This window comes from Devosia sp. J2-20 (genome assembly GCF_055808475.1).
Map to the genome: position 1 here is coordinate 698105 of NZ_CM147870.1, position 113579 is coordinate 811683.

Here is a 113579-nt window from a genome sequence, read left to right on the forward strand (position 1 = left end):
CTCGGCCATCGCCGTGGTGATCATGCTGGCCGTGCTGCCGATCATGATCTGGAACATTCGACGCGCCAATGCAGAGCAGGGGACACGATAATGACCGCTGTCGCCGAAAACACCGAACTGACGCGCGCAACCACAAGCCGGCCGAACTGGCTGCGCAAGATCAAGATGGGTCGCCTGCTGACCCATTTCATGCTGCTGTTTCTGGTGGCGCTGTGGACCCTGCCGACCGTGGGGCTGCTGGTCTCGTCGCTGCGCGACAAGGATCAGCTGGCCGTTTCGGGCTGGTGGACCGCCATGAGTGCGTCGGAATCGCTGGGCGTGACCCGCATCGGCACCGCCGCGGATCAGGTGGCCGAAGGCGGCCAGTTCGTGATCAGCGGCAATGTGTTCGGTAGCGATACCAACAAGCAGCTGGGCGGGTTTGGCCTGAGCAATAGCGAGCCAGCGGCCACCGAGCCGGGCGGCAGCATGGAGATGAAAGAGGGCGGCACCATTACCGTTGCGGCCGATGGCAGCTTCAACTGGACCTCACCGAGCGAATTTACCCATACGCGCGGGCCGCGCATCTTCTATCTGGCGCAAATCGCGCCGCGCTTTACGCTCGACAATTACTACGAGGTGCTGACGTCCAACGGGGTGTGGCGCAGCTTCGTCAACTCGTTCACCGTCACCATTCCGGCCACGATCATTCCGATCCTGATTGCGGCGTTCGCCGCCTATGCCCTGGCGTGGATGCGGTTCCCGTTCCGCGGGTTCATCGTGGCGCTGGTGGTGGGGCTGCTGGTGGTGCCGCTGCAGATGTCGCTGATACCGCTGCTGACGCTCTACAACCAGCTGGCGCAGATGTTCGGGGCCGAGGATGGCAAAACCTATCTGGGGATATGGCTGGCCCACACCGCGTTCGGCCTGCCGCTGGCGATCTATCTGCTGCGCAATTACATGGTCGGGCTGCCCAAGGAGATCATGGAATCTGCCCGCATTGATGGCGCATCGCATTTCAAGATTTTCACCGGCATGATCCTGCCGCTGAGCTTTCCGGCGCTGGCGTCGTTCTCGATCTTCCAGTTCCTGTGGGTGTGGAATGATCTGCTGGTGGCCATGGTGTTCCTGGGGGCGCAGCAGGATCGACTGGTGCTCACCGGCAAGCTGGTGAGCCTGCTCGGCTCGCGCGGCAATAACTGGGAAATCCTCACGGCTGGCGCGTTCATCACCATTGTGGTGCCGCTGATCGTGTTCTTTGCGCTGCAGCGCTACTTCGTCCGCGGATTGCTGGCGGGTTCGGTCAAGTAAGTCGGGCAAACGGCCTGCAACTGCCTATTGGCGGTTCAAAGAAGAAAGAAGAGCGGATCGTGACAAACCTCAAGCTCACCGACCTCAGCAAGCGTTACGGCCAAGTTGAGGTGCTCAAGCACATCAATCTCGACATCAAGTCGGGCGAGTTCATGGTGTTTGTCGGCCCCTCGGGCTGCGGCAAGTCCACGCTGTTGCGCTGCATTGCCGGGCTCGAAGAGATCACGGGCGGCACGCTGGAGATCGAGGGTGAGGTGGTCAATGATCGCGCGCCGTCCAAGCGCGGTATCGCCATGGTGTTCCAGAGCTATGCGCTGTATCCGCACATGACGGTTTACGACAACATGGCCTATGCGCTCAAAATCGCCAATGCGCACAAGGACGAGATCGAGACCAAGGTGGCGGCCGCCGCCGAGCAGCTGCAGCTGACACCCTATCTGCAGCGTCTGCCGGGCCAGCTTTCGGGCGGTCAGCGCCAGCGTGTCGCCATTGGTCGCGCCATTGTGCGCGATCCCAAGGTGTTCCTGTTTGACGAGCCGCTATCGAACCTGGACGCCGCGCTGCGTGTGGCGACCCGCATCCAGATCGCCAAGCTGCACGAGACCATGGTCAAGACTACCATGATCTACGTGACCCATGACCAGGTTGAAGCCATGACGCTGGCCGACCGCATCTGCGTGCTGCGCGATGGCCGGATCGAACAGGTCGGCACCCCGCTCGAGCTTTACGAGCAGCCGCAATCGCTGTTCGTGGCCGGCTTTATCGGCTCGCCCAAGATGAATTTGATCGAGGGCGACAAGGCCAAGCCATTCAACGCCCATACCGTCGGTGTGCGCAGCGAGCACATGACGGTTTCGCCCGATAGCGGCACCTGGAGCGGTACGGTGATCCATACCGAAAATCTGGGCTCGGACAGCTATGTCTATATCGACATGGGGCAGGAAGAGCCGGTGGTGGTGCGGGTCGACGGGTCGACCAAATATCGCAGCGGCGACACGATCCACTTCTCGCCAGTGGACGACAAAATCCATCGCTTCGACACCAATGGCAAGCCGATCAGCTGAGGCCGCCAGCCAAAGGCCGCGCGGGCATTTCCGGGCCCTGAGCAGGGCGGGAGCGGCGGCAGCGCGTTTATCAAGAGCGGTACAGGTCAGCCCTGTGCCGCTCTTTTTGTATCTTGGCCTTGCGGCGGACTGAGTGGGTGTGTGGAATGATCATCCCACCGGAAACTGGAATACGCGCGAATCCAAAGCGGTTTCAAATTCTCGGTTCGGCCAGCGGATGCGCTCCAAGGTTTTGAGGTGCGTACATCATGGAGCGCACTATCCCCAGGCAGACGTAGAATTCTGATGCCCCCTAACACTTTGAAATACCTTATACAAACTCCCGCGCTGCGATTGTGGTGTCGGCAGTACTTTGTCAGGATGCTTGACAGATTTTGGACGCTCTGCTTCTTTTTGTCCAAAGCGCTTTGAAAACGCCGGCGAAACAGCTGCGGAGAGTGCTTTTGAGGGAGGAGAAGCGGGATGGGGCCAGCGCAATGCGCTGGCTGCAACTGCGCGCTTTCCCGAAAACTGCTTCATTCGGGAGGACTATTTATGAAAATCAACAAACTGCTCGTTGGCCTTTTGACCAGCGTCACGCTCGTCATGGGCTCGGCCCAGGCAGCCGAATTGTCCATGGTGTCGGGCGATACCGGCAATGGGCTGGCGTTTCTGCGCACCCAGCTTGACCGCTTCGAAGCGGAAACCGGCAACACCGTAACCATCGTGCCAATGCCCTCTTCGACCTCTGACCAGTTCGGTCAGTATCGTCTGTGGCTGGCCGCCGGCAATGCCGATATCGACGTGTATCAGACCGATGTGATCTGGGCGCCGCAATTGGCCGATCAGTTTCTGGACCTGACCGAGGCGGCCAAGGACGTGGTGGCTGATCACTTCCCATCGATCATCGAGTCGCAGACCGTTGACGGCAAGCTGGTCGCCATGCCCGCCTTCACCGATGCGCCTGCGCTGTACTACCGCAAGGACCTGCTGGAAAAATACAACAAGCCCGTGCCCACGACCTGGGACGAAATGGCTGCTACCGCTCAGGAAATCATGGACGCCGAGCGCGCAGCCGGTGCCAGTGAAATGTACGGATTTGTGTTCCAGGGCAATGCCTATGAAGGCCTGACCTGCGATGCGCTTGAGTGGGTTGTGTCCAATGGCGGCGGCCAGATCGTGGAGCCCGATGGCACCATTTCGATCAACAACGCACAGGCAGCTGCCGCGATTGAGCGCGCTGCCAGCTGGATCGGCACCATCTCGCCAGAAGGCAATCTGGCTTATCAGGAAGAAGAAAGCCGTGGCGTTTGGCAGCTCGGCAATGCCGTGTTCATGCGCAACTGGCCCTATGCCTATCAGCTGGGCAATGGCGACGATTCGGCTGTGAAGGGCCTGTTCGACGTGGCACCTCTGCCCATGGGTGACGGCGAAGGCGCCCGCTCGGCGGCAACGCTGGGTGGCTGGAACGTGGCGGTGTCGAAGTACTCGCCTGATCCTGAAGAAGCCATCAAGCTGGCTCTTTTCCTGTCCTCGCCAGAGGTGCAGAAGGAACGTGCCATCAACCAGTCCAACCTGCCCACCATCGTTTCGCTCTATGACGATGCCGACGTTGCCGCTGCCCAGCCGATCATTCCGAGCTGGAAAGAGGTGTTCCTCAATGCAGTGCCCCGTCCCTCGGCGCCTACCAAGGTGAAGTACAACGAGGTTTCCTCGCTGTTCTGGAGCGCTGTGCATGACACGCTTTCGGGCAATGGCTCGGCTGCCGAGAACCTCGAAATTCTCGAAGCTGATCTGAGCGAGCTCAAGGGCGACGCCTGGTAAGACCTCCCAAGCCTGCAGGGCGGACGACGGGTCGTGCCGTTGCCCGCCCTGGCCAAAAAAGAGCAAGACGGGAGAGCATGAATGGCGAGCGATATGGTGGCGAGCGGTCCCGTCGTGGTGGTCAAGGGGCGAACGGAGCTCAGCAAGCAACGCCTGACGGCAGCGCGCTGGTTTCTGCTGCCGATGCTGGCGGCGCTGTGCGTGGTGGCGGGGTGGCCTCTGCTGCGCTCGATCTATTTCTCCTTCACCGACGCCTCGCTGACAGATCTGTATGGCGCCGAGTTCATCGGTTTTGGCAATTACCTGCGCTGGACGACACTCGATAGCGGCAAGACCATCTATCGCGGCCTGCTGGTGGATGGCGCGTGGTGGAATGCTGTGTGGAACACGCTGCGCTTCGCGTTCTGGTCGGTGAGCTTTGAAGCCGTGCTCGGCATGATCGTGGCGCTGGTGCTCAATGCCGAATTCAAGGGGCGCGGCATTGTGCGTGCGGCCATTCTTATTCCATGGGCGATCCCCACCATCGTATCGGCCAAGATGTGGGCCTGGATGCTGAACGACCAGTTCGGCATTCTCAATGATCTGGGCCTGCGGTTGGGTCTGCTCAGCCAGAAGGTGGCCTGGACCGCCAGTGCTGATACGGCAATGACCGCCGTGCTGATCGTCGACATCTGGAAAACCACGCCGTTCATGGCGCTGCTGATCCTGGCCGGGCTGCAAATGATACCCAAGGATATCTATGAGGCCGCCGACCTCGACGGAGTGCATCCGGTCAAGCAGTTCTTTGCCATCACCCTGCCGTTGGTGCGACCCGCGCTGATGGTGGCGATCATCTTCCGCCTTCTCGACGCGCTGCGCATTTTCGATCTGATCTATGTGCTGACGCCCAACAGTTCGGCGACCAAGACCATGAGCGTGCTGGCGCGTGAAAACCTGTTCGATTTCGACAAGTTTGCCTACGGCTCGGCGCAATCGACGTTGCTGTTCCTGATCATCGCGATCCTGACCGTATTGTATATCTGGCTGGGCAAGGTCCGGTTTGACGGGGGAGACCGCTAATGGGCGCGACATTCGATCTGTGGAAGCTCACCAAGACGGTGGCCTTCTACGCGCTGGTGGTGGTCATCGTGGTGGTCTCGGTCTTCCCGTTTTACTACGCCATCCTGACCAGCTTCAAATCGGGCACCGACATCTTCCGGGTGACCTATTGGCCGGTCTCGTTCAGTCTTGAGAACTATACGGCGGTGCTTAATCAGGGCAGCTTTCCACGCAATCTGCTCAACTCCGTGTTTGTGGCTTCGGTAACGGTAATGCTGGCGCTGTTTCTGGCAGTCACGGCCGCCTTTGCGCTCAGCCGCGTGCGGTTCCGCGGGCGGGGCTTCTTGCTGATGGTCATTCTGGCGGTGTCGATGTTCCCCCAGATCGCCGTATTGGCGGGGCTGTTCGAGGTGATCCGAGCACTGGGTATCTACAATACGCCCTGGGCTTTGATCTTCAGCTACACCATCTTCACGCTACCCTTCACGGTGTGGGTGCTGACCACCTTCATGCGGGATCTGCCGATCGAGATCGAGGAAGCGGCCATCGTCGACGGCGCCAGTCCTTGGGTCATCATTACCCGCGTGTTCATGCCGCTGATGTGGCCGGCGCTGGTGACCACGGGCCTGCTGGCCTTTATCGGGGCGTGGAATGAGTTCCTGTTCGCACTGACCTTCACGTCATCGAACGAGACACGCACCGTACCAGTGGCCATCGCGCTGCTCTCGGGCGGTTCGCAATACGAAATTCCCTGGGGGATCATCATGGCCGCGTCGGTGATCGTCACCGTGCCTCTGGTGTTCCTGGTGCTGGTGTTCCAGCGCAAGATTGTCAGCGGTCTGACCGCTGGCGGCGTCAAAGGTTAAGGAGCAAAACTCATGGCAAGCATCGAGCTTCGCAATATTCGCAAGGCCTTTGGCGCAGTTGAGGTGATCAAGGGCGTCGATCTGGAAGTCCGCAAGGGCGAGTTCATGGTGTTTGTCGGCCCCTCGGGGTGTGGCAAGTCCACCTTGTTACGGCTGATCTCGGGGCTGGAGGACATCACCTCTGGCGAGATGCTGTTCGATGGCAAGGTGGTCAATGCGCTGGCGCCGTCCAAGCGCGGCATCGCCATGGTGTTCCAGAGCTACGCGCTTTACCCGCACATGACGGTTTACGACAACATGGCGTTCGGGCTGACGCTGGAAAAGGGTCAGACCAAGGACGCCATTCGCCAGCGGGTGAAAAAGGCAGCGGAGATGCTGCAGATCACGCCCTATCTGGACCGGTTGCCCAAGCAGCTCTCGGGCGGCCAGCGGCAGCGCGTGGCGATCGGGCGCGCGATCACGCGCGACCCCAAGGTGTTCCTGTTCGACGAGCCGCTGTCCAATCTGGATGCGGCGTTGCGTGTGGCGACCCGCATCGAGATCGCCAAGCTGCACGAGGAAATGGACAACGTCACCATGATCTATGTGACGCATGATCAGGTCGAGGCGATGACGCTGGCGGATCGGATCTGTGTGCTGCGTGATGGGCTGATCGAGCAGGTGGGGTCGCCCATGGAGCTTTATGAAAAGCCCAATTCGGTGTTTGTGGCCGGGTTTATCGGCTCACCGAAGATGAACTTCATTTCGGGCGACAAGGCTGCGGCATTCGACGCCCACACAGTGGGTATTCGCGGCGAGCATTTGACCATCGTGCCTGAAAATGGCACGTGGTCAGGCAAGGTCATCCACAGGGAAAACCTGGGCGCTGACAGCTATGTCTACCTTGAAATGGGGACCGAAGAGCCGATCGTGGTGCGTCTTGATGGCGCCAATGACTACAAGAGCGGCGATGTGGTGCACATCTCGCCGGTCGCCGAGCGGATTCACCGCTTTGACGCGGCCGGCAAACCGATCGCCTAAAAGCTGATAATCTGCAGGGGGCGTCAAACTCTGGTCATCCGGAGCGCTCACTGCATCACTGTCGATCAGGCTGCGCCTCGTACTCCCTGCGGTGCCGGTCCGGTCGATCTAGCATGCCAACAGATTGTCGTGTCGCGCCTGTCTGCGACACCATCAAAGGAGAATTCCCATGGCTATCCGCACACTGGTCTGGGGCGAGAACGTCCACGAACAGAAGAACAAGGTCGTTGCTGACAATTATCCCGAGGGGATGCACAACCAGATTGCCAAGCTGCTGGCCAGCGACAGCAATATCGTGACCAAGACCACCACACTGCAGGAGCCTGAACATGGCTGCACCGTGGAGGCGCTGGCCAAAACCGATGTGCTGATCTGGTGGGGGCATGCCGCCCATGGCGATGTGGCCGACGAAATCGTCGAGCGGATCGCCCAGCGGGTCTGGGAAGGCATGGGGCTGATCGTGCTGCATTCGGGGCATTTCTCGAAGATCTTCAAGCGCCTGATGGGCTCGCCCTGTGCGCTGCACTGGCGCGAAGCGGGCGAGCGCGAGCGGCTGTGGGTGACCACACCGGGTCATCCGATCGCCAAGGGCCTGCCAGCGTTTTTCGAGCTGGAAATGGAAGAGATGTATGGCGAGCCCTTCAGCGTGCCAGAGCCGCTCGAAACGGTGTTCGTCAGCTGGTTCCAGGGGGTGAGGTGTTCCGCAGCGGACTGACCTATCGTCGGGGCGCAGGCAATATCTTCTACTTCCGCCCGGGGCACGAAACCTATCCGACCTATCACGATGACACGGTCGGCCTGGTGCTGCGCAATGCGGTGAACTGGGCGTATAACTCAAGCCAGCATCCCGAGCTGCTCGATGCCCCCAACACACCGGTGGATCAGGCACTCGAAAAGATCGAAGAGCGCGGGCCCAAGCTGCATCACGACGGCGAAGAAGGCTTCAAATAGGGCAATGCCGATGTCCAGGTGAGACAGCCCGAGCGGACCATGGCCTGCGCGGCGGTCCACTCGCGGTTTGGTGAGGGTGAGCCCTCTACACGAACCTGACCGGGATATCGGCCCTTTGATGTGCGCCACGCAGAAGTGGATGGCACACCGGTACGCCGGGCCAAAAAACTCTGAGGATGTCATGTTGGCCTGCGCCGGCATGACATCGACAACAACTCCTAAAAGAGGTGACCGTGGGGTCGCCGAAGGATCAAGAATATGCGTCTGCTCATTCTGGGGACTGGTGGCATGGCCAACACCCATGCCAAGCACTTTGCTGCCATTGACGGGGTGACCCTGGTTGGCGGGGTGGATGTGGACCCGGCACGGGTCGAGGCGTTCAATCTGGTGCATGGCATTGAACGCGGCTTCGGCTCGCTGGATGCGGCCATTGCCTGGGGCCAGTTTGACGCCATTGCCAATGTGACGCCTGACTCGATCCATCACCCGACCACCATGGCGGCGCTGCGGGCGGGCAAGCATGTGTTCTGCGAGAAGCCGCTGGCGACCGATCATACCAAGGCCATGGAAATGACCGAGCTGGCCGAGCAGATGGGCCTGATCAACATGGTCAACCTGACCTATCGCAATGTCAGCCAGCTGCAAAAGGCGCGCGAGATCGTGCAGTCCGGCGCGGTGGGCAAGGTCAAGCATTTCGAGGCCAGCTATCTGCAGAGCTGGCTGGTGTCCAAGGCCTGGGGCGACTGGCGCACTGAAAGCCAGTGGCTGTGGCGGCTATCGAAAAAGCATGGCTCGAACGGCGTGCTGGGTGATATCGGCGTGCACATTCTGGACTTTGCGGCCTTTGGTGCGGGTAGCGATTTCTCCAAGGTCTTCTGCCGGCTCGAAACCTTCGACAAGGCCGAAAACAACCGGATTGGCGAATATGACCTGGATGCCAATGACAGCTTCGCCATGACGGCGCAGCTCGAGAACGGGGCGCTGGGCGTGATCCATGCCACGCGCTGGGCGACCGGGCATTTCAATGAATTGCGGCTGCGGGTTTATGGCGAACTGGGCTCGGTGGAAGTGCAGCACCGCCATGACTGGAGCAAGCTGCTGACCTGTCTGGGCGACGATGCGGAAACCGGCACCTGGACAGAAGTGGCGGTGGATCCGGTGCCAACCAATTACATGCGCTTTGTCGATGCGGTGCGGGCGGGCAAGAATGACGAGCCCAGCTTCCGCCACGCGACCAATATCCAGACCGTGCTGGATCTGGCGACTGCGTCTGACCGCGATCGGCTGGAGCTCAAGGTCTAGACCCCGCTGCGTCAAGCGGTGGTTCAGGCAAGAAAAAACCCCGGCCGGAAGGCCGGGGTTTCCCGTTTCAGGGTGATGATCGCTTAGGCGCGGTCATCGACATAAACGGTGACCGAACCATCGGCCTGGCTGTGCACGGCGACAACGTCGTCAGCAGCAAAGCCCTGGGCTTCCAGCTTGGCCTTGATGGCGGCATTACCGTCAATATTGTCGTGCAGCGTGGCTGCGCCTTCGGCATTGGCCGCGATGGCGCTGTCGATGCCAGCCGCTTCGGTGGCTGCGTCGCCTTCAAGTGAAGACAGCAGGACGATATTGACCTGGGCTTCATCGGTGATGGCGCTGAGGTCGACATCGGCCGAACCGGAGATAGCCGCGGTCACCGAGGCGTAGCTGTGATCAGCCGCATCGGCAGCGGTGCTCATGGCATTGGTCGATGCGTTGGCATCAGCACCGACAGTTGCGTCCGCACCGGCATCGCCAGCTGGGGTTTCAACGTTGACGCCGGCGCCAGCATCGACACCGACAGCTGCATCCTGTGCCAGAGCAGGCAGGGCGCTTGCGGACATCAGGGCTGCAATGGTGGTTGCGAGAATGGTCTTGTTCATTTGGTCTCTCCTAAGGTGGGTTATGCCCCCCACTTGGACAGTCGAGACAATGATGAACGGCGACGTTGGTTGCAGGAATTTCGATCACGAAATGAAAAATGTCAGGCACATTTTTGCCATAGTGTGCATCTTGTAACCCGTTGCACGCGTTCCAAATAATACGGGTACACAAGAGGAAGCGTCACTATGGGAATACTCTGGGCCATCATCGTTGGTTTTCTGGCCGGTTTGATCGCCAAATGGATCACGCCGGGCGACAACAGGCCGAGCGGGTTCATCCTGACCACCGTGCTGGGTATTGTCGGCTCGCTGCTGGCGACCTGGCTGGGGCAGGCCATTGGCTGGTATGGCGCCGGTGATGGCGCTGGTTTCATCGCCTCGATCCTGGGGGCGGTGATCATCTTGCTGGCCTGGACGCAGTTGGCGCGTCGCTAGGCATCAGCAGGCTGAACAGGTTGCAGTAAAAAGGGCGCCCGATGGGCGCCCTTCGTGTTTGCAACTGAGGGATCGGATCAGTTGACGATGGTGATACGGCCATCGGTCATTGGCGTGTACTCGCCGCCGAGCTTGGCGATGTAGTCGGCCAGGACCTGCTCAAGTGGTGGGCCAAAGTCGTATGGGTTGTCGCCCGAAGCGAAGGTGCCGTAACCGTCGCCGCCGCCACGCATGTAGTTGTTGGTGACCACGGTATAGGTGGCGTCTTCATCGATCGGCGCGTAGCTGTCGCCCGAACCAACCATGACGTCACTGATGCGTTCGCCAGCGGCATTGGTCAGGGTGGCGGTGTATTTCAGACCGGCAACCTGTGGGAAGCGACCTGCACCGTTTTCGACATCGCTGACGCCGTTTTCGAGCGCTTCGATGACGTCGGCACCGCTGATCTGCACGGTTGCCAGCGTGTTGGAGAATGGCAGCACGGTGACGACTTCACCCATGGTGATTTCGCCTTCGTCGATGGAGGCACGCAGTCCGCCGCCGTTCTGGATGGCGATGGATGCGCCCTGACCCGAAGCGCGATCAAGCATGGCGTCGGCGACGAGATTGCCCATGGTGCATTCCATGGCGCGGCAGACATCGCGTGAGCCTTCAATCGGGGTGGTGGTGGTGCCGATGACCACGTTCATGGCTTCAGCAATCGGAGCTGCCAGTTCGGCGAGCTGACCCTTGAAGTCTTCATTGCCGGTGACCGAGGCGTCGATCAGGTAGGGTTCGCCTTCAGCCTTGGTGACAACGCCGTTGTCGTCCCAGGTGATGGCGATATCGCCCAGATGCTTGCCATACTGGTTGGCCTGAACCACGGCGACTTCAATGCCGTCTGGATTGGTGACCATTGTGGGGTAGGGACCAGCGGCGTTTTCATCGGTGTTGGAGAGCAGTGTGTGGCTGTGGCCACCCACGATCACGTCGACCAGTGGCAGGGCTGCTGCCAGATCCATGTCGACGGTGTAGCCGATGTGGCTGAGCACGATGATCTTGTTGACGCCAGCGGCGTCGAGCGCTTCGGAGGCACCGCGGACATACTGGATGATGTCGGTGAACTCGACATCATCGCCGGGCGAGGAAATGTCGGGGGTATCTTCGGTGGTGGCGCCGATGATGCCGATCTTTTCGCCGCCAACTTCAACGACGATGGAGCCCTTGATCTTGCCAGCAAGGTTTTCATCGCGGGTGACGTCGAAATTGCCGCCAATGATGGGGAATTCGGCTGCCTCGATAAACTTCATGAATTCAGCGGGACCGTCGTCGAATTCGTGGTTGCCGGTGGCAACGACGTCAAAACCCATCTGATTGAAGAAATCCGAGACCACCTTGGACTTGTAGGTGGTGTAGTAGAGCGAGCCCTGGAAATTGTCGCCGGCCGACAGCAGCAGGCTGTTGCCGTCTGCATATTTGGCGCGGGTGTCATCGATGATGGTCTTGAGGCGCGCGATACCGCCAAAGCATTCGCCAGCCGCATCGTCCTCGGCATTACAGTCCGCGTCGTATTTCGAGATCGGGTCGAAGCGGGAGTGGAAGTCGTTGATATGGAGGATATTCAGCGTGAAATCCGCGTGGGCAACGCTGGAAAATCCAGCGCAGAGGGTAAGCGCCGTAGCGCCGAGAAGTAGTTTTTTCATCCCTGTTATCCTTGTTTGCTTGACGGCCATTCTGTCCCGCAGCGGTGCGCGCTGACCCTGGAGCGATGTGCCATCGGGTCAGTGCGGTCCAGCCACGTCGAGCAATGAGTTAACCAGTCTTTTGTGACAGTGAAAAGTGGACCTTTTGGTCAAATGTCATGGTTTGCATGCATTCGTGTGACTTCAGGTTTTTTCAACCATGGCGCAAAACAGTGTTAGGCCGTAACGCAGGCTAAAGGCAGCGGCGCCCATAATGTGGCCTGACGCCAACCAGAACGGATCCAACAAACCCATGAGTGCGGCCCTTGAGAGCCTGATGCGCGATGTACCCCGTCCGGCCCAGAGTCGGCACGACTGGCTTGGCGTGTTCAGTTTTATCGGCGTTGGTGCGGGTGGGGCGCTGGCCTTTGTGGTGCTGTCGAGCGTGACGATCTGGATGCAGACCGGGCTGGCCGACTGGCTGGTCAATACGCTGAGCTATGCGGTGCTGATCCTGCCGGTCTATCTGATGCATCACCGCTACTCATTTGGATCGGATGCCGCGCATCGCCAGGCGCTGCCGCGTTATCTGGCCGTGCAAGCCATGGCGCTGGTGCTGGCGGCCATGTTTTCCTACGGCGCGCTGAACATTGTGGGACTGCCCACGGTACTGGCCTCGATTGTGGTGGTGGTGCTGACCGCAGCGGTCAATTATGTGGTGCTGCGCAGCTGGGCTTTCGCACAAGATCGGGCCGGCATTGCATTGGCAATGTAGGACTGGGGTTTCAATACCAGTTCAGTCAGGTATTCTCCGCGACGTTTGATTTGCGGGAGTATGCGGCATGAAGACTGCTTTGATTGTTTATGGCGGCTGGTCGGGTCACGATCCCGAGGAGTGCGCCGCCATTTATCGGCGCTGGCTGCATGAGGATGGCTTCTCGGTGCGCACAGCCACTGAAACCAGCGCATTTGCTGACCCATCCATTCATGACCTGTCGCTGATCGTGCCGATTTTCACGATGAGCAAGATCGAAAAGGAAGAGGTCGCCAACCTCACCAAGGCGGTCCAGAACGGCGTCGGACTGGCCGGCCATCATGGCGGCATGAGCGATGCGTTCCGCGAGTCGGTGGACTATCAGTTCATGATTGGCGGCCAGTGGGTGGCGCATCCGGGCGATATCATTGACTACACCGTCGATGTTGCCGATGCGGCGGACCCGGTGATGGAGGGGATCAAGTCGTTCCCCTACAATTCCGAGCAATATTACATGCATGTCGACCCGGCCATTCATGTGCTGGCGACGACCACGTTCAATGGCGAGCATGCGCCGTGGATTGATGGTGTGGTGATGCCCGTGGTGTGGAAGCATCTGTATGGCAAGGGCCGGGTATTCCATTCGACGCTGGGCCACCGCGCCAAGGAATTCGAGAACCGCGAAATGGCAACCATGATGCGCCGTGGCATGAACTGGGCCGCGCGCGAGGGCTAATGCCCCCAATAGCGTTGCAGCAACGAAAAAGCTCCCGGCGCGATCCGGGGGCTTTTGTTTTTGTCGGCGTGCGCTACCAGCGCAGCAGGAAACGGCCGAGCAGCGCACCCAGACCGGCCACCACGGCAATGCCCAGCGTGTACCAGAGGGCCAGGAACATCACGCCGTTCTCGCCGCAGGCGAAGGAATAGATCCACGCGCCGGTGCCGCCAGCAAACAGGCCAGCGGCCAGACCGGCCAGTGTCGGGTTGGCAGGCGCGAGGCGGCGCAGGGCCAGCAGCAGGGCGACAAGCACGGGCACTGACAGCGCGACAATGCGCCAGGGGCAGACCAGCGAGGTGCCGCCGATCACCAGCGGCATCATTTCGTCGGGCTCGGCGCCCGCCAGTTGCACGATGGCGGCAATGAAGACGCCCAGCAGCAGCAGCGGGGCGGCCAGCCAGGGCCAGCGAATGGCGCCATCGGGGCGCGACAATGCGAGCGTTGCCACGCCACCCAGCACAGCCAGGGCCAGCGTATAGCCGAACTTGGTCCAGAAGATCATGGTGCCCGGTGCCGTGGCGATATCGGCTCGGGTGCCCAACCAGGCGAGCATGGCGATGGCCGCCACCACGCCACTGGCCATGACGGCACCCACGACAAGACGGGGCAGGGCGTTGTGTCGGACGGGCTTGAGGTCGCTCGAGAGGCGGTCGATCAGCTCGTCAGTCATTTCTCGCCTCCCGAAAACCGGGAAACCAGCGATTTGAGGCCGCGGTGGATGGAGACCTTGGCGGCCGTTTCGGTAATGCCATGATGCGCGGCGGCTTCGGCAATAGTGGCGCCTTGCACCCGCGTGCGGCGAATGAGGTCGCTGGTGCGCTCGGGCACGGCGTCGAGCACGACGTCAAGATCGCGTTTGGCGGTCGCATCGGCATGGTCATCATGGGCAAAAATGGGGGCATCGTCCTCAAGCGGTACGGTCAGCCGGATGGACTGGCGGCGCACGTGATCGACAAATTTGTGGTGCGCCACGGCATGCAGCCAGGCGGTGAACGGACGGGTGCGGTCATAGGTCATGCGGCGGGTATGGATAGCGAGCAGTGTTTCTTGCACGAGATCCTCCGCGTGCGAGGCGAAAGCGGGGGTGAGCCGCCGGGTGAAATAGGGACGCAGGTGGCGGCCAAGATCGGCCAGCAGCGCGCGATATGCCGCCGCGTCGCCGTCCAGCGATGCGAGCATCAGTTCTCGCAAACGCGTCTCGGTCGGATCAGTCTGCATCGTTCACTCATTCGCTCCGTGCAGCCATATGGTTACATGGCAGCGAACACGTTTGGAACGCCCAATCGCCGATCACGAGCCCGTGATCGGGTAACGCAGGCCCAAAGCGCCGCGAATAGCAGGGCATGGACACGCCGATAGGTGGGGCTCAGGACAACAAATGCACCGGAAAAGCCGTAACATCTGCGTGTTAATCGTCATTTGCCCTGCGCAGACCCGTTACTCATAATGCACAGGATCTGGTCCGGGATCGATTTGGGGAAGAGATGGCTGACACAACAGACGAGCCGGCTGCCAAAGGGCCGCTGATCTATCGCCAGTCGATCTGGACCCGGGGTACGCACTGGATCTGGGCAATCTGCCTGTTTTTCCTGTTGCTGAGCGGGCTGCAGATCTTCAACGCACATCCCACGCTCTATATCGGGCAGCAATCGGGCTTTGCGTTCGACAATGCCATTCTTGATATCGGAGCGGTCAATACGCCCGAGGGGCCGCGCGGACGGACCACTGTGTTCGGCCGCGAGTTTGACACCACCGGCGTGCTGGGCATGAGCGGCACGGCCGAGCGTCCGGCCTTTGTCGGCTTTCCCGGTTCGGTGACGATACCTTCGTTCCGCGATCTGGCGACCGGACGCGTGGTGCATTTCTTTTTTGCCTGGGTGTTCGTGGCGACGATGTTCGTGTGGTTCCTGGCTAGCTTCATCAACGGCCATATCAAGCGCGATATTCTGGTGCGGCCGCGCGATCTGGCCGCGGTGCCGCGCGATGTGGCCGACCACGCCACACTCAAATTCAAACATGGGCGAACATACGGCCCGCTGCAGCGTATTTCGTATTTCGGGGTGTTCTTCATCCTGTTCCCGCTGATCGTGCTGACCGGGCTGACGATGAGTCCCACCATGGATGCTGGATGGCCCTGGCTGCTGGATATCTTCGGGGGGCGGCAGACAGCCCGCACCATCCATTTCGGCGTGATGGTGCTGCTGGTGACGTTTTTTATCGTGCATATCATCATGGTTGTGGCCGCCGGGCCGATCAACGAGCTGCGCTCGATGATCACCGGCTGGTATCGCGCCAGCCCGGGGACACCGGGAAGCGAAGGAGACAAGCCATGAGCGGCATCATCACGCGGCGTAATTTCCTGCGCGGCACGGCTGTGGCCGGGTCGGGGCTGGTTCTGGCTGGCTGTAACCAGTTCGACTTTCTGGGCTCCAAGGAGAACCAGGTGCGCCAGGTGATGGAGCAGGCCAATGTGCTCACCTATAATGTGCAGCGGGCCCTGGTCGGGGATCAGGCGCTGGCGCGTGAATATTCGGCCAGCGAAATCCGGCAGGGTCAGCGGCCCAACGGGTCCACTGATCCGACCACGGCGGAATACCGGTTCCTGCGGGCGCAGGATTTTGCCAGTTACAAGCTCAAGATCACCGGGATGGTGGAGCAGCCGCTCGAGTTCACACTGGATGAATTGCGCAACATGCCGGCGCGCAGCCAGATTACCCGACATGACTGCGTGGAAGGCTGGAGCTGCATTGCCAAATGGACCGGCACCCAACTCGGCCCGATCCTGGACATGGCGCGGGTAAAATCGGGCGCGCGCTTCGCCGTCTATCACTGCTTTGACAATATCCAGCGGACGCTGACCGGCGACATTCTCTATTATGAAAGCTCGGATCTGGTGGACGCCTATCACCCGCAGACCATTCTGAGCTACGGGCTGAACGATCAGGTGTTGCCGGTGGCCAATGGGGCACCCATTCGCCTGCGTATCGAGAGGGCGCTGGGCTACAAGCAGCCGAAATATCTGCACACGATCGAACTGGTTGATGATCTGTCGAGCTTCGGCAAGGGCAAGGGCGGCTACTGGCCCGATGTCGGCTATGACTGGTATGGCGGGATCTGAGGATTTCGGCCGCCACAGGCCCAGCCGCGCACTGCCAGAGAGATGGTGCAAAGACGTTGGTGCGGTACCTGCGTCGTCAAACGCAGCCCCGCCATGCGGTGGCCGGGGGCGAATAGACTTGCTATTTCAGGCCTATTGGCCCATATCAGCCTCATCGTCGCAGCTGCAACCACGTGTTGAGCATATAGACCAGCGACGGACTTCACTTCTTATCCCCTTGCGGTGAGCGGCGAAGTCAGCCCGGAAACAATTTGTCCGGGTTCGAGCCAGCACCCGCGCGATACCCCCAATTTATCGCCCGATTGCATCTGTTGACCCGCCATTCGCATGTGTGAATGGCGACACGCGCGCTGCAGTGTTCTGCGCGCGTCGCAGCGCCAATCCGGCGCAGAAAGACATGTTCTTTGAACGACTTTATTTCTCTGGGCCTTCCTGAACTCCTGACCGACAGCCTGACTGCGGCCGGGTTCACCACGCCCACCAAAATCCAGACCCAGGCCATTCCCAAGCTGCTTGAAGGTCGCGACATGATGGGCATTGCCCAGACTGGTTCGGGCAAGACGGCCGCTTTTGGCCTGCCCATTCTGGCTGGCCTGCTGACCCTGAACGGTCGCCCGCGCCCGCTGACCACCCGCGCGCTCATTCTCGCTCCAACGCGTGAACTGGCCGTGCAGATCGACGAAGCCATCCGCAAGTTCGCCGGCACCAAGATGAAGCTCGATACCGTGCTGCTGCTTGGCGGCGTGTCGCGCTACCATCAGGTCAAGCGCCTCGAGCGCGGCGTTGATATCGTTGTAGCGACCCCTGGTCGCCTCAAGGATCTGATGGATGACGGCAAGATCAAGCTGGCGGAGACCCGCTGGCTGGTGCTCGACGAAGCCGACCGGATGCTCGACATGGGCTTTATCGCTCCTGTTCGCGCCGTCGCCAAGGCTATCGGCCATCGCCGCCACACCATGATGTTCTCGGCCACCATGGCCCCTGAAGTGGCCGATCTGGCCAAGTCACTGCTGAACGAGCCCGTTCGCGTTGATGCTTCGGTTGCCGGCTCCACCGTGGTCAAGATTGACCAGCGCGTGATCCTGTCGGGCTCCAAGGCCAAGCGTGGCGTGCTCAATGAGCTGCTGGCCAACGAAGAAGAAGCCATGGAGCGCGTGATCATCTTCTCGCGCACCAAGCATGGCGCCGACCGGGTTGCCAAGAACCTCGAGATTGACGGCCACAAGGCTGCAGCGATCCACGGCAATAAGAGCCAGAACGCCCGCCAGGCAGCCCTGAAGGGCTTTTCGAGCGGCGATGTGCGTATTCTGGTGGCGACCGATATCGCGGCCCGCGGCATTGACGTTCCCGGCATCACCCATGTGGTGAATTACGAACTGCCAGACGATCCGGAAAACTATGTGCACCGTATTGGCCGTACTGGCCGTAACGGCGCATCGGGTCAGGCGATCACCCTGTGCGATGGCACCGAGCGCGGCAAGCTGCGCGATGTCGAGCGCCTGATCCGCCGCACATTGCCCTATACCGGCGATCTGCATCTGGCCAATGACACCGGCGTGGTGGAAGCACCGCGCTCGGCCTACAAGAAGCCTTCGGGTGGCCGTCCGGGTCCGCGTTCGAACAAGAACCCGCGCAAGGCGCCGGGTGATCGTCGTTCGCCAGCCGAGCGTCGTCCCTTTGCCGAGTTCGGCAAAGAAGGCGGTGGCCAGGCCCAGCCGCATCGTCAGCCAAGCGATACTCCGCGCAGCCGTCCGGCTGCCGAGGGGCAGCGCACCCGTCCAGCGGGTGAAGGCCAGCGTTCGCGTCCAGTTGGTGAAGGCCAGCGCTCGCGCGGTGGCGATGTGGCGCGTACGCGCCCTGATCACGCCCAGCCAGGCCGTGGCGTTCGCCGCGACATGGAAACGGGCAAGCCAATGGGTGCCAAGCCCGTCGGCGGCAAGCCCAAGCAGCGCTGGGGCAAGTCACAGAAGGACGCAGGTCGCGTGAGCCGTAGCAACGGCTAAGCACTGCAGGAATTGACAAAGGGCGGCCTCTGGCCGCCCTTTTTCTTTGTCGGGAGGGACGGATGACAAAAATCGCAATTATTGGACCAGGTGCGCTGGGCGGCACGATCGCGGGCTGGCTCTGCCAGAATGCGGCGCATGAGGTGATCGTGTGCGCGCGCACGCCGCTGGTCGATCTGCGGGTGGAGACGCCGGTGGGTACGCTAACTGCAGCGCCCCAGGTGCTGATCGATCCGGCGCTGGCGCAACCGGTTGACTGGGTGCTGGTGCTGACAAAGACCTATGATGTGGCAGCGGCCAAAGTCTGGCTCGACGCCCTGGTGGGGCCGGGCACGCGGGTGGCAGTGCTGCAAAACGGGGTTGAGCATGTGAGCCGGTTTGCCGCGCTGCTGCCGGGACAGGCCATCGTACCGGCGGTGGTGGATATACCGGCCAGCCGTTCCGCGCCCGGCCGCATGATCCAGCAGCGCCTGGGCAGCATCGTGGTGCCCCAGGGTGACGATGGTGCTGACTTCGTCGGTCTGTTTGGTGAAACCAAAATTGATGTCTCGGCAGTGGCGGACTGGAATTCGCGCGCCTGGGGCAAGCTTTGCCTGAACTGTGCAGGCGCGGTGACGGCGCTAACACAGCGCTCGACCGGGCCGGTGTGGAATGATGATCTTGAAGTGCTGGTGCGCGGGCTGGTCAGCGAGTGCGCTGCGGTGGCGCGGGCAGAGGGCGCGGTGATCCCCGACAGTCTGATTGAAGGCGTTATCGAGGGCGCCCGCAACGCGCCTGAAGGCGCGGGCAATTCGATGTCGGTGGATCGCTTTGCCGGGCGGCAGATGGAGCTTGATGCCCGTAACGGCGTGATTGTGCGGCTAGGCAAAAAGCACGGCATCGCAACGCCGATCAATGCCTTGTTCGTCACCTTGCTGGCCGCCTCGGGCAGTCCCTGGGTGACCTGATCACGGCAAAAAGGCAGCGTTGACGCTGCCTTTTTTCATGTGCCGTCTGGCGGACGTTTTCAGATATTTTTGATCGTCGGTGTCATGGCGGCGGCGCTGCTGGCGCAGGCCGACGGACGCTGTCGCCGGTTGCCGGGGCGCGATTGCTGCCACCAAGTGAAAATCCGACTGCAGTGCTGGCGGTGGATCAGTCCCCACGACCATGGCAAGTCCTCGTGCGGGCGCGCCGAGCGTTCGGCTTGCCGACATTACTGAGCCTTGCATAACCCCGTAGCGCCCCGATGGGGCGTTACAAGGCCGTGATCTGAATGACCATTTGGCAAGGTCAGGCCACCGAGGACACGTAGAGAATGTCCCGTGTGGCCGAGCTGAGCCGTTCATCCGAGGGGGTCAGACGTTCGAGGAAGCTGTGCGACCAGTTGTCGACGCTGTGCTTGCGGGCGGCGGCCATCAGGGTTTCCCAGCGCGCGATACGTTCCTTGAGCGGCATGTCGAGCGCCATGCGCAGGGCCTCGGCGGTCTCGTCGGTATCGAACGGGTTGACCAGAATGGCGTCGTCGAAGATTTCGGCGGCACCGGCAAAGCGCGACAGGATCAGCACGCCGGGGTTTTCAGGGTCCTGCGAGGCGACAAATTCGTGGGCCACCAGATTCATGCCGTCGCGCAGCGGGGTCACCAGTCCAACGCGGGCGAGGCGATAGAGCCCGGCCAGGCTGGGTTGGCCATAGGCACGTTTGACATAGGTGAGCGGGGACCAGTCGGGCTCGGCAAAACGGCCCATAACGCGACCGCAAATGGCGTCGAGCGCGTCACTGGTTTCCTGATATTCCTTGATGCTGTCGCGCGATGGCGGCGCAATCTGCATCATGTGGACAGAGCGGCGGAAATGGGCGTCGTTGGAGAGCAGCTTCTCATAGGCTTCGACGCGTTGCGGCAGTCCCTTGGAATAATCCAGGCGATCAACACCCAGGATCAGGCGCTGGTCGGGCAGTACGCGTTCGACGCGGCGGATCATCTTGGTCGCGGCTGGGCTGACGGCCATTTTGGCAAAGGCGTCGGGGTCGGAGCCAATGGGGAAGGCGCCGGTTTCACTGCGGGTGAAGTCGACCGATTTGAGCGGATTGCCGGAGATCGAGGAAGGCGACTGGTGATCGGCAAACTCGGTGAATGCCGAGACGTCGCGATTGGCCTGCATGCCCACCAGATCGTAGCGCGACAGGTCGCGCATCAGCTCATTATGGTGCGGGATGGCGTAGAGCGCATCGGTGGTGGGGAAAGGAATGTGAAGATAAAATCCGATCCGGTTGCGCGCGCCCAAATTGCGCAATTCGCTGGCCAGCGGGATCAGGTGATAGTCGTGCACCCAGATGATGTCATCGGGTTTGAGCAGGGGTAGCAGGGCGCGGGCGAACTGCTGATTGACCGCGCGATAGCCTTCATACCAATGGCCTTCAATGGTCGCCAGATCGAGCCGCAGATGGAAGCTGGGCCAGAGGATCGAATTGGAAAAGCCGGCATAATAGGCGTGGTGATCGGAGCGGGTGAGATCAATCTGGGCGACGGAGAGGCCATCGATGTCTTCAAAGCGCGCTTCGGTGGAGGGGGCGTCCACGAGCTTGCCTGACCATCCGAACCAGAAACCTTCGCGCTCGGCCAGGGTCTTGCGCAGGGCCACGGCCAAGCCGCCGGCCGCCGGGCCCTTGCCAGGTGTACGGTTCGAAACAACGATCAGTCTACTCATGCAGTGCCCCCAGGCGTCGTTCAGTCGTTTAGTGTTTGGGTGAAAACTCGCGGTCGCGTGCGGCGATGTCGCCCAGTCCCTGCAGCAGGGCGCGGACCGAAACCACATCGGCAATGCGCATACGGGCTGCGGTGTCCCCATCGCCCAGCTTGATGCCTACGCCACCCAGATCCTGAGCGGCGATGAAGCCATCCTCGTCGGTCACGTCGTCGCCGATGAAGATGGGCGTGCGGCCGATAAAGGGTTCCTCGCGCATGAAGGCGCGCAGCGCCTCGCCCTTGGAGACGCCGCGCGGGCGGGCTTCAAGCACCATCTTGCCGGGTACCAGGGTGAAGTGTTCATTGTCGGCGACGGCGTCCTGCATGGCGTGGCGGACGACATCTTCGAGCTCGGGCGCCTGTCGGAAATGCAGCGCGACCGCGCCTTCCTTGGTTTCCATGATGAGATCTGGATGGGCCTGGACCAGTGGCTCGATGGCGCGGGCGATCGCCTCGGCGCCAGAAAGCGACGCGGGGTCAATCTCTTCAACCACGCCATCGGCCCGACGGCGCTGGGTGCCATGCGCACCAGCGATCGGCAGAATCAGCGGTGAGAGGAATTTGTCGATATCGGCGATCTCGCGGCCGGTGAGCACGGCGAAAGCGCTGTTCATCTCGCGGGCGGTCTGCTCGATCTGATGAGCCAGGGATTCGGGCACATCAATGCCATCTGGGGTTTCCGCCAATTCGACGAGCGTGCCGTCAAAATCGGTGAATATGGCCAGCTGCGGGGCAGTTGTGGCGTCGGTGGTGTCTGTCTGCGGCATTGATGGGCCTCATTGGGACGTATTCGCTACGGTAACGCATAGGTGAGCATTTGGTTCGCGATAAGGCGGCGCCAGGCTCACATGGCAGTCATGCACAATGGACTGTTCTGAACGCGATCTGAATGACGCATTGGTACCGCGTTCAATAGCCGACGGTACCATGAGGCCAGACTGCAATGCCAATTCTGCCTGTAACCGGATTGAACAAGATGTCCCAGATCGGTCTGACCGTGATGTTTGCGCTGGCGCTGAGCCTGCTGACGTTCGCCGCATCCTTTGCCGATGCGCCGCGCAGCGAGTTCATGCCTGAGCTGTCCACGCAGCCCTGAGTGATCAGGCCAGCGGAATGCCGCTGGCACCCTTGTCCTTCTGATAGATCGCCGACAGTTCGCCATAGAGCGCGCTGATGTCGTCGAACCGTCCCACCAGCGCTTCGCGATGATCGCGATCAAGCCCGGCGATCAGCTGGGCGATGCTGTGGCTGGTCCAATAGTGATTGGCGCGGTTGTAGAGCGGACGGTCAGGCGAGACGGTGCCGGTTTCCGGCTCGGGAACGGCATAGACCGCCTTGAGGATGGCGATGTCGTGGGGAATGGCGAAGCTGTCGCGCGTGTCCTGGTAGCTGAACAGATAATAGAAATTGTCGAAGCCCGACCAGGTAATGCCCGACAGGCAGAGCGAGCAGGGCTCATGGGTGGCCAGAAAGATGCAGTCCTTGACGTCGGGGCGCTGGTCCTCGGGCAGTTCGAAGAAGCGCTTGATGGCGTGCATTTCGCCATGCCAGAGCGGGTTTTCGATCTCGTTATTGGTCTCGGCGATGACCACCGAAAGATCGGATTTGCGCAGGATGGCCGCGCCGAACAGCTTGTTGCCATGGGTAACAGCCTGCCGTGTGAGCGGGGCGATGTCGCGTTCGATGACGTCGAGCAGGCGGTCGACAAGGGCAGCGGTGGTCATGGCTTTGGCCGTTCATTGGCTTGGGGATGGCGCACCAGATGGGGGACATCGAAATGGTGTTCCTGAAGATTATTGCCGTCGCCACCACGATCAACCACCAGGAAATCGGCTGCCTGCTCGAGGGGCGTGAGCACGCCGTGCCAGGTGTTCATGGCGATATTGACGCCCTGGCCGGGCCGGGTGATGAAAGCGCGTGGCATATCGGGCGTGCCCGACAGATCGCCGGCGACAATGACCAGAAACGGTTTGTCACCCAGCGGATAGAAGGCCTGACTGCCCAACGGGTGGCGTTCGACCATGCGCAGTGTCAGGGGCAGGTCATAGGGCTTGCCGCGAAAGATCGAGATGAGCGGGCGGGGCCGGACGCCACCAAGCTCGACTTCTGCCAGATCGTGGTAGCGCTCGGTCATGCCGTTATTGATGGGATAGTGCTCGGCACCATCAAGTTCGATGACCTGACCAAAGGGGGCAAAACTCTCGGCGGTGAGCGGCTCGATCAGAATGGTGCTCATGGTCTAAAGTCCCAGCTTCATATGCCGGTTGACGTCCTTGTAGAGCAGGTAGCGGAAGCGCTCCGGCCCGGCATAGCAGGCCTGGGGACAAAAGGCGCGCAGCCACATGAAGTCGCCGGCTTCGACTTCCACCCAATCGCGGTTGAGGCGATAGACGGCCTTGCCTTCAAGCACATAGAGGCCGTGCTCCATGACATGGGTTTCCTCGAACGGAATGACCGCGCCGGGCTCAAGGGTGACGATATTGACGTGCATGTCGTGGCGCAGATCGTCGGGTTCGACAAAGCGGGTGGTGCCCCAGCGCTCCCTGGTGTCGGCCATCCAGCGGATGGGCTGCTCGTTTTCGTTGGTGACGAAGGCGGTGGGCTTAACGATGCCCTCGACGGCTTCGTAACGCTTGCGCACCCAATGAAAGCGGGCGGGCTCGTGGCTCTTGTTGAGCAGGCTCCAATCGCTGCCGGGCGGCAGGAAGGCATAGCCGCCAGGGCTCAGCGTATGGGTGGTGCCAGCTATGGTCAGGCTGGCCTCGCCCGCCACGACGAACAGCACGCCCTCGGCCTCGGGATTGGGCTCGGGGCGGTCGCTGCCGCCACCGGGCAGCACTTCAACAATGTATTGCGAGAAAGTTTCGGCAAAGCCGGTCATGGGGCGGGCAATCACCCAGGCGCGGGTGTCGCTCCAATGGGGCAGAAAGCTGGTGACGATGTCGCGCATCACCCCGTGCGGGATCAGGGCATAGGCTTCGGTGAAAACGGCCCTGCCGGTGTGCAGCGCTGCCTGGGGTGGCAGGCCGGCACTGGGTGAAGCGTAGCTTGGAGTGTCCATTGTCGTTGTGGCCTGATCTCGAAAACGGGTACCAGCAAGGCTGGTCGGATTGGTGATGAAACTGGCAGGTCCGGCGCGCGGTGGCTAGGCGGTCTGTCGCACATCGCTGGTGACGGTGCCCGCCGCGTGAATCTCGGCCTCGTGACCGGGCTCGCGCCAGGTTTCGGCCGTGCCGGCATTGTACCACTCGATCAGCGCGGGCAGCGCCAGCAGGCGCGCGGCGTACTCGTTGGCAGGCTGGCTCAGGGTGAGGCCGTAAGTTTGCAGACGCAGCGCTACGGGGGCGTAGAAGGCGTCGGCGGCGGTGAAGTTTTCACCCGCGAGGTAGGGTCCACCGAATTCGGACAGGCCCTGGCTCCAGATTTCATCAATACGATCGAGATCAGCCTGCAGGGCCGGGGTGACCGTGTTGAGAAGCACGCGCACGCCGCAATTCATGGTGCACACGTCACGCAGGGCCGAGAAGCCGGAATGCATTTCGGCGCAGATGGCGCGGGCAAAGGCGCGCGCGGCCTTGTCGGATGGCCAGAGCCGGGGTGATCTTCGGCGACGTATTCAACAATGGCCAGCGAGTCCCAGACGCGGGTATCGCCATCGACCAGCAGCGGAACCCGGCCGGTGGGTGAGAAGGCGCGAAACTTGTCGTGGCTGCCATGGTCGACAAAGGGCTGCAATTGCTCGGTGAAGGGAATGTCGAGCACGCGCAGTGCCAGCCAGGGGCGCAGCGACCAGGATGAGTAATTCTTGTTGCCGATGATGAGCGTGTACATGGCCGGGCCCCCGGAATTGAAGATTGGTGTGGTCGCCTGAACTGGCTAGGGCAGGATCGCCTTGAGGCGCAAGAGCGCAATGCGCTCGACCTGCGCGCAGGCGGTGGCGAATTCGGCTTCGGCGCTGTTCTTGAGCCGGGTTTCGAAGGCCGCCAGGATCGATTCCTTGGTATTGTCGCGCACCGCGATGATGAAGGGGAAGCCGAACTTGTCGACATAGGCGGTGTTGAGCATGGTGAAGCGCTGGCGTTCGCCATCGGTGAGCGCATCGAGCCCCACCGAAGCCTGTTCGGCGGTGGATTCGGCTGTCAGCCGCTGGGCCGCGGCGAGTTTGCCGGCCAGATCGGGGTGGGCGTTCAGAACGGCCAGACGCTCCTGTTCGCTGGCCATACGGAACTGGCAGCGCAGGGCGAAATGCAGGCCGATGGCGGTGTCATTGGCGGGAGCGAGTTCACCTTCCCAGGCGCGCTCGGCAATCCAGGGCGAGTGCTCGAAAATCGAGCCATAGCGCTGCACGAAGTCGTCCTTGTCGAGCTGGGACGGGATCACCTCAGGTGCGATATAGGGGTGTTCGGTCGCCCAGTGCTCGGCAATGGCGAGGCGGGTGGGGACCCAGACCTTGTCGAAGGTCTTGATGTAATCAACGAATTTCCTGAGGCCCTGGAAGCGGCCGGGCTGGCCCACCAGACGGCAATGCAGACCCAGGCTCATCATCTTGGGGCTGCCGGCCTGTCCCTCGGCATAGAGGCAGTCAAAGCTGTCCTTGAGGAACTGGAAATATTCCTCGCCATTGTCAAAACCGGGCGCGGTGACAAAGCGCATGTCGTTGGCGCTCAGCGTATAGGGGATGATCAACTGCGGCTTGTCCTGATGCACGCGCCAATAGGGCAGGTCATCATCATAGGTGTCCGAGATATAGGCAAAGCTGCCCGTTTCGGAGACCAGATCAATGGTGTTGAGGCTGGAGCGGCCGGTGTACCAGCCGCGCGGCGGCGCGCCCGTGGCGACGGTGTGCAGGCGGATCGCTTCGGCGATCTGGGCGCGTTCCTCGTCGGGCGGCATATCCTTGTGCTGCACCCATTTCAGACCATGGCTGGCGATTTCCCAGCCGGCCTCCTGCATGGCAGCCAACTGGGCTGGTGCGCGCATCAGGGCGGTGGCGACGCCATAGATGGTGAGCGGCAGGTCTGCCTCGGTAAACAGGCGATGCAGCCGCCAGAAGCCGGCGCGGGCGCCATACTCGTACATCGATTCCACATTGGCGTGGCGCTGGCCCGGCCATGGGGCGGCGCCGATGACGTCGGCGAGGAAGGCTTCGGAGGCATCATCGCCGTGCAGGATATTGTTTTCGCCACCCTCCTCATAGTTGAGCACAAACTGTACCGCGACATGGGCGCCGCCGGGCCAATTGGCATATGGCGGGGTGGGGCCGTGGCCGTGCATGTCGCGAGGGTAACGCATGGATAGGGTGCTTTCGTCTGACTGATCTGGCGATAGTATGGGCTTGTCCGCAGCGATCAAGATGCACAAAAATGGACCAGATGGTAAAAAATGAGCATTGCGGATCGGCGGCGATGCGCTAGTCTCGGCGCGGGGACGACAAACGGAGCAGCAGAATGGCGGGAAGTGGTCGCCTTACCACACACGTATTGGACACGATGCACGGCACGCCGGCGCGCGGCATGCGGATCGAATTGCACTATGTTCATGGCGATCATACGCACCATATTGCCGATAGCTATACCAATGCCGATGGCCGGGTGGATCAGCCCTTGCTGGCAGGCGAGCAGTTCCAGATGGGCGAGTTCGAAATCCGCTTCCATGTCGGGCAGTTTTTCGAGCGTCTGGATGTCGGGGTCGAGAACCCGTTTTTGAACGTGGTGCCGATCCGTTTCACCATCAGCGAAGACAGGCACTACCACGTGCCGCTGCTGGTCAGCCCATTTGCCTATTCAACCTATCGGGGGAGCTAGGGCATGACCGCTGTTTCGGGCGCCATTCGCTTCATCCTCAATGATGAGGAAATCAGCCTCACCGATATCAAGCCCGATGCGACGCTATTGGACTGGCTGCGGCTGGAGCGGCGGCTGCGTGGCTCCAAGGAAGGTTGCGCCGAGGGCGATTGCGGGGCCTGCACGGTGCTGGTTGGCCGGGTGATGGGCGATGAGATCATCTATGACTCGGTGACCTCATGCATCCGTTTCATGGGCAGCCTGCACGGCACCCATGTGGTGACGATTGAACATTTGCGAGGCGAGAACGGCAATCTGCATCCAGTGCAGCAGGCCATGGTGGATCACCATGGCAGCCAGTGTGGCTTCTGCACGCCGGGCTTTGTGATGAGCCTTTACGGACTGTGGATGCGCACGCCTGATCCGAGCCAGGGCGCCATTGAAAAGGCGTTGCAGGGCAATCTGTGCCGTTGCACCGGCTATGCGCCCATCGTGCGGGCGGGCAAGGCCATGTCGAGCTATGGTCTGCCGCAGGGCGATCCGCTGCTGGCCGAGCGCATTGCGCTCAAAGGTCAAATCAAGGCCATTCTGGATGGCAGCCGGGTCGAGCTGGGCGCGGGCGATCAGCGCATTATTGTGCCCGCGACGCTGGACGATTTTGCCGAAGTTTACGCAGCCAATCCCGAAGCGACGATTGTTGCCGGCTCGACCGATGTGGGGCTTTGGGTGACCAAGTTCATGCGGCCTATCGGCCCGGTGATCTTCATTGGCCATCTGCCCGAACTCAAGGCCGTTGCCGACAATGCCAGCGAAGTGCGGTTTTATGCCGGGGTGAGCTATTCGGAAGCGCTGCCGGTGCTGGCCGAGAATTTCCCTGATCTGGGCGAGATGTGGAGCCGGGTTGCGGGCGAGCAGATCCGCAATATGGGCACGATTGGCGGCAATATCGCCAATGGCTCGCCCATTGGTGACACGCCGCCGCCGTTCATTGCGCTGGGTGCCAAGCTGACACTGCGCCGGGGCAGTCATCGCCGCGAGATCAAGCTGGAAGACTTTTTCATCGCCTATGGCAAGCAGGACCGGCAGCCCGGCGAATTCGTCGAGAGCGTGACGGTGCCGCTGCTGCCGGCGGGCGAGAAGTTTGCCGCCTACAAGATCTCCAAGCGGCGCGAGGAAGATATTTCGACGCTGTGCGGTGCGTTCCGGGTATTTGTCAGCGACGGCGGCACGGTGGGTATGGCACGCATCGCCTTTGGCGGCATGGCGGCAACACCCAAGCGCGCCAAGGCAGTCGAGGCGGCGCTGGTGGGCAAGCCCTGGACGCAGGACACGATTGACGCGGCTGTCTCGGCCTTCGCCGAGGACTATCAGCCGATCTCGGACATGCGGGCGAGTGCTGATTATCGTCTGCTGACCGCGCAGAACCTGCTCAAGCGGTTCTTTCTGGAAACGACCGGAAACGGTCAGCGTCTGCGGCGGGAGGTGGCATGAACAAGCACGAGACACCCATCACGCTGAGTACAGTGCATAGCGACATCAAGCACGATAGCGGGCCCAAGCACGTTACCGGCACGGCCGAATATATCGATGACATGGTCGAGCCGGCGGGCACCATGCACGCCTATCTGGGGCTTTCGACCAATCCGCATGCCCAGATCGTCGGCATGGATTTTTCCGCGACCCTGGCGGCGCCGGGCGTTCTTGGCGTGCTCACAGCGGCCGATGTTCCGGGCGACAATGATGTCAGCTCCAACCACAGCCATGACGAACCGCTGTTACCCGTCGATACCGTGCATTTCTGGGGCCAGCCGCTATTTGCGGTGATTGCCGAGACACGCGATCAGGCGCGGCGGGCGGCGCATCTGGCCAAGGTAGAATACAAGGATCTGCCGTTTGCCACCAATGTGCGTGACGCGCAGGCATCTGGCGGCACGCTGGTGACGCCGCCACTCAAGCTGGAACGCGGCGATGTCGCTGCCGGGATGGCGGGCGCACCGCGTCGGGTCAAGGGCAGTATCGAGATCGGCGGGCAGGACCATTTCTATCTCGAAGGCCATATTGCCCTGGCTGTGCCGGGGGAAGATGAAGACGTCACGGTGTTTTCCTCGACCCAGCATCCTACCGAAGTGCAGGTGATGGTGGCGCAGGTGCTGGGCATTCGCCTGCATGCAGTGACGGTCAATGTGCGACGCATGGGCGGCGGCTTTGGCGGCAAGGAAACTCAGAGCAATCTGTTTGCCTGCGTGGCTGCGATGGCGGCCAAGAAATGGAACCGTGCCTGCAAGATCCGGCCGGACCGCGATGACGACATGACGGCCACCGGCAAGCGGCACGACTTCGTGGTCGATTACGATGTCGGCTATGACGACAGTGGCAAGATCCATGCGGTCGAAGCCGTCTATGGCGCGCGCGCCGGATTCTCGTCAGACCTGTCGGGGCCGGTGACGGACCGGGCGCTGTTCCACGCTGACAATGCCTACTGGTATCCGGCAGTGCGGGTACGCAGTGAGCCGCTCTATACCAATACGGTTTCCAACACCGCGTTTCGTGGCTTCGGTGGCCCGCAGGGCATGATGGCCGCCGAGCGCTGGATCGAAGATATTGCCTATGATCTGGGGCGCGATCCGCTGGAGATACGCAAGGCCAATTTCTACGGCACCGACACCGACAATGTGACGCCCTATCACCAGACGGTGCAGGACAATATCGTCCACCGGGTGGTCGAGGAGATCGAGGCAAGCTCGGACTATCAGGCGCGGCGCGCGGCGATCCTCAAGTACAATGCCGGCAGTCCGATCCTAAAAAAGGGCATCGCGCTGACTCCGGTCAAATTCGGCATCTCGTTCACGGCCACCTGGTACAATCAGGCCGGCGCGCTGGTACATGTCTACAAGGATGGCTCTATCCATCTCAGCCATGGCGGCACCGAAATGGGGCAGGGGCTCTATATCAAGGTGGCGCAGGTGCTGGCCGATGCCTTCGGCGTCGGGCTGAGCGTGGTCAAGATCATGGGCACCAGCACGGGCAAGGTGCCCAACACCTCCGCCACCGCAGCGTCATCGGGGTCGGACCTCAATGGCATGGCAGCCTTTGACGCGGCGCGGCAGATCAAGCAGCGGCTGGTGGTCCATGCCGCCAAGCTCTACCAGTGCAGCGAAGCGGCAGTGGAGTGGGTGCCCGGTGGCATTCAGGCAGCGGACAAGTTCGTGCCTTTCGCCGAACTGGCGGCCTCGGCCTATATGAACCGGGTACAACTGTCGGCAACCGGGTTCTATCAGGTGCCCAAGATCCATTGGGACCGGGCCACCGGGCGCGGTCACCCGTTCTACTATTTCGCCTATGGTGCTTCGGTCAGCGAAGTCACGATCGACACGCTGACAGGGGAATACACGGTGGACCGTGTGGATATCCTGCATGACGTGGGTCACTCGCTCAATCCGGCCATCGATATGGGCCAGATCGAAGGTGGCTTCATTCAGGGCATGGGCTGGCTGACCAGTGAAGAGCTGGTGTGGGACGATAAAGGTCAGCTGCGCACCAAGGCGCCGTCGACATACAAGATCCCGCTGGCCAGCGACGTGCCGCCGGTATTCAACGTCAAACTGGCCGAATGGTCGGTCAATGCCGAGCCGACCATCGGGCGTTCCAAGGCCGTGGGCGAGCCGCCCTTCATGCTGGCCATGAGTGTGGTGGAAGCGCTCTCGATGGCGGTGGCCAGCGTGGCCGATTACACAATCGCGCCGCGACTGGATACGCCGGTGACGCCCGAACGCGTGCTGATGGGTTGCGAGCGGCTCAAGCGGGAGGCGCGCGGGTGAGGGTGTCTTGCGCGCTCCGTGCCGTACCCCTTCTAGCCTCCCCCTGACAGGGGGAGGGACCGCTCCGCGACTAACCCATGATCTCATCACGGCCACAGATCGGCTCCTCCCCCTGTCAGGGGGAGGTTGGGAGGGGGTGCCTGCCCCATGACCCGCGCCACCGAACTCACCACCTTCTTTTCCACTAATCCGCACGCCATCGTCTGCGAGCTGACATCCGTGCGCGGCTCAAGCCCGCGCGCACAGGGGACATTCATGCTGGTGGGCCAGGCGGGGCTGTTCGGCACGATCGGGGGCGGCGCGCTCGAATATATGGTGATCGAGCATGCGCGGCGGCTGATCGCGTCGGGTCGGGCCGAGGAAGCCATGGACGTGCCGCTGGGTCCTGAAATTGGTCAATGTTGCGGCGGTCGGGTCGGGATCAGCCTGCGCCATGCCGATGCAGCGCAGCGTGCGGTACTCAGTGCGCAGGTCGATGCAGAAGACGCAGCGCTGCCGCATGTCTATGTGTTTGGCGCGGGCCATGTCGGTCGGGCGCTGGCGCAGATGCTGGCCTTGCTGCCGGTACAGGTGATGGTGATCGACACGCGGCGCGAAGAGCTTGAACTGCTGCCTGCCCATATCAATGCCAAGGCGGTGGCGATGCCAGAAGCGGTGGTGCGCAGCGCGCCACAGGGCAGCAGTTTTGTCATTTTGACCCACGATCATGCGTTGGATTTCCTGATCGCGCAGGAAGCGCTGGCACGCACGGACAGCCCCTATGTCGGCATGGTGGGATCGCGCACCAAGCGGGCGCGGTTTTCCAGCTGGTATGTGGGCGAGGGCGGCGATGCCAAGGCGCTGGACCGGCTGGTGCTGCCGATTGGCCAGCAGGGCCTTGGGGATAAGCGTCCCGAAGTTATCGCGGCACTGGCGGCAGCGGAAATTATGGTACACATTGGGCAACGGGAAGCTGAAACTGAGCGCGCGAACGCCCCTGAGCCATTGGGGGTGGTGAATGGACGCTAGTATGCCGCATCGGCTGGAATTGACCGGTATCACCAAGCGCTTTCCGGGCGTTCTGGCGAATGACAATGTGACCTTCTTCGTTGAGCCCGGCGAAATCCATGCGCTGCTCGGCGAAAATGGCGCCGGTAAATCCACTCTCGTCAAAATGATCTACGGGATCATGCAGCCCGATGCCGGTGAGATTGCCTGGGATGGTGCGCCGGTGACCGTGTCCAGCCCAAAGGCGGCCCGCAAGCTGGGCATCGGCATGGTGTTTCAGCATTTTTCGCTGTTTGAAGCGCTGACGGTGCTGGAGAACATTGCGCTGGGCATGGATGCCAAGATTCCGGCCCGCGAGCTTGAAGCGCGCATTCGCGAGGTGATGAGCAAATACGGGCTGCTGCTCGACCCGCATCGCACGGTGGCGACGCTGTCGGTGGGTGAGCGTCAGCGCATCGAAATCGTGCGCGCCCTGCTGCTCGACCCCAAGCTGCTGATCATGGATGAGCCAACTTCGGTGCTGACGCCGCAGGAAGTCGAGCAATTGTTCGATGTGCTGCGCAAGCTGGCGGCACAGGGTTGCTCGATCCTGTACATTTCCCACAAGCTGCACGAGATCAAGGCGCTGTGCGATACAGCGACCATTCTGCGCGGCGGCAAGCTGGTTGATACGTGCGATCCCAAGCAGGAAACTTCGCGCTCGATGGCCGAAAAAATGATCGGTGCCGGGCTCAAGGATATCGTTCGGGTCGCCGACCGCGAGCTGGGGGCGCCCAAGCTGGTGGTGTCCAAGCTGTCCACGATCAAGACAGGGCATTTTGATGTGCCGGTCGATGATGTGAGTTTTACCGTGCGGGCCGGGGAAATCTTCGGCATTGCCGGTGTGGCGGGCAATGGGCAGAACGCCCTGCTTGATGCGCTTTCGGGCGAAGTGCGCAGCGATGACAGCCAGAGCGTGACCATTGACGGATTTCCGCTGGGTCTGCTCGATACCACGGGGCGCCGCAAATACGGGCTGTGTGCGGTGCCCGAAGAGCGCAATGGTCATGCGGCGGTGGGCGATTTTTCGCTCTCGGATAATACGGTACTGACGGCGCGCGACCGGCTGGGCATGGTGGTGCTGGGGCTGATCAATTCGGGTGCAGCCAAGACCTATACCGGCAAGGTGATCGCCGAATTCGCCGTCAAGGCGCTGGGCCCGGCCTCGATGGCGGGCTCGCTATCGGGCGGCAATCTGCAGAAATACATAATGGGTCGCGAGATCCTGCAAAAACCCACGGTGCTGGTGGTCAGCCAGCCGACATGGGGGGTCGATGCAGGAGCGGCGGCCGCCATTCATCAGGCGCTGGTTGATCTGGCGGCGGCTGGCTCGGCCATTGTAGTGATCAGTCAGGATCTCGACGAGCTGCGGGCTCTCTGCGATACGCTGGCCGTGATCAATATGGGGCGCCTGTCGCCGGCCAAGCCGAATGCGGAGATGAGCGTGGAAGAGATCGGCCTGCTGATGGGTGGCGTGCACGGGGCTATGGAGGCGCAAAATGCTATTCCGGCTTGAGAAACGCTCCGAACCCTCCAAATTCATGCTTTACGCCACACCCGTGGCGGCGGTGCTGCTCACCATGGTGGTGGGCGCGATCATCTTCTCGCTGATCGGCTTTGACGGGCTGGGTGCGGTGCGCGAAATCTTCTTCACGCCCTTGACCAATTCGTACAAATGGCAGGACCTCGGGGTCAAAGCCGCGCCGCTGATCATTATCGGTGTCGGGCTGTCGATCTGCTACCGGGCAAATGTGTGGAACATTGGCGCCGAAGGGCAATATGTGATGGGCGGGCTGGCCGCAACATGGGTGGCGCTGGCGACCTATGGCATGACCGGCTGGTGGATCCTGCCGCTGATGTTTGTGGCCGGTGTTGCCGGTGGCGCAGCCTATGCGGCGATCCCCGCACTGCTCAAGACGCGGCTGGGCGTCAATGAAATCCTGACCAGCCTGATGCTGACTTATGCCTCGGTGCAACTGATCTATTATCTGGTGCGCGCGCCCTGGAAGGACCCCATGGGCATGGGCTTTCCGCAGACCCGGATCTTTTCGGAAGCAGCCCGACTGCCGTTCATCATTCCCCAGACCATCGTGCATCTGGGCGTGCCGATCGCCATTGTGGTGGCGCTGGTGGCCTGGTTCATCATGACCCGCTCGGTGTTCGGCTATCGCATGCGCGTGGTCGGGGCGGCGCCACACGCGGCTCGCTATGGCGGTTTTTCCGAGAACAAGACCATTTGGCTGGCGCTGCTGGTCAGTGGTGGGTTGGCTGGGATGGCCGGCATGCTTGAAGTGGCGGGTCCGTTCCAGCGCATGGTGCCGGGCTTTCCGACCAATTACGGTTTCACCGCGATCATCGTGGCGTTTCTGGGCCGGCTCAATCCGCTGGGGGTGATCTTTGCCGGCATCGTGATGGCGATCACCTTTGTTGGCGGCGAGGTGGCGCAGACCACCATTGGCCTGTCCAGTTCGGCCACGGGCGTGTTCCAGGCCATGATGCTGTTCTTCCTGCTGGCAGGAGACATTCTGGTGCGCTACCGCATCAAGCGGGTGGCGCCGGCCAAGGAGGCGCAGGCATGACCAACGAGCTGATCATCGCCATCATCGTCACTGTTGTGGGTGCGTCGACGCCCATCCTGATTGCCGCGCTTGGCGAGCTGGTGGTGGAAAAGGCCGGTGTGCTCAATCTGGGCGTTGAAGGCATGATGCTGGTGGGCGCGATCACGGCGTTTGTCGTGGTGTTCCTGACCGGCAATCATTACCTCGCCATTCTGCTGGCCGCCGCGGCGGGCGTGGCAACATCGTTGATATTCGGATTGCTGACGCTGAGCCTGTCAGCCAATCAGACGGCAACGGGACTGGCGCTGACGATTTTTGGCACCGGCTTTTCAGCGCTGGCGGGCCAGGGCTACAGCGCCAAGCCGGTCACGCTGCTGGGACCGCTATTTCCAACCGAGATAGCGACGCATCCGGTGTGGCGCGTGCTGTTTGGCTATTCGGCGCTGGTGTATTTCGCGTTGGTCATGGTCGTCGCCGTGTGGTGGTTCCTCAAAAAGAGCCGCAGCGGGCTGATCCTGCGCGCGGTGGGCGAGAATGATCATTCTGCCCATTCCATCGGCTATTCGGTGATCGGCGTGCGCTATCTGGCGGTTGCCTATGGCGGGGCCATGGCCGGCATTGCCGGGGCCTGTTTCCCGCTGCTGCTGACCCCGCAATGGGCTGACCGGATGACGGCGGGCCGTGGCTGGATTGCAGTGGCGCTGGTGGTTTTCGCGTCCTGGAAGCCATTCCGGCTGCTGGCGGGCGCCTATCTGTTCGGTCTGGTGATGACCATGGAGCTCTACGCCAAGGCTGGCGGGGGCCCGCTCAGCGCCATTCCATCCGAGCTATGGGCCGCACTGCCCTATCTCGCAACTATCGTCGTGCTGGTGTTGATCTCCATTCGGCGCGATGCTTCCACCAATGCACCGGCCTGCCTCGGCAAGCCGTTCTTGCCCAGCAATTGAGGGTCACGGACATGACGCTCGATCAACCAAGAAAAGTTCTTCAGGAGAGACAGATGACAATCACTCGTCGCAATATTCTCAAGATCGGTGGCGCTGCCGCCGCTCTGCCACTGTTGGGTTCGCGCGCCTTTGCGCAGGCCGAGCCACTCAAGGTCGGCTTCGTGCTGATCGGCACGGTCAACGACAATGGCTGGAACTTCGGCCATGCCGAAGGCGCCAAGTACATGAAGGAAATGCTGGGCGATGCCGTCGCCGAGCCAACCATCGTGGAAAACGTGCCTGAGGGTCCTGACTGCGAACGCGTACTGCGCGAACTGGCCCAGTCGGGTCACAAGCTGATCTTTGCAACCAGCTTCGGCTATGGCGACTACGTCATCAAGGTTGCCCAGCAGTTCCCCGACGTGAAGTTCGAGCACGCCACCGGCTACCAGCGTTCGGACAATGTCGCGACCTATAATGCACGTTTCCATGAAGGCCGTGCGGTGTGCGGCACAATTGCCGGTCACCTGTCGCAGACCGGCAAGGCTGGCTATATCGGTTCGTTCCCGATCCCTGAAGTTGTTCTGGGCATCAACTCGTTCGTGCTGGCCGCCCGCAAGGTGAATCCAGACTTCGAAATCACCCCAATCTACATCTCGACCTGGAACGACCCGGCCAAGGAAGCCGATGCGGCCCGCGCCATGATCGATCAGGGCATTGACGTGATTGCCCAGCACACTGACGGCCCAGCGGCCCTGCAGGTCGCTGAAGAGCGCGGCATTGTCGGCGGTTTCGGCCAGGGTGCCGACATGAGCGCATTCGCGCCCAAGGCGCAGCTGACCTCGATCATCGACCATTGGGGTCCGCATTATCAGGATGCTGCTGAAGCCGTGATCGCCGGCACCTGGGAAACCGGTGACCGTTGGCCTGGCCTGAAGGAAGGCGAAGTGCAGATCGGGCCATACAATGAGTCGATCCCCGCTGACGTGGTTGCCGCCGCCGAAGCCATCAAGAACGGCCAGATCGATGGTTCGTTCAACATCTTCACCGGCCCGATCAATGATCACACCGGTGTCGAGCGCGTGCCGGCTGGCGTGACCATGACCGATGGCGAACTGCTGAGCATGGACTGGTATGTCGAAGGCGTGAACCCGCCCGCATAAGGTCTGCTTGCAAGAGCATTGAGAGGGGCGGGTTCGAGCCCGCCCCTTTTTCACGAATGAACAGGTGATCGAATGGGCGATTTTGCGATTTTTTACGAGTGGCTGATGTTTGCCGTGCGCTGGCTGCACGTGATCACGGCTATCGCCTGGATCGGCTCATCGTTTTACTTCATTGCGCTTGATCTGGGCCTGCGCAAAACCCCGAGCCTGCCGCCACTGGCGCATGGCGAGGAGTGGCAGGTGCATGGCGGTGGCTTTTATCACATCCAGAAATATCTGGTGGCGCCGGACTTCCTGCCCGAGCATCTGACGTGGTTCAAATGGGAGAGCTACTGGACCTGGTTCTCCGGCTTCATGCTGCTGGTGCTGGTCTATTATGTCGGTGCGGACCTCTATCTCGTCGACCGGACCGTGCTGGACGTGCCCGCCTGGCAAGCCATCGGGCTGTCACTGGCGTCGATCGGGCTGGGCTGGGCGCTGTATGACGGGCTGTGCAAGTCGCCGATTGGTCAGTCGACCACGGGGCTGATGCTGGTGTTGTTCGCCATTCTGGTGGCGATGAGCTGGGGCTATACCCAGCTGTTTACCGGGCGCGCTGCCATGCTGCATATGGGGGTGTTCACCGCCACCATCATGACGGCCAATGTGGTGATGATCATCATCCCCAATCAGCGCATCGTGGTAGGCGATCTCAAGGCGGGCCGGGTGCCCGATGCCAAATATGGCAAGATCGCCAAGCAGCGCAGCCTGCATAACAATTACCTGACGCTGCCGGTGATCTTCTTCATGCTGAGCAGCCACTATCCGCTGGCCTTTGCCACGCAGTGGAACTGGATCATCGCGTCGCTGATCTTTCTGGTGGGCGTGGTCATCCGGCACTATTTCAACACGCGCCATGCCCGCAAGGGCAATCCGCACTGGACCTGGGCGGTGGCGGTGGCGCTGTTTCTGGTCATCGCCTGGCTGTCGAGCGGGCCCAAACTGCCAGGCATGGCGGGAGAGGAGGTGGCGTCCCGGGCGGCCGAGAGCTTTCTCAGTGCCAGCCATTTCGAGGCTGCCAGCCTGACCGTACAGACCCGCTGCGCTATGTGCCATACGGCTGAACCGGCCTGGCCCGGCGTGTCGCAGGCGCCCAAGAACGTGATCCTGGACAATGACATCGCCATTGCCAATCACGCCAAGGATATCGCCATGCAGGCGGGCTACGCCCATGCCATGCCGCCGGGCAATGTCAGCGAAATGACGGTTGAAGAACGCGCGCTGCTGGTGGCGTGGTTCCGCGAGGGTTCCGGGCAATGAGCGTGACCATTCTGCGCGGCCGCGTGCTGAGTTTCCTCAGCGAGCCGCAGGGGCTCGATGATACGGCCAGCTATCGCTATCTCGAAGACGGGGCAATCAGCATTGTCGATGGCAAGATCGTGGCCGTTGAGGATTTTGACTCTGCTGCAGTTGGCGATGCGGTGGTGATCGATCATCGCCCGCATCTGATCATGCCGGGCTTTATTGATACCCATCTGCATTACGTGCAGAGCCAGATGATCGCCTCCTATGCCGGCTCGCTGCTGGAATGGCTGAACACCTACACCTTTGTGGAAGAGCAGAAGTTCAGCCAGCAGGGCCATGCGAGTGCTGTCGCCAGCGCCTTCTATGATGAGCTGATCCGGCAGGGCACGACGACGGCGGTGGCCTATTGCTCAAGCGCGCCAGCATCGGTGGACGCCTATTTCGCCGAAGCCGAAAAGCGCAACATGCTGATGATTGGCGGCAAGGTGATGATGGATCGCAATGCGCCCGAGGCGCTGTGTGACACCGCCCAGTCCAGCTATGACGACACCAAAACCCTCATCGCACGCTGGCATGGCCGGGGTCGGGGCCTCTATGCCATCTCGCCGCGCTTTGCCATAACCTCGACGCCCGAGCAGATGGCGGCGGCGCAGAGTTTGGTTGCCGAGCATCCTGAGTGCTACGTGCAGACCCATCTGAGCGAAAACGACGCTGAGATCACGTTGTCTATGCAGCTCTATCCGGATGCGCCGGACTATACCGGCATTTATCAGGATTACGGCCTGCTTGGCTCCAAAACGCTGCTGGGTCACTGCATCCACCTCAATCATCGCGAAACCGGGGTGCTGGCCGAAACCGGTTCGGTCGCCGTGTTCTGTCCGACCTCGAACCTGTTCCTGGGCTCGGGACTGTTTGACCACCAGCGGCTGAGCCAGCACGGTGTGCGCATTGGCGTGGCCACCGATATCGGCGGCGGCACCAGCTTTTCCATGCTGCGCACGCTCGATGAGGGCTACAAGATCCTGCAGTTGCGCGGGCAGCGGCTGACGCCATTCAACTCGTTTTACATGATGACACTGGGCAATGCCCGGGCACTGTCGCTGGAAGGCACGATCGGCACCATCGCGCCGGGCTGCTCGGCCGATCTGGTGGTGCTTGATTCGGCTGCAACGCCGGCCATGGCGCTGCGCATGCAGACGGCAACGCAATTGGTTGAAGAGCTGTTCCTGCTGCAGACATTGGGGGATGACCGGGCAATTGCGGAGGTCTATGTCGCTGGCGCACAGGCGAAGTCGACTATAGGTGGGTTGTGAGCGGCGCGTCCTTGGCCTAAATCTCTGGCAATTCAGGAAGGACACAACCTCATGAGCGACTACCAGACAAAATCCGGCCTCTCGGTTCATTCTCTGCTGGTCGACTTTGTCGAGAAAGAGGTCCTTCCTGGCCTCGAGGTCAGCGCTGAGCAGTTCTGGAGCGGCTTTGCCGGCATGGTTGCCGAGCATGCGCCGACCAATGCGAGCCTGCTGGCCAAGCGCGATGCCATGCAGAGCCAGATCGATGACTGGCATCACAAATATGGGCCGGTCTCGAGCAATCCGCAGGGCTATGAATTCTTCCTGCGCGATATCGGCTATCTGGTGCCCGAGCCTGCCGACTTCACCATCGAGACCGAGGGGCTGGACCCCGAGATCACCACGCTGTGCGGCCCGCAGCTGGTGGTGCCGGTTTCCAATGCCCGCTATGCCCTGAACGCTGCCAATGCGCGCTGGGGCAGCCTGTATGATGCCTATTACGGCACCGACGTCATTAGCCGTCAGGGCGACATTGCGCCGGGCAAGAGCTATAACCCGGCGCGCGGTGCGGCGGTGGTCGACAAGGCCGCCAGCTTTCTAGACAACACATTTCCGCTCAGCGCCGGCAGCCATCGCGATGTGACTGCCTATAGCGTGGTCGGGGCAGGAGACAGTGCCAGCCTTGAGATCACCACGGCTGCGGGGACAACCGCGCTCAAGGATGCCGCGGCATTTGTGGGTCACGCCACCAATGGCGGCAAGTTCGAGATCGTGCTGCGCCATAATGGCCTGCATGTTATCCTGGTGATCGACAAGGGCAGTGTGATCGGGGGAACGCATGCGGCGGGCCTGAGCGACGTGATCATGGAATCGGCGCTGACCACAATTCAGGACTGCGAAGATTCCGTGGCGGCGGTGGATGCCGAGGACAAGGTTGGCGTTTATCGCAACTGGCTGGGCCTGATGAACGGCACGCTGCAGGACACCTTCGAGAAGGGCGGCAAGCAGGTTACCCGCAAGCTCAAGCAGGACGGTGTCTATACCGCGCCTGATGGCAGCGAACTGGTGCTCAAGGGCCGGGCGCTGCTGCTGGTGCGCAATGTGGGTCATCTGATGACCACCGATGCCGTGCTGCTCGATGGCAAGCCGATTGGCGAAGGGCTGATGGATGCGGCCGTCACCGTGCTCTGCGCCATGCAGGACAAGGTGAACAGCCGCACCGGGGCGGTCTATATCGTCAAGCCCAAGATGCACGGGCCTGAGGAAGTGGCCTTCGCCTGCGCGATCTTTGGCTCGGTTGAAAAGATGCTGGGGCTGGCTCCCAACACCGTCAAGATCGGCATCATGGATGAGGAACGCCGGACCTCGGCCAACCTCAAGGCGGCGATCTATGAAGCGCGCCAGCGTGTGTTTTTCATCAATACCGGCTTCCTTGATCGTACAGGCGATGAAATCCACACCGCCATGGAAGCGGGCGCGGTGCTGCGCAAGGACGAGATCAAGAACGAGCGCTGGATCGCCTCCTATGAGGATCGCAATGTGCTGATCGGTCTGGCCTGCGGCCTATCGGGTCGGGCGCAGATCGGCAAGGGCATGTGGGCGCGCCCCGACGATATGGCGGCGATGATGGAGGCCAAGGGTGGCCATCCCAATTCGGGCGCCAATACCGCCTGGGTACCAAGCCCGACAGCGGCGACGCTGCATGCGCTGCATTATCACCAGATCGACGTGTTTGCCGCCCAGCATCGCCGGCACAATGAAGCCGTGCCCGATTTGACCGCGCTGTTCTCAATGCCGGTACAGGCGCCGTTTGCGCTGAGCCGTGAAGAGATCACCCGCGAGCTGGAAAACAATGCGCAGGGCATTCTGGGTTACGTGGTGCGCTGGGTGCAGCAGGGCGTGGGCTGTTCCAAGGTGCCTGACATCAACAATGTCGGGCTGATGGAAGACCGGGCGACCTGCCGGATTTCATCGCAGGCGGTGGCCAACTGGCTGCGCCATGGGCTGGTCAGCCGCGACGAGGTTACCGCCACGTTCGAGCGTATGGCGACGGTGGTCGACCAGCAGAATGCCGGCGATCCGGCCTATCGGCCAATGGCGGAGAATTTTCAGTCCGTCGCCTTCCGCGCCGCGCTGGATCTGGCCCTGCACGGCGCCGATCAGCCCAGCGGCTATACCGAACCGCTGCTCCATGCCGCCCGCCGCAAGGTCAAGGCGCGCGACAAGAGCTAACTGGCGAGGCGATCGCGGTCAGCTGACGAAGTCGAACTTGTCGACGTCGAACAGGCCGCGATCGGTCATCTTGAGATGCGGGATAACCGGCAGGGCGAGGAACGCTACCTGCAGGAAGGGCTCGGGCAGTACGCAGTCGAGCGCCAGGGCTGCGTCACGCAGAATGTGCAGATCGTGCGAGACGGTCTCGAAGGGTTCAAGGCTCATCAGGCCGGCAATCGGCAGAGCCAGCTCGGCGGTGACCTTGCCGCCATCGGCCACGGCAAAGCCGCCGCCGAGCTCGATCAGGCGGTTGACCGCCACGGCCATGTCCTCGTCATTGGCCCCCACCACTGTGATGTTGTGGCTGTCATGCCCCACCGATGAGGCGATGGCGCCGCGCTTCAGACCAAAGCCGGTGACGAAGCTGCGGCCAATATTGCCGTTCTTGCCATGCCGTTCGATCACCGCGACCTTGATGACATCGGCATTCAAATCGGGCTGCAGGCCGCGCTCGGTGCTGGCCAGCGTGGCTTCCTCGCGGAATGTCAGGATCAGCCCGGGGCGCACGCCGATCACCGGGGTGCTGTTCTGGCCGGGACGGGGTTCGGCAATGAAGCTGTCGGCGGTAACCGGGGTGGCCTTCATCGAGCTCAGCCCCACCGCCGCGACAGGCGCGCGCGCATCGAACAGTTCGGGGACCACGAGGCGGCCGCCGGTGACGACATCGGAAACCGTGCATTCCTCGAGACTGTCGAGCAGGGCGATGTCGGCGCGCCAGCCCGAGGCGAGCAGGCCGCGATCGGTCAAACCGAAGATGCGCGCTGCCGAATGGCTGGCGGCGCGGTAAACGTGGTGCAGAGGACGCCCCATGGCAATCAGCCGGCGGATCGAGCTGTCGAGATGGCCTTCTTCGGCGATATCGAGCGGATTGCGATCATCGGTGCACAGCGCCACGAAGCTGGAGGTGTTTTCGTCGAGCACTTCGGCCAGAGCCTTGAGGTCCTTGGAGACGGAGCCTTCGCGGATCAGAATGGCCATGCCCTTGGCGAGCTTTTCACGCGCCTCGGCAGCGCTGGTGGCTTCGTGGTCGGTGCGGATGGCGGCGGCGAGATAGCCATTGAGTGCGGTGCCCAAGAGCAATGGCGCGTGGCCGTCAATATGGCCGCCCTGGAAGGCAACCAGCTTGGCCAGGATGCCCGGATCGGCATTGAGCACGCCGGGGAAGTTCATCATTTCGGCCAGCCCGATGACCTTGGGATGGTCGCGGAAGGGCTCAAGATCCTCGATCTCGAGCGCGGCGCCGGAGGTTTCAAAACCCGTGGCAGGGACGCAGGAGGACAGGTTGATGCGCACGTCCATTATCGTCTGCTCGGCGCTGTCGAGGAAATAGCGAATGCCCTCGGCACCCAGCACATTGGCAATTTCATGGGGGTCGCAGATCACGGTGGTGACGCCATAGGGCAGCACGCAGCGATCAAATTCCAGGGGGGTGACCAGCGAGGATTCGATATGCAGGTGGGTGTCGATAAAGCCGGGCACGGCGTAGCGACCGGCGCCATCGATCACCGTATTGCCCTCATAGTTGGCATGAGTGCCCACAATCCGGTCTTCAACGATAGCGATATCGGTGGTGGTCACCGCGCCGGTGATGACGTCGAGCAGGCGCACATTCTTGATCACCACATCGGCCGGGATCTTGCCTTGGCCGGCCATAATCATGCGGGTGAGAGTGTCAGCGGTGGTCATCAAGTCATCCTGGTGTTTGGTCTGGTGCCGAGAGTCGGCGCGTGCCGGGCTTGCGTCAAGTGCCGCCGGGGAACCCCTGGCGGCCAAGCGGCGTTGGTTGGGGTAGTGTAATGGAGCCCAGCATGGAAACCTATGATCCCAAAAAGACCCAAACCGAAGTGCGTCAGGCCAGTCCGCGCAGCATGAACCTGCGTGTGCTGGTCGGCTCGCTGATCGGCGTGGTCGTGCTGTTTGCGATCATCTATGCGGTCTATACGCTGACCCAGTCCAACCCAACTTAGGCAGGGCGTCTGTCCGTCCCCAAGCCGGGAGATCAGGCCGCCCCGCGGGCGATCATGGCGTCACCAACGCGGTCCTGCAATCGCTGGGGCGTATCTTCGGCAGCTCTGTCGCCAGCGTGGACGCAGTAGCGGTTACGACCGCCCGCTTTGGCTCGATAGAGTGCATCGTCGGCGCGGGTGACCAGCTCATTCTCGCTGCGGGCGTGATCGGGCGCGGTCACGATTCCGATGCTGACCCCGATTTCGGCGACATTGTCACCCAAATGATAGGGCGCGCGTACCGCGCTCAGAATGCGGTTGGCCAGACCGGTCGCGTCCTCGGCGCTGGTGATGCCGGTCTGCAGAATGGCGAATTCATCGCCGCCCAGCCGGACCAGTGTGTCGGTGGGGCGCAGCACCGTGATGATGCGGCTGGCGACCTGGCGCAGCAGTTCATCGCCCGCTTCGTGACCATAATTGTCATTGACCTGTTTGAAGCGGTCGAGATCAAGCGCCAGCAGCGCCAGACATGGCGCGGTGTGTTCCATGGTGCGGAATGCGCTATCGAGGCGGTCGCGGAACAACGCACGATTGCCCAGGCCGGTCAGCGGATCATGCAGTGCGCGATGCTGCGCGTCGGCGCGCTCGGCGTGCAGTTGATCGCTGGCGCTGAGCAGGTTGCGCAGGAGCAGGCCGATGATCAGTGTCAGTACAAGCAGGGCAGCACCCAATGCGGGCAGGGTGTCGCTCAGAATGCTCTCGCCTGGCCGGTCGGGTAGCCATTTAAGCCAGACGGCAGGTTCACCCTGCGCGTTGTTCAGGGCAATCGCGGCTTCGTGGGTGGCAAGAGTGCCGTCGTCATCGAAGCGGACGCCGGAGAGCAGATAGCGGTCGGCCAGGTCATTGGCCACAGTGGCATCGAGCATGGTAACCGCGACATAGAGGGGCTCCATGCCGGGAGCGGCATTGAGATTGTGGTCTTCGGCCACAAGCGGGGCGACGCTGAGAATTGCCGGTTGCCCGTCGACCAACCCGATGTCGGTCTGGACCGGCGGGGCTTCGCGATTGCCGGCCTTGTAAGCGGACAGGGCAGCCTGCCTTTCTTCGGTGCGCAGTGCCTGGATAAGAGGGCTGATCAGCGGCTGTATGGCAGCGAAGGATGTCGGGGCAATCTCGCCGCCATCCCGCATGGCAAAGAAGGGGGTGAGATCGGAGTCGAGCACGTAAATCCGGCTCTGGTGGTAATAGTCGAAGCCTTCAGTGCCGAATTCTTCGGCGAACCACTCGGTATCGCCATCCTGATAGGCGATCAGCGCTTCGTCCCAGGCCGCAAGGTCGGTCTGCGCGTAGCCCGCTTCTAGGACGCGATCGTGGAGCGCCAGTTGCAGCAATGTGGACTGACGGGTCAACATGGCATCGTCGGTGTGATCAATCGAGAGCAGGACAAAACCCGCGACCGCACCAACGGTTACAAGAAAGGCCAGCGCAATAGGTCCCACCACATTGCGCAGATATCGCCATGTCGAAATCTTCGGTGCTGACACGCAACAGTCCCCCAATTGTCTGGGAGACAGTTTGCACGGGGGCGCTTAGCAGGGGATGAACCTGCCTTAAATTCCGTAGTCGCGGTTAATGAGAGTTTGCGGTTGCGCTTAGCGCGCGGCGTTGTTTGCGACTGATGAGCGCGTTTTCGGGCGCGGCGAAGATCTCTGTGATCTTTTGGGCAGGCACGCCGCCCGAAAACAGGAAGCCCTGCAGCGTATTGCAGCCCAGCTGGCCCAGAATGGTCGCCTGTTCTTCGGTCTCCACACCTTCGGCCGTAACTTCGAGCTCCATGGCGTGGGCCAGACTGACAATAGCCTGGGTGATGGCCACCGAGACATGGCCCTCTGAAAGCTGGCTGACAAAGGAGCGGTCGATCTTGATGCGGTCAACGGGATAGCGCTTGAGATAGCTCAGAGAAGAGTAGCCGGTACCAAAGTCATCAAGGGCGATGTGAATACCGGCCGTTCGGAAGGTGCGCAGATTCTGCGAAGAGATATGCTCATCATCAAGCAGGATGGATTCGGTGATCTCAAGTTCCAGATCCAGCGGGCGCATGCCGGTCTGGTGCAGGATATCGAAGACCTGGTGGGAGAAGCGCGGATTGCGCAACTGGGTCGGAGAGATATTGACCGCAATGGTGCGACCGGGAACCGTGGCACCCAACTCGCAGGCGCGGCGCAGCACGACATCGCCCAGTGCTTCGATCAGCCCGGTGTTCTCGGCCACGGGAATGAAGCGCGCGGGCGAGATCTGACCGTATTTGGGGTGGTACCAGCGCGACAGGGCCTCGGCGCCAACGACTTTGCGGCTCTGCTGGTCCACCAGTGGCTGGAACACTACCGAAAGCTGGTCGTCGCGGCACAGGGCCTCGCGCAATTCAGCTTCGATGGTGTGCTGCAATTGCAGCAATTCGTTCATGTGCTCTTCGTAGACCACGGCGCGGTTGCGGCCGCCGGCCTTGGCTTCGTACAGCGCGATATCGGCCTTGCGCACCAACTCGCTTGGCTCAGCCTGAATCCCCCGGGTCATGACAATGCCGATGCTGGCGCCGACATGGGCCTTGAAGCGGTTCAGGGTGAACGGGCGGCGGATCGATTCGATGACCCGGCCGGAAATCTCCATCACGTCTATCGGGCGATCGTGATTGACTGAAAGCACCGCGAATTCGTCGCCACCGAGGCGTGCAATCATAGTGTTGGGGCCAAAAATGGCGCGCAGGCGATCACCGACCGCGCAGATCAGTTCATCACCCGCCTGATGTCCCAGCGTGTCATTGACCTGTTTGAAGCGGTCCAGATCGAGCATGAACAGGCTGATATGGGCTGTCTCATTGTCAGGATTGGCCAGTTCGCGCACCAGATTGCCGTCAAAGCTCATGCGGTTGGGCAAGCCCGTCAGCTGATCATGGGCGGCCTGATGTTCGGCGAGGCGCCGCCCGGCTTCCAGCGCGGCCGAGGAGCGGCGCAGCTGGGTGAGCAGCAGAGAGATCATGATTGCGGCGATGATAAAGGCGGCCGCCATGGCGGGGCCGGTCTGGTGCAGCATGACCATGCCGGGGCGTTCGCGCGTCCATTCGAAGAACGCGATGAAGCGACCGCTGGAATTGAGGATGGGGTGCACGGCACGGTCGGGGTCATTGCTCTGCACCAGCGTGAAGCTGCCGCCGGCAAACAGATAATCGCGGTTGAACTGCTTTGCCGTGGCCTGATCGAGAAACTTGACGGCCAGCAGTACGGGTTCAGTGCCCTGGGGCTGGGTGAGGGCGCCGGTGTCGGACACGATGGTCATGGCCGTCATGATCGCGGGTTCACCGCTGACGATGCCGTAATCGCTGACAAACCGTGCTGTGCCGGGGGCGCCGGGCCTTTGGGGCGCTGGGCGGATGGCGCGGAGCCTGTCGAGCAGGGGAAGGATGGATGGCGCCAATGGCGACATCGCCTGGGGCGTGCGCGAAACCCCCTCGGTCATCACGTAGAGCGGGTCGTCCTTGCCATCGAAGATCACAACGGCGTCGTGGCCATAGAAATCGTGCAGCCAGACACCAAGGTTGCTGGCCACCCAGGTCTGGTTGAAGGCCAGGCGTGTATTGATGATGGCATCGTCCCACACGGCCACGCTGGTCAGTTCGCGCTCCATGGTTTCCCGTTGGCTTTCAATGACCTGGGCTGCCATGGCGCTTTGGCGTTCGAGCGCGCGCTGATCGATATTGTTGGTGGACCACACAACGAAGGCCAGCACCGAGGCTGCTGTAATCACGAGCGCCAGTACCACTGGCAAAAGCACAGCGGCGGAGAACTGCCAGCGGTCTCTGGTCGACGTCTTCTGGTGCATATAATAACGGCATCTGACGCGGGAATGTCGACCTTAGCCGCGGGGGCATTGAGGACTAGTTACCGGATCCGAATTTTTTCTGATGCCTGCCAGCTATTTGTCAGGCCTAGGAATTTTCCTTGAAGAGCACTTCGCGGTCCTGGGTGAAATTGGCCAATAGGGGCAGGCAGGCCCCGCCAATTTCGCGGGCGCCAAAGCCAATGGTCCCCTCGGCGATGGTGAAGGGCGCCAGACCTTGCAGGTCGAAGGCCTGGGTAGCATCACGCGTTGCCTGAACCAGCCGCTGACGTACGGCGGGCGGGAAGGCGCCATCTATCACCACACTGCGGAAGTCAATGATGGACACGGCGCTGACGGCGGCAATCGCCAGGCTCTGGGCAGCATCGTGGATCCAATGGTCCAGCGCCGGGCCGATATCGCCCCATTCGCTGGGGTCACGCCACAGCACTGCAGGGTCACGACCTTGCTCCGTCAGCCGGTCGGCGAGCACGTAGATCGAGGCGCTGCGCAGCAATTGCTGGAAGCCGCCGCCCGGCGCGGGTACGGGCAGGGGGCGATGGCGCCACCATAGCCGGTGCGACCGGGAAACAGGTGGCTGTTGAGCACCACGCCGCCCCCGATGAACGAGCCCAGAAAGACATAGAGGAAATCGTCGCCATGCTGGCCATTGCCCAGCACCAGTTCGGCGGCGCAGGCGGCAGTGCCGTCATTGTGAAAATAGACCGGCCAGTGGCTGATGGCCGCGATCTCGGCGCGAATGTCGGCCTTGCGCCAGGCCGCCAGCACATCGGCAGGCGCGCCAAGCTGGGATTCCCAGTTCCACAATTCGAAGGGGGAAGCGATGCCGAAACCGGCAATGCGCTGCTGATCGGTTGGGCTCAGCGTGCTGGTGAGTTCATCAATGCCGCGCTGGGTCAGTGCCAGCATGATCTCGGGGGTCGGATAGGGATGAGGGTAGTGAATGCGGCCCAGAACCGTACCGACAAAATCCATCAGCACAATGTCGGAGCTACGGCGACCGACCTTGAGACCGAGAAAGAACGCCCCGCGCGGGTTGAGCGCATAGGGAACCAGCGGCTGGCCGACCTTGCCCCGAAGGGGGTCGAGGCGCAGCAGGATGCCATCGGCCTCCAGCGCATTGACGATGGTGGAAATGGTCTGCGGCGACAGACCGGTGCGGCGGGCGATGTCGGCCTTGGGCAGACTGCCATGGCGGCGCACCAGCGAGAGGACAAGGCGCTCATTATAGAGGCGGACGCCCGTCTGGTTGGTGCCTCGGCTCAACTGATCTGACCCAACCCCAGGGGTCACTGCACTCACCATCCCAAATGGCCTTTCGTTAAGATTTTACGTTTGGCGTCCATCTGCCATGAGCGGCAATGGCGCTGAAAATGCAATCGATTTCATAAGCTTGATAGGCAGCAATACCGTCAAATGAAGGCAAGTAGCATCGACTGTCAATTAATAAATCAATTGGATTAACTTATTGACAGCCGGTTCTGGTTGTCGGCATATGGCCAGCAAGGACGGCCCAAAACAACGAGCTGGCCGTTTGGAGGAGGGGTGTGAGACCGGTGCAGCCGGTCATGTCCCCGCGCAATTTTGAGGAGGACTACGCCGTGACTCATTTCAAGAAGACGCTTCTGCTTGGTGCAGCTGCCATCACCCTGATGTCGGCTTCGGCCCCTGTCATGGCCGCTGATCTGGCTTGCCTGATTACCAAGAACAACACCAACCCCTTCTTTGTGAAGATGAAGGAAGGCGCGGAGGCCGCCGCCACGGCAGCCGGGCTCGATTTCAAGGCTTATGCCGGTGAAAAGGACGGCGATGCCTCGCCACAGCTGACCGCCATCGAGAACTGCGTGCTGGCTGGTGCCAAGGGTATTCTGATCACCCCGTCCAATGACTCGGTTGGTCCGCTGCTCAAGGAAGCCCGTGATGCTGGCGTTCTCGTGATTGCACTCGATACGCCACTGGCTGATCCAGAGGCGCAGGACATGACCTTTGCCACTGACAATTTCGAAGCTGGTCTGCTGATCGGCAAATGGGCCGCGGCGACGCTGGGTGATGCTGCCGCCGATGCCAAGATCGGCATGCTCGACATCAACAAGGATAACATCTCGGTCGACGTGGCGCGCGATACCGGCTTCCTGGTGGGTTTCGGCATTGACGTGCCAGACCTGACCGTGATGGGTTCGGAAACCGATCCGCGGGTCATCGGGCACGAAATCTCCGGTGCCAATCCGGAAGGCGGCGTGATGTCGGTGGAAAACCTGCTGGCCAAAGAACCAGACATGAATGTGGTCTACACCATCAATGAACCCGCCGCCGAAGGCGCCTATCAGGCGTTGACCAAGGCCGGCAAGTCCGACGTTCTGGTGGTTTCGGTTGACGGTGGTTGCCCCGGTATTGCCAGCGTAAAGGTCGGCGTGATCGGTGCCACGAGCCAGCAATATCCGCTGCTGATGGCATCAAAGGGCATTGAGGCCATCGTCGCCTATGCCAAGGATGGCACCAAGCCCGTGGCATCTGATGGTCTGAGCTTCTTCAATACGGGTGTGAACCTGGTCACCGACCATCCGGTCGAAGGTGTGCCCTCGATCGACTCCGACAAGGGTATGGAGCTCTGCTGGGGCTAATCGCAGACGAAGGAACGCGTAGAACCAAGAGGGTGGCGGCACCGCCGCCCTCGATCTGCGGTGTTACGTGCATCGTTTCGGCATTTTCAGGGAGGGCACAGCATGAGCGAAGACGGCTCGCCTACCAAAACAATTTCAGACTTCGAGGCCGGTCTGGCCAAGGCTGACGCCAATGTGGCCAGCTTTGCCAAGGATGACCGCAACCTGTTCTACATGATGCGCGGTTTTCTGCGGGCCCACCCCACAACCATTCCCACGCTGGTGCTGATCGTCAGTGTGATAGCCTTCGGCATTATCGCGCCGCGCTTCCTGACGCCGCTGGCACTGTCGACTGTGCTGCAGCAGGTGACGGTGACCGGTATTATCGCGATTGCCCAGACGCTGATCATCCTGACCGCCGGCATCGACCTGTCGGTTGGTGCGGTGCTGGTAGTGACCTCGCTGATCATGGGCAATCTGGCAGTCCATATGGGTGTGCCACTGCCGTTTGCGGTGATTATCGGCATGTTCTTTGGGGCGCTTATGGGCTGGCTCAACGGTCTGCTGGTGGCCGTGATCAAACTACCGCCCTTCATCGTGACGCTGGGCACGCTGTCGATCTTTACCGCGCTCAAGCTGTGGTATTCGGGCTCTGAATCGGTGCGCAATGCGGACATCGTCGAGAAAGCACCGGGCCTGTTATGGTTTGGCGAGGCGTTCCGCTTTGGCGGGGCCAAGCTGACCTATGGCAGTATCTCGCTTGTCGTGGTGGCCGTGCTGGTCTGGTTCCTGCTCAACCGGACTGCCTGGGGGCGCCATGTGCACGCCATTGGCGATGATCCCGATGCAGCGCGGCTCTCAGGTATCCGCACAAGGCGCACACTGATCTCGGTCTATGTGCTGGCGGGCGCAATCTGCGGCTTTGCCGGCTGGGTGGCCATTGGTCGCGTGGGTTCGGTTTCGCCAATCTCATTTGAAACGGTCAATCTGGGATCGATCACGGCCGTGGTGATTGGCGGCACCTCGCTGTTTGGTGGGCGTGCCTCGATCATGGGCTCGGTGCTCGGTGCCCTGATTGTGGGCGTGTTCAATACCGGCCTGTCGCTGGCCGGGGTGGATGACTACTGGCAATTGTTTGCTGCGGGCACTCTGGTGATCATCGCAGTGGCTCTGGATCAATGGCTGCGGAGGGCATCGCAATGAGTGAAATCCAGCCAATCATCAAGGCGCGTGGGCTACTCAAGCGCTATGGCACCGTGGTGGCCCTGAACGGCGCTGACTTTGATCTCTATCCCGGCGAAATTCTCGCCGTGATCGGTGATAATGGTGCGGGTAAATCGACGATGGTCAAAGCCATTAGTGGGGCTGTCATCCCCGACCATGGCGTGATTGAAATGGAAGGTAAGCCCGTCCATTTCCGGTCTCCCGAGGATGCGCGCAAGGCAGGTATCGAGACGGTGTACCAGAACCTGGCGCTGTCGCCGGCGCTGTCGATTGCCGACAACATGTTCCTGGGCCGAGAAGTGCGCAAGCCGGGCTTCCTGGGCAATGTGCTGCGGATGATGGACCGCAAGCACATGCAGAACTTCGCCCGCGAAAAGCTCAGCGAGCTTGGGTTGATGACCGTTCAGGACATAAGTCAGGCGGTTGAGACCCTCTCGGGTGGCCAGCGGCAGGGTGTTGCGGTGGCGCGTGCGGCGGCCTTTGGCTCCAAGATCATCGTACTTGATGAACCGACGGCCGCGCTGGGCGTCAAGGAATCCCGCCGGGTGCTTGAACTGATCCAGGAAGTACGGTCGCGCGGCATCCCGATCATTCTGATCAGCCACAACATGCCGCATGTGTTCGAGGTCGCTGACCGCATCCACATTCACCGGCTGGGCAAGCGGATCGCGGTAATCAATCCCAAGGACTACACAATGTCCGATGCGGTAGCGATCATGACCGGCGCCATGGAGCCGCCTGAAGGTGCTGCGCCCCCAAGCATTTCGTGGAGCCATAACACGCGATTGCCGCCTTCGCTCGAGCGCTGCAATACGATAGAACAAGGGGTCGCCGTGCATCGCATTGGCGGCCCTTAATTCGCGATGTCCCAGGAAGTTGAACATGAGCAAAGTCCGCGCCCTCGTCCTTGAACAGCAGCACAAGCTGGCGCTGCGCGATATCGAACTGCCGCTCGACGTCGGGCCCGGCATGGTCAAGATCGCCATCCACACGGTGGGCGTATGCGGCTCCGATGTGCATTATTATACCCATGGCCGGATCGGGCCCTTTGTGGTCGACGAACCCATGGTGCTGGGGCATGAGGCCGCCGGGGTGGTCAGTGAGGTCGGCCCGGGCGTGACCCATCTCAAGGTGGGCGACCGGGTCTGCATGGAGCCGGGCATTCCCGATCCCAATTCGCGCGCCAGTCGGTTGGGCATGTACAATATTGACCCTGCCGTCAGCTTCTGGGCAACGCCACCCGTGCATGGCGTGTTGACGCCTGAAGTGGTGCATCCGGCCAATTACACCTTCAAGCTGCCCGATCACGTCAGCTTTGCCGAAGGCGCCATGGTGGAGCCGTTTGCGGTGGGGATGCAGGCCGCGACCAAGGCCCGGATCACGCCCGGCGATACGGCCGTGGTGCTGGGCGCCGGCCCGATTGGCACCATGGTGGCGCTGGCAGCGCTGGCGGGTGGCTGTGCGCGGGTGATCGTCGCCGATCTGGCGCAGCCCAAGCTCGACATTGCGGCGCAGTATCAGGGCGTTATTCCGGTCAATATTTCGGAAGACAACATTGTCGAAGCGGTCAGCGCACTGACTGAGGGCTGGGGCGCCGATGTGGTGTTCGAGTGCTCGGGGTCACCCCATGCCTGGAAGACCATTGTCGACCTGCCGCGTCCCGGTGGGGCTATTGTGGTGGTTGGGCTGCCCGTTGAGCCGACACAGGTTGATATTGCCAGCGCCTCGATCAAGGAATTGCGGATCGAAAGCGTATTCCGCTACGCGCACCAGTATGACCGGGCCATTGCCCTGATTGCCTCGGGCAAGGTGGACCTCAAGCCGCTGATCTCGGAAACCTTTGCCTTTGACGATTCAATCGCTGCGTTTGACCGGGCCGTGGAAGCGCGGCCAACCGATGTGAAGCTGCAGATCCGGGTGGCCCAGTAGCAGCCAGTTCGAGCGGGAGGAAACAGCATGGACTTGAATTTGCGCGACAAGGTGGCAGTCGTTACGGGCGGCACGGTGGGGATCGGACTGGCGGTGGCCCAAGGCCTGGCCGCTGAAGGCGTCAATCTGGTGTTGGTTGGCCGTGACAAGGAGCGGGCCGACGACGCGGCGGTTCGGGTGGCGCAGGAATTCGACATTATCGCCACGGCCATTGCTGCAGATGTGGCGACAGCCGAAGGCTGCGACGCGGTCATCTATGGCACCAAGCAGGCATTTGGCGGGGCTGATATCCTGATCAACAATGCCGGTACGGGATCGAATGAGACCATTGCCGAGGCCGATGACGCCAAATGGCAGTATTACTGGGACCTGCATGTGATGGCCGCAGTGCGGCTGGCGCGCGGGCTGGTGCCCACCATGAAGACGCGGGGCGGTGGCGTGGTACTGCACAATGCCTCGATCTGCGCGGTGCAGCCACTATGGTATGAGCCGATCTACAACACGACCAAGGCCGCGCTGATGATGTTCTCCAAGAACCTGGCCAATGAGGTGGTGGGCGACAATATCCGCGTCAACACGGTCAATCCGGGGCTGGTGCTGACGCCGGACTGGATCAAGACCGCCAAGCAGATCGCCGGCGAGGATGGCTGGGAAGCCCATCTGCAGGAAGTAGCCAATGAGGCTGGCGGCATGAAGCGGTTCGCCTCGCCCGAGGAACTGGCAAACTTCTTTGTCTTCATGTGTTCGGACAAGGCGAGCTATTCGACCGGATCGACCTATTTCGTGGATGGCGGGTGGCTGCAGACCGTCTGATGCTGCCCGAAACAGGCTCGGTTCTGGGCATTGATGTCGGCTGGTCGCTCAAGAGCGCGTCCAGCGGCATTTGCCGGCTGGACTGGGATGGCCAGAGCATTGGCTGGACGTTGCAGCATTTCAGCGGTGATCCCGATATCCGCCGCGCCACAGTCAGTGCGGTCAGCGATGGCCGCAGACTGCTGGCGGTGGGGCTGGATGGACCGCTTCGCGGTGATCTGGCGGTGATTGAACGCTATCGGCAGGCCGAACGGGTTCTCAGCCAGAATGCGATTGCCAGTCGCGTCAGCCAGCCGGGCTCATCGCGCAGCCCGGTGGGTCGCCTGCTCAATCACCATACAAATGCGTTTGCGGGGCTGTTGATCGCCGATGGCCTGACAGCACGCGCCAGCCATCGTCATGCCGTACATGAACTGGCGCTGTTCGAGGCATTTCCAACCAGCTTTCTGGGGCTGATGCTGGAGGATGCCGAAAAGGGCGAACGGCAACAGCGCTCCGATCGCTATTTTACTGCTCTGGTGGCCAATGGTGGGTTGGAGCGCCTGTTGACCCATCACCTGCCCGGCCGGCGGCTGGCGGGCGATCTGGCAAATGTGCGCAATCACGACGAGCGGGCCGCGCTGGTCTGTGCGATCACCGCATTGGGGGTGGCACGGGCCGACTACCTCACCGTGGGTGATGCGGATGGCTGGATCATGCTGCCACCGCGCGCATTCATCGCCAGCTGGGCCCAGCCCATCGTGGCCGATTGGAACCATGGCTGAGCCCGTGGGGTTTGACCACAGCGTCAAAACTCAGGGAGCCCCGGCATGGATATCGGCAATGACTTTGGATATGTGCAGACCTATCTGCCCCAGCACATCATCGGCATCCGTCTGCTGATCGCAGCGATTTTTGGCGCCATGATCGGGTTTGAACGCGAGTGGCACACTTCAGCGGCCGGGCTGCGCACCCACATTCTGGTCGCCGTGGCTGCGGCACTGTTCACTATTCTGACCTTTGAAATCTATCACACCCTGCCAGCGGGCGGAGACGCCAAGGCGGACCCGATCCGCGCCATCGAAGCGGTGACGGCGGGCATCGCTTTCCTGGGCGCCGGGGCAATCTTTCGCAGCGGCGGGAGCGTTCAGGGGCTGACAACAGGTGCCGGCATGTGGCTGGCCGGCGCGGTGGGGATGGCAACGGCACTGGGTTATTACGCAATTTCGGCAGGCATTGCGGTGCTGGCTATTCTGGTGCTGGCCGCGATGCGCGCGCTGTCGCACCGCGTGGTGGGTGCGCGCGGTGACAAAGCTCCCGACACCGAGGGTGAGCAGGCGCGCTAGCAGAATATTTTAGAAAAGCATGGGTCTTGCGAATGGGGCCGCGGGGAGAACCAGGGTTTGCGGTCTGGCGCCCGAGGGACAAACGCCTGACCAATCCTGTTTCTCCCCCGTGCGCGCGCGACCGGGAGGTGTCGCGCTCGCGCCCCCTGTACCTGCCCCCTTGGAGTAGGGCCGGCACCCCCTCTCAGCTTGCGGTGCAAGCAATCTGAGCGGGCAACTAGTGGCCGGAGGGACGCCTGGGAATGCAGGGCGGTTCGTAAACCGTCTTGCAGCGTCCCTCCCGACCTAGGCATGCAACCTGTGGACGCAGGAGTTACATGCCAACAGCAACCGGGCGCTGTGTGTGCGCCCAGAATTCAACAATGTCGCCAGCAACGCGCCGATAGGCGTCGCGATCAGCGTGGCGGACGAAAACGGCCGAGGCGCCACTTTCAAGCAAGGCGCGGCGCTTGGTTTCTTCAAGCAGCGGCGCAAGCACTATTAGGGGAACGCCGTTCTGCCGAATGAGATGCTCAATGGCTTCCAGAAATTCCAGATTGGCGTCGCTATGGGTCTTGAGGTCGACAATGATCAGTGCCGGACGCGCCGCGGCGGGATCGCTCAGCACGGCCTTGACGCGCAGAAAAGCCGCGCTCGCATCGCCGTAGCACTGAACGCCAGGGGCACTGTGGGCTACCAGCGTCCGCGTCAGCAGATGGGCCGAGTGCTCATCGTCATCAATCAACGCGACAAACGATGCATAATCCACAGAGTCGTTCACTGCTCACCTCAAGTTCCGTTCAACACCGGATAGGCAAATGAAATATCGAGACCGGTCCGCATCAGCGCACAGATCCTGAAGTTCAAACTGGGTGGTCAATATGTCTCGGACGGGGCCTAGCCGGCTGAGAACGTGTCACATAGATGACGGTGACGATGCCGGTATGATCGACGCAATCGCGTGCGGCTAGGCAACCTCACGTAAATTCGATGTAACTTGGGGGTTGTATTTTACATGTAACACGCGGCAATCTGAGGCCTCATCTGGAGGTCTTGTTGTCTGTTCCGACGCCGCAGCGCGAACCAATACTGGCTTCTCTTGAGCGACTGCTTGCGTGGCCAGAAATTGCGCGCTCGCAACAGTTAGCGCGGTTCCTCGAATATATCGTGCAACGCACACTGGCGGGCGACGAAGCGTCCATCAAGGCCTATTCGATCGCGGTGGATGTGCTGGGCCGGTCGGCCGATTTCGACCCCCAATCGGACCCCATTGTGCGGGTGCAAGCGCGACGTCTGCGCGGCCTGCTGGATGAGTATTATCGTGGCCCCGGCAGTGCCGATCCGGTTCGAATCGGATTGCCTGTGGGGCGTTATGTTCCAGAGTTCAGCCCACTGGAGGATGCTGTACCGGCCAATGGTGGCGCGGCTGTGAACCCCGTCGCCCAAGATGAGGATATTGAGGACAGCGAGGACGATGCCAAGCCGGGGCGTCGCGCCCATGCCCTTGGTGGGGTGACCCTGTCCTGGTTCGCGCTGGTGGTGATCCTACTGGCGATGGCCGTGGCCAGTTTTGCCTTCATGACATTCGGGCCGATTTCTCCGCGACGCGAGGCGGTGATCACCGGGCCACAACAGCCCAGCGTCACTGTCATCGAATTTCAGAACCTGACCGGACCCGACAATGGCGCGCCCAAGGTCGCGGGACTGGCCATCGAACTGGTCACCGACCTCGATCAGTTTGATGATCTTGATGTGCGCTATGGCGGTGGCGGCGATGTCAGCATTACGGTCGCTGATGGTGAGGGCAGTGACTACGTGCTGAGCGGTATCGTGCGGCGCGACGGGGCACTGGTGCAGTACAGCGCCATTCTGACCGACAGCACTGTTGGTGTCGTGGTCTGGAACCACACCATTGCCGTGCCGGCAGCGAGCGCTTCCGATGTGGGGGTTCTCGATGACGTGTCGCGGCGGCTCAGCCTCATTCTGGGCAGCCCGCGCGGCCCCATGCACATCAAGGCCCGCGAAGCGCTGGCGCAAAGCCCGAACCTGAATGGTGGCGGCAATCTCTATCTATGTCGCATGCTGTTCAGCAGCTATCGCGAAACCGGCATGGCGGTGGACGCGGCCTATACCGACAAATGCCTGGCAAGCCTGCCGTCAAGCGAGCGGGAGACCGCCGTCGGGCTGGCCATCGCGGGGAGCCTACTGGCCGAACAGGGCATTGGGGCTGGCGAAGTGCCCAAAAGTCGCGACGAGCGGCTGCGTCAGGCCGAAGCCCAGCTGGACCGAGCCATCAGCCTGTCGCCGGTCAGCGCCTTTATCTGGGAGGAGCACGCGCGCCTGCGGCTCGAAATGGGGCAGATTGATCGGGCGCGCGCCGATTATGGCTCGGCCATCCAGCTCAATCCGGCCAATGGTGATGCGCTGGCCGGTTATGCCCGCGTACTGGCCTTTGGCGGGCAGGCCGCGCAGGCCGAGATCCTGTCGACCGATGCGGTGGAGGGCACGCCCAATCCGCCAGACTGGTATTTTGGTGTCCCGGCGCTGCTGGCGCTGCGCTCCGGCAATTTCGAGCAGGCCATAGAGCACGCGGGGCGCTATGCGCAGGTCGATCACGAACTGGGGCCGATCCTGGCCATTCTGGCCGGGCAGCGCGCCGGAGATGGTGAGATCGTCAACCGCTATCTGGCGCAGGTGCTTGATGTCTCCAGCTTCCGCACCGTCGGGGTGCTGCCCCGCTTGCGCGAGCGGGTGCAGGATGTGGCGCTGCTCGAGCAGATTAGGGGATCGCTGACGGCTGCCGGGGTACCCCCTCAGGCGCTGAACGGCCCCTTCTAGTCGGTACCGGGGCGCGGTTCTTGCCATGGCCGGAAAATTTCTCAACAATTGGTGGTGACACGAGGGGGACAAGTCGCATGCCCGATTTTGCTATTCGATGGTGCCTGATGGTTGCGGGCATGGTGCTGGTCCTGTTGCCGGGCACGGCGGCTGCGCAGTTGCATATGTGCAATGAGACGCCGGAGCTGCGCAGCTTTGCCATTGGCTACAAGGACGGGGCCGACTGGACTTCGGAGGGCTGGTGGTCTGTGGCGCCGGGTGAATGCAAGACGGTGCGCGGGCAAGCCCTGCGCCACGCCTATTTCTACTATCGGGCGACGGCAGACGGTGCCTTCAAGGGGCAGGGTTACAAGTTCTGCACCAGTCCCGATCCCTTCACCATTGTGGGAGACAGTGATTGCGAAAGCCGCGGCTATGCGCGCGATGATTTCTCCCAGATCGAGATTGGCACGGCGAGCGAGTTCACCTTTACGCTGACCGCACCAGCCCCGGCGGCAGCGTCGAAGGATGCGCAGAGCAATGCAGCACCGATTGCGCCCGTCGCCTCATCGCAGGAACCGTGGGGCATGGTAATGTATGAGCCCTCGGATCTACCCGTCGCTGTCGCCCGGTTCGGGGATCAGCTGGGCTGTGATCTGGGGGAGGCCATGCCGGCCTGGGGCGGGCAGGGGATTGGTCTGGCCGATGGCAGCGAGATCTATCTGGTGCCGTGCCACAATGCCGATATCAATGTTGAACACTTCGTGGCCATGCGCCCGACCGGCATGACCAGCTTCCGGCTCTATGAATTCGAAAGCCCGCCCGGCGATAATCTGGACAATCACCTGCTGATCTCGAGTGCCTTTTTCGATGCCGGCACCATGACGATCAGCGGCACGATGGCTTATGGACCCGATGGGGATTGCGGGCTGTTCGAGCGACACCAATATGTCGCGCAGGGCGATTATTTCGAGCTGGTGGAGCAGCGCGAGAAGGTGGCGTGCGACGGCCAGTATGATCTGCCCGAAAGCTATCCGCTACGCTGGACCATTGATGAAATGGGCGGCTGAGGCGGCGCCTAGTGGGCCGCTGATTTGGAGAACAGATTGATCACCAGCACGCCCGAGAGGATCAGCCCCATGCCTATCATGGCGGGCAGATCCAGCGTCTGGCCATGCACGAAATAGGCAATCAGTGCGATCAGCACGATGCCGGTGCCCGACCAGATGGCGTAGCCGATGCCCACCGGGATGGTCTGCAGGGCCAGCGAGAAGAAATAGAACGTAATGGCATAGCCAATCACCACGACCAGGGTCGGCACCAGTTCGGTGAAACCGTTGGACGCCCGCAGGAACGAGGTCGCCACAACCTCTCCGACAATGGCGATGGCCAGCAGAACCCCGCCGTTCATGCCGGGGTCTCGGCGAACAGCGCCTTGGCCAGGGCGACAAAGCGGTCGCCGCGCTCCTCGAAATTCTTGAACTGGTTGTAGGAGGGTGCGCCTGGCGACAGGATCACTGCGTCAAAGGCATCCTTGTGGGCGACGAGCGCCTTCATCGCCGCTTCGAGATCGGGCGGGGTCAGCACGGTGATCTCGGGGGCAGCCCTGGCGGTGGCCGTCGCCAGGCGTTCGCCGGTCACCGGCAGGCAGGCCAGCATGGTCACGCCATAACCTGCCAGGCGTTCTGCAAGATCGCCATAATCCTGTGCCCGCTCATGGCCGCCGGCGATCAGCGCCAGACGGCGACCGGGATAGGCTGCCAGCGCTGCCTTGGTCGCCTCGGGGGTGGTGGAAATGGAGTCGTCGACAAAGGTCATGCCGCCGAGTTTGTGCTCCTCAAGCCGATGGGGCAGGGGCGTGAAGGCGCGGATGCCATCAACGATGCCATCCAGCGTTGCCCCGGCAGCGAGCGCGATCTGAGCGGCCAGCAGGGCATTGTCGAGGTTGTGGGCGCCGCGCAGGCGCGACCGGGCTGCGGCAGACTCCACGGCGAGCTGTTCGTCACTGGTCAGATCGCGCAGCAGGCGTCGATGGTCGCGCGTGGCCTTGGCCACCAGGGCATTGCCCTTGGCGCCAGCACCCAGCGCCACGGGGAAGCCGCCATCGCGGTCAATCAGGTGCAGCTTGTCGGCATAATAGCGTTCGACGCTGCCATGCCAGTCGACATGCTCGGGATACAGATTGGTCACCGCCGCGATGTCGGGCAGGAAATTCATGTCGGCTGTCTGGTAGCTCGAAAGCTCGAAGATCACCACGGCGTGCTTGTCGGCGATGTCGAGTGGCGCCAGCCCTACATTGCCTGCCAGCCCGGCATCGATGCGCGAACGGGTCAGCATCAGATGGAGCAGGGTTGCCGTAGTCGATTTGCCCTTGGTGCCGGTAATGGCGATGACCGTGCGGCCATCGCGGTAAGTGTGGCCCCACAGGTTGAGATTGGAGGTGACGGCGATGCCGGCGTCGCGGGCAATATCAAACACGGGCTTGTAGCGCGAAACGCCGGGGCTCTTGATGATGTCACCAAAGCGGTGGGCGCGGATGGCGTCCTTGATGTCCTCAGGCGCCATGAAAGCGGTATCGGGGATATCGGCTGTGCCGCTATCGACGGTGACGAACACCTTGAGGTCGGGCTGCACGGCCTTGAGAAAGGCCCGGGTGGAGAGGGCTTCGCGGCCTGCGCCGTAAATCAGGACGGGTTCTTCAAACAGCATAGGCGGCGACCTTGGCGGCGAGCGCTGGGGGAATGTGGTGATCGTGGCTGTCCGTCAGGCACTCGGCCATGGCTGCCTGCAATTTGGGTTCGCCATACTGGGCCAGCAGATCAGCCTTGATGGCGCGCACCACGGCGGCCTGATGCCAGTCGGCATGGCGGGTCAGCGTATACAGGCATGCTGCGGCTTCAAGGATTTCGCCAACGCATTCCCATGGCTTCTGGCCGGCCAGTCCGGCCAGTTCGCGGAACGAGGCTTCGTTGGCAGGATTGTCGAGCAGATCCTTGCCGAAAATCGAGAGCAGGCGATCCTTGGCCATGAAGGGGGCAAAGATCAGGAAGACGAAATGGCATTTGGGGCATTCGCCGCACCAGAGCGGGCCGTCATTGCCGGTCAGACGGAAATTACGGTTGCAACTGGAAAACACGTGGTCGAACTTGTCTTCATGGGTAAACAGCGAAGCGATGCGGGCTTCCGAATAGGGGCGCAGCAGGGAAAAATACTTCAGGGCGCCGCCGGTGGCATTGGCCAGCACGTCGGCGATCAGCAGCTCGAAACCGAGCGATTTGGAATATTGGTGATTGGTCTCGCGACCATCGAACTCGACATTGCCTTCGCTGGCCGAGCGTTCGTTGGACAGCACGATCTGGTTGTAGCCAAACAGCAGTGAGCACAGCGCGGCGATCATCGAGTTGATCGCGGTCGAGGGCACGTGGCCGTTGTAATAGCCGGGCTGGCTGCCCAGACGGATCATCTCGGCATCAAGCGTGCGGGTGACATAGACCGGCAGGGTGCCGATGGTCTCGACCGATGTCAGGATGGGGCCCTTGGGATTGACCGCGAAGGGGGTGAAGCTGACTCCGGTATGGGACAGCAGATCGACGCTGACCAGGGAATCCTTGCCGCCACCAATGGGCAGCAGGGTGCGGTCGGGCAGATCGAGCGCCGGCAGTCTTTCCACCGGATCGACGGGGGCGTTGATGGTTAGTTTGCCGAAGCGAGGCAGATCGTTGCGAGCGTAGAATTCGCCCAGCCCGTTTTCATAGACGTCGATGGCAAAGGCGCGCTCAGCCTCGGACAGGGCAATTTCGGGCGCGGCGATCTCGAACGGCGCCTTGAGCTTGAAATAGCTGACGCCAAGCACAAATGCGGTGAGATCGAGCAGCTTGAGGAAGTTGGGGCTGGTGGCCGCGGCGCTATCGGCGCCAGCGGGCATGTCGAGGGTTTCGACGAAGTGCAGACCACCCAGAGCATAGCTGAAACGGGCCTGGCCGGTGGCGGGGTCGAAGGTGGGGCGCTCGATAAGAAACTGATCAGTCAAAGCTGGACACTCGGCGGGGCTGACTTGGTTAGCCATCATATAGGTGATTTGCGCCCCCGAAGGGAGAGGAATGGCGGATCACGACATGTCGAACTTGTCTGTGCTCATCCGTCGTGACGTTATGAAGGAGCATGGTGCTCCCGCAACACGGAGAAATTGAGATGCGCGTCATGGTTTTTGTCAAAGCCACTACCGATAGTGAAGCCGAAGAGACCCCGGCACCCAGCGCGGAATTGCTTGAAGCAATGGGGCGGTACAACAATGAACTGGTCGATGCAGGCATTTTGCTGGCCGGCGATGGGCTCAAGCCGTCAAAGCACGGCAAACGTGTGGCCTTTGACGGGGCCAGCCGTACCGTGATCGACGGGCCATTCGCCGAAACCAAGGAATTGGTGGCCGGTTACTGGCTGTGGCAGGTGCGCGACATGGATCATGCGCTTGAATGGGTCAAGCGTTGCCCCAATCCCATGCCGGGTCCAAGTGAGATTGAAATTCGCCCCCTTTACGAGATGAGCGATTTCGAGGCGACCATGTCGCCCGAGGCGGCGTCCCTGCACGAAGGGGCACGCAGCAAGCTGGGTGACTAGCAGATACGCATCTGCAGGCGCATGACGATTTCGGTGCCCAGACGCTGAAAGCCGAATTCGCGCATGGTGCAGGTCCAGCCATCACCGGCCCGCTCGATCCGGAACAGATTGTAGCGGGCTGGATCGTCCAGCGTGCCGCCCTGTGCGGCGCTGGCAGCGGCGACGCCGACCACGGGCACTTCGCCCTTATTGCCCGGAATGGAATGGATTGAGGAGCGATGGGTATGGCCGTGCAGGATCAGCTCGGCGCCATGCTCGGCAATCACTTCGCGGAACAGCTTGTGACCCTTGAGGCCAAATGAGGGATGCTGCAGCTCGGGATTGGGCGGATGATGGATCAGCACGGTGCGGAAATAGTCCGCCTCGCCCATGACGCGCAAAATCCGGCCCAGCCGTTCGGCCTGGGCTTCGTCGAAGCGGCCGATGGCCAGGAATGGCCGGGTCGGCACTGCGCTTGAGCAGGAGATGACAGCCAGCTCACCAATCCGGCGGACAAAGGGAAAGTCGCCATCATCGAGCGTTTCGCCCTTGAGGTATTCGCCCCAGACCTTCTGTGCCGATTCCAGCGCACCGGGCACATAGGCGTCGTGATTGCCCGGGCAGACGGCGACCTTGTCGGCTGCGCCGAGCGCGTTCAGCCAGTCGCCGGCGCGCTCGATTTCAGCGGGCAGGGCCAGATTGACCAGATCGCCAGTGACAGCGGTGAAGTCAGCTTTCTGGGCCTGCAAATGGCGCACCAGAGCCGCCAGTGTCTCGCTGTTGAGCTCGTCGTGCCGCTTCAGCTTCCAGTTCAGATAGCCGGTGATGCGTTTACCCAACAGGTCGCGCCAGCCCACCTGGGGCATGGGGGAGAGGTGGATATCGGAGATGTGGGCAAGATTGATCATTGCGGGCGTAATGCCAGAACGAAGCTGGCAAGAAAATGCTCAATCGCCTCGAGCGTGAATTTTGTCATGATCAAGACTCTGCTACCCATGCGGCAAAAGGAGTTCTCCCGATGCAGATGAATCGCTTCCAGCGGGTGCGTGCCAAGGTGTTTTTGACCCTCAAGGGCATCTGGCACCGGCTGACGGTGGGCGCTCGTGTGATGCTGGTGGATGGCGACAAGGTTTTCCTTATTCGCCACACCTATGTGCCGGGCTGGCAGTTTCCGGGTGGCGGGGTTGATCCCGGTGAAACCGTGGAAGCAGCGGCACGACGCGAGGTCGAGGAAGAAACCGGCTATCGCGTGACGGGTGAAATGGCGCTGCAGCATATCTTTCACAATACCAGCACGGTGACCGATCGCGACCATGTGGCGTTTTACGTTGCCACCCAGTTCGAGCAGGCCTTTGTGTTCAAACCCAACCGCGAAATTGCCGAAGCGGGGTGGTTCGACCGCCGGGCGCTGCCTGAAAAGGTCACGCCCGCCACCTCGCAGCGGATTGACGAGTATTTCGACAAAGTGCCGCGCCGCGACGTCTGGGGCTACTGACCTAGAGCCGCGGCGCGTGCTCTTCCGGGCTAGTCGAGGAAAGGGAGTTCCGGTCCGATCGGGATGATACGGGTCGGGTTGATGGTGATGTGGCTCCAGTAATAATGCGTGCGGATATGGTCGAGATCGACTGTTTCCTTGACGCCGGGCACCTCGTAGAGCGCCTTGAGATAGTGCGAGATGTTCTTGTAGTCGGCAATGCGCTGGCGATTGCACTTGAAGTGGCCGACATAGACCGCATCGAACCGCACCAGTGTGGTGAACAGGCGCCAATCGGCCTCGGTGATGGTGTCGCCGGTCAGGTATGAGGTCTCGCCCAGAATGGCTTCTACCCAGTCCAGTGACTCAAACAGCTTGGCGACCGCGCCGTCATAGGCTTCCTGGGTGGTGGCAAAGCCGGCCTTGTAGACGCCATTGTTGATGTCGTCATAGACGCGGGCATTGATCGGATCGATCGTGGCCTGCAGCGCTTCGGGGTAATAATCATCGGTGTTGCCGGTCAGCTCGTTGAAGGTCGAGTTGAACATGCGGATGATTTCGGAGCTTTCATTGGAAACGATGGTGCCGGTCTGCTTGTCCCACAGCACGGGCACGGTCACGCGGCCGGTATAGTCCGGCACGGCGTGGGTGTAGAGCTGCCAGAGCTTTTCCTTGTTGAACAGGTGATCGCCGGTGGAGCCATTGGCCTTATCGAAGGTCCAGCCGGTCTCGTCGGCCATTTTATGGGCGACAACCGACACCGAGATCAGGTCTTCCAGATTCTTCAGCTTGCGGAAGATCAGGGTGCGGTGGGCCCAGGGGCAGGCCAGCGACACATAGAGGTGGTAGCGCCCCGCCTCGGCCTTGAAACCGCCTTCGCCCGAGGGACCGGCGGCGCCGTCAGCGGTTACCCAGTTACGGAAGCCCGCCTGGCTGCGTTCGAACTTACCACCGGTCTTTTTGGTGTCGTACCACTGGCTGGACCATTTGCCGTCAATCAACTGTCCCATGGGGCGAGCCTTTCCGTCATGTTCTCGACGTTTTGCTGGCGTGAACTTCCAGCTGTCATTTGCGTTGACTGACACATACGCGCTGGGCGCGCGAACGATAAGAGCGCAATGGCGTAACGAAGCGTTGTGTATTTTGAACACAGACTCGGTGCGGGTCTCGGTTTTGCAGGGTCTGCCGATGAGTTTTTGTTTACGTCCAATCGCGGCGATGCTAATGCGGAATCTCGGCGTGGAGGCGCCCAGGATGGCGAAAGTATTGCAGGTAGTTCGACGACCGTAACGGGTCCTTTGAATCGGTGCTCAGACGAGCGCCGGGTTTGTTCTACGCATTGCTTTGTCGGGTCTTGATATGTCCTCTCCTTCTGCGCCTCCGGCTGCGGCCGACCCTGCCTCCCCCAACGCTGTCCGGGTGCCTACGGTGCGTGCCGCGACACGCGCGGGAGACTCTGATTTCATTGATGAACTGCAGGCCATTGCCTTTGGCCCGGGCCGGTTTGCGCGCACGGCGTTTCGCATTCGCGAGCGGTTTCCCATTGATATGAGCCTGAGCCTGATTGCCGAGGTGGACGGCACGCCGTGTGGCTCGGTTTGGATGACCCCGATCTCGATTGGCGGCATCAATGGCTATATGCTGGGGCCACTGGCCACCCATCCCGATTTCCGCAAGCTGGGCGCGGGCAAGCTGCTGGCCCGTGAAGTGACCGCGCGCACGCTGGCCCGGGGCGAAGGCAGTTTCGTCATGCTGGTGGGTGACCGCGACTATTACTGCCCGTTGGGCTGGGAGCCGACCACGCTGGGCAATATCGAATTTCCCGGCCCGGTTGACCCCGAGCGGGTGCTGCTGTTTGCGGCCGACAAGAGCCTGGCGCAAACGCTGGCGGGTCCCATCGAAGCGTTTATCGAGGACTGAGTTCGGCTGCCAGCAATGTTGACCAACAGGTCAAACAGTGTGGACCGGCCAAGGGCTGGTGCTTTAAGCTGGCTTTTTCGACGACGTATCCGGTGTTTGCTTGCCCCCCGACAATACCATTATCGACCGCCTGACGACGCGCCTGCTGTTGTCGCCGCCCGCGCTGCCGGCTGCGCATATGCTGACGCCTGACTGGGCGCCGTCGCGGCCTTTTGAGCGTCCGCCGGTTCCCGCGGCGGTGCTGATTGCACTGGTGCGGCGGCCCGAGGGGTTCACCGTGCTCTATACCGAGCGCTCGCCAGACCTGCGGGCGCATTCGGGGCAGGTGGCGTTTCCCGGTGGCAAGGTGGATGCTGGCGATGATGATGTCGCTGCCGCCGCGCTGCGCGAAGCCTATGAGGAAGTGGGTATGGCGCGCAGCGATGCGCGGGTAATGGGGTTCATGCAGCCCTATTTCACCGGCACCAATTATCTGATCACGCCGGTGGTGGCGGTGGTTGAGCCGAGCGGGCCCTTTGTGCCCAATCCGGGTGAGGTGCATTCGGTGTTCGAGGTGCCGCTACAGCGCATCCTGCGGCCCGAGAGCTATGGGCAATTCCGTATCAAGCGGGATGGCAAGGAGCACCGCACCTGGCAGATCGACCATGACGGCCATCGTATCTGGGGAATCACGGCCAATATCACCCGCCAGTTCCGCGATATTGCCACCAGCGAGGCCGTGCCATGAGCGTTGAGGCTCTCAGGAGCGCCGAATGGCTGGTGCGTGCTGAAACTCAGGCGATCTTTGCCGCACTGGACGGGGCGCAGGGGCGCACCCGCGCGGTGGGCGGGGTGGTGCGCGACACCATTGTGGACCGGCAACGGCCCAATCCCGATATCGATCTGGCGACCGAATTGCTGCCCGAAGCGGTGGTGGCCCGCGCCAAGGCTGCCGGCATTGCCTGCTACCCCACGGGGATCGAGCATGGCACGGTGACGCTCAAGCTGGGCGAAACGCTGGCCGAGGTCACGACACTGCGCCGGGATGTGGAGACCAATGGCCGCCACGCGGTGGTGGCCTTCGGTACCGATTGGGGCGTGGACGCCAGCCGCCGTGATTTTACGCTCAATGCGCTTTATTGCGGCCCGGACGGCGTGCTGTTTGACCCGCTGGGCGGGATCGAGGATGCGCTGGCCGGGCGGGTTCGCTTCATTGGCGAGGCGGCCCAGCGGATCGCCGAGGATGGCCTGCGCGTCTATCGCTTCTTCCGGTTTTCAGCCAGCCATGGCGGCCAGCAGTTTGATCCCGATGGGGTGGCGGCCTGCGCGGCTGCGGCCCAGCAGCTGTCGCATTTGTCGCGCGAGCGGGTGGGCAGCGAGATCATGCGCATGCTGGACCTGCCGCAGGTGGCACTGACACTGTTGCTGATGGCTGAAGCGGGCCTGTTGCGCTTTGCTGATAGCGCTGCACGCGCACTGGTCGCCTATGAAACCATGGGCGGGCAATCGGCGATCTCGCGGCTGGCACTGCTGGCTGGTGACGGGCTGGGCGCGGCGCAGGATGCGTGGCGCCTGTCCAAGGACACGATTGCGCAGGCGCAAAAGGTGCTTTCGGCGGCGGCCTTGCTGGCCGAGGAGCATGTGGGGGAGGCTGCTTACCGTTTTGGCGAACATGCTGTCGAAGGACTGGCGGTGGCCGCGGCCCGCGATGGCTGGGGTCAGGCGCGGCTTGCCGAAACCGCGCGGGCGCTTGCAGGCACGGTCGTGCCGCCGTTTCCAGTCAATGGACGCGATCTGACCGGCCTCGGCATGTCACCGGGACCGGAGATGGGTAACTCACTGGCGCGCCTGGAGCGCGCCTGGATCGAAAGTGGCTTTGTGCTGGGCAAGCGCGAGCTGCTTGCGCTCGTCCAACTTTAGGGTCTGGGGGCTAGTGCTTGGTGGCACTCTTGGCGTCGGTGTCGACGATGCGCTCCTTGATCCGTTCGATCATGTCGGGCCGCACTTCGGTTTCCCCGTGCAATGTGCGCAGGTTATCGACGGCCTTTCGGACCACTTCTGCCTCGCTTTCCGCTTCGGCATGCCAGGTGGCACCTGGAATCAACGAGCCGGATTCAAATCGTTTCATGATTTCCTCCTAGGTTCGACTAAGTCGAAGAAACGCGTCAAAGTGCTGGAAGTTCCAATCATATTGCCACAATCAGCGTGCTTTTTCTGTCACAAGGCCGTGGTTTATCTGTAGGTTGGAGCCAAGACGGTGAGGAGTACCCGAGCAGCATGCGCGCAGGCTTGTGGAACAAGATACGGAACAATCTGTGGCCCCGCATGGGTATGCGGCGCTATAGCGCCTATCTGCGCAAGCGGGTGATGCGGCTCTCAGCCAGCCCCCATGCCATTGCTGCTGGGGTGGCATCGGGCGCGGCAGTCTCGATGTTTCCCCTGATCGGCCTGCATTTCTTTCTCGGTTTTGTGCTGGCCTTTGCCACGCGCGGCAACATGATTGCTGCCGCGATTGGTACAGTCTGGGGCAATCCGCTCACCTTCCCGCTGTTCTTTGCCGCCTCTTACGCCGTTGGCGACTGGCTGACGGGTGGCGGTGGCGTGAGTGTTTCCGAGGGCAAGCAATTGCAGGCGACCGGTGAGCAGCTCAGCAATGGCCTGTTTTCCGAAGGCTTCCACGCCATCTGGCCGACCTTCAAGACCATGATGATCGGCGGTCTGCCGCTCGCCATTCTGGTGTTTGGGGTGTTTTACGTGGTGGTCCGCCTGGTGGTGACACGCTTCCGTGCCATGCGGCAGGCCCGACTGGCCCGCAAGCGTCCGGTGCAGCCCAAGACCACTCAGTCGTCAACAAACTCGCCGATCTGACTGAGCCCTTCGAGCCAGGTGCCGCCATGCTGGCGGATGACCTGACGGGGCAATATGCCGGTTTGATCGGCCAGTTCCTGCGCCAGAACCTGCGAATGGGTGACGATCCACACCTGGGTGCGTTGGGCGGCGCGTGCGATGATCCGCGCCAGGGCCGGCAGCATGTCGGGATGCAGGCTGGTCTCGGGCTCGTTCAAAGCGACCAGCGGGGGCAGGCGGTAGGCCAGCAGGGCGCCCATCAAGGCAAGAAACTGCAACGTGCCGTCCGATAGCTCATTGGCGGCAAAGGCGCGCTTGGGCATATCGGCAAACCGCATTGCAAAGCTGGCGAAGCGCTCCGGCATGGGGACCTCAAGCGTGGCGCCGGGGAAGGCGTGGTCGATCGCCTCATCAAGATCGACACTGTCCTGGCGAATATGGCGCAGCGTGGCAAACACGGTGGCGAGATTGGCCCCATTGGCGTCAAGCATCGGCGCGGTGACCGCCCGGGCCGGCTGGCGCAGAGGCGAGCCTGCATCGGTGCGGAAGCCATGATAGAAACGCCAGGCGGCAATGACTTCGCGCACCCGATCGATTTCGGGATAGCCGCGCAGTTCGGCCAGCGCAGTTTCGCTGGAGAGCAGAACGTTGTCGGCCTGAATGCGGGCACCGGCCGGGTCGCGAACCCAGATGGCCGGTCCCTTGCGCTCCATCAGCGGGACAGGACGACGGCCCATCAGGGTCAGCGTTTCGCGCTTGACCATGGCTTCGAGTGAGAAGGCCGCATCCACCTTGGTGGGAAAACCCGGCTCGATTTCATAGCTGCATGCGGGGCCATCGCCATCGGGGTCGATACTGTCCAGACCGATGCGCAGGCTGAGCCGAGGTTGTTCATGAGTTTTGCGCTCGCCGGCCCACATCACCGAGGCCAGCCCGCCCTCGCGGGCAATCTCCTGAGCGAACTCGCCGGTCGCCGCGGCGCGGACCAGTTCAAGCGCGCGGTAGAGATTGGTCTTGCCGACGCCATTGGCGCCAACAAGAACCGAGAGCTGGCGAACAGGAAAGCCGATGGTGCGGATCGACCGGAAATTGGTGAAATGAAGGTCGGTCAGCACCATCGCAGCACTCTCAGGGCCAGCGGACTTCTGGCGGCATGGAGGACAGGATCGAATTCACATTGCCGCCGGTCTTGAGCCCGAAGGTCGTGCCCCGGTCATAGAGCAGGTTGAATTCGACATAGCGGCCGCGGCGGATCAGCTGTTCGTTGCGATCCTCTGGGGTCCAGGGCGTTTCGAAATTGCGACGGACCAGTTCCGGGTAGATGCCGGCGAAGGCTTCGCCCACGGCCTTGGTGAAGTCGAAATCGGCATCCCAGTCACCGGTATTGTGGTGATCGTAGAAAATGCCGCCCGTGCCGCGGTGCTCATTGCGGTGGGGCAGGAAGAAGTAGTCGTCGCACCATTGCTTGTAGCGCTCATAGTCGACGCCGGGGCGGTCGATGCAGGCGGCGCGCATGGCGGCATGGAAATCCAGTGTGTCGACATCGTCCTGGGTGCGGCGACGGTCGAGCACCGGGGTCAGGTCGGCGCCGCCGCCAAACCACTGCTTGCCGGTGACGATCATGCGCGTGTTCATGTGCACGGCGGGGACGTGCGGATTGCAGGGGTGCACGATCAGCGAAATGCCAGAACTCCAGAACTGGGCGCCCGCTTCGGTGCCCGGCATCTGCTTGGCGAAATCTTCTGAGAACTCGCCATGCACGGTCGAGATGTGCACGCCGGCCTTCTCGAAAACCCGGCCGTGCAACATGCTCATCTCGCCGCCGCCGCCAGCAGCGCGATCCCAGGGGGTGCGCTCGAACTTGCCCGGCGGCTGATCGGCATTGGGGCCGCTGACCTGGGTCTCAATGGCTTCGAACTCGGCGCAGATGCGGTCGCGCAGGGCGCGGAACCAGGTTTGCGCGGTGATCTTCTTGTCTTCGATATCGGGGGAAGTGTCATGGTGTCCGTGAAATGAACCGTCATTGTAGTCCTGTAAACCCGTCTGTCTGCCTTTTTGCTTCGCCCAAAATAAGCGTTGCAGCGAGCGCGACATTGATCGAGCGCAAACCAGCACGCATTGGTATGCGCAAAGCCAGATCGACGGCATCGGCAACGGCGTCAGGCACACCAGCGCTTTCGCGACCCACCATGACGATATCATCGGGCGTAAATCGGGCCGCATAGGCCGAGGTTTCGCTCTTGGTGGTCAGTAGGACAAGCCGGCGGTTTTCGGCACGGCGCCAGTCATCGAACTGGGTCCAGCTATTGTGTTCGCGCACCACGGCATGATCGAGATAGTCCAGGCCGGCGCGGGCCAGCGTTTTGGGCGAAAACACGAATCCGGTGGGGTGGATGACATGAATGGTTGTCTGCAGACAGGCGCATAGCCGGATCAGCGTACCGGTATTGTTGGCGATGTCAGGTTGATAGAGGGCAAGTTCGACCGGCATCACAATCCCCAGCACGCGAGCGTGGCACAATGCCCGCGATTGCGGGCCTTTGCTGGGTATAGTGTCGCAGTTGGGGGCTGTCACGGTGCGGATCACTGGACAAGCGGATGGGACAGTGCAAAAAGACCGCAACTGACGGGCCGCTTGAGGGTGGTTGGCTGGTGATTCCGCGTATGCGTAATCTGCACCGCCGCTACCGGCCGCGTCTGATGTGATAGTACGGGGAACGGACCTTGGCCACGGAAGCTCAACATTCAACGACACGGCGGGATTTCCTGTTCGTCGCAACCGGCGCAGTGGCAGGCGTTGGTGCTGCGGCAACGGTGTGGCCGCTGATCAATCAGATGAACCCAGATGCCTCGACCTTGGCACTGGCCAGCATCGAGTTTGATATCTCCAACATTCCCGAAGGGCAGTCGGTAACGATTCTCTGGCGCGGTCTTCCGGTGTTTGTCCGGCACCGTACGCCAGCTGAGATTGCCGAAGCCCAGGCGGTTCCGCTGTCGGATCTCAAGGATCCAGCGACCGATGAGGAGCGCACCAAGGAAGGCCACGAGCAGTGGCTGATCATGATCGCCAACTGCACCCATCTTGGTTGCGTTCCGGTCGGTGACTCGGGTGACTTTGATGGCTGGTTCTGCCCATGCCATGGCTCGCACTACGATACAGCCGGCCGCATTCGCAAAGGCCCCGCACCAAGCAATCTGGTATTGCCGCCTTATGAATTTCTCAGCGATACGCTGGTCCAGATCGGTTAGCAGGGAGCTCCGCGATGTCTGAACATTCGACTTACACGCCCGGCTCCGGTCTCGAGAAATGGCTCGATGAACGTCTGCCGATCATCCGGTTCTCCAAAGAGCACCTGATGGACTTCCCCACCCCGAAGAACCTGAACTATTTCTGGACCTTCGGCGCAATTCTGGTGATGTGCCTGGGTATCCAGATCGTCACCGGCGTTATTCTGGCGATGCACTACACGCCAAATGTCGCCATGGCGTTCGACTCCGTCGAGCACATCCGTCGTGACGTCAATGGCGGCCGCATGATCCAGTCGTTCCACGCTGTGGGCGCCTCGATGTTCTTTGCTGCCGTCTACATCCACATCTTCCGTGGCATGTATTTCGGTTCCTACAAGGCGCCCCGCGAGATCCTGTGGATCCTGGGCGTGCTGATCTTCGTGCTGATGATGGCGACCGCCTTTATGGGCTACGTGCTGCCATGGGGCCAGATGTCTGGCTGGGCTGCGACCGTGATCACCAACATCTTTGCCGCTATCCCGGTTATCGGTACGCCGTTGCTGGAACTGCTGCGCGGTGGTTTCTCGGTGGGTAACCCCACGCTGAACCGCTTCTTCTCGCTGCACTATCTGCTGCCGTTCGTGATTGCCGCCGTCGTGGCGCTGCATATCTGGGCGCTGCACGTGCCGGGCAATAACAACCCGACCGGTGTTGACGTGAAGAGCAGCCGCGACACGCTTCCCTTCCATCCGTACTACACGATGAAGGACGCGTTCGGCATGGTGCTGTTCCTGATCCCGTTTGCCTGGTTTGCGTTCTTCGCGCCCGACATCCTGGGTCATCCGGATAACTACATCCAGTTCAACAGCCAGGTGACGCCTGCTCATATCGTGCCCGAATGGTACTTCCTGCCATTCTACGCGATCCTGCGCGCCATCGACTTCAACATCCTGTTCATCGATTCCAAGCTTGGTGGCGTGATCTTCTTCGGCGGCTCGATCGTGATCCTGTTCCTGCTGCCCTGGCTGGATACCTCCAAGGTGCGTTCGGGCAATTTCCGCCCAATGTTCAAGTGGTTCTACTGGTTGTTCGTGGTGAACTTCGTTGCGCTGACCTATCTGGGCGCGGCGCCGGCCGAGGGCATCTATGTGGTGCTGGCCAAGCTCTGCACGGCCTACTACTTCATCCACTTCATCGTCATCCTGCCTGTGCTTAGCCGCATCGAGAAGCCTCGGCCCCTGCCGACCAGCATCTCGGAAAGCGTGCTTGCCAAGTCGCACGCGTAAGGGAAGGGCAGGAAACATGTTCAATAGAAAAACGCTCCTGGCCACTCTGGCTATCGTTGCCGGCCTCGCCGGTCTGCCAGCCCAGGCTGCAGAAGACGTGATCCACATCGAAAAGCAGAGCTGGAGCTTTGCGGGCATTTTCGGCACCTATGACGAAAACCAGCTTCAGCGCGGTTTTCAGGTGTTCCGCGAAGTCTGTGCCAGCTGCCACGGCGCACGCCTGATCGCGTTCCGCAATCTGGCTGAAGAGGGCGGTCCATCGTTCTCCGAAGAGCAGGTCAAGGCACTCGCCGCCGAATACGAAGTCAACGATCCGGCAGCTGAGGGCGGTACGCGTACAGCGGTTGCAGCCGACCGCTGGCCATCGCCATTTGATACCGAGCAGGACGCTCGTGATGCCAATGGTGGCGCATTGCCCCCGGACTTCTCGGTGCTGGCCAAGGCCCGCGGCGTGCATGACGCCTTCCCGTTCTGGGTGTTCAACTACTTCACCGGCTATTCGGAAGGCGGCCCGGATTATATCCACGGCCTGCTCACCGGCTACGAGGAAGAAGCGCCTGAGCACTTCGAACTGCCAGAAGGCAAGTACTACAACCACGCCTTCCCCGGCCACGCGATCGGCATGGCCCCGCCACTGGCGGACGGTCTGCTGAGCTATACGGTTGCCGAAGGCCAGGCTGCTGTGCCCGAAACGGTTGACCAGTACGCCACCGACGTTGCCGCATTCATGATGTGGATGGCCGAGCCGCACCTGGCAGGGCGCAAGCAGACCGGTTTTGTGGTGCTGCTGTTCCTGGTGCTGTTTGCCGGTCTGATGTACGGCACCAAGCGCAAGATCTGGGAAGGTATCGAGCACTAGTTGTTCGACACACCCGAAACGAATTCAAAGGGCCCCGATGGGGCCCTTTGTCGTTTGAGGATGTTCACATTGTCCGCAGGGCCTTGCGATTTTCTTCGCGGGCGGCAATATGGAATGGATCGGTCAGCCAGTTCGGGGGAGTTCAGATGTCAGCTATTCGTCTTGCAGCCACCGTTGTCGGCGCGGCAATCAGTCTGAGCCGCAATCCTGCTGTACGCGCCGGCATTGTCGCTGTCGCCAGCAATCCCAAGGCGCGCGAGACAGCCATCAATATCACCCGCTCGGCGGCCTATAATGCGGGCGTTGTCGCCCGGCACGTGGTTGGTCGCCGCCTACCTTAAATTTCCCACTATCCCAGGTATGCCATGTCGCTCGACCTCAAGGCCCTCGTGCGCACGATTCCGGACTATCCCAAGAAGGGTATCCTGTTTCGTGACATCACCACGCTGATCGAGCATCCGGAGGGGTTCAAACAGAGCGTCGAACAGATCGCCGAGCGTTACCGTGGGCAGGGTTTCACCCATGTCGCGGGCATTGAAGCGCGCGGCTTCATCTTCGGCGCCGGCGTGGCCATAGCAATGGGTGTGGGCTTTGTGCCGGTGCGCAAGAAGGGCAAGCTGCCCGGCGAGACAATTGGGCAGAACTACGCGCTCGAATATGGCGTGGACACCATCGAAATTCATGCCGATGTGCTGGGCGCCGGCAACAAGGTTCTGCTGGTCGATGACCTGATCGCCACGGGCGGCACGGCCATTGCGGCCGTGGGCCTGTTGCGGCGCACCGGGGCGACGGTCGAGGACGCGGCCTTTGTGATCGACCTGCCCGAAATTGGCGGGGCCGCCAAGCTTGAAGCGGAAGGCGTCACGGTCAATGCACTGATGGCCTTTGAGGGCCACTGAGGCCGGGCCATACGGACGAAAAAAGGGCGCCCATCGGGCGCCCTTTTGTTTTAGCTGTCGGTGTGATTGGTCTCGGGCACCGGCTCGATACCCATGTCGGGCTCGTTGCGGGTCTTGTAGAGCGAGTAGAGCACGCCGCCGCCCAGAATGCCCACCGTGACCACCAGCGAGAGCAGGGTGTCGATCTTGATGCCCAGGGGCACCAGGAAGATCTTGATACCCACCAGCACCAGAATGATGGCCAGGGAGGTCTGCAGATAGCGGAAGCGGTTCATGGCCGCTGCCAGGGCGAAGTAGAGTGCGCGCAGGCCCAGAATGGCGAAGATGTTGGAAGTGTAGACAATGAAGGTGTCCTGGGTGACCGCGAAGACGGCGGGCACGGAGTCCACGGCAAACACCAGGTCGACGAATTCCACCATGATCAGCGCCACAGCCAGCGGCGTCAGCCAGAGCACGGTCTTGCCGGTCTTGGGGTGGGGCAGGCGCGCGGTAAAGTCGTGGCCGCGCAATTCCTTGGTGATACGGAAATGGGTGGTCAGGAACTTGAATACCGGGTTGCGCTCGATATGGGGTTCGTCGTCCTGGTGGCGGAACATGCGAATGCCGGTGAACACCAGAAAGGCGCCGAACAGGAACAGGATCCAGCTGTACTGATAGACCAGTGCAGCGCCCAGGCCGATCAGGATGGCGCGCAGCACCACCACGCCGATTATGCCCCAGAACAGCACGCGGTGCTGATAGATGCGGGGAATGCACAGGAAGGTGAAGATCGAGGCGATGACAAACATGTTGTCCATCGCCAGCGACTGCTCGATCACATAGGCCGTGTAGAATTCAAGGCCCGATTCAGCGCCGCGCTGCCACCAGACCCAGCCACCAAAGGCCATCGCTATGGCGACATAAAAGCCATACAGGCTCAGGCTTTCGCGCGCGCCGATCTCATGTTCATCCCGATGCAGGATGCCCAGATCAAAGACCAGCAGGCCGATAACGATCGCGACAAACGCGACCCAGAAATATACGGGTGTACCGAGAAATTCACCCATCAGGGCGCTAAGCAGCGTTTCCATCGCCGGACCATCTCCATGTTCGTTTGGAGTGGCTCCGACATCACGACAGCATGCGTTGCTATCGCCAGAGGGGCCCGGCGCCACAGGGGGATTTAGTGCATCCGCCCTGCAATTCAAGCCCTGAGATGTAAAAAGGTTCAAATCAGCGTGGCGTGCACAGCATGACGATGGCTTCGGTGGTTTCGAGCTGGATGGCCGCACCGAAGCTTGGATCGGGGATGACCCGTCCAGCGGTGATATTGCGGGCGGTCTTGAGGCCCCCATCATTGAAGCCGACCCCATTCTCGTAGCCGGTAATGGTGCCGGTCCCCGAACTGGGATCGCCCGGCGTTGTCGAGGCAAAGCCGTAGACATTGCCATAAATGGTCAGAATGCCCGCCTTGGCGCTGGTCGTGTCGCGACAGCCCCAATTGCCCTCAAAACTCTGGGCGAGCGAGGGCGTTGCGGTCAGGGCGGTGAGGGCAGCGATAAGGGCGATTCGGCGCATGGGCACACAGTGCCGGGCCGTGGCCCGGCTTTCAAGCGCGGCGTTTGAGCAAGGGCCCCACAATGGGCAGTTTGCCAAGGGCGACCATGATCTTGAGCTTGAGCGGCATCTTGTAGTCGCGCAATTTCGAGAAGCCGACCAGATCGGCGCGATAGACCAGTTCGCCGTGCTGGTTGACAGCGGTCAGCTTGTTGAACAGCAGCCCCCAGCCGGGAATGGAGTTCGAGGCGCGCTTGTCGGTGACCACCAGTTCATAGCTGACCGTATCGCCGGGGCGCACCGGGACCTTGAAGTCCATGGAGTTGACGCCGGGAGAAGGCCCCGAGACGCCGGGTTCCAGCCCCATGGCGCGCAGGCGCTCCTCTTCGGCAAACAGGGTGTCCACCATCAGTCGATGTCCGACGCTGACCGTGTGCCAGCCGCTGGCGACCAGCCCGCCGAAATGGCTGTGCTTGGCGGCCTCGGCGTCGAGGTGAAAATATTGCGGATCATAGAGCGTGGCGAAGCGGACAATCTCGTCGGCGTCAAAGGTGTGACTGCCGAGCGGGAAGACCTCGTCGATGATGATATCCTCAAACCAGCGGGTCATGCGGCAACTCCGGGTGTGCGGGTATCAACCAGATTGGCCAGACGCATGCTCATCACCGACGCGCCCTTCTGATTGCGGACATCGAAATCGAGCGTGACGATGCCCCATTGCGGATGGCTCTCGGAGCGGCGCAGGTCGACAATGGTCACCGTGCCGCCAATGGTGTCGTCGACCATGACCGGGTTTTTCCACTTCAGATCGGAAAAGCCGAGCCCGCCCGCCGAGGCGATCGTGCTCAAAAAGCTGTCCACCAGCATGCGCAGACTGAGCCCGCCGGTCTGCCATCCACTGGAGGCGAGACCTCCGAGCAGGCTGGCCTTGGCGGCCTTTTCATCGAGATGAAAGGGGAAGGGGTCGAACTCGGTGGCAAAGGTGATGATCATCGCCTTGGTCACTTTGGTGTGGCCCAGATCGATCACTTCGCCAATGGCGAGATCCTCAAAATGGCGGCGGTCTTTGGTGACAGGATTGGTCATTTGCTTGCCCTATACGTCAACGTTCGTTTACCGCCTTTTCTTGTGGCAAGGCAACCCGGTTATCATGCGCCGACCGCCAGTCGCTGGGTGCGGCGCCAGGCCAGCGGGGCCATGCCGCGCTTGCGACGGAAGGTCTTGGCCAGATAGTTGGCGTCAGCAAAGCCGGTGGCGCCCGCAATGGCGCCCACGCTCATGTCGGTGGCGAGCAGCAGTCGTTCAATACGCTCGATACGCCGGCTGAGGACAAAATCTGAGGGGGCGCTTCCAGTCGCCTGGCTGAACTGGCGCACAAAATGAGCGCGGCTCATTTCGGCGATCAGGGCAAGCCGCTCGACCTGCAGCGGTTTAGTCAGATTGGCCTCGATATGGCCGACAACCCGGGCAATGGCAGGGGGCAGGGCCTGTGCAGGGGCGGCATTGGCCGCGAAGACGCCGTCATGCAGCGCCGCCATGGCCGCATAGGTGGCGCTGGAGGCTTCGCCGGGGGTGATGTCGGGGCGATCGATCAGGATCAGGCAGGCCGCTGCCAGTCGATCAATGACCGGGCCGGGCAGGGTGGAGACCGGCCCGGCCGCGTCGATGATCTCGCGGGCCAGCCGCAACGCTTCGCGCCCGTTGAGCACCATCCAGAAATACTGCCAGTGCTGGCCGCGTTCGAGCCAGTAGCGATGGGCATGGGGCAGGCTGAGCACCATGGTCTGGCCCGGCGTCAGCCGGTAATGGGTGCCCGCGAAGTCGAGCCGCCCCTCTCCCTCCAGCGTGTGCTGAATGACGATGAAAGGCGCGTCGCCACGCTGCTGGCCATCCCAGGAATAAACCTCGTTGAACCGCTGTTCATAGCCGGCGCCAATGGCCATGCAATGCAGCGGCACGGCGCTCTTGGGCAGCGTCAGGCCGCGCACCTTATGGCCATATTCAATCAGTTCAGTGAGCACAAAATTACCCGCAATCGCACAAGCTTTCTCTATCAGAAAAGCGTTCGCAGAGCTAGCAATGAAGGCAAGAAGACGCCATTGCGGATCACGCGGGGAGGATATTCATGTCATTCAAAGTTACCGTCATCGGGGCCGGCTCGATTGGCTTCACGAAGACGCTTATTTCGGATCTGCTCAAGGTGCCTGAATTTGTGGGCTGCGAGTTCGCCCTGACCGATATCAATCCGGCCAATCTGGATATGGTCAGACAGGTCATTGAGACCATCGTGTCGGTGAACAAGCTGCCAGCCAAGGTGACGGCGACCACCGACCGCCGGGCGGCGATCACCGGCGCGCGCTACATCATGAGCTGCGTTCGGGTGGGTGGGCTTGAGGCGTTTGCCAGCGATATTTCAATCCCGCTCAAATATGGCGTGGACCAGTGCGTGGGCGACACGATCTGTGCGGGCGGCATTCTCTATGGTCAGCGCAATATTCCGGTGATCCTTGATTTCTGCAAGGACATCCGTGAGGTGGCCGAGCCCGGTGCGCTGTTCCTGAACTATGCCAACCCAATGGCGATGAACACCTGGGCTGCCGAAGCCTATGGCGGGGTCAATGTTGTGGGTTTGTGCCACGGCGTGCAGCATGGCGCCTCCCAGATCGCCAAGGTGCTGGGCATTGAAGAGCACGAACTCGACTATGTGTGCGCGGGTATCAATCACCAGACCTGGTACACCGAAATTCGCGCCAAGGGCCGCACGGTCGAGGCTGACGAACTGCTCGCCGGCTTTGAGGCGCACCCGGTCTATTCCAGGCAGGAAAAGGTGCGGATCGACGTGCTCAAGCGTTTCGGGTTCTATTCCACCGAGTCCAACGGGCATCTGAGTGAATATCTGCCATGGTATCGCAAGCGGCCCGAGGAAATCAGCCGCTGGATCGACATGAGCGACTGGATCCACGGCGAGACGGGCGGCTATCTGCGCTACTCGACCGAGCGTCGCAACTGGTTTGAAACCGATTTTCCGATGTTCAAGGAACAGGCCAACAAGCCGCTGAGCGAGCACAAGCGCACCAGCGAGCATGCCAGCCACATCATCGAGGCCATCGAAACCGGCCGGGTCTATCGCGGTCACTTCAACCGCCGCAATAACGGCATCATCACCAATCTGCCTGATGATGCGATCATTGAGAGCCCGGGCTATGTCGACCGCTTCGGTATCAACATGATTGAGGGGATCACGCTGCCGACGGCCTGCGCGGCGACCTGCTCGGTGTCGGTCTCGGTACAGCGGCTGTCGGTCGAGGCTGCGATGACAGGCAATGTCGATACGCTCAAGCTGGCCGTGCTGCACGATCCGCTGGTGGGGGCCATCTGCACACCCGACGAAGTGTGGGCCATGGTAGACGAAATGCTCGTAGCGCAGGCGGAGTGGTTGCCTCAATATGCCCATGCGGTTCCTGCTGCCAAGGCGCGTGTGGCCAAGTCGACAGTCAAGACGCGGGACTGGGATGGCGCTGCGCGCAAGCGGGTGCGCTCGGTTGAGGAACTGCGTGAAGTTACCGGCGGGCATCACTGAAGGTTGATGATGCCTTCCTCCCGAAAACGGACGTCCTTGTGGCGTCCGTTTTTCGTTTTTTGTGGCGCGAAATCTTGTGGCCGCAGGCATTGCATGGGATGAGTTCGCAGCGACTGCCACTCAGGCGAGCCTGAAAGGACGTGCGGTCGGGTCGCGCCGTCAGACTATGCTGTCCAAAAATGCGCTCTACGAGCAGCGGACTTTGAAAATTTCCATGCTGGCCACCGTCGTGGGGGCCACACTCAGCATTGTCTTTGGCCTGTGGGCCGCTTCGCGTTCTATTGTCTTTGATGGTTTTTACGAGCTGATCGACGCCGTCATGACGGCCATGGCGCTGCTGGTCGTGCGGCTGATCGCGCGCGGCAATGATGACCGGTTCCAGTTTGGCTATTGGCACCTGGAAACCATCATGGCGCTGCTGAACGGCTCGATCCTGCTGTTTGCCTGCATCTACGCGTTCATCGACGGGCTCAGCGGCATTCTGGCGGGCGGTCGGGTCGTGCAATACGGCTTTGGCGCGATCTTCGTGTCGGTCACCGGGCTGGGCAGTTTCGTGATGTATCTGATCACTGCCAAGGCGGCGCGGCAGACCCGCTCGCAGCTGCTGCATATCGACTCGCGCTCGTGGTTGATGGGGGCCTTGCTCAGCCTGGGCCTGACCATCAGCTTTGCCAGCGCCTGGCTGTTGTCGCATAGCGATGAAGCTGCGCTGACTGCCTATGTCGATCCGGCCATTCTGATGGTGATTGCCGTGGTGCTCGCGCCGTTCCCGGTGCGCACCGTGATGCGGGCGGGGCGGGAGTTTCTGATCATCGCTCCCAGCGGGCTGAACGAGCAGGTGCATGCGATTGTCGAGGCCGTGGCAGCCAGGCACGGCTTTATCGATCACAGCTCTTATGTGCGCCAGTTCGGGCGCCAGCAGTTCATCGAGATCGGATTGGTGGCGGCCTCTGGCAGCGATACGCGCTCATTTGATGAGCTTGATGCCATTCGCAATGAGATCGCCGCGGGTCTGGGACGTTCGGGGCCGGGCTATTGGCTGTCGGTGGATTTTACCGCCGACAAGAGCTGGCTGTAAAAGCGTTCTGGCCCCGCAGGTTGCACTGCGAGGCCAGATCGGGGAGGAAAGCTTAGGCGACGCGCCGTTTGCGCGGACCCTGGGTCCAGTCGGGCAGCCAGGTGCCGTGGGCCTCGATCAGATCATCGACCACGTTCCAGATCTGCTCGAGATCAAGCTCGGCTGCGGTGTGCGGATCCATCATGGCGGCATGATAGATGTGCTCGCGGTTTTCTTCCATCAGCGCCCGGACGGTGAGTTCCTGCACGTTGATATTGGTGCGCATCAGGGCGGTCAGTTGCGGCGGCAATTCACCGATATAGGTGGGCTGCAGGCCATTGTCGTCGACCAGACATGGCACTTCGACCGCGGCATTGTTGGGCAGGCTGGTGATGACGCCGTTATTGCGCAGATTGCCGTAGATCACCGAAGGCTCGCCGGTCCAGACCGAGTTGACGATGGAGGAGGCGTATTCCTTGGACTGGGCCACCTCGATGCGGTCGGCTTTGCGATAGTCCTCGGAGGTCTTCTTCCACTTGGCGATCTGCTCGACGCAGCGCTTGGGATATTCGTCGAGCGGAATGCCGAATTTCTCGATCAGGTCCTCGCGGCCTTCCTTGATGAAATAGGGCGTGTATTCGGCGAAGTGCTCGGAGCTTTCGGTGACGAAATAGCCCAGCCGCGTCATCATCTCATAGCGCACCTTGTTGGGGCAGCGCGGGTTCCAGCCGGGCTTGGGCGCGCGGCCTTCGGCATAGGCGCGGTGCAGCTCGGGATAGAGATCCTTGTAGGAGCCGTCGGCCTGACGGTGCTCGAACTTGAGATAGAAGGCCATGTGGTTGATGCCGGCCGAGCGGTAGCGGATTTCCTCGTAGGGAATGTTGAGGTCGTGGGCCAGTTCCATGGCCGTGCCCTGCACGGAGTGGCAGAGGCCGACCTGCTTGATGGTGGGGTATTTCTCGGCAATGGCCCAGGTGTTGATGGCCATCGGGTTGACGTATTGCAGCATGATCGCGTCGGGTGCGACCTGCAGCATGTCTTCGCAGATGCTCCACAGATGGGGCACGGTCCGCAGCCCGCGCATGATGCCACCCACGCCCAGCGTATCGGCAATGGTCTGGCGCAGATTGTATTTTTTGGGCACATCGAAATCGATGACCGTGGAGGGCTCATAGCCGCCGATCTGGAAGCAGACGACCACAAAATTGGTGCCATCAAGCGCCTGGCGCTGGTCGGCGAAGGTCTCGACAGTGGCTGACACGCCCAATGTGGCAATCAGCTTTTTGGCGATGATTTCGCTCTCTTCGAGCCGGGTGGGGTTGATGTCCATCAGGCGGATGGTGGCACCCGCCAGAGCGGGGCGCTGCAAAATATCGCCCACGATGTTTTTCATGAACACGGCCGAACCGGCGCCGATGAAAGTAATTTTTGGATTTGCCATGAAGGAATGCTCCGAAAGGTTAGGCGGCAATTTCGAATGCGGCGCGGACGAGCCGGGCCGTATATTCGGTTTGGGGGTTGGTCAAGACGTCGGCCACCGGCCCCTGTTCGACGATCTGGCCATTCTGCATCACCATGACGCGGTGGCAGAGGGCGCGAACGACTTTGAGGTCGTGGCTGATGAAGAGGTAGCTGAGGCCTTTTTCGTCCTGCAGCTTGCGCAGCAGATCGATGATCTGGGCCTGAACCGACAGATCAAGCGCTGAGGTGGGTTCATCGAGCAGGATGAATTCGGGCTCCAGCGCAATGGCCCGGGCAATGGCGATACGCTGGCGCTGGCCGCCGGAAAACTCATGCGGGAAGCGGTTCAGGATGGTGTCGGGCATGCCCGCATCGACCAGGGCCTGGCGCACGCGGTCGACCCGTTCGCGGGTATTGGCGCCGATGTGATTGACGATCAGCCCTTCCTCGATGATCTGGCGGATCGACATGCGCGGGTTCAGGCTGGCGAAAGGGTCCTGGAACACGATCTGCATGCGGCTGCGCAGCGGGCGCATGCCATTGCGGTCCTTGTCGTGAATGGGCTCGCCATCAAAGAAGATCTGCCCGCCCTGATTGCCGATCAGCCGGATCAGCGCCTGGCCGAAGGTGGTCTTGCCCGATCCGCTTTCACCGACAATGCCCAGGGTTTCGTGGCGCATCAGGGTGATGTCGAGATTGTCGACGGCCTTGAGCTCGAAGAAGTCGGGCTTGAAGAAGCCGCCGCGCTTGAGCGTGAAGCTGACCTTGACGTTCTTGCCTTCGAGCACCGTTTCGTGGGCACCTTCGACCAGCGGCAGGGCCGTGCCCTTGGGCTCGGATGCCAGCAAATGCCTAGTATAGGCATGCTGGGGATTGGCAAACAGCGCCTCGGTGGCATTGTGCTCCTGCACCCGGCCATTCTGCATCACATAGACGTAGTCGGAAAACTGGCGAACAATGGTCAGGTCATGGGTGATCAGGATCACCGCCATGCCGTATTTGTCCTTGAGCCCGTCGATCAGGTGCAGGATCTGGGCCTGCACGGTGACGTCGAGCGCGGTGGTGGGTTCGTCGGCAATCAGCACATCGGGGCGATTGGCCAGGGCCATGGCGATCATGACGCGCTGGCGCTGCCCGCCCGAGAGCTGGTGCGGATAATTGTTCAGGCGTGCCTTGGGTTCGGGGATCTGCACTTCCTCGAGCAGGGCCTCGGCCTTTTTCATGGCGTCGGCACGGCTCATGCGGTTGTGCAGGTGGATGATCTCGCACAGCTGCTGGCCGATGGTATAGACCGGGTTGAGCGAGCTCATGGGCTCCTGGAAGATCATCGCCAGGTCATTGCCGCGCAGCTTGCGCATGCCCCGATCGTCCATGGTCACGATGTTCTTGCCCGACAGCGTGATCTGGGTTTCGGGCAGGATGGTGGCGCGCTTGGTCAGCAGCTTCATCAGCGTGCGGGCGGTGACGGACTTGCCCGAGCCGCTCTCGCCGACCAGCGCGATGGTCTCGCCCTTGTGCAACTGGAAGGAAACGTCGCGCACGGCGTTGACGGTGCCGCCCTCGACCTTGAAATCCACGCCGATATTGCGGGCATCCAAAATCAGTTCGCGGCCGTGGTCACCCAGATCGTGGCGTTCATCGGCAACAGGCGTGAAGTGGTTTTCGCTCATGAGCCTGCTCCTCAATAGGGGTCGATGGCGTCGCGCAGACCGTCGCCCAGCGCATTGAATGCGAAGACGGTGATCAGCACGAAGATGACGGGGCTCAGGATCCAGGGGTAGGAACCGATGACCGAGAAGGTGCCGGTATCCTGCAGCATCAGGCCCCATGAGATCAGCGGGGGTTTGACTGCAAAGCCCAGGAAACCCAGGAAGCTCTCAAGCAGCACCACGGTGGGCACCGCCAGGGTGATCGAGACGATGATGTGGCTGAGCACGTTGGGCAGGATGTGTCGGGTGATGATGCGGCTATCGGTGGCGCCCACGGCGATCGCCGCGCGAACATAATCGATGCGTGCCAGCGACAGGGTCTTGCTGCGCACTTCGCGGCTCAGCTGCGCCCAGCCCAGCACCGCCATGACAAAGATCACGAAGGTGAGGAACACGTTGGAGGGTGCAGTCACCGGGATCAGTGAGGTCAGGGCGAGATAGAGCGGCAATTGGGGGAAAGCGAGGACGAACTCGACGAAGCGCTGCACCCAGTTGTCGAGCCGGCCACCAATATAGCCCGAGGTGATGCCCACCAGGGTGCCCACAATGGTGGTGATGGTGACCACGGCCAGAGCGATCATCAGCGAGATACGCGAACCGATAATGCCGCGCGAGAGGATGTCGCGCCCAAACTTGTCGGTGCCCAGCAGCTGGATTGGGCGTCCATCGGTGGAGCCGAAGAAGTGGATATTGGCCGGAATGAACCAGAGCAATCTGTACTCGTGACCGGTGACGAAGAAACCGGTCGGGGTCGGATTGTCCTTTTCCAGACCCGTCAGGGGCTGGAAGGTGATGGGATCGAATTCGCCGGTATCGCCGATCGGATAAACCCATGGGACCAGGCTGAAATTGCCATCCGGGTCCTCAAAGGCAATGACGTCGGGCTGGGCGAAGGGAAGGTTGGGCTCCTTGGGGTCCATGGGCGCAAAGAAATCGGCGAACACCGAGACCACCAGCAATGTGATGACCAGCACCAAACCGATCATGCCCATGGTGGAGCGGCGGAAACGGCGCCAGACCAGCGTGGCATAGCCTTCGCTGCCCGCACCGAAACGGGTGAGCACAGGTGGCTGTTCGATGGCTTCATCGGCGCCGGTTGGCATGGGGCCGCCGCCGGCGTCAGGTGGCAATGGAATGGAAGAGCGGGTTTCAGTCTTGGTCATTCTGCTGCTCCCCCAGGCGAACGCGCGGATCAAGGGCGACCAGCAGGATATCGGAAATGATATTGCCGATGATCAGGGTGACGGCCAGCACCAGCATGAAGGTGGCTGTGACGAACACGTCGCCCACGCCCATGGATCCGACAATGGCGGGGCCCACAGTGGCCAGACCGAAGACGATGGCCACTTCGATTTCGCCGGTGAGCATGTAGGGCAGTACCACGCCCTGATAGGCGACCAGCGGGTGTAGGGCATTGGGTACGGCGTGCTTCATGATCACTGCGGATTCAGGCAGACCCTTGGCGCGGGCGGTCTCGACATACTGGCTGTTGAGCACGTCGAGCAGATTGGCCCGCATGACGCGCATATTGTAGGCCAGCCCGCCAAAGGTGGCGATGAAGATCACCGGCCAGATGTGCTGCAGCAGATTGACGAACTTGTCCCAGCTCCAGGGCGCGCCGCCATATTTGGCCGAGAAGAACATGCCGACTTCCGAAACATTGAGCCGGAAGACGAGGAAATACAGAATGATGATGGCCAGCAGGAAGCGGGGGATGGTCATGCCCAGAAAGGAGATGATGCCCAGCCCGGTATCGACCCAGCTGTACTGGCGGGTGGCGGCGATGATGCCCAGGCCGATGCCGAGCACCGAGGCCAGGATATGGCAGGTCAGCGCCAGCATGATGGTGGCGGGCAGCCGCTCGGCGACAACGTTGCCCACAGGCTTGTTGTAGTACAGCGAGTGACCGAAATCGAAGCGGGTGACGATGCCGGTGATCCAGCGGAAATACTGCACGACGAGCGGATCGTTGAGCCCATTGGCCTCGCGATAGATCTCGGCCTGGGCCTCAGCCAGATCAGGCTGCACGCCGCCCTGATTGATCAGCATGGAGCGGATATAGTCCGCATAGTCGCCCGGAGGCGCCTGGATGATGGCGAAGGTCACCACGCTGAGCAGGATCAGCAGGGGGATCGCGCCCAGAATTCGCATGGAAAGAAATCGGATCATGGCCGCAAGCCTTTATCGAGGGAGGCAGGGGGACGGGTCCCCCTGCCGGAGTCCAATGCACGAAGAATGGACTACATCGCGCCGTCCGAACCGGGCGCGCCCGGCAGGGTCTCAGGATGCAGCTCGTGATCGCCCTGCTTGTCCTCAGGCACATACACACGCTCGCGGATGATGTTGTCTTCGGCCCAGTTGAACATGAAGATCGGGGCACCTGCCGGGATATTGGCAAAGCGCTTGTTGATGATCAGGGCGCCTGGGTATTGGGTCAGACCCACCGTGTAGACATTCTCGGTGTACAGCTTCTGGTAGGTCTTCATCAGCTCGGCGCGTTCGGCGGCGTCGGAGGTGTTGATGAAGGCATTGACCGTATCGACCAGCTCGGCCTCGAAGGGCAGCAGATCAACCGAGCCATCGGTTCCGGCGCGGTGGAAGTAGCTGGTGCGCGGACCGGTTGGGGCGAGTGCTGCGGTACCCTGCACCACCGAGACCAGTTCACTGCCCTGACGGCGCACGTGCCAGTCGAACTGACCGGATTCCTGCATGTCGTCACGGGCGGTGCCCTGCTGGAAGTTGGCAATCACACGCAGACCAAGCGGCTCCATCATGGCGATGACGCCTTCAGCGAGGCTGGTGTCAGTGCCATAATCGGTGTTGGCCAGCAGCGTGATTTCCACGTCATCCCCACCTTCGGGGAAGTTGCGGATGCCATTGCCGTCCGTATCGGTCAGGCCCAGGCCGTCGAGCAGTTCGCCGGCAGCTTCGAGATTGTACGGATAGTAGGTGGTGGACGCCTTGTCGTAATAGGCGGTACCGGCATAGAGGCCGCCGGGATAGATGGCGGTGAACGGACCACGCACCAGGGAGTCGCCCAGACGCTGACGATCAACGGCGATCGAGATTGCCTTGCGGAAATCGAGATTGCGGTTGAGTTCGCGCACGGACTGAGCGCGGTCATCGGGTTCGCCCCAGCCATTGGCTGAAAGGTTCATCTCCAGTGTGTAGCCGATGGTGCGGGCACCAAACTGCAGGCGGGCTGGTGCGGTGTCTTCAGCAGAGCGCTTGAGGGCTTCCACGAAGCTTTCAGCCTGTTCGAGGTTGGAGAAATCGCCCGAACCGGCCACGGCCTGAACGTCACGATCGGCCCATGTCGACAGGCGATAGTGCATTTCGTTGAGGTAAGGCAGCTGATTGCCGGCCTCGTCGACCTTCCAGTAATAGGGGTTGCGGCGCATCACCACGATATCGTCGGGGCGGTACTCAACCGGCACCCAGGCACCCATCACCGGAATGTTCATATATTCGGGCGGGAAGGCGTTCTTGTACTGCTCATAGGTGTTGTCGGAATAGTTCGGATGCTCTGGCCGCAGGATATGGGCCGGGCCGGGGCAGAACGTGCCATAGGCCATGGCGTACAGGTACTGCTCCGGGCGGGATTCCTGGAATGTCCACTTGATGGTGTAGTCATCTACCGCTTCGAGCGTGGTGCCGGGACCAAAGGTTTCCGGCGTGGCGCCATTGAGCGGGGAGACGTTGGAATCGAGCACATTGTCGTTCCAGTAGAACATCACGTCGTCAGAGGTGAAGGGCTCGCCATCCGACCATTTTGCGCCTTCGATCAGGTGCATGGTCAGCTCATGGCCGTCTTCGGACCATTCCCAGCTCTTGGCCAGATTGGGCAGTGGCGACAGTTCGTCCGCCTTGACCTCAAACAGTGGACCAGTGCGGGTCAGACACTCTGACATGCCGATATCAATGCCGCCCCAGCCCTGGGACTGACCACCGATATAGTTCCAGCCTTCAGGCCGCCCGCCAATGACATGGCGCATGGTGTCGCCGTAAACGCCCGTGCCGTCGGGCATGTTGGCGGTCTTGTAGACCATGGGTTCCTTGGGCAGGCGCTCGGCGACGGGCGGCAGGGTGCCGGCATCGACATATTTCGAGGTGACCCAGGCAGGCTCGTGATATTCGGGCAGCGCCTTGTATTCGAGAATGTCAGAAATGCTGACGAAGACCGGTTCGCTCTGTGCTGCGAATGCCGGGGGATCGGGCAGTTCGCCCGTCAGGTCCTGGGCCTGTACCGCCATCAGCGAGACGCCCAGCATCAGTCCAGCCCCACCAAGGGCCATTGCATGTTTTCTCATAAGACCTCCTACGGCAGGGGGCTGGCATTGATTGCCGGCGCCGGACGCTCCCTTCCGACTTCTTCCTCTGCTCGGCCAAAAGCGTACGCCTTGCCAGATGTGAAGCAATCCGGAATGATAGAGACTTATTCCGGTTTCCTAAGAAGTGCGCTGATAAGTATGACTGTTGATATTGCCGTACGTACGCCAAATCCGCGTGAGCGCGCGCCGCGACCGACCCCGCGTCCGGATCGCAGCTTCTACGCCTCGGGCAAGGCGTTCGGGCGGTTTGGCATCCGTTCATTTCCCCGCAGATCATGCCCTATGCCCATACCCACGGGCATATCGAGTTCAACTGGCTGACCCAGGGCTGCATGGATTATGTGTTCGATGGCGGGGCAGTTTCGGTGCAGGCGGGTCGGCTGGTGGCCTTCTGGGCCGGCATTCCCCATCAGACCATCGGCCTGAGCCCGGACAGTGCTGAAGGTCGTCAGCTCAATATCTACCTGCCCATGGATGCTTTTCTGGAGATGCCGCAGCTGGGCCGGCTGACGGAAACCCTGATGGGCGGTGGGGTCATTCAGCTCAATCCCGATTGCATTGGCCTGGAAACGCTGGACCGCTGGCATCAGGACTATCGTAGCGGCAATGCCTTGCGGACCGAGATCGTGCGGACCGAGATCGGTACCATGTTCCGTCGGGCCGCCATCACCGGCTGGGACACGCTGCTGCCGGCATGGGTGGAGGGGGCTGGGTCGCGCACCCGCACCGGGTCACCCGTGCGCTATGTGGTGCGCATGGTGCGCCATATCGTGGAGAACATCACCGATCCGCTCAGCGCTGACAGCATTGCCAAGGTGGTGGGGCTGCACCCCAATTACGCCATCAACCTGTTCACCAAGGTGATGCATATCTCGGTGCAGAAATTCGTCATCCGCATGCGCCTGATCCGCGCCCGCAGCCTGCTGTTCGACGGCAGCCTGTCGATCGCCAATGTCGCCTTCCAGTCGGGCTTTGTCAGCCAGACCCAGTTCTACGAACACTTCCGCAAGGCCTATGGCATGACCCCCAGCCAGATGCGCAAGGATACCATTGAGGGCTAGTGCGGCGTCAGGACGTAGCGGTGGGTGGCGTATTCTTCGGTGAGCTTTTCAAAACCCAGATGCACATAGAAGGCAAAGGCTGCCTCGGGCGCATTGGTGTTGAGATAGTCGAAATTGCGGGCCGCATCGTGCTGGATTGCGGCAATCAGGCGCTGCCCGATGCCCTGCTTGCGATGATCCTCGGCAACATAGAGATAGCGGACGCGGCCGGCGCGCAGATGGGGATCGTAGGGATCCACATTGCGCCCGCAGGTTCCCACCAGCGTGTCGCCGTCCCAGGCCCCCAGCATGATCTCGCCGGGGCGCGCAAAGACATTGGCGCCGGAGCGCCAATTCTCCTGGAAGTGGACCAGCATGAGATGCCCGCCCGCTTTGCTTTCAGCCAGAAGCCGACTGAAACCAGCCGCGTCAGGCGCGACTGGCGCGAGCGTGAACACCGTTAGGTATTGAACTTGAACAGCATGACGTCGCCATCCTTGACGACGTATTCCTTGCCTTCATCGCGGGCCTTGCCCGCTTCCTTGGCTGGGACTTCACCCCCCAGGGTGACGAAGTCGTCAAAGGCGATGGTCTGGGCACGGATAAAGCCGCGTTCAAAATCGGAGTGGATGACGCCGGCAGCGGCCGGAGCCTTGTCGCCCTTGTGGATGGTCCAGGCGCGCGATTCCTTGGGGCCGACCGTGAAATAGGTCTGCAGGCCGAGCAGGTCGTAGGCTTCGCGGATCAGGCGGTTGAGGCCAGCCTCATCCAGACCCAGCGATTCGAGATATTCAGCGCCCTCCTCGTCGGGCAGCTGGGCGAGCTGGGATTCGATCTCGGCGGAGATCACCACCACACCGGCGTCGTGCGCCTTGGCGTAGTCCTCGACCAGCTTGCTCATCGCATTGCCGCTGGCGGCCGAGCCTTCGTCGACATTGCAGACGTAAAGCGCGGGCTTTGATGTCAGCAGCTGAAGTTCCTGGAAGGCCTTTTCTTCCTCGGCATCGCGCTTGACGAAGCGGGCGGACTTGCCGTCGCGCAGCAGGGCCAGCGAGCGGTCGACCAGCTCAAGGGTGATCTTGGCATCCTTGTCGCCCTGCTTGGCCTTCTTTTCGAGGCCATTGCGGCGCTTTTCGAGGCTTTCCAGATCCGCCAGCATCAGCTCGGTCTCGACCACTTCGGCGTCCGCGAGCGGGTCGACCTTGTTGGAGACGTGGATGACATTGCCGTCTTCAAAGCAGCGCAGCACATAGGCGATGGCGTCGCATTCGCGGATATTGGCAAGGAACTGGTTGCCCAGGCCTTCGCCCTGGCTGGCACCCTTCACCAGACCGGCGATGTCGACAAAGCTCATGCGGGCGGGCAGGACGTTGATCGACTTGCCGATCTCGGCGAGCTTGTAGAGCCGCGGATCGGGCACCGAGACTTCGCCCACATTGGGTTCAATGGTGCAGAACGGGAAATTGGCAGCCTGGGCGGCAGCGGTGCGCGTGAGCGCATTAAAGAGGGTCGACTTGCCGACGTTCGGCAGACCGACGATGCCCATCTTGAAACCCATGGGGAAAGCTCCGGAATTTGTTAGCCTTCACTTCGTTCGGATGGGCAAAGATGTCAATGCATAGCGGCGTGCCACTATTGGGCGCTGATGGGCCAAGACCGCTTGTCGGATCGGACAATGCGCCCTATTAACGCTAACATTCTAGTTCTTCCCACCACACTATCGTCGGAGGTGCCGCATGGCCCTTTTCCTCAATCTGGTCATTCTGGCCGCCCTGATCGCCGCTTTTGCGTGGTGGTATTACCGCGGTCGTCATATGGGCGCGTTCAAGCCCGCCTTCGGTTCTGCGCCTGAAATTCCCAAGGCCAAGCCGCAGGGCGCCATGCCCATGCTGAAAATGCCGACCGCCAAGGGCTGGGCCCCGGGTGAAAAGCCAATCGCTGCGCCTGGTCTGAAGGTCACGCCCTTTGCGACCAATCTCAAGCATCCGCGCTGGGCCTATGTGCTGCCCAATGGCGACGTGCTGGTGGCCGAGTCGTCCTCGCTGCCTTCCACGGTAAGCAATATTCGCGACTATGCGATGAACCGCGTGATGAGCCGCGCCGGTGCCACGCGCCCCAGCGCCAACCAGATCACCCTGCTGCGCGACGCCGATGGCGATGGCGTACCGGAAATCCGCGAGGTCTTCCTCAAGGATCTCAGCCAGCCCTTCGGCATGGCACTGGTGGGCGATCAGCTCTACATCGGCAATACCGACAGCGTGATGGCCTTCCCCTATGAGACGGGCCAGACCAGGATCACCGCGCCCGGTCGCAAGCTGATGGAAATGAAGCCCGGTGGCCACTGGACGCGCAATCTGCTCGCCAATGCCGATGGCACCAAGCTCTATGTGGCTGTCGGCTCGCAGAGCAATATTGCCGAGAATGGTCTGGAGGCCGAAGAAGGCCGCGCCTGCATTTTCGAACTTGATCTGGTCACCGAGAAGCACCGTGAATTTGCCGGCGGCCTGCGCAATCCGGTTGGCATGGCCTGGGAGCCGACCAATGGCTTGCTGTGGACCGTGGTCAATGAACGCGACGGACTGGGCGATGAAACCCCGCCTGATTACCTGACCTCGGTCAAGGATGGCGGCTTTTATGGCTGGCCCTTCAGCTATTGGGGCCAGACTGTTGATGATCGCGTGCCCCAGAACCCGGCCAAGGTGGCCAGCGCCAGTGCGCCCGATTATGCGCTGGGCGGTCACACGGCCTCGCTGGGCCTGTGCTGGTTGCCCGAGAACACGCTGCCGGGCCTGCCTGCGGGCATGGTGATTGGTCAGCATGGCTCGTGGAACCGCTCCAAGCTGAGCGGCTACAAGTTCATTCTGGTGCCATTTGCCGATGGCCACCCCCAGGGTGCGCCGATTGATCTGTTGACCGGGTTCCTGGCCGATGACGAGAAGTTCTCGCGCGGTCGCCCTGTCGGCGTGGCGCTGGCCAAGGATGGCGCGCTGCTGGCGGTTGACGATGTCGGCGATGCTGTCTGGCGTGTGACTGCCGGCTGATCGAGCTGCCTGACATGTTGAATTCGCGGCGCGTCAGTTTCGACTGGCGCGCCGTTTGTTTTTTCAATCGCCCGTGAACAGCTTTTTGAGCATGTCGGCCATCGGGCCTGATTTGGGCACTGCCGCCTGCGGGGCGGCCTGACGCGCCTGTCGCACATGGCTCTGGGCCTTGGGTGCGGATTTCGGCTCGGCCTTGGGCGCAGCATTCGCCTCGGCTTTGGGGGGCGGCTCCTGATTGGCCTGGATCGCTAGGGCCAGCTTGTTCATGAAGCCGGCATCATCGCCCTTGATGAGCAGGTCGACATGCTTGCCGATGGCGTCGAGCAGCGGATCGAGCCAGTTCTGGTCCGCCTTGGCGAAATCGCCCAGCACGTGGTGGGTGACGTATTCCTTGCCCGGATGACCAATGCCAAGCCGGACGCGCTTGTAGTTGACCCCGATCTGGGGGTCGATGGAGCGCAGGCCGTTATGGCCGCCATTGCCGCCACCAATCTTGACCCGCACCTTGCCCGGCGCCAGATCGAGCTCGTCATAGAGCACGATGACGTCGGCGGGATCGATCTTGTAGAATTTGGCAACCTGCTGAACGCTGTCGCCCGAGCGGTTCATGAAGGTCTGCGGCTTGAGCAGAATAACCTTCTCGCCGCCGATATTGCCCTCGGCAAGGCTGCCGGAGTGCTTGGAGCGGAACTGGGTAATGGAATGGGCGCGTGCTATCGCGTCGAGCGCCATGAAGCCGATATTGTGGCGGTTACCCTGATACTGGTTGCCCGGATTGCCCAGGCCGACAAGCAGTTTCATCACTCACTCCAGAAAACGAAAGAGGCGACCCGAAGGCCGCCTCGAACTTGTAGCAGAAAGTCAGCGGGACGATTACTCGGCCTCAGCTTCGCCTGCAGCATCTTCGGATTCTTCAGCGCCGTCATCGCCAGCGGACTTCAGAGCCGATGGAGCAACGATGGTGGCGATGGTGAAATCGCGATCGGTGATGGTCGGCGTCACGTTCTTGGGCAGGGTAACTGCCGAGATGTGAACCGAGTCGCCGATATCGAAACCGGTCATGTCGACGGTGATCTCTTCAGGGATCGCGTCGGCAGGAGCCGAGACTTCAACGGTGTGGCGCACAACATTGAGTGTGCCGCCGCGCTTGAGGCCTGGGCTGGCTTCTTCGTTGATGAAGTTCACGTGCACCTGAACGGTCAGGCGAGTGCCCTTGCCAACGCGCAGGAAGTCGACGTGGATCGGGAAGTCCTTGACGGGATCAAGCTGGTAATCGCGCGGGATCACGGTGTGCTTGGTGCCGTCCACATCCAGCTCGAGGACGTGGGAGAGGAAACCGCCAGCGTAGATGAACTTGTGCGCATCTTTGTAAGCGAGGGAGACGGTAACAGGAGCCTTCTTGTCACCGTAGATAACTGCAGGAACGAGTCCCTGACGACGCAGTTCGCGAGCGGCCCCCTTGCCAACTCCGTCACGCGCCTGTGCCTTGAGCACTTTAGCTTCAGCCATGGAAATATCCATTCTGGTTGGTGTATGCGTCACTACAACAGCATACGCGCCCGTCCTCCAGGGGTGACGAGCGCTTCATGGCGGCGGCTATAGCCCAAAGTGGGACCCTGAGCAAGCAGGAACGCTGGTTTGCCGCGTGTTTGAGTCAGATAGGAGTGCTTGGCGAGCGCTTTAGTCGAACAGGCTCGAAACGCTCTGTTCGCTGGCTGTGCGGGCAATGGCTTCGCCGATCAGCGGGGCAATGGCGAGGCGGCGGATATTGCCGGCCTGACGCTGGGCTTCGGTCTCTTCAATGGAATCGGTGACCACCAGTTCCTTGAGCTTGGAGGCACCGATGCGCTCGGAAGCACCATCGGAGAGAACGCCGTGGGTGATATAGGCCGAGACTTCCTTGGCGCCTGCCTTGAGCAGCGCCTCGGCCGCATTGACCAGCGTGCCGCCACTGTCGACGATGTCATCGATCAGAATGCAGGCCTGGCCCGACACGTCACCAATGATGTTCATCACCTCGGAGACGCCAGCACGCGGGCGGCGCTTGTCGACGATGGCCAGATTGGCGCCGATACGACCGGCAACATTGCGAGCGCGCACCACACCGCCAACGTCAGGCGAAACGATCATGACGTTCTTGACGTCGTAATTGTCCTGAATGTCGCGCACCATGACGGGTGCAGCGGTCAGATTGTCCGTGGGGATATCGAAAAAGCCCTGGATCTGGCTGGCATGCAGATCAAGCGTCAGCACGCGGTTGGCACCAGCCTGGGTAATCAGATTGGACACCAGCTTGGCCGAGATGGGGGTGCGCGGCGCCGATTTGCGGTCTTGGCGAGCATAGCCAAAATAGGGGATCACTGCGGTGATGCGGCGCGCTGATGAGCGGCGCAGCGCATCGGTCAGGATCAGCAATTCCATCAGGTTGTCATTGGCGGGAAAGCTGGTCGACTGCAGGATGAAAGCGTCTTCGCCGCGCACATTCTCATGCACCTCGACATAGACTTCCTTGTCCGCAAAGCGCTTGACCGTACAGTCTGTCAGCGGGAGCTCAAGATAGCTGGCAATAGCCTGGGCGAGGGCCCGGTTCGAGTTGCCGGTCACCAGCTTCATGGGCGCGATCCTGTCTCAACCGACCTCCGGGATCGAGGCCTTCCAGTTTCGCGGGCAGCTTTAGCGAGTCCATCCCGGACTCGCAACGCCGCAATTGGTCGATAGGTAAAGATTTACGTCAGACCGATGACGGCGATCTGTCGTCCGGTCTTGATCCCGTGATGTGTGGCGTGGCGATGGGAGAAATATCGGGCCGGGTCACCATAGGTGCAGCTGCCCACCCTATCGATAGTTTGAACGCCCGCAGCACTTAGGCAATCGGCGACAAATCCGGGCAGGTCGAAATGCTCCACGCCCCCTTCGGGCACGAAGATGCGGTTGCCGGCGCTGGGGTAAAGGGCCAGCAGATCGGCAGCAAATTGTGGGCCGACCTCGTAATTGGGTCCCGAAATGGTCGGGCCGATGGCGGCGACAATGCGCTCGGGTTGTGCACCAAGCGCTACCATGGCGGCGATTGTGGCCTCGGCAATTCCATTGGCCGCGCCCTTCCACCCGGCATGGGTGGCGCCAATGATCCTGGCCTGTGCATCGGCAAACAGGATCGGGGTGCAGTCGGCCGTCAATATGCCCAGCAACAGGCCGGGCCGGTCGGTGACCATGGCGTCAGCTTCCACGATCTCCTCGGCCGCCAGCGGGGCGGCTACAACATGCACATCGGCGGTATGGGTCTGCTTGAGAATGACCAGATTGGCCGGCTCATAGCCCATGGAGGTCGCAACGCCGGCGCGATTGGCGGTGACGTTGGCTTCGTCATCCCCCGTCGTGAACGAGACGTTGTTGCTGGCATAAGCGCCTGTTGAAACGCCCCCGGCACGGCCAAAAAAGCCGTGCCGGATTGTTCCCAGCGCAGGGCTGGTTTCAAACGGGATCGGCATTATTCGAATCCGGGTGGCTGCAGACCGGGGCTGGCAGCGCAGAAGGCCTTGAACAGGGTGCCCATCTGGTCGGGGCCGATCAGCCGGTCCCGGGCCGCAGCCAGATCGTCGGCAGAACTCGGATTGGCCGCGATCAGGGCGCTGGTGCGCTCCTTGATGCCCATGCGGCTGAGGAACTGGCCCTGGCTTGCCAGCGGCTGGATGGCGAGGCCGGCCTTGGCCGCCACGGTGCCGAGCGCCTCGAAATCGACATGGGCCGACAGGTCCACTTCGCCGGGCGCGTCCAGTACGTCGGCAAACTGGTGGCGACGCACGCCCTGCAGGGTTTCGCCAGTCTGGGTGCGCGCATAGCCATAGTCGATGGCCAGGATCGCGCCGCCCTGGGTGGAAATGGTGCTTGCGAGCCGGTTCATCACCTCATCGCTGGCCAGGCCCACTTCGAGCACGGCATTGATTTCGGCGTCTGCCAAAATTTCGGGCATGGCCGAAGCCGGGATGGGGGTGGGGTTCAGCCCAAAGACGCGGCGACCATTATTGGTGCCGATCATGCGCTCGTGCCAGCCATCGGTGTCGCGCACGAACTGGCGGATAGGCAGAGCGTCAAAGAACTCATTGGCGATCACCAGCAGCGGGCCGGGGCCCACCTTGTCGAAGCCATCGATCCATTTGGCGCCATAGGGTTCCAGCCGGGCATTCTGTTCCGCGATCAGGGCAGGATTGGTTTCGAACAGGCGCAGGTCCAGCCCATCGCGAAAGCCTTCGGCGCGACAGGCGACGCGCAGGATGTCGGCCATCAGCGTGCCGCGGCCGGGCCCGAGTTCGAGCAGGGTGAACTCTTTGGGACTGCCCATTTGCTGCCAGAGATTGACGAAGAAGAAGCCGATCAGTTCGCCGAACATCTGGCTGATTTCGGGGGCGGTGACAAAGTCACCTGCCGCACCCAGCGGATCGTCGGTCTTGTAATAGCCCTTGGTGGGGTGCGTCAGGCACAGGCCCATATAGGTGGCTACCGACATCGGTCCGGTGGTGCGGATCTGCATGTCGATGATTTCGGACAGCGATGGGGATTGTTGTTCAGTCATGATCAGGCTCGCAATGCGTTTTGCTTGCGCGTCGTTGCAAAGGCCACAAGACCGATGCCGCCGAGCACCAGTGGCAGGCTGAGCACCATGCCCATGGTCAGCCAGCCACCAAAGAGATAGCCGATCTGCGCATCGGGCAGGCGGACAAATTCGACCGCGATGCGCGACAGGCCGTAGCCGATGCCAAAGACACCAGCGACCAGGCCGGGGCGGCGCAGGCTGTAGAACACATGGGTGAAGACGCGGATGACCAGGAACAGAACAAGGCCTTCGAGCGCAGCTTCATAAAGCTGGCTGGGATGGCGCGGCACCTGTTCGGGGTCGGTTGGAAAGATGACGCCCCAGGGCAGGGCGGTGGGCGCACCATAGAGTTCGGCATTGATGAAGTTGGCGATGCGTACCAGGAAGATGCCAATGGTGCTGACCGAGGCGATCAGATCGAGCGCGCTGAGCCAGTTGCCGTGCTTGGAGCGGGTGAACAGGATGGCCGCCAGCATCAGCCCCAGCATGCCGCCATGATAGGACATGCCGCCATCAAGCGTGTTGAGCATCTGGGTCGGGTTTTCCAGATAGAAGGGCAGATTGTAGAACAGCACATAGCCCACGCGCCCGCCGACCACGATCGAGAGCATGGTCCAGAAGGCAAAGTCCCAGATATCGGCTGCCTTGAAGGGCGGCTCGCCCTTGTGCCAGAGCCGGGTATTGGCCAGCATCAGATAGCCATAGCAGGCACCCAGACCGGTGCCAAACAGATAGCCCAGGGCATACCAGCGGACCGCGAAAGGACCGATGGCAAAGGCGATAGGATCAATATTGGGAAAGGGCACGCGCGGCTCCTGCGGCAATCGGCCGGACCATTGCCGCTTCGGCCTCTCTGGTCAAGTGAGCAGCCATCACCTAAGTATCAAGTCAAACAGGCCAACCGAATGGGTGTGCAATGAACCAGAGCAACAAGATCTTTGATGGCCTCGGGCGCGTGATGAACGAAGCCGCCGGTGTCGCTGATGGTGTGCGCCGCGAAGCTGAAACCGTGGTCAAGTCGCAGGTGCAGCGGCTGGTAGCCGATATGGATCTGGTAAAGCGCGAGGATTTCGATGCCCTGCGCGAGCTGGTCCAGATCCAGGGCGAAGAGATCGATGCCCTGCGCCAGCAGATCGCCAGCCTCAAGGGCGGCGCCAAAGCCAAATAGGGTTCGCAGCTTCGCTGCCGGAATGATGTCTACAGAGGCGCGCGGTCACCCTTGTGTGATTGCGCGCTTTTTCGTTTCACGCCCCGCAATCGGGGCGTGTCGGGCGCTGCCGCCGCGCTGGTGCGCATGCCTGCTTCATTATGGGGCAGAAAGAGCGGTTGATCCGGCCTCGATGTTAACAGTCTGTTAACGCTAAGGCACCGATCATCATCCACAAGAGAATGTCGTTTGCTGACTGCGTCGCGTGCCCTGAATCAGTTGTCACGTGTACGTTGAATTCATCAGGACGATTCGTAAGCCCTTGTGCGTGCAAACAGTTCCCTGAGTATCCCATATTTGCCGGCCCACTGGGCAGCATGCCTTCTTACTACGCGTTGCCAGGACGGAAGACGTCAATGTCACTCATCCAAGTCGAGCTCGATCGCAATGTTCACCCGGTGGACATCATTGAGCATATCGCCTCGATCAACGACTGGACCTTTGAGCGTCAGGATGCCGACGAGATCTCCATTTCTGTGCGAGGCGGGTGGAGCGATTACCATGTCTCGTTCAACTGGATGGAGGATCTGGAAAGCCTGCACATCGCCAGCGCGTTCGATCTCAAGGTGCCCGAAGGGCGTCGCGCTGAGGTCAAGCAGTTGATTTCGCTGATCAATGAGCAGTTGTGGATTGGCCATTTCGATATCTGGAACAAGGAAGGCGTGGTGCTGTTCCGCAATTCGCATCTGCTGACAGGGGGCGCCGATGTGTCGCCTCAGCAATGCGAAGCGCTGCTGCGCTCGGCGACCGATAGCTGCGATCTATACTATCAGGCATTCCAGTTCGTGGTCTGGGCGGGCAAGACAGCCGCCGATGCCCTGAGCCATGTGATGTTTGAAACGGTCGGTGAAGCATGAACGCCGCACTGAGCAAAATTGGCCCTGTCATGCTGGTTGGTGCCGGCAAGATGGGCGTTGCCTTGGCGCGTGGGTGGCTTGATGCCGGGCTGCCGCCCAACAATCTGATTATCGTGCACCCGCGGCCCGGCGAGGCGCTGCTGGATCTGGCTGAGGATTACGGGCTGACGCTGAATAGCGAAGCGAGCGGTCTGACCCCAAATGTCTTGGTGGTCGGGGTCAAGCCGCAGGTGATGGATGAGGTGCTTGAATCTCTGGCGCCGGTGATTGCGCCGCACACGCTGGTGGTGTCGATCGCGGCCGGGATCGATCTGGCGCGTCTGGCCAGCAAGGCCGGCACACAGCGGGTCATGCGTACCATGCCCAATACACCGGTACAGGTGCGCAAGGGCATTACCGGGGTGGTTCCCGGGTCTGACGTGACGGCCGAGGATCGCGTGTCGATGGACGCGCTGCTGTCGGCGTCGGGGATGGTTGTCTGGCTTGAGGACGAAGCCCAGCTTGATGGTCTGACTGCGGTGTCGGGTTCCGGTCCCGCCTATATTTTCCATATGGTTGAAGCGCTGGCGGCCGCCGGCAAGCGGCAGGGGCTTCCTGATGAGATCGCCGAGCAACTAGCACGAGGCACCGTCATCGGCGCTGCCGCACTGATGGATGCCGGCACGCTTTCACCGACCGTGCTGCGCGAGAATGTCACCTCGCCCAAGGGCGCCACAGCGGCAGGGCTGGCTGTGCTGATGGGCGAGCCTGGTCTGACTGATCTGATGGACCGTACGGTGAGCGCTACCCGCAAGCGCACCGAAGAGTTGGGCCGCATCTAGACCGCATTGAACCAGTCATGAAAAAAGGGCGCGTCGCCTCCAAGCAGACGCGCCCTTTTTCCTATTCATCGCCTGGTGATCAGGCTGATGTCAGCTCGTCGGCTGCGGACTTGCCCGTCCGCTTGTCCTTGACGATTTCGTAGTTCACCTTCTGGCCTTCATCCAGGCCGTTCAAACCAGAACGTTGCACAGCCGAGATGTGGACGAACACGTCCGCCCCGCCTTCGTCCGGTTGAATGAAGCCATAGCCTTTTTGGCCGTTGAACCACTTTACGGTGCCAGTTGCCATGATGCGCGTTCCCTCGTGCAGTCTGCTGTAGGCGGGTTCGTCCACTATTGGCCGAGACCCTTAGTGATATCGAGTATCGGAAATTGACGTCAGCAGAGGCGAATGAGACTTCGCGTAATCAGATCAGTCGGCCGCAATATTCGATGCTCGGGAGCTTAGCGCCAAAATATGGTCTGTTCAATATCTGTATAGGTATGACAAATAGCCCGGCGGGAACACTGTTCTCGTCAGGTGGGTGCGGCGTATCGTCAAGTATTTGCACCAAATTTTCGCAATCTGGTGCTGGTGCGCTATGGGTTAGGCATCCGGTCTGACGGGACGCTTTTCCTTGGCACCGTGTCACGACCCAGCATCGTCGCGCTGAACCTGACGCCTGATGATAGCGGAAAAGGGAGACGCTGGAACGTTGAACTCAAAGCCGCGGGTGGCGTTGCGGTGATCGGGCCGCTTGCATTTCTGACGAAATGGGCGCAAATCCCCGCGCGCCGGGCGATTTGGGCCGGTAACCCTTCAGAGATCACATCGTCTTGACCAAGACGTCTTATTCTTCTGGCGATGCCATCGCCGATCGCCGTGCTGGCTATGCACGCATGCTGGCCGAAGATGGCGAGCTTGCGGCCGCCGCAGAGGTTATGCAGCAGGCTCTCGAACTGGCGCCGAACTGGGCCGCCGGATGGGATGTTCTCGGCGATTACTTTGACCGGCTGGGACGAACCGCGGAGGCTATATCGGCGTGGCGCCATCTGGAGGCGCTCGACGATAGTGGCCAGTTTGGCGCCCGTCTGAAGCTTGCGGTGCATGGCGCCGGGCCGGCTGGCGAAGGGACGGCGATCAGCTATGTCGAGGCGTTGTTTGATCAGTATGCACCCAAATTCGAGAAGTCGTTGGTTGGCAAGCTGGGCTATCGCGTGCCTGAAATGCTTGATGCACTTGTTGTCCAGGAGATGGCGCGGCTGGGCATTGCCCGGTTTGAGCGCGGTCTTGATCTTGGGTGTGGCACCGGCCTGATGGGGCAGAAGCTCCGTGACAAGGTGGGGTATCTTGAAGGCATCGATATTTCGGCGGCCATGATCGCCGAAACGGCTCGCAAGAAAATCTACGACAATCTCGACAAGGCCGAGCTCGTAGCAGCGCTCAGTGCGCGCCAGGCCGAGTCCGATCTGGTGACTGCGGCAGACGTTTTCATCTATTGCGGGGCACTTGAGCCGGTTCTGGCCGCGCTGGTGCCCGCCCTGTTGCCGGGTGGGCTGGTTGCATTCTCCCTGGAAGCCCATGATGGCGACGAAGCCGTGTTTCTGCGGCCATCGCTGCGCTACGCACATGGCGTGGCCGCAACCCAGACAGCAGTCATAGCTTCAGGACTGCAATTGTTGCGGTTCGAGACAGTGGTGTTGCGCATGGATCGAGGTGCACCGATCAACGGCATGCTTGTCGTGGCGCGCAAGCCTGAAGTCGTGGCATTGGCGGCCAATGACGGCGCAGGTAATGACGGCGATGTCGCAGCCTAGACGGTAGGCAGGGGTGGGCGGATGCCGCTAAGCTGGCGGTATGCTCAACTGGAACCTGCCATGACTTCGATCCGCTTTGATTTTCGCTCCGACACCGTGACCAGACCATCGGCGGCCATGCGCCAGGCGATGGTAGAGGCCGAGGTTGGCGATGACGTGTTCGGCGATGATCCTACGGTCAAACAGCTGGAACTCCGCATGGCAGCGATGCTGGGCAAGGATGCGGCGCTGTTCGTGCCCTCGGGCACGCAATCCAATTTGCTGGCATTGATGAGCCATTGTGGCCGCGGCGACGAGTTCATCGCCGGGCAGGATGCGCATTGCTACAGACATGAAGCAGGTGGTGCTGCAGTGCTGGGCTCGATCCAGCCTCAGCCCATTGAGCATCAGGCCGACGGCACGATGAATCTGGACGCCATCGAGGCGGCGATCAAGGCCGATGACCATCACTACGCCACAACGCGGGTGATCGCGCTGGAGAACACGTTTGGTGGTAAGGTCTTGCCGGTCAGCTATATGGGGCAGGTTGCCGATATTGCCCAACGCCACGACCTGGGTCTGCATCTAGATGGCGCGCGGGCGTTCAATGCCTGTGTGGCGCTTGGCATGGATATCGCTGCGTTTGCGGCGCCGTTCGACAGTGTCTCGATCTGTCTGTCCAAGGGGCTCGGCGCGCCGGTGGGTTCAGTGTTGGTCGGGCGGCAGGACCTGATCGATACCGCACGACGGCACCGCAAGATGCTGGGTGGCGGGATGCGGCAGTCGGGCATACTGGCAGCGGCTGGACTTTATGCGCTCGATCACAATATCGACCGACTGGCCGAGGACCATCGCCGCGCACGAACGCTGGCCGCCGGGCTTGCCGCGTATCCCGCACTGACAGTTACCATGCCCGACACCAATATCGTGTTTGTCGATGCCGATGCTGCGCTTGGTCAGCGCTTTACCGCGTTTTTGGGCCGACACGGCGTCGGCATTACTGGCCTTTATGGCAATCAGCGCTGGGTGACCCATCTTGATGTTGACGATGAGGCCGTCGAGAGCGCGCTTACCCAGGTTGGGGCGTTCTTTGATGCTGAAGCGGGCAGTGCATTTGTCGGCTAGATCGGAAAAGAGTCAGGGCGTCGCTTGTGTAGCGACGCCCTGAGAATTCTAGTCGGCGAAGTAGCTCTGCAGGGAGCGCACGGTGAGATTGCCGCCCCGGAAGGCCACGATGCCTTCAACGGCCGCCAAGGCTCCGTCAATTGTGGTGTAATAAGGGATCTTGGCGAACAGGGCGGTCCGACGGATATCGCGACTGTCGCTGATCGACTTCATGCCGTCAGTGGTGTTGACCACCAGCTGTACGCCACCATTTTTCATGGAGTCCACGATGTGCGGACGGCCCTCGAGCACCTTGTTGATCTTGGTGGCGGCAATGTTGTTGTCGACCAGATAGCGCTGCGTGCCGCCGGTCGCCAGAATGGTGAAGCCGGCTTCAACGAGATGGCGCGCCATGTCGACGATCAGTTCCTTGTCGCTATCACGTACCGAAATGAAGGCCGTGCCGCTCAGAGGTACCTTGGAGCCGGCACCCATTTGCGACTTGGCGAAGGCCATGGCGAAGCTGGTGTCGAGGCCGATGACTTCACCAGTCGACTTCATTTCAGGGCCGAGTACGGTATCGACGCCGGGGAAGCGATTGAACGGGAACACGGCTTCCTTGACGGCGATATGCTTGAAGGTCTTTTCCACTAGACCAAAGCTGGCCAGGCTCTCGCCGGCCATGATGCGGCTGGCAATCTTGGCGATGGGCTGGCCGATAACCTTGGCGACGAAAGGCACGGTGCGGCTTGCGCGCGGATTGACTTCGAGCAGGTAGATGACGCCGTCCTTGAGCGCGTACTGCACATTCATCAGCCCGCCGACCTTGAGCGCGAAAGCCAGTTCGGTGGTCTGACGCTTGAGTTCGGCCATCACTTCGGGGCTCAGATGCTGCGGTGGTAGCGAGCAGGCGGAGTCGCCGGAGTGAATGCCAGCCTCTTCAATGTGCTCCATGATGCCAGCGACGAAGACGTCCTTGCCATCGCACAGGGCATCGACGTCGATTTCTGTGGCGCCGGAGAGATAGGCATCAAACAACAATGGGTTGTCGGACAGGACCGAATTGATCTGGCCGGTCTTGTCATTGGGGTAGCGCTGCAGAATGTGCGGAGGCACCAGACCCGTCAGCGTATCCTGCACATAGCGTTCGAACTCGTTGGCCGAGTGTACGATGGCCATGGCGCGGCCGCCCAGCACATAGCTGGGGCGGATCACCAGCGGGTAGCCCAGACGCTCGGCAACCAGACGCGCCTGTTCCAGGCTGTAGGCAATCCCGTTCTTGGGCTGGGTCAGTTCAAGCTTGTTGAGCAGCTTCATGAACTGGTCGCGGTCTTCGGCCAGATCGATTGCATCGGGCTGGGTGCCCAAGATCGGCACGCCGGCCTTCTGGACGGCTTCGGCCAGGTTCAGCGGGGTCTGACCGCCGAACTGAACGATCACGCCATGCAGCGTGCCGTTCTGTTTTTCTGTTTCGAGGATTTCGATGACGTCTTCTTCCGTCAGCGGCTCAAAATAGAGGCGGTCCGAAGTGTCATAGTCCGTCGAGACAGTCTCGGGATTGCAGTTGACCATGATGGTCTCATAGCCCGCATCGGCCAATGCGAAGGCGGCGTGGCAGCAGCAATAGTCGAACTCGATGCCCTGACCGATACGGTTTGGACCGCCGCCTAGGATAACCACTTTCTTGCGGTCGGTGGGGCGGGATTCATCGGCCACCGCGCCAGCGAATGGCGCTTCATAGGTCGAGTACATATAGGCTGTCGGCGAGGCGAACTCGGCAGCCGAGGTGTCGATACGTTTATAGACGGGGCGTACCGAGAGCGACTGGCGCAGCTTGCGGACATCGGAGGCCTTGAGGTTGGCCAACTGGGCCAGACGCGCATCGGAGAAGCCCATGGCCTTGAGCGAGCGCAGGTTCTCTGTGTCCTGTGGCAGGCCGAATTCGCGCACCTTGTTCTCGGTGTCGACGATGCCCTTCATCTGCTCGAGGAACCAAGGGTCGATCTTGCAGGCGTCATGGATGTCTTCAAGGCTCATACCGAGGCGCATGGCTTCGGCGACATGCAGCAGACGGTCTGGCGTCGGCGTGCCGAGCGCTGCCTTGATGGCATTCTTGTCTTCGCCTTCACCCAGGCCGGGAATGCCGATTTCGTTCAGACCGGTCAGGCCGGTTTCAAGCGAGCGCAGCGCCTTTTGCAGGCTCTCCTGGAAGGTGCGGCCGATGGCCATGGCCTCGCCCACCGACTTCATGGCGGTGGTCAGGCGGTTGTCGGCGCCAGGGAATTTTTCGAAGGCAAAACGCGGGATCTTGACCACGACATAGTCGATCGATGGCTCGAACGAGGCGGGGGTCATGCCGCCGGTGATGTCGTTGTCCAATTCATCAAGCGTGTAACCCACGGCCAGACGCGCAGCCACCTTGGCGATGGGGAAGCCGGTGGCTTTGGACGCCAGAGCCGAGGAGCGCGACACGCGCGGGTTCATCTCGATCACCACCATGCGGCCATCGGCCGGGTTGATGCCGAACTGCACATTTGAGCCGCCGGTCTCGACGCCGATCTCGCGCAGCACAGCCAGGCTGGCATCGCGCATGATCTGGTATTCCTTGTCAGTCAGCGTCAGGGCGGGCGCGACAGTGATGGAGTCACCGGTGTGAACGCCCATGGGATCGATGTTCTCGATCGAGCAGATGATGATGCAGTTGTCGTTCTTGTCGCGAACGACCTCCATTTCGTACTCTTTCCAGCCGAGTACGCTTTCCTCAACCAGAACCTCATTGGTCGGCGAGGCATCAATGCCGCTCTCGCAGATATTGAGGTATTCTTCGCGGTTATAGGCGATGCCGCCACCGGTGCCGCCCAAGGTAAAGCTGGGGCGAATAATGCAAGGCAGGCCGATCACTTCGAGGGCCTGAAGGGCCTCGATGGTATTGTGTGCGAGCATGGAGCGAGGTGTTTCGAGCCCGATCTTCTTCATGGCGTCGCGGAACAGTTCGCGGTCTTCGGCCTTGTCGATGGCCTCGGCAGTCGCGCCGATCATCTCGACATTGTACTTCTCGAGGATGCCCATCTTGCGCAGCGAGAGCGCGCAGTTCAGTGCGGTCTGACCGCCCATGGTGGGCAGCAGCGCGTCGGGGCGCTCCTTCTCGATGATCTTGGCGACCACTTCGGGGGTGATCGGTTCCATATAGGTGGCGTCGGCCAGATCGGGGTCGGTCATGATCGTGGCCGGATTGGAGTTCACCAGAATGATCCGGTAGCCCTCTTCCTTGAGCGCCTTGCACGCCTGAGTGCCCGAATAGTCGAACTCACATGCCTGACCAATAATGATCGGACCCGCACCGATAATGAGGATCGATTTGATGTCGGTACGTTTTGGCATGGTGCTCGCTCGGCTCTAGGACGCAGGGGCCGGGCGAGGCAGAATCACCCGGGCTCAGGCCACCCGCACCACTTGGGCACAACAACTTGACGTTGCGACGCATGGGGAAGGCTTGGACGGGGTGGTTAAGTGGGCTGTCTAATGGAGATGACCAAGAAAGGGAAGGGGGCGCGGCGATTGAATGGGGAAGGTTTGCTTATCGCGCTTGCGCGGAGCGGTTCGGCGTAGCCATGCCCGGCCCTGGCGCGGCATCATGCTCACCCCAGCATCTCCACCAAGACATCGAACACCAGGCGGATCCTGCGGCTGGTATGGAGTTCGCGATGAGTGGTGAGCCAGATGGGCGCGGGGATCGGGGTGAAGGTGGGGAGGACCATTTCGACATCAGGCGTGCGGTCAGCGATCATCTTGCCCATCAGGCCGATACCCAGACCCTCACGCACCAATTGCCAGGCGATGGCGGCACTACTGGTTTGCCAGCCAAAATTGTCGCTGGTCACCGGCAGGCCGCGCGCGGTGAGTTCGGGGAGCAGGTCCCCCGCATTGGCAAAGCCAATGAAGCGGGCGTCTCGCACATCGGCAAAGTCAGTGGGACGCCCATAGCGGTCGAGATAGCTCGTGGCTGCGTATAGATGGGCGCTGAAATCAGGGCATTGGTGCGAGATCAGTTCGGGCTGGGCGGGCGCGACATGGCGAATGGCGATATCAGCTTCACGGCGCATCAGGTCGCTGATCGAGTTCGACGCGACGATTTCGATTTGCAGCTTGGGCGCGAGTTTTTGCAAGCGCTTGAACACGTCGGGCAGCACATAGGTGGCAATTACGTCCATGGCGGCGATGCGCACAAGGCCATCGACCGACTGAGACTGCCCCGAAGCGGCCAGTGACAGGCCATGCGCTGCCTGCCCCATGGCCTGGACCGATACCAGCAGTTCCTGTCCGGCCCCTGTCAGGGAAAGCGATCGGCCGATCCGTTCGAACAGCAGTACCCCCAGATCGGCTTCCAAGGCGGCAACCTGACGGCTCAATGTCGGCTGGGTCAGGCCGAGCGTGCGGGCGGCAGCGGACAGCGAACCTTGTTCAACCGTGGTCAAAAAGGCGCGAATATGATTCCAGTCCGGCATCGGCATTGGGTCGTTCATGCATGAATGTATAAGCCGGCTGCAAATTTTGGCAATTCACCGCATTCTGCGAATATGCGAGCTTGCCGATGGTCAGCGTCAAAGCGAGTGGAGTGGTTATGGGTGATCCTAGTCGGTTCTGGAACAAAATGGCCGAGCGCTATGCGCGTCAGCCCATCGGCGACGAAGCGGCCTATCAGCACAAACTCAAAACTACGCAGCGCTACTTTCATTCAGAGATGGTGCTGATGGAGTTTGGCTGCGGCACGGGCAGTACGGCCATAACGCACGCACCATTGGTCAAGCATGTCAGGGCCACCGATTTCTCTGAAGCAATGATTGCCATTGCGCAGGACAAGGCTGTCGCTGCGGGCGTTAGCAATATCGACTTCGAGGTAGCCGCCATTGATACAATGCCTGTTGTCCCCGAGGCCTATGACATGGTGCTGGGGCTGAGCATCCTGCATTTGCTGGAAGATCGGGATGCCGCGCTCAACAAGGTGTTTGCCATGCTCAAACCCGGCGGGCTGTTCGTGTCGAGCACAGTCTGTATCGGCGACACCATGGCGTTCTTCAAGTTTGTCGGGCCGATCGGCAAGGCGATGGGACTACTGCCGCATCTGGATGTGATGACCAAGGTCGACTTGATCGAGAGCCAGCATCGCGCTGGATTCATCATCGAGGAGGAATACCAGCCCGGCAAGAGCAAAGCGGTGTTCCTGGTGGCGCGCAAGCTTGGCTAGAGAGTTCGCGATACGACCTTTGGTCTGATTGAACAAGCACCCGTTCCGGGACTACGCAATAGCGAAATCAACGCCATGGACACCGCTGCCATTCTGGTTGGGCGGGGATCTGCTACATCAACGAAAAATGGGAGTGACCATAACAGTTTGGCGATCTGCAACGAATACACCGGCTGTTAAGCATACAGCGCCGATAGTGCGACTGGCGGAGTCACTTTTGGGCTCCAAGACAGATGTCGCGGGTTTGTCGGGCGATTTCAGCGGCGTTGGCTGAAGTGGCTATTGATGAATTATCAAAGCGGAAGTTCGGTGCATGCGCCTCATTATTGGTATCATTGTTGTCTTTGGTTGCGTTTTCGGTGGTTACGCGGCGCTGGGCGGACATCTTGAAGTCCTGTGGCAGCCTTGGGAATTCGTAATCATTCTTGGTGCTGCCATCGGGGCATTCATCATCGGCAATACCGGCCCGATCATCAAGGGCACCATGGGCGCCATGGGCACGTTGATCAAAGGCTCCAAGTACAACAAGGCGGCGTATGTCGAGCTGCTGGGCATGCAGTTCGCGCTCTACAAGCTGGTGCAGGCCAAGGGCATTCTGGCGCTTGAGCCGCATATCGAAAACCCGCATGAGTCAACGCTGTTCGCCCGGTTCCCAACCTTTGCCGGCAACCATCACGCAGTGGAATTCGTCTGCGATTACCTGCGTATGGTGACGCTGGGCTCCAACAATGTGCACGAGATGGAAGCATTGATGGATGAGGAACTCGAAACCCATCATCAGGAACAGCACCGATTGATCGGCGCTGTTCAGGCACTGGCCGACGGTACCCCCGCTCTCGGCATCGTGGCCGCTGTGCTTGGCGTGATCAAGACCATGGGCTCCATCGCCGAGCCCCCCGAAGTGCTGGGTCACATGATTGGTGGCGCTCTGGTGGGTACGTTCTTTGGCGTGTTCGTGGCCTATGGTTTTTTTGGTCCGATGGCTCAGTCGCTGAAGAATATCTACGAGTCTGAATCGAAATACTTCCTGTCGCTGAAGGCCGGTATGCTGGCCCACATTTCCGGGCAGGTGCCCGTGATGGCTGTGGAGTTCGCCCGCAAGGCACTGATGTCCGAGGATCGGCCCAGCTTTGCCGAGATCGACGAAGTCGTCTCCAACATGCCTGCGGCAACCTAAGTCTGAGAGCGTTCCAGAATCATGGCCGGTTACGATCAGCCCATCATCATCAAGAAGGTCAAGAAGGCCGCCCATGGTCACCATGGTGGCGCCTGGAAGATTGCCTATGCCGACTTTGTGACGGCGATGATGGCCTTCTTCCTGTTGCTCTGGCTGATCAGCATGACCACGCCCGAGCAAAAAGAGGGCCTGGCTGACTATTTCGCACCGGCCAATGTGTCGCTGTCGACCAGCGGGTCGGGCGGCATGATGGGTGGCACGGCACTGGATACCAGCGGTGCCAAGATGGCCGGTTCGGCCATTGAGGGCATGCGTGATGTGACCATCGCGCCGGAAGCACAAAGCCATGGCGCGCCCAGCTCGGATAATGGTGGGCGCGATGGCGTTCAGGGCGATGAAGCAGCTCTGGATGGCAAGGCCAATGCCGAGCTCAAGGCCGAGAATGAACGTGAGTTCCACAGTGCCGCTGCCAGTATTCGGCAGGCCTGGCAGGAGCTGCCTGATATCACCAATGTTCAGGACAATCTGCTGCTCGAAATTGACGAAGAAGGCTTGAACATCCAGATCGTAGATCAGTCCGGTCGTCCAATGTTCCCCGAGGGCTCGAAATATCCGACCGAGGAGGCGCGGCAGGCCATTGCTGCACTCGGTCCCATCCTGCAGAAACTGTCTAACCAGATCACCATTTCGGGCCACACCGCCGCCGGTGGGACCTATAGTAATCCCCGATACAGCGCGTGGGAGCTATCGAGTGACCGGGCCAATGTGGTGCGGGCATTGCTGGGTGAGTTCGGCCTGTCTGATGATCGCATCAACGCAGTCACTGGCAAGTCGACAGCAGACCCGTTTTTCCCCAATGACCCTTATCAGGCTGCCAATGAGCGCATCAAGATAACCGTGCTCAACGAACCGCCGCCAGTGCCCAGCAATATGGGCTTTTAGGCGCCACTATTCTTCAGGTTCGGTGGTGAACAGCAGGGGGAAGCCCTGACTGCGGGCGAGTTCGGTTGCCCGGTTGGCCTTCTCTTCGGCGATCTCTTTTGTGAACACTGCCACTACGCACGCCCCCTTGGTATGTGCGGTCAGCATAATGACGGCCGCCTGGGCTTCGGGCACACGGAATTCAGCCTTGAGCAGGCGCACCACAAACTCGCGTGGTGTGAAATCGTCATTGACCAAAATGACCTTGTGCAAAGGCGGCTCTGCGGTCTTGGGAACGCTTTTGGTGCGAGGCTTGGTACCAGTCTCAGCCATGTGCTCTCCTCGAGGTGGCGCCGGTCCTGCGTATCGGTTGTGGAACGCGAGGCCATGATGGGCCGTTGTGCATGTAGCGTCAAAAGGAGGCATGTTCATGCTCAAACTTCTCATCTTGCTCATCATCATCGCCGCAGTGTCGGGCCTGCTCGGGTTTTCCGGCCTGGCAGCGGGTGCAGCTTTTCTGGCCAAGATCGTCTTTGGCATCATGCTTGTCGGTATCGTCATTGTGCTGGCAATGGCCTTTCTGGGGCTCGCAGCGCTCAGCTAGAGCTTTAGCTTGAAGCCTTCATGCGTCGCCACAAAGCCCAATCTGGCGTAGAAGCGGTGGGCGTCCGACCGGACCTTGTTTGAGGTAAGCTGGACGCTGCCGCAGCCAGCTTGGCGGCATTGGGCAATTGCCCACTCCACCATGGCCTTGCCATATCCGCTGCCCCTGTGGTCGGCACGGACGTGTACGTTTTCCAGCATTCCGCGCTTCATGCCCAAATTGGGCAAGCCGGGGATGTAGCTGATCTGCAGCGTACCGATGGTCTCACCATCAATTTCAGCCACGATCAGCCGATGACTGGGGTCTGCGGTGATTTCGTCGAATGCGGATCGATAGCGCGGGTCGCTGAAAGTGGTAGGGTGCAAAGGCGGTGTGTTGGGGCCGCGCGCGTCACCAGCGTGGCTGAGCGTCAGCATCACTGGAATATCGTCGGGCGTGGCGTCGCGAAGCTGTAACGTGCTCATGGGCATCCCAGTTGGTAAGATCAGCGCCGTTTTGGGCTGATCAGTTTCGCCAGACAGAGTACCAAAACTGCGATGAAAGCAGGGCCGAGAGCAAGCCAGGAGCCGGCAGCCAGCAGAGCGCCAGTGGCGGCCCACATGATGGAAGCAAACGCCTCGCTAAGCGTGGCTGCCCGCGACGCGACCTGTCGCCTGCGAAACATTGACCGCTTGGCGACCACGCGAAACCAAAGCTGGATGGCGGTGGCAGAACCGGCCGACAACATGGCGCATATTGCCGCAATCAGAGCCATGCGGGGCGAGGCGAAGGCTAGCAACAACAAAAGCGGGGCCAGCACCAGTGCGATGACGATCAGTACCGCCTCAATCTTTGCGATCAGCACGGTGCCTGGTGTCACGGGCGCCGTGACAACCAGATCGTGAGCGTCCTCTCCCGATATTGCGAGCCAGGCCAGACCTCCGGCGAGTTGGCCTGAGGCCATGACCAGTACCGGGACAACCACGACGAATGCACCGGCGCTGTTGCCAAAATTCATCCAGAGCAGTAGCGCCGGCGGCACCAGATAGAGGATCTGCATCAGCGTCTGCGACATCAACCAAGGGTCGCGCTGCAACAGGCGCCATTCCTTGCGACGCAGGGTCTGACGCGTGGTGGCAGGCTTGAAGCTACGGCGCGATGGTCGGCGCTGGCTCCGTATGTGGCTGAGACCCGCTGCCGAAATGGCGTGATGGCCATAGCTCGAGGCCGTCAGGACGATCATCATGATGAGCGCACCAACACCAACAGCGAGCAAGGTGGTCAGCGAAAGCGGATCGCCAAGCAAGGCATGCGCAGGCAGCCAGAATGGACTGTCGGCTGCGGGCGCTGCTGCAATGAGTTCTGCGGACTGCAGCAGGGTAAAGCGGGACATGTTGCCATAATAAATAATGGCGGCTGCCTGGACGCCGATGACAAAGCCTGCGCCAACGACAGCGGCCACGATCTGGGCAATCAGGCGGGTCCGCTTGGGGCCAACAAACTGGAACAATGCCATGGTTATCGCCAGCGAGATCGCCGTTGCCAAAGCACCCAGAGCCGCGACGACCGCATAGGCGGCCAGCCAATGAGCGCCGTCGAGAATGGCCAGCATGTTGATCAACGGGCTGGCGAGCATGCCGGTCAGCGCCATGGTTGTCAGCGCGACCGCAGCGGTGCGTATGGTGAAGAGGCGTTGGGAAGAGGCGGGCGAGGAGAGGATCAGATCCAGATCCGATCGCGCGTAATAGACGCGAGTGATCGATTCCAACGCTTGGGAGAGCATCACCGTCCAGAACAGCAGCCCAGTTCCCGTGACCAGGACTAGCGTGCTCTTGTCGAGCACAATGCCGGTTTTCACCCAAGGCGCGACCAGGCCGAAGGCCAGCAGATGCAGCAGGAGCATGACGATAACTAGAAAAATGGCAAGACCGATGCCGCGGGCGCGGCGTCCGCCGGTCATCATGGCGTGCCACTCGCGCCATGCAAGAGTGAGCTCGTGGCGGGCAAACCATGGCAGGGAAGCGGGCGCCATGGTCATGCGGCGGCGCTACCTTGGGCGACCAAGTCGAGAAAGATATCTTCGAGACTGGACTCACGACCAATGCGGGTGCGCAGTTCGGCCAGTGTTCCTTCAGCGATCAGTTTGCCATTGGTGATGACGCCGATGCGTTCGGCCATGCGTTCGGCGACTTCAAGGATGTGGGTGGTCATGATGACGGTAATGCCGTCGCGAACCTTGCCGAGCAGCACGTCCTTGACCTGACGGGCCGAGCCGGCGTCGAGACCAGTCAGCGGTTCGTCCAGAATTATCAGCTTGGGGTCGTGCACCAGCGCTCCGGCCAGGGCGACCTTTTGCATCATGCCTTTGGAGAAGCCGCCGCACAGCTCG

Annotated in this window: 107 protein-coding genes and 5 pseudogenes (2 of these 112 running past the window's edge); 61 read left to right on the forward strand and 51 right to left on the reverse strand. The window is 61.2% G+C overall.

Annotated features, from left to right (window positions below; genetic code table 11):
• The 9 genes and pseudogenes from AC0L37_RS03390 to AC0L37_RS03430 form a co-directional block, all read left to right on the forward strand.
• Positions 1–91, forward strand: partial view of a carbohydrate ABC transporter permease gene (locus AC0L37_RS03390; RefSeq protein ID WP_249327697.1) — the 3' end only. The gene continues 917 nt to the left of window position 1, outside the view; the window shows 91 of its 1008 coding nt (coding positions 918–1008); its start codon lies beyond the left edge, outside the window; its stop codon occupies positions 89–91.
• A gap of 74 nt (positions 92–165) precedes the next feature.
• Positions 166–1290 carry a carbohydrate ABC transporter permease gene (locus tag AC0L37_RS03395; protein ID WP_249327698.1) on the forward strand — a complete coding sequence of 375 codons (1125 nt, stop codon included), beginning with the start codon at positions 166–168 and terminating at the stop codon, positions 1288–1290.
• A gap of 59 nt (positions 1291–1349) precedes the next feature.
• Positions 1350–2354, forward strand: coding sequence for an ABC transporter ATP-binding protein (locus tag AC0L37_RS03400; RefSeq protein WP_269371057.1), 1005 nt, complete (start codon positions 1350–1352; stop codon positions 2352–2354).
• 534 nt (positions 2355–2888) lie between these two features.
• The gene (locus AC0L37_RS03405) at positions 2889–4157 is read left to right on the forward strand and encodes an ABC transporter substrate-binding protein (RefSeq protein WP_282222005.1); all 1269 of its coding nucleotides are present in this window, start codon (positions 2889–2891) and stop codon (positions 4155–4157) included.
• A gap of 93 nt (positions 4158–4250) precedes the next feature.
• The gene (locus AC0L37_RS03410) at positions 4251–5216 is read left to right on the forward strand and encodes a carbohydrate ABC transporter permease (RefSeq protein WP_212659071.1); all 966 of its coding nucleotides are present in this window, start codon (positions 4251–4253) and stop codon (positions 5214–5216) included.
• The gene (locus AC0L37_RS03415) at positions 5216–6061 is read left to right on the forward strand and encodes a carbohydrate ABC transporter permease (RefSeq protein WP_212657043.1); all 846 of its coding nucleotides are present in this window, start codon (positions 5216–5218) and stop codon (positions 6059–6061) included. The genes AC0L37_RS03410 and AC0L37_RS03415 overlap by 1 nt, the downstream gene beginning before the upstream one ends.
• A 12-nt stretch (positions 6062–6073) precedes the next feature.
• Positions 6074–7081, forward strand: coding sequence for an ABC transporter ATP-binding protein (locus AC0L37_RS03420; RefSeq protein WP_282222004.1), 1008 nt, complete (start codon positions 6074–6076; stop codon positions 7079–7081).
• A gap of 169 nt (positions 7082–7250) precedes the next feature.
• Positions 7251–8032 (forward strand): annotated as a pseudogene (locus AC0L37_RS03425) (ThuA domain-containing protein).
• A 258-nt stretch (positions 8033–8290) separates the two neighbouring features.
• Positions 8291–9334 carry a Gfo/Idh/MocA family protein gene (locus AC0L37_RS03430; RefSeq protein WP_269371051.1) on the forward strand — a complete coding sequence of 348 codons (1044 nt, stop codon included), beginning with the start codon at positions 8291–8293 and terminating at the stop codon, positions 9332–9334.
• Positions 9335–9417: 83 nt separating this feature from the next.
• Here AC0L37_RS03430 and AC0L37_RS03435 read toward each other — a convergent pair whose 3' ends face one another.
• On the reverse strand, positions 9418–9939 hold the full coding sequence (locus AC0L37_RS03435) for a hypothetical protein (RefSeq protein WP_269371049.1): 522 nt from the start codon (positions 9937–9939) through the stop codon (positions 9418–9420).
• 186 nt (positions 9940–10125) lie between these two features.
• Between AC0L37_RS03435 and AC0L37_RS03440 the strand changes: the two genes are divergently transcribed.
• Positions 10126–10374 carry a GlsB/YeaQ/YmgE family stress response membrane protein gene (locus AC0L37_RS03440; protein WP_282222003.1) on the forward strand — a complete coding sequence of 83 codons (249 nt, stop codon included), beginning with the start codon at positions 10126–10128 and terminating at the stop codon, positions 10372–10374.
• Between the two features lie 77 nt (positions 10375–10451).
• Here AC0L37_RS03440 and AC0L37_RS03445 read toward each other — a convergent pair whose 3' ends face one another.
• On the reverse strand, positions 10452–12056 hold the full coding sequence (locus tag AC0L37_RS03445; RefSeq protein ID WP_212657049.1) for a bifunctional metallophosphatase/5'-nucleotidase: 1605 nt from the start codon (positions 12054–12056) through the stop codon (positions 10452–10454).
• Between the two features lie 292 nt (positions 12057–12348).
• Between AC0L37_RS03445 and AC0L37_RS03450 the strand changes: the two genes are divergently transcribed.
• Both AC0L37_RS03450 and AC0L37_RS03455 read left to right on the forward strand, forming a co-directional pair.
• On the forward strand, positions 12349–12810 hold the full coding sequence (locus AC0L37_RS03450) for a GtrA family protein (protein ID WP_282222002.1): 462 nt from the start codon (positions 12349–12351) through the stop codon (positions 12808–12810).
• A gap of 67 nt (positions 12811–12877) precedes the next feature.
• Positions 12878–13525, forward strand: coding sequence for a ThuA domain-containing protein (locus AC0L37_RS03455; protein WP_212657051.1), 648 nt, complete (start codon positions 12878–12880; stop codon positions 13523–13525).
• 73 nt (positions 13526–13598) lie between these two features.
• Here the strand turns inward: AC0L37_RS03455 and AC0L37_RS03460 are convergent, their stop codons facing one another.
• Complete coding sequence (locus tag AC0L37_RS03460) at positions 13599–14237, reverse strand: NrsF family protein (RefSeq protein WP_282222001.1); 639 nt, start codon at positions 14235–14237, stop codon at positions 13599–13601.
• Entirely contained in the window at positions 14234–14785 is a 552-nt protein-coding gene (locus tag AC0L37_RS03465) for a sigma-70 family RNA polymerase sigma factor (protein ID WP_249327553.1), read from the reverse strand. Before AC0L37_RS03465 ends, AC0L37_RS03460 begins: the two co-directional genes overlap by 4 nt.
• Positions 14786–15051: 266 nt before the next feature.
• Between AC0L37_RS03465 and AC0L37_RS03470 the strand changes: the two genes are divergently transcribed.
• The 4 genes from AC0L37_RS03470 (at position 15052) to AC0L37_RS03485 (ending at position 19635) form a co-directional block, all read left to right on the forward strand.
• Positions 15052–15900, forward strand: coding sequence for a cytochrome b/b6 domain-containing protein (locus AC0L37_RS03470; protein WP_473314296.1), 849 nt, complete (start codon positions 15052–15054; stop codon positions 15898–15900).
• Positions 15897–16685: a molybdopterin-dependent oxidoreductase gene (locus AC0L37_RS03475; protein ID WP_282222000.1), complete on the forward strand. Its 789-nt coding sequence runs from the start codon at positions 15897–15899 to the stop codon at positions 16683–16685. The genes AC0L37_RS03470 and AC0L37_RS03475 overlap by 4 nt, the downstream gene beginning before the upstream one ends.
• Before the next feature lie 404 nt (positions 16686–17089).
• Entirely contained in the window at positions 17090–18688 is a 1599-nt protein-coding gene (locus AC0L37_RS03480; RefSeq protein WP_269371044.1) for a DEAD/DEAH box helicase, read from the forward strand.
• Between the two features lie 62 nt (positions 18689–18750).
• Positions 18751–19635, forward strand: a complete 885-nt coding sequence (locus AC0L37_RS03485) for a 2-dehydropantoate 2-reductase (RefSeq protein ID WP_282221999.1) — start codon at positions 18751–18753, stop codon at positions 19633–19635.
• On the opposite strand, the gene AC0L37_RS03490 is transcribed toward AC0L37_RS03485, so the two are convergent.
• The 8 genes and pseudogenes from AC0L37_RS03490 to puuE all read right to left on the reverse strand — a co-directional run bounded on the left by AC0L37_RS03490 (position 19636) and on the right by puuE (position 26706).
• Positions 19636–19839 carry a hypothetical protein gene (locus AC0L37_RS03490; protein WP_282221998.1) on the reverse strand — a complete coding sequence of 68 codons (204 nt, stop codon included), beginning with the start codon at positions 19837–19839 and terminating at the stop codon, positions 19636–19638.
• A gap of 121 nt (positions 19840–19960) precedes the next feature.
• Positions 19961–21376: an alpha,alpha-trehalose-phosphate synthase (UDP-forming) gene (locus tag AC0L37_RS03495; protein WP_282221997.1), complete on the reverse strand. Its 1416-nt coding sequence runs from the start codon at positions 21374–21376 to the stop codon at positions 19961–19963.
• A 28-nt stretch (positions 21377–21404) separates the two neighbouring features.
• Positions 21405–22181, reverse strand: coding sequence for a trehalose-phosphatase (gene otsB / locus AC0L37_RS03500; RefSeq protein WP_269371042.1), 777 nt, complete (start codon positions 22179–22181; stop codon positions 21405–21407).
• 333 nt (positions 22182–22514) lie between these two features.
• On the reverse strand, positions 22515–23138 hold the full coding sequence (locus tag AC0L37_RS03505; protein ID WP_212657060.1) for a nucleoside deaminase: 624 nt from the start codon (positions 23136–23138) through the stop codon (positions 22515–22517).
• A complete protein-coding gene (locus AC0L37_RS03510) occupies positions 23135–23650 on the reverse strand; it encodes an ureidoglycolate lyase (RefSeq protein ID WP_212657061.1) in 516 nt (171 codons plus the stop codon). The genes AC0L37_RS03505 and AC0L37_RS03510 overlap by 4 nt, the downstream gene beginning before the upstream one ends.
• A gap of 3 nt (positions 23651–23653) precedes the next feature.
• Entirely contained in the window at positions 23654–24475 is an 822-nt protein-coding gene (locus tag AC0L37_RS03515) for a bifunctional allantoicase/(S)-ureidoglycine aminohydrolase (protein ID WP_269371040.1), read from the reverse strand.
• A gap of 84 nt (positions 24476–24559) precedes the next feature.
• A pseudogene (locus AC0L37_RS03520) lies at positions 24560–25245 on the reverse strand (glutathione S-transferase family protein).
• A gap of 45 nt (positions 25246–25290) precedes the next feature.
• Positions 25291–26706 carry an allantoinase PuuE gene (puuE, locus tag AC0L37_RS03525; RefSeq protein WP_282221996.1) on the reverse strand — a complete coding sequence of 472 codons (1416 nt, stop codon included), beginning with the start codon at positions 26704–26706 and terminating at the stop codon, positions 25291–25293.
• Between the two features lie 155 nt (positions 26707–26861).
• Between puuE and uraH the strand changes: the two genes are divergently transcribed.
• The 11 genes from uraH (at position 26862) to AC0L37_RS03580 (ending at position 41496) form a co-directional block, all read left to right on the forward strand.
• Positions 26862–27218, forward strand: a complete 357-nt coding sequence (uraH, locus tag AC0L37_RS03530; RefSeq protein ID WP_282221995.1) for a hydroxyisourate hydrolase — start codon at positions 26862–26864, stop codon at positions 27216–27218.
• Positions 27219–27221: 3 nt separating this feature from the next.
• Complete coding sequence (gene xdhA, locus AC0L37_RS03535; protein ID WP_282221994.1) at positions 27222–28688, forward strand: xanthine dehydrogenase small subunit; 1467 nt, start codon at positions 27222–27224, stop codon at positions 28686–28688.
• On the forward strand, positions 28685–31015 hold the full coding sequence (gene xdhB, locus AC0L37_RS03540; protein WP_282221993.1) for a xanthine dehydrogenase molybdopterin binding subunit: 2331 nt from the start codon (positions 28685–28687) through the stop codon (positions 31013–31015). The genes xdhA and xdhB overlap by 4 nt, the downstream gene beginning before the upstream one ends.
• A gap of 147 nt (positions 31016–31162) precedes the next feature.
• Entirely contained in the window at positions 31163–32023 is an 861-nt protein-coding gene (gene xdhC, locus AC0L37_RS03545; RefSeq protein ID WP_282221992.1) for a xanthine dehydrogenase accessory protein XdhC, read from the forward strand.
• Positions 32013–33557, forward strand: a complete 1545-nt coding sequence (locus tag AC0L37_RS03550; RefSeq protein ID WP_282221991.1) for an ABC transporter ATP-binding protein — start codon at positions 32013–32015, stop codon at positions 33555–33557. Before xdhC ends, AC0L37_RS03550 begins: the two co-directional genes overlap by 11 nt.
• Positions 33541–34620, forward strand: a complete 1080-nt coding sequence (locus tag AC0L37_RS03555; protein ID WP_212657069.1) for an ABC transporter permease — start codon at positions 33541–33543, stop codon at positions 34618–34620. Before AC0L37_RS03550 ends, AC0L37_RS03555 begins: the two co-directional genes overlap by 17 nt.
• The gene (locus AC0L37_RS03560) at positions 34617–35546 is read left to right on the forward strand and encodes an ABC transporter permease (protein ID WP_212657070.1); all 930 of its coding nucleotides are present in this window, start codon (positions 34617–34619) and stop codon (positions 35544–35546) included. Before AC0L37_RS03555 ends, AC0L37_RS03560 begins: the two co-directional genes overlap by 4 nt.
• A gap of 53 nt (positions 35547–35599) precedes the next feature.
• A complete protein-coding gene (locus AC0L37_RS03565; RefSeq protein WP_282221990.1) occupies positions 35600–36688 on the forward strand; it encodes a BMP family ABC transporter substrate-binding protein in 1089 nt (362 codons plus the stop codon).
• 72 nt (positions 36689–36760) lie between these two features.
• On the forward strand, positions 36761–37987 hold the full coding sequence (locus AC0L37_RS03570; RefSeq protein ID WP_212657072.1) for a urate hydroxylase PuuD: 1227 nt from the start codon (positions 36761–36763) through the stop codon (positions 37985–37987).
• Positions 37984–39285 (forward strand): guanine deaminase, encoded by a 1302-nt coding sequence (gene guaD, locus AC0L37_RS03575; RefSeq protein ID WP_282221989.1) that lies wholly within the window; start codon positions 37984–37986, stop codon positions 39283–39285. Before AC0L37_RS03570 ends, guaD begins: the two co-directional genes overlap by 4 nt.
• A 51-nt stretch (positions 39286–39336) precedes the next feature.
• Positions 39337–41496 (forward strand): malate synthase G, encoded by a 2160-nt coding sequence (locus AC0L37_RS03580; RefSeq protein WP_282221988.1) that lies wholly within the window; start codon positions 39337–39339, stop codon positions 41494–41496.
• 18 nt (positions 41497–41514) lie between these two features.
• Here the strand turns inward: AC0L37_RS03580 and ade are convergent, their stop codons facing one another.
• Entirely contained in the window at positions 41515–43224 is a 1710-nt protein-coding gene (gene ade, locus AC0L37_RS03585) for an adenine deaminase (RefSeq protein ID WP_282221987.1), read from the reverse strand.
• Between the two features lie 122 nt (positions 43225–43346).
• On the opposite strand from ade, the gene AC0L37_RS03590 reads away from it, so the two are divergent.
• Positions 43347–43505, forward strand: coding sequence for a hypothetical protein (locus tag AC0L37_RS03590; protein WP_212657076.1), 159 nt, complete (start codon positions 43347–43349; stop codon positions 43503–43505).
• Between the two features lie 32 nt (positions 43506–43537).
• On the opposite strand, the gene AC0L37_RS03595 is transcribed toward AC0L37_RS03590, so the two are convergent.
• The 3 genes and pseudogenes from AC0L37_RS03595 to AC0L37_RS03605 all read right to left on the reverse strand — a co-directional run bounded on the left by AC0L37_RS03595 (position 43538) and on the right by AC0L37_RS03605 (position 48683).
• Positions 43538–45028, reverse strand: coding sequence for a diguanylate cyclase domain-containing protein (locus tag AC0L37_RS03595; protein ID WP_282221986.1), 1491 nt, complete (start codon positions 45026–45028; stop codon positions 43538–43540).
• An 85-nt stretch (positions 45029–45113) separates the two neighbouring features.
• Complete coding sequence (locus tag AC0L37_RS03600) at positions 45114–47360, reverse strand: putative bifunctional diguanylate cyclase/phosphodiesterase (protein WP_282221985.1); 2247 nt, start codon at positions 47358–47360, stop codon at positions 45114–45116.
• 106 nt (positions 47361–47466) lie between these two features.
• Positions 47467–48683, reverse strand: a pseudogene (locus tag AC0L37_RS03605) (ROK family transcriptional regulator).
• 263 nt (positions 48684–48946) lie between these two features.
• Between AC0L37_RS03605 and AC0L37_RS03610 the strand changes: the two are divergent.
• The 7 genes and pseudogenes from AC0L37_RS03610 (at position 48947) to AC0L37_RS03640 (ending at position 55269) form a co-directional block, all read left to right on the forward strand.
• Positions 48947–49999: a substrate-binding domain-containing protein gene (locus AC0L37_RS03610; RefSeq protein WP_473314312.1), complete on the forward strand. Its 1053-nt coding sequence runs from the start codon at positions 48947–48949 to the stop codon at positions 49997–49999.
• A gap of 102 nt (positions 50000–50101) precedes the next feature.
• Positions 50102–51181, forward strand: a complete 1080-nt coding sequence (locus AC0L37_RS03615; RefSeq protein WP_282221983.1) for an ABC transporter permease — start codon at positions 50102–50104, stop codon at positions 51179–51181.
• Positions 51178–51945: pseudogene (locus AC0L37_RS03620) on the forward strand (ATP-binding cassette domain-containing protein); the annotation flags it as partial. The gene AC0L37_RS03615 and the pseudogene AC0L37_RS03620, both read left to right, overlap by 4 nt.
• A gap of 139 nt (positions 51946–52084) precedes the next feature.
• A complete protein-coding gene (locus AC0L37_RS03625; protein WP_282221981.1) occupies positions 52085–53131 on the forward strand; it encodes an NAD(P)-dependent alcohol dehydrogenase in 1047 nt (348 codons plus the stop codon).
• Between the two features lie 27 nt (positions 53132–53158).
• Positions 53159–53944 carry an SDR family NAD(P)-dependent oxidoreductase gene (locus AC0L37_RS03630; protein ID WP_212657083.1) on the forward strand — a complete coding sequence of 262 codons (786 nt, stop codon included), beginning with the start codon at positions 53159–53161 and terminating at the stop codon, positions 53942–53944.
• The gene (locus tag AC0L37_RS03635) at positions 53926–54708 is read left to right on the forward strand and encodes a hypothetical protein (RefSeq protein ID WP_282221980.1); all 783 of its coding nucleotides are present in this window, start codon (positions 53926–53928) and stop codon (positions 54706–54708) included. The genes AC0L37_RS03630 and AC0L37_RS03635 overlap by 19 nt, the downstream gene beginning before the upstream one ends.
• A gap of 45 nt (positions 54709–54753) precedes the next feature.
• Positions 54754–55269 carry an MgtC/SapB family protein gene (locus AC0L37_RS03640; protein WP_212657085.1) on the forward strand — a complete coding sequence of 172 codons (516 nt, stop codon included), beginning with the start codon at positions 54754–54756 and terminating at the stop codon, positions 55267–55269.
• Positions 55270–55582: 313 nt separating this feature from the next.
• Here the strand turns inward: AC0L37_RS03640 and AC0L37_RS03645 are convergent, their stop codons facing one another.
• Positions 55583–56029: an ANTAR domain-containing protein gene (locus tag AC0L37_RS03645; RefSeq protein WP_212657086.1), complete on the reverse strand. Its 447-nt coding sequence runs from the start codon at positions 56027–56029 to the stop codon at positions 55583–55585.
• Positions 56030–56415: 386 nt separating this feature from the next.
• On the opposite strand from AC0L37_RS03645, the gene AC0L37_RS03650 reads away from it, so the two are divergent.
• A complete protein-coding gene (locus AC0L37_RS03650) occupies positions 56416–58086 on the forward strand; it encodes a tetratricopeptide repeat protein (RefSeq protein ID WP_282221979.1) in 1671 nt (556 codons plus the stop codon).
• Positions 58087–58163: 77 nt separating this feature from the next.
• Positions 58164–59135, forward strand: a complete 972-nt coding sequence (locus AC0L37_RS03655; protein ID WP_282221978.1) for a DUF1036 domain-containing protein — start codon at positions 58164–58166, stop codon at positions 59133–59135.
• Between the two features lie 8 nt (positions 59136–59143).
• Here AC0L37_RS03655 and AC0L37_RS03660 read toward each other — a convergent pair whose 3' ends face one another.
• The 3 genes from AC0L37_RS03660 to AC0L37_RS03670 are packed head-to-tail and all read right to left on the reverse strand — an operon-like array spanning position 59144 to position 62095.
• Positions 59144–59476, reverse strand: coding sequence for an SMR family transporter (locus AC0L37_RS03660; RefSeq protein WP_212657089.1), 333 nt, complete (start codon positions 59474–59476; stop codon positions 59144–59146).
• Positions 59473–60774 carry a UDP-N-acetylmuramoyl-L-alanine--D-glutamate ligase gene (gene murD / locus AC0L37_RS03665; protein ID WP_212657090.1) on the reverse strand — a complete coding sequence of 434 codons (1302 nt, stop codon included), beginning with the start codon at positions 60772–60774 and terminating at the stop codon, positions 59473–59475. Before murD ends, AC0L37_RS03660 begins: the two co-directional genes overlap by 4 nt.
• Positions 60764–62095: a MurL-like N-terminal domain-containing gene (locus tag AC0L37_RS03670; protein WP_282221977.1), complete on the reverse strand. Its 1332-nt coding sequence runs from the start codon at positions 62093–62095 to the stop codon at positions 60764–60766. The genes murD and AC0L37_RS03670 overlap by 11 nt, the downstream gene beginning before the upstream one ends.
• 161 nt (positions 62096–62256) lie before the next feature.
• On the opposite strand from AC0L37_RS03670, the gene AC0L37_RS03675 reads away from it, so the two are divergent.
• Positions 62257–62682 (forward strand): YciI family protein, encoded by a 426-nt coding sequence (locus tag AC0L37_RS03675; RefSeq protein ID WP_269371014.1) that lies wholly within the window; start codon positions 62257–62259, stop codon positions 62680–62682.
• On the opposite strand, the gene AC0L37_RS03680 is transcribed toward AC0L37_RS03675, so the two are convergent.
• Positions 62679–63569, reverse strand: coding sequence for a metallophosphoesterase family protein (locus AC0L37_RS03680; RefSeq protein WP_212657093.1), 891 nt, complete (start codon positions 63567–63569; stop codon positions 62679–62681). The two genes, AC0L37_RS03675 and AC0L37_RS03680, sit on opposite strands and share 4 nt — an antisense overlap.
• Positions 63570–63679: 110 nt before the next feature.
• Between AC0L37_RS03680 and AC0L37_RS03685 the strand changes: the two genes are divergently transcribed.
• Positions 63680–64156, forward strand: coding sequence for an NUDIX domain-containing protein (locus tag AC0L37_RS03685; RefSeq protein ID WP_282221976.1), 477 nt, complete (start codon positions 63680–63682; stop codon positions 64154–64156).
• 29 nt (positions 64157–64185) lie between these two features.
• Here AC0L37_RS03685 and AC0L37_RS03690 read toward each other — a convergent pair whose 3' ends face one another.
• The gene (locus tag AC0L37_RS03690) at positions 64186–65145 is read right to left on the reverse strand and encodes a glutathione S-transferase family protein (RefSeq protein WP_282221975.1); all 960 of its coding nucleotides are present in this window, start codon (positions 65143–65145) and stop codon (positions 64186–64188) included.
• Positions 65146–65494: 349 nt separating this feature from the next.
• On the opposite strand from AC0L37_RS03690, the gene AC0L37_RS03695 reads away from it, so the two are divergent.
• The 3 genes from AC0L37_RS03695 (at position 65495) to AC0L37_RS03705 (ending at position 67954) form a co-directional block, all read left to right on the forward strand.
• Positions 65495–66055: a GNAT family N-acetyltransferase gene (locus AC0L37_RS03695; protein WP_212657096.1), complete on the forward strand. Its 561-nt coding sequence runs from the start codon at positions 65495–65497 to the stop codon at positions 66053–66055.
• Between the two features lie 100 nt (positions 66056–66155).
• Positions 66156–66782 (forward strand): CoA pyrophosphatase, encoded by a 627-nt coding sequence (locus AC0L37_RS03700; protein WP_212657097.1) that lies wholly within the window; start codon positions 66156–66158, stop codon positions 66780–66782.
• Positions 66779–67954 (forward strand): CCA tRNA nucleotidyltransferase, encoded by a 1176-nt coding sequence (locus AC0L37_RS03705; RefSeq protein WP_282221974.1) that lies wholly within the window; start codon positions 66779–66781, stop codon positions 67952–67954. Before AC0L37_RS03700 ends, AC0L37_RS03705 begins: the two co-directional genes overlap by 4 nt.
• 10 nt (positions 67955–67964) lie before the next feature.
• Here the strand turns inward: AC0L37_RS03705 and AC0L37_RS03710 are convergent, their stop codons facing one another.
• Positions 67965–68162: a DUF1059 domain-containing protein gene (locus AC0L37_RS03710; RefSeq protein ID WP_212657099.1), complete on the reverse strand. Its 198-nt coding sequence runs from the start codon at positions 68160–68162 to the stop codon at positions 67965–67967.
• Between the two features lie 149 nt (positions 68163–68311).
• Here AC0L37_RS03710 and AC0L37_RS03715 point away from each other — a divergent pair, with 149 nt between their 5' ends.
• A complete protein-coding gene (locus AC0L37_RS03715) occupies positions 68312–68902 on the forward strand; it encodes a DUF2062 domain-containing protein (RefSeq protein ID WP_212657100.1) in 591 nt (196 codons plus the stop codon).
• Here the strand turns inward: AC0L37_RS03715 and AC0L37_RS03720 are convergent.
• The 3 genes from AC0L37_RS03720 to AC0L37_RS03730 are packed head-to-tail and all read right to left on the reverse strand — an operon-like array spanning position 68875 to position 71372.
• Positions 68875–69999 carry an AAA family ATPase gene (locus AC0L37_RS03720; RefSeq protein ID WP_282221973.1) on the reverse strand — a complete coding sequence of 375 codons (1125 nt, stop codon included), beginning with the start codon at positions 69997–69999 and terminating at the stop codon, positions 68875–68877. The genes AC0L37_RS03715 and AC0L37_RS03720 overlap by 28 nt on opposite strands.
• Before the next feature lie 10 nt (positions 70000–70009).
• Positions 70010–70975 (reverse strand): oxygen-dependent coproporphyrinogen oxidase, encoded by a 966-nt coding sequence (gene hemF, locus AC0L37_RS03725; RefSeq protein ID WP_282221972.1) that lies wholly within the window; start codon positions 70973–70975, stop codon positions 70010–70012.
• Positions 70902–71372 carry a tRNA (cytidine(34)-2'-O)-methyltransferase gene (locus tag AC0L37_RS03730; RefSeq protein ID WP_282221971.1) on the reverse strand — a complete coding sequence of 157 codons (471 nt, stop codon included), beginning with the start codon at positions 71370–71372 and terminating at the stop codon, positions 70902–70904. Before AC0L37_RS03730 ends, hemF begins: the two co-directional genes overlap by 74 nt.
• A 233-nt stretch (positions 71373–71605) precedes the next feature.
• On the opposite strand from AC0L37_RS03730, the gene petA reads away from it, so the two are divergent.
• The 5 genes from petA (at position 71606) to AC0L37_RS03755 (ending at position 75153) form a co-directional block, all read left to right on the forward strand.
• Positions 71606–72130 carry a ubiquinol-cytochrome c reductase iron-sulfur subunit gene (gene petA, locus AC0L37_RS03735; RefSeq protein ID WP_212657104.1) on the forward strand — a complete coding sequence of 175 codons (525 nt, stop codon included), beginning with the start codon at positions 71606–71608 and terminating at the stop codon, positions 72128–72130.
• 14 nt (positions 72131–72144) lie between these two features.
• Entirely contained in the window at positions 72145–73395 is a 1251-nt protein-coding gene (locus tag AC0L37_RS03740; protein ID WP_212657105.1) for a cytochrome b, read from the forward strand.
• A 16-nt stretch (positions 73396–73411) separates the two neighbouring features.
• A complete protein-coding gene (locus AC0L37_RS03745; RefSeq protein ID WP_212657106.1) occupies positions 73412–74254 on the forward strand; it encodes a cytochrome c1 in 843 nt (280 codons plus the stop codon).
• 146 nt (positions 74255–74400) lie between these two features.
• The gene (locus AC0L37_RS03750; protein ID WP_212657107.1) at positions 74401–74595 is read left to right on the forward strand and encodes a hypothetical protein; all 195 of its coding nucleotides are present in this window, start codon (positions 74401–74403) and stop codon (positions 74593–74595) included.
• 24 nt (positions 74596–74619) lie between these two features.
• Complete coding sequence (locus AC0L37_RS03755; protein ID WP_212657108.1) at positions 74620–75153, forward strand: adenine phosphoribosyltransferase; 534 nt, start codon at positions 74620–74622, stop codon at positions 75151–75153.
• Between the two features lie 50 nt (positions 75154–75203).
• Here the strand turns inward: AC0L37_RS03755 and AC0L37_RS03760 are convergent, their stop codons facing one another.
• From AC0L37_RS03760 to AC0L37_RS03780, 5 genes are all read right to left on the reverse strand, one after another.
• Entirely contained in the window at positions 75204–76223 is a 1020-nt protein-coding gene (locus AC0L37_RS03760; protein WP_282221970.1) for a TerC family protein, read from the reverse strand.
• 142 nt (positions 76224–76365) lie between these two features.
• Complete coding sequence (locus tag AC0L37_RS03765; protein ID WP_269370999.1) at positions 76366–76710, reverse strand: hypothetical protein; 345 nt, start codon at positions 76708–76710, stop codon at positions 76366–76368.
• 31 nt (positions 76711–76741) lie between these two features.
• Positions 76742–77299 (reverse strand): MaoC family dehydratase, encoded by a 558-nt coding sequence (locus tag AC0L37_RS03770; RefSeq protein WP_282221969.1) that lies wholly within the window; start codon positions 77297–77299, stop codon positions 76742–76744.
• Positions 77296–77775 (reverse strand): MaoC family dehydratase, encoded by a 480-nt coding sequence (locus tag AC0L37_RS03775; protein WP_212657112.1) that lies wholly within the window; start codon positions 77773–77775, stop codon positions 77296–77298. The genes AC0L37_RS03770 and AC0L37_RS03775 overlap by 4 nt, the downstream gene beginning before the upstream one ends.
• Positions 77776–77837: 62 nt before the next feature.
• Positions 77838–78710 carry an AraC family transcriptional regulator gene (locus AC0L37_RS03780; protein WP_269370995.1) on the reverse strand — a complete coding sequence of 291 codons (873 nt, stop codon included), beginning with the start codon at positions 78708–78710 and terminating at the stop codon, positions 77838–77840.
• A gap of 104 nt (positions 78711–78814) precedes the next feature.
• On the opposite strand from AC0L37_RS03780, the gene melA (AC0L37_RS03785) reads away from it, so the two are divergent.
• Positions 78815–80269 (forward strand): alpha-glucosidase/alpha-galactosidase, encoded by a 1455-nt coding sequence (gene melA, locus AC0L37_RS03785; protein ID WP_269370994.1) that lies wholly within the window; start codon positions 78815–78817, stop codon positions 80267–80269.
• A gap of 214 nt (positions 80270–80483) precedes the next feature.
• Positions 80484–81347 (forward strand): cation diffusion facilitator family transporter, encoded by an 864-nt coding sequence (locus tag AC0L37_RS03790; protein WP_212657115.1) that lies wholly within the window; start codon positions 80484–80486, stop codon positions 81345–81347.
• A 52-nt stretch (positions 81348–81399) separates the two neighbouring features.
• Here the strand turns inward: AC0L37_RS03790 and melA (AC0L37_RS03795) are convergent, their stop codons facing one another.
• The 5 genes from melA (AC0L37_RS03795) to AC0L37_RS03815 form a co-directional block, all read right to left on the reverse strand.
• Positions 81400–82767, reverse strand: a complete 1368-nt coding sequence (melA, locus tag AC0L37_RS03795) for an alpha-glucosidase/alpha-galactosidase (RefSeq protein ID WP_282221968.1) — start codon at positions 82765–82767, stop codon at positions 81400–81402.
• A gap of 19 nt (positions 82768–82786) precedes the next feature.
• Positions 82787–84457, reverse strand: a complete 1671-nt coding sequence (locus tag AC0L37_RS03800) for an ABC transporter ATP-binding protein (protein ID WP_282221967.1) — start codon at positions 84455–84457, stop codon at positions 82787–82789.
• A gap of 11 nt (positions 84458–84468) precedes the next feature.
• Entirely contained in the window at positions 84469–85599 is a 1131-nt protein-coding gene (locus AC0L37_RS03805) for an ABC transporter permease (RefSeq protein WP_282223027.1), read from the reverse strand.
• Between the two features lie 46 nt (positions 85600–85645).
• Positions 85646–86665, reverse strand: coding sequence for an ABC transporter permease (locus AC0L37_RS03810; protein ID WP_282221966.1), 1020 nt, complete (start codon positions 86663–86665; stop codon positions 85646–85648).
• Positions 86666–86736: 71 nt separating this feature from the next.
• Positions 86737–88806 carry an ABC transporter substrate-binding protein gene (locus AC0L37_RS03815; protein ID WP_212657119.1) on the reverse strand — a complete coding sequence of 690 codons (2070 nt, stop codon included), beginning with the start codon at positions 88804–88806 and terminating at the stop codon, positions 86737–86739.
• 296 nt (positions 88807–89102) lie between these two features.
• On the opposite strand from AC0L37_RS03815, the gene AC0L37_RS03820 reads away from it, so the two are divergent.
• Complete coding sequence (locus tag AC0L37_RS03820; protein ID WP_282221965.1) at positions 89103–89888, forward strand: helix-turn-helix domain-containing protein; 786 nt, start codon at positions 89103–89105, stop codon at positions 89886–89888.
• Here AC0L37_RS03820 and AC0L37_RS03825 read toward each other — a convergent pair.
• Together AC0L37_RS03825 and ychF are read right to left on the reverse strand one after the other, a co-directional pair.
• Positions 89885–90244 carry a GNAT family N-acetyltransferase gene (locus AC0L37_RS03825; protein WP_212657121.1) on the reverse strand — a complete coding sequence of 120 codons (360 nt, stop codon included), beginning with the start codon at positions 90242–90244 and terminating at the stop codon, positions 89885–89887. The two genes, AC0L37_RS03820 and AC0L37_RS03825, sit on opposite strands and share 4 nt — an antisense overlap.
• A gap of 83 nt (positions 90245–90327) precedes the next feature.
• Complete coding sequence (gene ychF / locus AC0L37_RS03830) at positions 90328–91425, reverse strand: redox-regulated ATPase YchF (protein WP_212657122.1); 1098 nt, start codon at positions 91423–91425, stop codon at positions 90328–90330.
• A 178-nt stretch (positions 91426–91603) separates the two neighbouring features.
• Between ychF and AC0L37_RS03835 the strand changes: the two genes are divergently transcribed.
• Positions 91604–92908 carry a PQQ-dependent sugar dehydrogenase gene (locus AC0L37_RS03835; RefSeq protein ID WP_282221964.1) on the forward strand — a complete coding sequence of 435 codons (1305 nt, stop codon included), beginning with the start codon at positions 91604–91606 and terminating at the stop codon, positions 92906–92908.
• 63 nt (positions 92909–92971) lie between these two features.
• Here the strand turns inward: AC0L37_RS03835 and pth are convergent, their stop codons facing one another.
• From pth to lgt, 6 genes and pseudogenes are all read right to left on the reverse strand, one after another.
• Positions 92972–93709, reverse strand: a complete 738-nt coding sequence (gene pth / locus AC0L37_RS03840; RefSeq protein WP_282221963.1) for an aminoacyl-tRNA hydrolase — start codon at positions 93707–93709, stop codon at positions 92972–92974.
• A 72-nt stretch (positions 93710–93781) separates the two neighbouring features.
• On the reverse strand, positions 93782–94417 hold the full coding sequence (locus tag AC0L37_RS03845; protein WP_212657125.1) for a 50S ribosomal protein L25/general stress protein Ctc: 636 nt from the start codon (positions 94415–94417) through the stop codon (positions 93782–93784).
• A gap of 171 nt (positions 94418–94588) precedes the next feature.
• Positions 94589–95521: a ribose-phosphate pyrophosphokinase gene (locus AC0L37_RS03850; RefSeq protein WP_269370984.1), complete on the reverse strand. Its 933-nt coding sequence runs from the start codon at positions 95519–95521 to the stop codon at positions 94589–94591.
• A 113-nt stretch (positions 95522–95634) separates the two neighbouring features.
• A complete protein-coding gene (gene pgeF / locus AC0L37_RS03855; RefSeq protein ID WP_282221962.1) occupies positions 95635–96396 on the reverse strand; it encodes a peptidoglycan editing factor PgeF in 762 nt (253 codons plus the stop codon).
• Positions 96396–97478: a class I SAM-dependent methyltransferase gene (locus AC0L37_RS03860; RefSeq protein WP_282221961.1), complete on the reverse strand. Its 1083-nt coding sequence runs from the start codon at positions 97476–97478 to the stop codon at positions 96396–96398. The genes pgeF and AC0L37_RS03860 overlap by 1 nt, the downstream gene beginning before the upstream one ends.
• Positions 97471–98323 (reverse strand): annotated as a pseudogene (lgt, locus tag AC0L37_RS03865) (prolipoprotein diacylglyceryl transferase). The gene AC0L37_RS03860 and the pseudogene lgt overlap by 8 nt, the downstream one beginning before the upstream one ends.
• A 92-nt stretch (positions 98324–98415) precedes the next feature.
• On the opposite strand from lgt, the gene AC0L37_RS03870 reads away from it, so the two are divergent.
• The 3 genes from AC0L37_RS03870 (at position 98416) to proC (ending at position 100384) form a co-directional block, all read left to right on the forward strand.
• Positions 98416–98667, forward strand: a complete 252-nt coding sequence (locus tag AC0L37_RS03870) for an accessory factor UbiK family protein (protein ID WP_212657129.1) — start codon at positions 98416–98418, stop codon at positions 98665–98667.
• Positions 98668–99062: 395 nt separating this feature from the next.
• A complete protein-coding gene (locus AC0L37_RS03875; RefSeq protein ID WP_212657130.1) occupies positions 99063–99563 on the forward strand; it encodes a type III secretion system chaperone family protein in 501 nt (166 codons plus the stop codon).
• Complete coding sequence (gene proC / locus AC0L37_RS03880) at positions 99560–100384, forward strand: pyrroline-5-carboxylate reductase (RefSeq protein WP_282221959.1); 825 nt, start codon at positions 99560–99562, stop codon at positions 100382–100384. The genes AC0L37_RS03875 and proC overlap by 4 nt, the downstream gene beginning before the upstream one ends.
• 79 nt (positions 100385–100463) lie before the next feature.
• Here proC and AC0L37_RS03885 read toward each other — a convergent pair whose 3' ends face one another.
• A complete protein-coding gene (locus AC0L37_RS03885) occupies positions 100464–100673 on the reverse strand; it encodes a cold-shock protein (RefSeq protein ID WP_193335005.1) in 210 nt (69 codons plus the stop codon).
• A gap of 527 nt (positions 100674–101200) precedes the next feature.
• Here AC0L37_RS03885 and AC0L37_RS03890 point away from each other — a divergent pair.
• Entirely contained in the window at positions 101201–102181 is a 981-nt protein-coding gene (locus AC0L37_RS03890; protein ID WP_282221958.1) for a class I SAM-dependent DNA methyltransferase, read from the forward strand.
• 60 nt (positions 102182–102241) lie between these two features.
• Positions 102242–103285, forward strand: a complete 1044-nt coding sequence (gene ltaE, locus AC0L37_RS03895; RefSeq protein WP_282221957.1) for a low-specificity L-threonine aldolase — start codon at positions 102242–102244, stop codon at positions 103283–103285.
• A gap of 48 nt (positions 103286–103333) precedes the next feature.
• Here the strand turns inward: ltaE and carB are convergent, their stop codons facing one another.
• Positions 103334–106645: a carbamoyl-phosphate synthase large subunit gene (carB, locus tag AC0L37_RS03900; RefSeq protein WP_269370968.1), complete on the reverse strand. Its 3312-nt coding sequence runs from the start codon at positions 106643–106645 to the stop codon at positions 103334–103336.
• A gap of 257 nt (positions 106646–106902) precedes the next feature.
• Positions 106903–107787 carry a LysR family transcriptional regulator gene (locus AC0L37_RS03905; protein WP_282221956.1) on the reverse strand — a complete coding sequence of 295 codons (885 nt, stop codon included), beginning with the start codon at positions 107785–107787 and terminating at the stop codon, positions 106903–106905.
• A 98-nt stretch (positions 107788–107885) separates the two neighbouring features.
• On the opposite strand from AC0L37_RS03905, the gene AC0L37_RS03910 reads away from it, so the two are divergent.
• The 3 genes from AC0L37_RS03910 (at position 107886) to AC0L37_RS03920 (ending at position 110628) form a co-directional block, all read left to right on the forward strand.
• A complete protein-coding gene (locus AC0L37_RS03910; RefSeq protein WP_282221955.1) occupies positions 107886–108509 on the forward strand; it encodes a class I SAM-dependent methyltransferase in 624 nt (207 codons plus the stop codon).
• Positions 108510–108822: 313 nt separating this feature from the next.
• The gene (gene motA, locus AC0L37_RS03915) at positions 108823–109686 is read left to right on the forward strand and encodes a flagellar motor stator protein MotA (RefSeq protein ID WP_212657136.1); all 864 of its coding nucleotides are present in this window, start codon (positions 108823–108825) and stop codon (positions 109684–109686) included.
• Positions 109687–109707: 21 nt separating this feature from the next.
• Complete coding sequence (locus AC0L37_RS03920) at positions 109708–110628, forward strand: flagellar motor protein MotB (protein ID WP_282221954.1); 921 nt, start codon at positions 109708–109710, stop codon at positions 110626–110628.
• A 6-nt stretch (positions 110629–110634) separates the two neighbouring features.
• On the opposite strand, the gene clpS is transcribed toward AC0L37_RS03920, so the two are convergent.
• Positions 110635–110940, reverse strand: a complete 306-nt coding sequence (gene clpS / locus AC0L37_RS03925) for an ATP-dependent Clp protease adapter ClpS (protein ID WP_282221953.1) — start codon at positions 110938–110940, stop codon at positions 110635–110637.
• A 97-nt stretch (positions 110941–111037) separates the two neighbouring features.
• On the opposite strand from clpS, the gene AC0L37_RS03930 reads away from it, so the two are divergent.
• The gene (locus AC0L37_RS03930; protein WP_212657139.1) at positions 111038–111211 is read left to right on the forward strand and encodes a DUF1328 family protein; all 174 of its coding nucleotides are present in this window, start codon (positions 111038–111040) and stop codon (positions 111209–111211) included.
• On the opposite strand, the gene AC0L37_RS03935 is transcribed toward AC0L37_RS03930, so the two are convergent.
• The 3 genes in view from AC0L37_RS03935 to AC0L37_RS03945 are tightly spaced (at most 20 nt apart) and all read right to left on the reverse strand, a layout consistent with a single transcriptional unit that may run on beyond the window.
• On the reverse strand, positions 111208–111675 hold the full coding sequence (locus tag AC0L37_RS03935; protein ID WP_282221952.1) for a GNAT family N-acetyltransferase: 468 nt from the start codon (positions 111673–111675) through the stop codon (positions 111208–111210). The two genes, AC0L37_RS03930 and AC0L37_RS03935, sit on opposite strands and share 4 nt — an antisense overlap.
• A gap of 20 nt (positions 111676–111695) precedes the next feature.
• Positions 111696–113228, reverse strand: coding sequence for a permease (locus tag AC0L37_RS03940; protein WP_282221951.1), 1533 nt, complete (start codon positions 113226–113228; stop codon positions 111696–111698).
• On the reverse strand, positions 113225–113579 hold the 3' end of the coding sequence (locus AC0L37_RS03945) for an ABC transporter ATP-binding protein (RefSeq protein ID WP_282221950.1). It continues 389 nt past the right edge of the window; the window shows 355 of its 744 coding nt (coding positions 390–744); its start codon lies off the right edge, out of view — the gene reads right to left on this strand; it ends in the stop codon at positions 113225–113227. Before AC0L37_RS03945 ends, AC0L37_RS03940 begins: the two co-directional genes overlap by 4 nt.

Coding starts and splice junctions, on each gene's coding strand:
- AC0L37_RS03510 (WP_212657061.1), bottom strand. CDS start 23,650: ATGAGCACCATTCTGATCGAGCCGCTCACCGCCGAGAGTTTTGCCCCC.
- AC0L37_RS03470 (WP_473314296.1), top strand. CDS start 15,052: ATGGCTGACACAACAGACGAGCCGGCTGCCAAAGGGCCGCTGATCTAT.
- AC0L37_RS03655 (WP_282221978.1), top strand. CDS start 58,164: ATGCCCGATTTTGCTATTCGATGGTGCCTGATGGTTGCGGGCATGGTG.
- AC0L37_RS03460 (WP_282222001.1), bottom strand. CDS start 14,237: ATGACTGACGAGCTGATCGACCGCCTCTCGAGCGACCTCAAGCCCGTC.
- clpS (WP_282221953.1), bottom strand. CDS start 110,940: ATGGCTGAGACTGGTACCAAGCCTCGCACCAAAAGCGTTCCCAAGACC.
- AC0L37_RS03675 (WP_269371014.1), top strand. CDS start 62,257: ATGCGCGTCATGGTTTTTGTCAAAGCCACTACCGATAGTGAAGCCGAA.
- AC0L37_RS03870 (WP_212657129.1), top strand. CDS start 98,416: ATGAACCAGAGCAACAAGATCTTTGATGGCCTCGGGCGCGTGATGAAC.
- guaD (WP_282221989.1), top strand. CDS start 37,984: ATGAGCGTGACCATTCTGCGCGGCCGCGTGCTGAGTTTCCTCAGCGAG.
- ade (WP_282221987.1), bottom strand. CDS start 43,224: ATGACCACCGCTGACACTCTCACCCGCATGATTATGGCCGGCCAAGGC.
- hemF (WP_282221972.1), bottom strand. CDS start 70,975: ATGTCGCGCTCGCTGCAACGCTTATTTTGGGCGAAGCAAAAAGGCAGA.
- AC0L37_RS03465 (WP_249327553.1), bottom strand. CDS start 14,785: ATGCAGACTGATCCGACCGAGACGCGTTTGCGAGAACTGATGCTCGCA.
- AC0L37_RS03440 (WP_282222003.1), top strand. CDS start 10,126: ATGGGAATACTCTGGGCCATCATCGTTGGTTTTCTGGCCGGTTTGATC.
- AC0L37_RS03550 (WP_282221991.1), top strand. CDS start 32,013: ATGGACGCTAGTATGCCGCATCGGCTGGAATTGACCGGTATCACCAAG.
- AC0L37_RS03640 (WP_212657085.1), top strand. CDS start 54,754: ATGGATATCGGCAATGACTTTGGATATGTGCAGACCTATCTGCCCCAG.
- ltaE (WP_282221957.1), top strand. CDS start 102,242: ATGACTTCGATCCGCTTTGATTTTCGCTCCGACACCGTGACCAGACCA.
- AC0L37_RS03580 (WP_282221988.1), top strand. CDS start 39,337: ATGAGCGACTACCAGACAAAATCCGGCCTCTCGGTTCATTCTCTGCTG.
- AC0L37_RS03730 (WP_282221971.1), bottom strand. CDS start 71,372: ATGCCGGTCGAACTTGCCCTCTATCAACCTGACATCGCCAACAATACC.
- AC0L37_RS03475 (WP_282222000.1), top strand. CDS start 15,897: ATGAGCGGCATCATCACGCGGCGTAATTTCCTGCGCGGCACGGCTGTG.
- AC0L37_RS03485 (WP_282221999.1), top strand. CDS start 18,751: ATGACAAAAATCGCAATTATTGGACCAGGTGCGCTGGGCGGCACGATC.
- AC0L37_RS03680 (WP_212657093.1), bottom strand. CDS start 63,569: ATGATCAATCTTGCCCACATCTCCGATATCCACCTCTCCCCCATGCCC.
- xdhA (WP_282221994.1), top strand. CDS start 27,222: ATGACCGCTGTTTCGGGCGCCATTCGCTTCATCCTCAATGATGAGGAA.
- AC0L37_RS03565 (WP_282221990.1), top strand. CDS start 35,600: ATGACAATCACTCGTCGCAATATTCTCAAGATCGGTGGCGCTGCCGCC.
- AC0L37_RS03405 (WP_282222005.1), top strand. CDS start 2,889: ATGAAAATCAACAAACTGCTCGTTGGCCTTTTGACCAGCGTCACGCTC.
- AC0L37_RS03760 (WP_282221970.1), bottom strand. CDS start 76,223: ATGGAAACGCTGCTTAGCGCCCTGATGGGTGAATTTCTCGGTACACCC.
- AC0L37_RS03455 (WP_212657051.1), top strand. CDS start 12,878: ATGAAGACTGCTTTGATTGTTTATGGCGGCTGGTCGGGTCACGATCCC.
- AC0L37_RS03505 (WP_212657060.1), bottom strand. CDS start 23,138: ATGACCACCGCTGCCCTTGTCGACCGCCTGCTCGACGTCATCGAACGC.
- AC0L37_RS03940 (WP_282221951.1), bottom strand. CDS start 113,228: ATGACCATGGCGCCCGCTTCCCTGCCATGGTTTGCCCGCCACGAGCTC.
- AC0L37_RS03755 (WP_212657108.1), top strand. CDS start 74,620: ATGTCGCTCGACCTCAAGGCCCTCGTGCGCACGATTCCGGACTATCCC.
- AC0L37_RS03800 (WP_282221967.1), bottom strand. CDS start 84,457: ATGAGCGAAAACCACTTCACGCCTGTTGCCGATGAACGCCACGATCTG.
- AC0L37_RS03885 (WP_193335005.1), bottom strand. CDS start 100,673: ATGGCAACTGGCACCGTAAAGTGGTTCAACGGCCAAAAAGGCTATGGC.
- ychF (WP_212657122.1), bottom strand. CDS start 91,425: ATGGGTTTCAAGATGGGCATCGTCGGTCTGCCGAACGTCGGCAAGTCG.
- AC0L37_RS03415 (WP_212657043.1), top strand. CDS start 5,216: ATGGGCGCGACATTCGATCTGTGGAAGCTCACCAAGACGGTGGCCTTC.
- AC0L37_RS03790 (WP_212657115.1), top strand. CDS start 80,484: ATGCTGGCCACCGTCGTGGGGGCCACACTCAGCATTGTCTTTGGCCTG.
- AC0L37_RS03625 (WP_282221981.1), top strand. CDS start 52,085: ATGAGCAAAGTCCGCGCCCTCGTCCTTGAACAGCAGCACAAGCTGGCG.
- AC0L37_RS03395 (WP_249327698.1), top strand. CDS start 166: ATGGGTCGCCTGCTGACCCATTTCATGCTGCTGTTTCTGGTGGCGCTG.
- carB (WP_269370968.1), bottom strand. CDS start 106,645: ATGCCAAAACGTACCGACATCAAATCGATCCTCATTATCGGTGCGGGT.
- AC0L37_RS03850 (WP_269370984.1), bottom strand. CDS start 95,521: ATGAAGCTGGTGACCGGCAACTCGAACCGGGCCCTCGCCCAGGCTATT.
- AC0L37_RS03805 (WP_282223027.1), bottom strand. CDS start 85,599: ATGCCAACCGGCGCCGATGAAGCCATCGAACAGCCACCTGTGCTCACC.
- pth (WP_282221963.1), bottom strand. CDS start 93,709: ATGAAACTGCTTGTCGGCCTGGGCAATCCGGGCAACCAGTATCAGGGT.
- AC0L37_RS03660 (WP_212657089.1), bottom strand. CDS start 59,476: ATGAACGGCGGGGTTCTGCTGGCCATCGCCATTGTCGGAGAGGTTGTG.
- motA (WP_212657136.1), top strand. CDS start 108,823: ATGCGCCTCATTATTGGTATCATTGTTGTCTTTGGTTGCGTTTTCGGT.
- AC0L37_RS03920 (WP_282221954.1), top strand. CDS start 109,708: ATGGCCGGTTACGATCAGCCCATCATCATCAAGAAGGTCAAGAAGGCC.
- AC0L37_RS03555 (WP_212657069.1), top strand. CDS start 33,541: ATGCTATTCCGGCTTGAGAAACGCTCCGAACCCTCCAAATTCATGCTT.
- AC0L37_RS03630 (WP_212657083.1), top strand. CDS start 53,159: ATGGACTTGAATTTGCGCGACAAGGTGGCAGTCGTTACGGGCGGCACG.
- AC0L37_RS03765 (WP_269370999.1), bottom strand. CDS start 76,710: ATGCGCCGAATCGCCCTTATCGCTGCCCTCACCGCCCTGACCGCAACG.
- AC0L37_RS03845 (WP_212657125.1), bottom strand. CDS start 94,417: ATGGCTGAAGCTAAAGTGCTCAAGGCACAGGCGCGTGACGGAGTTGGC.
- AC0L37_RS03835 (WP_282221964.1), top strand. CDS start 91,604: ATGGCCCTTTTCCTCAATCTGGTCATTCTGGCCGCCCTGATCGCCGCT.
- AC0L37_RS03740 (WP_212657105.1), top strand. CDS start 72,145: ATGTCTGAACATTCGACTTACACGCCCGGCTCCGGTCTCGAGAAATGG.
- AC0L37_RS03685 (WP_282221976.1), top strand. CDS start 63,680: ATGCAGATGAATCGCTTCCAGCGGGTGCGTGCCAAGGTGTTTTTGACC.
- AC0L37_RS03820 (WP_282221965.1), top strand. CDS start 89,103: ATGCCCTATGCCCATACCCACGGGCATATCGAGTTCAACTGGCTGACC.
- AC0L37_RS03770 (WP_282221969.1), bottom strand. CDS start 77,299: ATGACCCGCTGGTTTGAGGATATCATCATCGACGAGGTCTTCCCGCTC.
- AC0L37_RS03600 (WP_282221985.1), bottom strand. CDS start 47,360: ATGCACCAGAAGACGTCGACCAGAGACCGCTGGCAGTTCTCCGCCGCT.
- xdhB (WP_282221993.1), top strand. CDS start 28,685: ATGAACAAGCACGAGACACCCATCACGCTGAGTACAGTGCATAGCGAC.
- AC0L37_RS03815 (WP_212657119.1), bottom strand. CDS start 88,806: ATGAGAAAACATGCAATGGCCCTTGGTGGGGCTGGACTGATGCTGGGC.
- AC0L37_RS03695 (WP_212657096.1), top strand. CDS start 65,495: ATGTCCTCTCCTTCTGCGCCTCCGGCTGCGGCCGACCCTGCCTCCCCC.
- AC0L37_RS03610 (WP_473314312.1), top strand. CDS start 48,947: ATGTCCCCGCGCAATTTTGAGGAGGACTACGCCGTGACTCATTTCAAG.
- AC0L37_RS03420 (WP_282222004.1), top strand. CDS start 6,074: ATGGCAAGCATCGAGCTTCGCAATATTCGCAAGGCCTTTGGCGCAGTT.
- AC0L37_RS03745 (WP_212657106.1), top strand. CDS start 73,412: ATGTTCAATAGAAAAACGCTCCTGGCCACTCTGGCTATCGTTGCCGGC.
- AC0L37_RS03775 (WP_212657112.1), bottom strand. CDS start 77,775: ATGACCAATCCTGTCACCAAAGACCGCCGCCATTTTGAGGATCTCGCC.
- AC0L37_RS03590 (WP_212657076.1), top strand. CDS start 43,347: ATGGAAACCTATGATCCCAAAAAGACCCAAACCGAAGTGCGTCAGGCC.
- uraH (WP_282221995.1), top strand. CDS start 26,862: ATGGCGGGAAGTGGTCGCCTTACCACACACGTATTGGACACGATGCAC.
- AC0L37_RS03825 (WP_212657121.1), bottom strand. CDS start 90,244: ATGCTGGTCCACTTCCAGGAGAATTGGCGCTCCGGCGCCAATGTCTTT.
- AC0L37_RS03615 (WP_282221983.1), top strand. CDS start 50,102: ATGAGCGAAGACGGCTCGCCTACCAAAACAATTTCAGACTTCGAGGCC.
- otsB (WP_269371042.1), bottom strand. CDS start 22,181: ATGCCGCAGACAGACACCACCGACGCCACAACTGCCCCGCAGCTGGCC.
- AC0L37_RS03705 (WP_282221974.1), top strand. CDS start 66,779: ATGAGCGTTGAGGCTCTCAGGAGCGCCGAATGGCTGGTGCGTGCTGAA.
- AC0L37_RS03750 (WP_212657107.1), top strand. CDS start 74,401: ATGTCAGCTATTCGTCTTGCAGCCACCGTTGTCGGCGCGGCAATCAGT.
- pgeF (WP_282221962.1), bottom strand. CDS start 96,396: ATGCCGATCCCGTTTGAAACCAGCCCTGCGCTGGGAACAATCCGGCAC.
- AC0L37_RS03810 (WP_282221966.1), bottom strand. CDS start 86,665: ATGATCCGATTTCTTTCCATGCGAATTCTGGGCGCGATCCCCCTGCTG.
- AC0L37_RS03860 (WP_282221961.1), bottom strand. CDS start 97,478: ATGACTGAACAACAATCCCCATCGCTGTCCGAAATCATCGACATGCAG.
- AC0L37_RS03495 (WP_282221997.1), bottom strand. CDS start 21,376: ATGAGTAGACTGATCGTTGTTTCGAACCGTACACCTGGCAAGGGCCCG.
- AC0L37_RS03930 (WP_212657139.1), top strand. CDS start 111,038: ATGCTCAAACTTCTCATCTTGCTCATCATCATCGCCGCAGTGTCGGGC.
- puuE (WP_282221996.1), bottom strand. CDS start 26,706: ATGCGTTACCCTCGCGACATGCACGGCCACGGCCCCACCCCGCCATAT.
- AC0L37_RS03910 (WP_282221955.1), top strand. CDS start 107,886: ATGGGTGATCCTAGTCGGTTCTGGAACAAAATGGCCGAGCGCTATGCG.
- AC0L37_RS03905 (WP_282221956.1), bottom strand. CDS start 107,787: ATGAACGACCCAATGCCGATGCCGGACTGGAATCATATTCGCGCCTTT.
- AC0L37_RS03935 (WP_282221952.1), bottom strand. CDS start 111,675: ATGAGCACGTTACAGCTTCGCGACGCCACGCCCGACGATATTCCAGTG.
- AC0L37_RS03450 (WP_282222002.1), top strand. CDS start 12,349: ATGAGTGCGGCCCTTGAGAGCCTGATGCGCGATGTACCCCGTCCGGCC.
- AC0L37_RS03720 (WP_282221973.1), bottom strand. CDS start 69,999: ATGGTGCTGACCGACCTTCATTTCACCAATTTCCGGTCGATCCGCACC.
- AC0L37_RS03410 (WP_212659071.1), top strand. CDS start 4,251: ATGGTGGCGAGCGGTCCCGTCGTGGTGGTCAAGGGGCGAACGGAGCTC.
- proC (WP_282221959.1), top strand. CDS start 99,560: ATGAACGCCGCACTGAGCAAAATTGGCCCTGTCATGCTGGTTGGTGCC.
- AC0L37_RS03435 (WP_269371049.1), bottom strand. CDS start 9,939: ATGAACAAGACCATTCTCGCAACCACCATTGCAGCCCTGATGTCCGCA.
- AC0L37_RS03715 (WP_212657100.1), top strand. CDS start 68,312: ATGCGCGCAGGCTTGTGGAACAAGATACGGAACAATCTGTGGCCCCGC.
- AC0L37_RS03445 (WP_212657049.1), bottom strand. CDS start 12,056: ATGAAAAAACTACTTCTCGGCGCTACGGCGCTTACCCTCTGCGCTGGA.
- murD (WP_212657090.1), bottom strand. CDS start 60,774: ATGCTGTTTGAAGAACCCGTCCTGATTTACGGCGCAGGCCGCGAAGCC.
- AC0L37_RS03490 (WP_282221998.1), bottom strand. CDS start 19,839: ATGGTCGTGGGGACTGATCCACCGCCAGCACTGCAGTCGGATTTTCAC.
- AC0L37_RS03690 (WP_282221975.1), bottom strand. CDS start 65,145: ATGGGACAGTTGATTGACGGCAAATGGTCCAGCCAGTGGTACGACACC.
- AC0L37_RS03515 (WP_269371040.1), bottom strand. CDS start 24,475: ATGGACACTCCAAGCTACGCTTCACCCAGTGCCGGCCTGCCACCCCAG.
- AC0L37_RS03560 (WP_212657070.1), top strand. CDS start 34,617: ATGACCAACGAGCTGATCATCGCCATCATCGTCACTGTTGTGGGTGCG.
- melA (WP_282221968.1), bottom strand. CDS start 82,767: ATGGCAAATCCAAAAATTACTTTCATCGGCGCCGGTTCGGCCGTGTTC.
- melA (WP_269370994.1), top strand. CDS start 78,815: ATGTCATTCAAAGTTACCGTCATCGGGGCCGGCTCGATTGGCTTCACG.
- AC0L37_RS03875 (WP_212657130.1), top strand. CDS start 99,063: ATGTCACTCATCCAAGTCGAGCTCGATCGCAATGTTCACCCGGTGGAC.
- AC0L37_RS03570 (WP_212657072.1), top strand. CDS start 36,761: ATGGGCGATTTTGCGATTTTTTACGAGTGGCTGATGTTTGCCGTGCGC.
- AC0L37_RS03430 (WP_269371051.1), top strand. CDS start 8,291: ATGCGTCTGCTCATTCTGGGGACTGGTGGCATGGCCAACACCCATGCC.
- AC0L37_RS03710 (WP_212657099.1), bottom strand. CDS start 68,162: ATGAAACGATTTGAATCCGGCTCGTTGATTCCAGGTGCCACCTGGCAT.
- xdhC (WP_282221992.1), top strand. CDS start 31,163: ATGACCCGCGCCACCGAACTCACCACCTTCTTTTCCACTAATCCGCAC.